Annotated in this window: 105 protein-coding genes (1 of these 105 running past the window's edge); 44 read left to right on the top strand and 61 right to left on the bottom strand. The window is 72.9% G+C overall.

The genetic code is table 11. The features are described from left to right. From ATL41_RS07805 to ATL41_RS07770, 8 genes are all read left to right on the top strand, one after another. A protein-coding gene (locus tag ATL41_RS07805; protein ID WP_098457975.1) for an extracellular solute-binding protein crosses the window boundary here: on the top strand, positions 1–841 show its 3' portion. Its footprint begins 434 nt before the window's first position; the window shows 841 of its 1,275 coding nt (coding positions 435–1,275); the start codon falls outside the window, past its left edge; the stop codon is at positions 839–841. Positions 842–905: 64 nt separating this feature from the next. Continuing rightward, a complete protein-coding gene (locus ATL41_RS07800; RefSeq protein ID WP_098457974.1) occupies positions 906–1,874 on the top strand; it encodes a carbohydrate ABC transporter permease in 969 nt (322 codons plus the stop codon). A 1-nt stretch (position 1,875) separates the two neighbouring features. Continuing rightward, positions 1,876–2,691: a carbohydrate ABC transporter permease gene (locus ATL41_RS07795; RefSeq protein ID WP_098457973.1), complete on the top strand. Its 816-nt coding sequence runs from the start codon at positions 1,876–1,878 to the stop codon at positions 2,689–2,691. 27 nt (positions 2,692–2,718) lie between these two features. Next, entirely contained in the window at positions 2,719–3,498 is a 780-nt protein-coding gene (gene nagB / locus ATL41_RS07790; RefSeq protein ID WP_098457972.1) for a glucosamine-6-phosphate deaminase, read from the top strand. Continuing rightward, positions 3,495–4,430, top strand: a complete 936-nt coding sequence (locus ATL41_RS07785; RefSeq protein ID WP_098457971.1) for an ROK family protein — start codon at positions 3,495–3,497, stop codon at positions 4,428–4,430. The genes nagB and ATL41_RS07785 overlap by 4 nt, the downstream gene beginning before the upstream one ends. Positions 4,431–4,551: 121 nt before the next feature. Further along, positions 4,552–6,462: a heavy metal translocating P-type ATPase gene (locus ATL41_RS07780; protein WP_098457970.1), complete on the top strand. Its 1,911-nt coding sequence runs from the start codon at positions 4,552–4,554 to the stop codon at positions 6,460–6,462. Positions 6,463–6,515: 53 nt separating this feature from the next. Further along, positions 6,516–6,743, top strand: a complete 228-nt coding sequence (locus ATL41_RS07775; RefSeq protein WP_098457969.1) for a heavy-metal-associated domain-containing protein — start codon at positions 6,516–6,518, stop codon at positions 6,741–6,743. A 300-nt stretch (positions 6,744–7,043) separates the two neighbouring features. After that, positions 7,044–8,195 (top strand): Fic family protein, encoded by a 1,152-nt coding sequence (locus ATL41_RS07770; protein ID WP_425432684.1) that lies wholly within the window; start codon positions 7,044–7,046, stop codon positions 8,193–8,195. A gap of 46 nt (positions 8,196–8,241) precedes the next feature. On the opposite strand, the gene ATL41_RS07765 is transcribed toward ATL41_RS07770, so the two are convergent. Beyond that, a complete protein-coding gene (locus ATL41_RS07765) occupies positions 8,242–8,919 on the bottom strand; it encodes a Crp/Fnr family transcriptional regulator (protein WP_098457967.1) in 678 nt (225 codons plus the stop codon). A 77-nt stretch (positions 8,920–8,996) separates the two neighbouring features. Between ATL41_RS07765 and ATL41_RS07760 the strand changes: the two genes are divergently transcribed. Next, complete coding sequence (locus ATL41_RS07760; RefSeq protein ID WP_245854686.1) at positions 8,997–9,725, top strand: ABC transporter ATP-binding protein; 729 nt, start codon at positions 8,997–8,999, stop codon at positions 9,723–9,725. Then, on the top strand, positions 9,722–10,435 hold the full coding sequence (locus ATL41_RS07755; RefSeq protein ID WP_098457966.1) for an ABC transporter permease: 714 nt from the start codon (positions 9,722–9,724) through the stop codon (positions 10,433–10,435). Before ATL41_RS07760 ends, ATL41_RS07755 begins: the two co-directional genes overlap by 4 nt. Positions 10,436–10,555: 120 nt before the next feature. Here ATL41_RS07755 and ATL41_RS07750 read toward each other — a convergent pair whose 3' ends face one another. After that, entirely contained in the window at positions 10,556–11,077 is a 522-nt protein-coding gene (locus tag ATL41_RS07750; protein ID WP_098457965.1) for a methyltransferase family protein, read from the bottom strand. Positions 11,078–11,158: 81 nt separating this feature from the next. On the opposite strand from ATL41_RS07750, the gene ATL41_RS07745 reads away from it, so the two are divergent. Continuing rightward, entirely contained in the window at positions 11,159–12,001 is an 843-nt protein-coding gene (locus ATL41_RS07745; protein WP_245854685.1) for an AAC(3) family N-acetyltransferase, read from the top strand. Positions 12,002–12,014: 13 nt separating this feature from the next. Here the strand turns inward: ATL41_RS07745 and ATL41_RS07740 are convergent, their stop codons facing one another. The 3 genes from ATL41_RS07740 to ATL41_RS07730 all read right to left on the bottom strand — a co-directional run bounded on the left by ATL41_RS07740 (position 12,015) and on the right by ATL41_RS07730 (position 14,906). After that, positions 12,015–12,587: a DNA-3-methyladenine glycosylase I gene (locus ATL41_RS07740; RefSeq protein ID WP_098457964.1), complete on the bottom strand. Its 573-nt coding sequence runs from the start codon at positions 12,585–12,587 to the stop codon at positions 12,015–12,017. A gap of 88 nt (positions 12,588–12,675) precedes the next feature. Next, a complete protein-coding gene (locus ATL41_RS07735) occupies positions 12,676–13,281 on the bottom strand; it encodes a thymidine kinase (RefSeq protein WP_098457963.1) in 606 nt (201 codons plus the stop codon). Between the two features lie 56 nt (positions 13,282–13,337). Next, positions 13,338–14,906, bottom strand: coding sequence for an SLC13 family permease (locus ATL41_RS07730; RefSeq protein ID WP_219810373.1), 1,569 nt, complete (start codon positions 14,904–14,906; stop codon positions 13,338–13,340). A gap of 254 nt (positions 14,907–15,160) precedes the next feature. Here ATL41_RS07730 and ATL41_RS07725 point away from each other — a divergent pair, with 254 nt between their 5' ends. From ATL41_RS07725 to ATL41_RS07710, 4 genes are all read left to right on the top strand, one after another. Further along, positions 15,161–16,744 (top strand): methyl-accepting chemotaxis protein, encoded by a 1,584-nt coding sequence (locus ATL41_RS07725; RefSeq protein WP_098457962.1) that lies wholly within the window; start codon positions 15,161–15,163, stop codon positions 16,742–16,744. Between the two features lie 81 nt (positions 16,745–16,825). Then, positions 16,826–18,343: an amino acid permease gene (locus ATL41_RS07720; protein WP_098457961.1), complete on the top strand. Its 1,518-nt coding sequence runs from the start codon at positions 16,826–16,828 to the stop codon at positions 18,341–18,343. A gap of 39 nt (positions 18,344–18,382) precedes the next feature. Continuing rightward, the gene (locus tag ATL41_RS07715) at positions 18,383–18,949 is read left to right on the top strand and encodes a protein-L-isoaspartate O-methyltransferase family protein (RefSeq protein ID WP_098457960.1); all 567 of its coding nucleotides are present in this window, start codon (positions 18,383–18,385) and stop codon (positions 18,947–18,949) included. 440 nt (positions 18,950–19,389) lie between these two features. Further along, a complete protein-coding gene (locus ATL41_RS07710) occupies positions 19,390–20,439 on the top strand; it encodes a tocopherol cyclase family protein (RefSeq protein WP_098457959.1) in 1,050 nt (349 codons plus the stop codon). An 18-nt stretch (positions 20,440–20,457) separates the two neighbouring features. Here ATL41_RS07710 and ATL41_RS07705 read toward each other — a convergent pair whose 3' ends face one another. After that, the gene (locus ATL41_RS07705) at positions 20,458–21,207 is read right to left on the bottom strand and encodes an acetoacetate decarboxylase family protein (protein WP_098457958.1); all 750 of its coding nucleotides are present in this window, start codon (positions 21,205–21,207) and stop codon (positions 20,458–20,460) included. A gap of 152 nt (positions 21,208–21,359) precedes the next feature. Here ATL41_RS07705 and ATL41_RS07700 point away from each other — a divergent pair, with 152 nt between their 5' ends. Beyond that, positions 21,360–22,442 carry an RsiV family protein gene (locus ATL41_RS07700; protein WP_169924520.1) on the top strand — a complete coding sequence of 361 codons (1,083 nt, stop codon included), beginning with the start codon at positions 21,360–21,362 and terminating at the stop codon, positions 22,440–22,442. A 93-nt stretch (positions 22,443–22,535) separates the two neighbouring features. Here the strand turns inward: ATL41_RS07700 and ATL41_RS07695 are convergent, their stop codons facing one another. Then, a complete protein-coding gene (locus ATL41_RS07695) occupies positions 22,536–23,576 on the bottom strand; it encodes an LLM class flavin-dependent oxidoreductase (protein WP_098457956.1) in 1,041 nt (346 codons plus the stop codon). Positions 23,577–23,686: 110 nt separating this feature from the next. Here ATL41_RS07695 and ATL41_RS07690 point away from each other — a divergent pair, with 110 nt between their 5' ends. Both ATL41_RS07690 and ATL41_RS07685 read left to right on the top strand, forming a co-directional pair. Continuing rightward, positions 23,687–24,583 carry an HNH endonuclease gene (locus tag ATL41_RS07690; RefSeq protein WP_098457955.1) on the top strand — a complete coding sequence of 299 codons (897 nt, stop codon included), beginning with the start codon at positions 23,687–23,689 and terminating at the stop codon, positions 24,581–24,583. 54 nt (positions 24,584–24,637) lie between these two features. After that, positions 24,638–25,546, top strand: coding sequence for a nuclease-related domain-containing protein (locus ATL41_RS07685; RefSeq protein ID WP_169924519.1), 909 nt, complete (start codon positions 24,638–24,640; stop codon positions 25,544–25,546). Positions 25,547–25,556: 10 nt separating this feature from the next. On the opposite strand, the gene ATL41_RS07680 is transcribed toward ATL41_RS07685, so the two are convergent. After that, positions 25,557–26,387 carry a CPBP family intramembrane glutamic endopeptidase gene (locus ATL41_RS07680; RefSeq protein ID WP_098457953.1) on the bottom strand — a complete coding sequence of 277 codons (831 nt, stop codon included), beginning with the start codon at positions 26,385–26,387 and terminating at the stop codon, positions 25,557–25,559. A gap of 77 nt (positions 26,388–26,464) precedes the next feature. Next, positions 26,465–28,174 carry a hypothetical protein gene (locus tag ATL41_RS07675; RefSeq protein WP_143556592.1) on the bottom strand — a complete coding sequence of 570 codons (1,710 nt, stop codon included), beginning with the start codon at positions 28,172–28,174 and terminating at the stop codon, positions 26,465–26,467. A gap of 151 nt (positions 28,175–28,325) precedes the next feature. On the opposite strand from ATL41_RS07675, the gene ATL41_RS13525 reads away from it, so the two are divergent. Then, complete coding sequence (locus ATL41_RS13525) at positions 28,326–29,015, top strand: DsbA family oxidoreductase (RefSeq protein WP_143556591.1); 690 nt, start codon at positions 28,326–28,328, stop codon at positions 29,013–29,015. Beyond that, positions 29,012–29,233: a hypothetical protein gene (locus ATL41_RS07665; RefSeq protein ID WP_098457950.1), complete on the top strand. Its 222-nt coding sequence runs from the start codon at positions 29,012–29,014 to the stop codon at positions 29,231–29,233. Before ATL41_RS13525 ends, ATL41_RS07665 begins: the two co-directional genes overlap by 4 nt. Before the next feature lie 155 nt (positions 29,234–29,388). Here ATL41_RS07665 and ATL41_RS07660 read toward each other — a convergent pair whose 3' ends face one another. The 5 genes from ATL41_RS07660 to ATL41_RS07630 all read right to left on the bottom strand — a co-directional run bounded on the left by ATL41_RS07660 (position 29,389) and on the right by ATL41_RS07630 (position 36,763). Then, positions 29,389–29,826, bottom strand: coding sequence for a VOC family protein (locus tag ATL41_RS07660; protein ID WP_098458985.1), 438 nt, complete (start codon positions 29,824–29,826; stop codon positions 29,389–29,391). A gap of 258 nt (positions 29,827–30,084) precedes the next feature. Further along, a complete protein-coding gene (locus ATL41_RS07655) occupies positions 30,085–30,468 on the bottom strand; it encodes a hypothetical protein (RefSeq protein ID WP_098457949.1) in 384 nt (127 codons plus the stop codon). 325 nt (positions 30,469–30,793) lie between these two features. Then, positions 30,794–35,776, bottom strand: a complete 4,983-nt coding sequence (locus ATL41_RS13520) for a DUF3418 domain-containing protein (protein WP_425432664.1) — start codon at positions 35,774–35,776, stop codon at positions 30,794–30,796. Between the two features lie 44 nt (positions 35,777–35,820). Further along, entirely contained in the window at positions 35,821–36,072 is a 252-nt protein-coding gene (locus ATL41_RS07635) for a DUF192 domain-containing protein (RefSeq protein ID WP_169924518.1), read from the bottom strand. A 175-nt stretch (positions 36,073–36,247) separates the two neighbouring features. Further along, complete coding sequence (locus ATL41_RS07630; RefSeq protein WP_098457947.1) at positions 36,248–36,763, bottom strand: hypothetical protein; 516 nt, start codon at positions 36,761–36,763, stop codon at positions 36,248–36,250. A gap of 160 nt (positions 36,764–36,923) precedes the next feature. On the opposite strand from ATL41_RS07630, the gene ATL41_RS07625 reads away from it, so the two are divergent. Then, positions 36,924–37,667, top strand: coding sequence for a SanA/YdcF family protein (locus ATL41_RS07625; protein ID WP_098457946.1), 744 nt, complete (start codon positions 36,924–36,926; stop codon positions 37,665–37,667). Positions 37,668–37,787: 120 nt separating this feature from the next. On the opposite strand, the gene ATL41_RS07620 is transcribed toward ATL41_RS07625, so the two are convergent. Further along, positions 37,788–38,366, bottom strand: coding sequence for a hypothetical protein (locus tag ATL41_RS07620; RefSeq protein ID WP_098457945.1), 579 nt, complete (start codon positions 38,364–38,366; stop codon positions 37,788–37,790). 167 nt (positions 38,367–38,533) lie between these two features. On the opposite strand from ATL41_RS07620, the gene ATL41_RS07615 reads away from it, so the two are divergent. The 3 genes from ATL41_RS07615 (at position 38,534) to ATL41_RS07605 (ending at position 41,595) form a co-directional block, all read left to right on the top strand. Next, positions 38,534–39,133 (top strand): hypothetical protein, encoded by a 600-nt coding sequence (locus ATL41_RS07615; RefSeq protein WP_098457944.1) that lies wholly within the window; start codon positions 38,534–38,536, stop codon positions 39,131–39,133. A 70-nt stretch (positions 39,134–39,203) separates the two neighbouring features. Continuing rightward, a complete protein-coding gene (locus tag ATL41_RS07610) occupies positions 39,204–40,862 on the top strand; it encodes an ABC-F family ATP-binding cassette domain-containing protein (RefSeq protein ID WP_098458983.1) in 1,659 nt (552 codons plus the stop codon). 223 nt (positions 40,863–41,085) lie between these two features. Continuing rightward, positions 41,086–41,595 carry an aminoacyl-tRNA deacylase gene (locus ATL41_RS07605; protein ID WP_098457943.1) on the top strand — a complete coding sequence of 170 codons (510 nt, stop codon included), beginning with the start codon at positions 41,086–41,088 and terminating at the stop codon, positions 41,593–41,595. A 535-nt stretch (positions 41,596–42,130) separates the two neighbouring features. On the opposite strand, the gene ATL41_RS07600 is transcribed toward ATL41_RS07605, so the two are convergent. Then, positions 42,131–42,952, bottom strand: a complete 822-nt coding sequence (locus ATL41_RS07600; RefSeq protein WP_098457942.1) for an NYN domain-containing protein — start codon at positions 42,950–42,952, stop codon at positions 42,131–42,133. 73 nt (positions 42,953–43,025) lie between these two features. After that, complete coding sequence (locus ATL41_RS07595; RefSeq protein WP_098457941.1) at positions 43,026–44,141, bottom strand: hypothetical protein; 1,116 nt, start codon at positions 44,139–44,141, stop codon at positions 43,026–43,028. A 191-nt stretch (positions 44,142–44,332) separates the two neighbouring features. Here ATL41_RS07595 and ATL41_RS07590 point away from each other — a divergent pair, with 191 nt between their 5' ends. The 3 genes from ATL41_RS07590 to ATL41_RS07580 all read left to right on the top strand — a co-directional run bounded on the left by ATL41_RS07590 (position 44,333) and on the right by ATL41_RS07580 (position 49,395). Then, complete coding sequence (locus tag ATL41_RS07590) at positions 44,333–45,538, top strand: exonuclease SbcCD subunit D (RefSeq protein ID WP_098457940.1); 1,206 nt, start codon at positions 44,333–44,335, stop codon at positions 45,536–45,538. Beyond that, entirely contained in the window at positions 45,538–48,678 is a 3,141-nt protein-coding gene (locus ATL41_RS07585) for an AAA family ATPase (protein WP_098457939.1), read from the top strand. Before ATL41_RS07590 ends, ATL41_RS07585 begins: the two co-directional genes overlap by 1 nt. A 219-nt stretch (positions 48,679–48,897) precedes the next feature. Beyond that, on the top strand, positions 48,898–49,395 hold the full coding sequence (locus ATL41_RS07580) for a M15 family metallopeptidase (protein WP_098457938.1): 498 nt from the start codon (positions 48,898–48,900) through the stop codon (positions 49,393–49,395). A 39-nt stretch (positions 49,396–49,434) separates the two neighbouring features. Here ATL41_RS07580 and ATL41_RS07575 read toward each other — a convergent pair whose 3' ends face one another. The 14 genes from ATL41_RS07575 to modA all read right to left on the bottom strand — a co-directional run bounded on the left by ATL41_RS07575 (position 49,435) and on the right by modA (position 64,051). Beyond that, complete coding sequence (locus ATL41_RS07575; RefSeq protein ID WP_169924517.1) at positions 49,435–50,739, bottom strand: HipA domain-containing protein; 1,305 nt, start codon at positions 50,737–50,739, stop codon at positions 49,435–49,437. After that, on the bottom strand, positions 50,736–51,224 hold the full coding sequence (locus ATL41_RS13170; protein WP_169924516.1) for a helix-turn-helix transcriptional regulator: 489 nt from the start codon (positions 51,222–51,224) through the stop codon (positions 50,736–50,738). Before ATL41_RS13170 ends, ATL41_RS07575 begins: the two co-directional genes overlap by 4 nt. Positions 51,225–51,376: 152 nt before the next feature. Then, the gene (locus ATL41_RS07570; RefSeq protein WP_169924515.1) at positions 51,377–52,006 is read right to left on the bottom strand and encodes a 3'-5' exonuclease; all 630 of its coding nucleotides are present in this window, start codon (positions 52,004–52,006) and stop codon (positions 51,377–51,379) included. 68 nt (positions 52,007–52,074) lie between these two features. Continuing rightward, positions 52,075–52,761, bottom strand: coding sequence for a GNAT family N-acetyltransferase (locus tag ATL41_RS07565; RefSeq protein WP_098457935.1), 687 nt, complete (start codon positions 52,759–52,761; stop codon positions 52,075–52,077). Positions 52,762–52,765: 4 nt separating this feature from the next. Further along, a complete protein-coding gene (locus ATL41_RS07560; RefSeq protein WP_245854683.1) occupies positions 52,766–54,442 on the bottom strand; it encodes an amidohydrolase in 1,677 nt (558 codons plus the stop codon). Next, entirely contained in the window at positions 54,435–56,156 is a 1,722-nt protein-coding gene (locus ATL41_RS07555; protein ID WP_098457934.1) for a dipeptide ABC transporter ATP-binding protein, read from the bottom strand. Before ATL41_RS07555 ends, ATL41_RS07560 begins: the two co-directional genes overlap by 8 nt. Beyond that, a complete protein-coding gene (locus ATL41_RS07550; protein WP_098457933.1) occupies positions 56,153–57,040 on the bottom strand; it encodes an ABC transporter permease in 888 nt (295 codons plus the stop codon). Before ATL41_RS07550 ends, ATL41_RS07555 begins: the two co-directional genes overlap by 4 nt. After that, positions 57,037–57,990, bottom strand: coding sequence for an ABC transporter permease (locus ATL41_RS07545; RefSeq protein ID WP_098457932.1), 954 nt, complete (start codon positions 57,988–57,990; stop codon positions 57,037–57,039). The genes ATL41_RS07550 and ATL41_RS07545 overlap by 4 nt, the downstream gene beginning before the upstream one ends. Before the next feature lie 24 nt (positions 57,991–58,014). Further along, positions 58,015–59,628: an ABC transporter substrate-binding protein gene (locus tag ATL41_RS07540; RefSeq protein WP_098457931.1), complete on the bottom strand. Its 1,614-nt coding sequence runs from the start codon at positions 59,626–59,628 to the stop codon at positions 58,015–58,017. A gap of 150 nt (positions 59,629–59,778) precedes the next feature. Next, positions 59,779–60,606: an HNH endonuclease family protein gene (locus tag ATL41_RS07535; RefSeq protein WP_245854681.1), complete on the bottom strand. Its 828-nt coding sequence runs from the start codon at positions 60,604–60,606 to the stop codon at positions 59,779–59,781. 88 nt (positions 60,607–60,694) lie between these two features. After that, positions 60,695–61,177 (bottom strand): hypothetical protein, encoded by a 483-nt coding sequence (locus ATL41_RS07530; RefSeq protein ID WP_098457930.1) that lies wholly within the window; start codon positions 61,175–61,177, stop codon positions 60,695–60,697. Between the two features lie 143 nt (positions 61,178–61,320). Further along, positions 61,321–62,409, bottom strand: coding sequence for a sulfate/molybdate ABC transporter ATP-binding protein (locus ATL41_RS07525; RefSeq protein WP_098457929.1), 1,089 nt, complete (start codon positions 62,407–62,409; stop codon positions 61,321–61,323). Beyond that, positions 62,406–63,278, bottom strand: coding sequence for an ABC transporter permease (locus ATL41_RS07520; protein WP_098457928.1), 873 nt, complete (start codon positions 63,276–63,278; stop codon positions 62,406–62,408). The genes ATL41_RS07525 and ATL41_RS07520 overlap by 4 nt, the downstream gene beginning before the upstream one ends. Then, positions 63,275–64,051, bottom strand: a complete 777-nt coding sequence (gene modA, locus ATL41_RS07515; RefSeq protein ID WP_098457927.1) for a molybdate ABC transporter substrate-binding protein — start codon at positions 64,049–64,051, stop codon at positions 63,275–63,277. Before modA ends, ATL41_RS07520 begins: the two co-directional genes overlap by 4 nt. A 175-nt stretch (positions 64,052–64,226) precedes the next feature. Between modA and ATL41_RS07510 the strand changes: the two genes are divergently transcribed. The 3 genes from ATL41_RS07510 to moaA all read left to right on the top strand — a co-directional run bounded on the left by ATL41_RS07510 (position 64,227) and on the right by moaA (position 66,402). Then, on the top strand, positions 64,227–64,754 hold the full coding sequence (locus ATL41_RS07510) for a molybdenum cofactor synthesis domain-containing protein (RefSeq protein ID WP_098457926.1): 528 nt from the start codon (positions 64,227–64,229) through the stop codon (positions 64,752–64,754). Further along, the gene (locus ATL41_RS07505) at positions 64,751–65,188 is read left to right on the top strand and encodes a molybdenum cofactor biosynthesis protein MoaE (protein WP_098457925.1); all 438 of its coding nucleotides are present in this window, start codon (positions 64,751–64,753) and stop codon (positions 65,186–65,188) included. The genes ATL41_RS07510 and ATL41_RS07505 overlap by 4 nt, the downstream gene beginning before the upstream one ends. A gap of 155 nt (positions 65,189–65,343) precedes the next feature. Continuing rightward, entirely contained in the window at positions 65,344–66,402 is a 1,059-nt protein-coding gene (gene moaA / locus ATL41_RS07500; RefSeq protein WP_098458980.1) for a GTP 3',8-cyclase MoaA, read from the top strand. A 237-nt stretch (positions 66,403–66,639) separates the two neighbouring features. Here moaA and ATL41_RS07495 read toward each other — a convergent pair whose 3' ends face one another. From ATL41_RS07495 to ATL41_RS07470, 6 genes are all read right to left on the bottom strand, one after another. Next, a complete protein-coding gene (locus ATL41_RS07495; protein ID WP_098457924.1) occupies positions 66,640–66,873 on the bottom strand; it encodes a MoaD/ThiS family protein in 234 nt (77 codons plus the stop codon). After that, on the bottom strand, positions 66,873–67,202 hold the full coding sequence (locus ATL41_RS07490) for a DUF6457 domain-containing protein (protein ID WP_098457923.1): 330 nt from the start codon (positions 67,200–67,202) through the stop codon (positions 66,873–66,875). The genes ATL41_RS07495 and ATL41_RS07490 overlap by 1 nt, the downstream gene beginning before the upstream one ends. A 57-nt stretch (positions 67,203–67,259) precedes the next feature. After that, positions 67,260–68,069 (bottom strand): molybdenum cofactor guanylyltransferase, encoded by an 810-nt coding sequence (gene mobA, locus ATL41_RS07485; RefSeq protein ID WP_169924514.1) that lies wholly within the window; start codon positions 68,067–68,069, stop codon positions 67,260–67,262. A 1-nt stretch (position 68,070) separates the two neighbouring features. Beyond that, positions 68,071–68,544, bottom strand: coding sequence for a cyclic pyranopterin monophosphate synthase MoaC (gene moaC / locus ATL41_RS07480; RefSeq protein ID WP_098457921.1), 474 nt, complete (start codon positions 68,542–68,544; stop codon positions 68,071–68,073). Further along, positions 68,541–69,791 (bottom strand): molybdopterin molybdotransferase MoeA, encoded by a 1,251-nt coding sequence (locus ATL41_RS07475; protein WP_245854679.1) that lies wholly within the window; start codon positions 69,789–69,791, stop codon positions 68,541–68,543. Before ATL41_RS07475 ends, moaC begins: the two co-directional genes overlap by 4 nt. Before the next feature lie 363 nt (positions 69,792–70,154). Further along, complete coding sequence (locus tag ATL41_RS07470; RefSeq protein ID WP_098457920.1) at positions 70,155–71,615, bottom strand: ThiF family adenylyltransferase; 1,461 nt, start codon at positions 71,613–71,615, stop codon at positions 70,155–70,157. 320 nt (positions 71,616–71,935) lie between these two features. On the opposite strand from ATL41_RS07470, the gene ATL41_RS07465 reads away from it, so the two are divergent. Together ATL41_RS07465 and ATL41_RS07460 are read left to right on the top strand one after the other, a co-directional pair. Continuing rightward, positions 71,936–73,237, top strand: coding sequence for a VIT1/CCC1 transporter family protein (locus tag ATL41_RS07465; RefSeq protein WP_098457919.1), 1,302 nt, complete (start codon positions 71,936–71,938; stop codon positions 73,235–73,237). Positions 73,238–73,519: 282 nt separating this feature from the next. After that, on the top strand, positions 73,520–73,891 hold the full coding sequence (locus tag ATL41_RS07460) for a DoxX family protein (protein WP_098457918.1): 372 nt from the start codon (positions 73,520–73,522) through the stop codon (positions 73,889–73,891). A gap of 218 nt (positions 73,892–74,109) precedes the next feature. Here the strand turns inward: ATL41_RS07460 and ATL41_RS07455 are convergent, their stop codons facing one another. The 5 genes from ATL41_RS07455 to ATL41_RS07435 are packed head-to-tail and all read right to left on the bottom strand — an operon-like array spanning position 74,110 to position 77,860. Beyond that, the gene (locus ATL41_RS07455; RefSeq protein ID WP_098457917.1) at positions 74,110–74,907 is read right to left on the bottom strand and encodes an ABC transporter permease; all 798 of its coding nucleotides are present in this window, start codon (positions 74,905–74,907) and stop codon (positions 74,110–74,112) included. Next, complete coding sequence (locus ATL41_RS07450; protein ID WP_098457916.1) at positions 74,904–75,854, bottom strand: ABC transporter ATP-binding protein; 951 nt, start codon at positions 75,852–75,854, stop codon at positions 74,904–74,906. Before ATL41_RS07450 ends, ATL41_RS07455 begins: the two co-directional genes overlap by 4 nt. Position 75,855: 1 nt before the next feature. Beyond that, positions 75,856–76,602, bottom strand: coding sequence for a hypothetical protein (locus tag ATL41_RS07445; RefSeq protein WP_098457915.1), 747 nt, complete (start codon positions 76,600–76,602; stop codon positions 75,856–75,858). Continuing rightward, positions 76,599–77,492: an ATP-binding cassette domain-containing protein gene (locus tag ATL41_RS07440; RefSeq protein WP_098457914.1), complete on the bottom strand. Its 894-nt coding sequence runs from the start codon at positions 77,490–77,492 to the stop codon at positions 76,599–76,601. Before ATL41_RS07440 ends, ATL41_RS07445 begins: the two co-directional genes overlap by 4 nt. Beyond that, a complete protein-coding gene (locus ATL41_RS07435) occupies positions 77,489–77,860 on the bottom strand; it encodes a GntR family transcriptional regulator (protein WP_098457913.1) in 372 nt (123 codons plus the stop codon). Before ATL41_RS07435 ends, ATL41_RS07440 begins: the two co-directional genes overlap by 4 nt. Before the next feature lie 196 nt (positions 77,861–78,056). Here ATL41_RS07435 and ATL41_RS07430 point away from each other — a divergent pair, with 196 nt between their 5' ends. The 4 genes from ATL41_RS07430 (at position 78,057) to ATL41_RS07415 (ending at position 82,839) form a co-directional block, all read left to right on the top strand. Then, complete coding sequence (locus tag ATL41_RS07430; protein ID WP_098457912.1) at positions 78,057–79,376, top strand: MFS transporter; 1,320 nt, start codon at positions 78,057–78,059, stop codon at positions 79,374–79,376. 197 nt (positions 79,377–79,573) lie between these two features. Continuing rightward, positions 79,574–80,911: a zinc metallochaperone AztD gene (aztD, locus tag ATL41_RS07425; RefSeq protein ID WP_098457911.1), complete on the top strand. Its 1,338-nt coding sequence runs from the start codon at positions 79,574–79,576 to the stop codon at positions 80,909–80,911. Positions 80,912–81,170: 259 nt separating this feature from the next. Continuing rightward, a complete protein-coding gene (locus ATL41_RS07420; protein WP_098457910.1) occupies positions 81,171–81,758 on the top strand; it encodes a TetR/AcrR family transcriptional regulator in 588 nt (195 codons plus the stop codon). A gap of 112 nt (positions 81,759–81,870) precedes the next feature. After that, positions 81,871–82,839, top strand: a complete 969-nt coding sequence (locus ATL41_RS07415) for a DUF5692 family protein (RefSeq protein WP_245854678.1) — start codon at positions 81,871–81,873, stop codon at positions 82,837–82,839. A 91-nt stretch (positions 82,840–82,930) separates the two neighbouring features. Here ATL41_RS07415 and ATL41_RS07410 read toward each other — a convergent pair whose 3' ends face one another. From ATL41_RS07410 to ATL41_RS07390, 5 genes are all read right to left on the bottom strand, one after another. Further along, positions 82,931–83,599 carry an SRPBCC family protein gene (locus ATL41_RS07410; protein ID WP_098457908.1) on the bottom strand — a complete coding sequence of 223 codons (669 nt, stop codon included), beginning with the start codon at positions 83,597–83,599 and terminating at the stop codon, positions 82,931–82,933. Positions 83,600–83,668: 69 nt separating this feature from the next. Further along, a complete protein-coding gene (locus ATL41_RS07405; protein WP_143556590.1) occupies positions 83,669–84,496 on the bottom strand; it encodes a hypothetical protein in 828 nt (275 codons plus the stop codon). Position 84,497: 1 nt separating this feature from the next. Beyond that, positions 84,498–86,315 (bottom strand): DivIVA domain-containing protein, encoded by a 1,818-nt coding sequence (locus ATL41_RS07400; RefSeq protein WP_098457906.1) that lies wholly within the window; start codon positions 86,313–86,315, stop codon positions 84,498–84,500. A gap of 125 nt (positions 86,316–86,440) precedes the next feature. Continuing rightward, entirely contained in the window at positions 86,441–87,907 is a 1,467-nt protein-coding gene (locus ATL41_RS07395) for a flotillin family protein (protein ID WP_098457905.1), read from the bottom strand. 127 nt (positions 87,908–88,034) lie between these two features. Beyond that, positions 88,035–88,511: an NfeD family protein gene (locus ATL41_RS07390; protein WP_098457904.1), complete on the bottom strand. Its 477-nt coding sequence runs from the start codon at positions 88,509–88,511 to the stop codon at positions 88,035–88,037. Positions 88,512–88,763: 252 nt separating this feature from the next. Between ATL41_RS07390 and ATL41_RS07385 the strand changes: the two genes are divergently transcribed. Beyond that, on the top strand, positions 88,764–89,681 hold the full coding sequence (locus ATL41_RS07385) for a hypothetical protein (RefSeq protein WP_098457903.1): 918 nt from the start codon (positions 88,764–88,766) through the stop codon (positions 89,679–89,681). A gap of 340 nt (positions 89,682–90,021) precedes the next feature. Continuing rightward, complete coding sequence (locus tag ATL41_RS07375; RefSeq protein WP_098457901.1) at positions 90,022–90,516, top strand: CBS domain-containing protein; 495 nt, start codon at positions 90,022–90,024, stop codon at positions 90,514–90,516. 13 nt (positions 90,517–90,529) lie between these two features. Here the strand turns inward: ATL41_RS07375 and ATL41_RS07370 are convergent, their stop codons facing one another. The 3 genes from ATL41_RS07370 to ATL41_RS07360 form a co-directional block, all read right to left on the bottom strand. Beyond that, positions 90,530–91,858: an FtsX-like permease family protein gene (locus ATL41_RS07370; protein WP_098457900.1), complete on the bottom strand. Its 1,329-nt coding sequence runs from the start codon at positions 91,856–91,858 to the stop codon at positions 90,530–90,532. Beyond that, positions 91,855–92,583: an ABC transporter ATP-binding protein gene (locus ATL41_RS07365; RefSeq protein ID WP_098457899.1), complete on the bottom strand. Its 729-nt coding sequence runs from the start codon at positions 92,581–92,583 to the stop codon at positions 91,855–91,857. Before ATL41_RS07365 ends, ATL41_RS07370 begins: the two co-directional genes overlap by 4 nt. Before the next feature lie 127 nt (positions 92,584–92,710). Next, positions 92,711–94,489, bottom strand: a complete 1,779-nt coding sequence (locus tag ATL41_RS07360) for a pyruvate dehydrogenase (protein ID WP_098457898.1) — start codon at positions 94,487–94,489, stop codon at positions 92,711–92,713. A 97-nt stretch (positions 94,490–94,586) separates the two neighbouring features. Here ATL41_RS07360 and ATL41_RS07355 point away from each other — a divergent pair, with 97 nt between their 5' ends. After that, the gene (locus tag ATL41_RS07355; protein ID WP_098457897.1) at positions 94,587–96,143 is read left to right on the top strand and encodes an SDR family oxidoreductase; all 1,557 of its coding nucleotides are present in this window, start codon (positions 94,587–94,589) and stop codon (positions 96,141–96,143) included. A gap of 9 nt (positions 96,144–96,152) precedes the next feature. Here the strand turns inward: ATL41_RS07355 and ATL41_RS07350 are convergent, their stop codons facing one another. The 8 genes from ATL41_RS07350 to ATL41_RS07315 form a co-directional block, all read right to left on the bottom strand. Beyond that, a complete protein-coding gene (locus ATL41_RS07350; protein WP_098457896.1) occupies positions 96,153–97,055 on the bottom strand; it encodes a prenyltransferase in 903 nt (300 codons plus the stop codon). Then, positions 97,052–97,417 (bottom strand): lycopene cyclase domain-containing protein, encoded by a 366-nt coding sequence (locus ATL41_RS13165; protein WP_098457895.1) that lies wholly within the window; start codon positions 97,415–97,417, stop codon positions 97,052–97,054. The genes ATL41_RS07350 and ATL41_RS13165 overlap by 4 nt, the downstream gene beginning before the upstream one ends. Then, entirely contained in the window at positions 97,414–97,767 is a 354-nt protein-coding gene (locus ATL41_RS07340) for a lycopene cyclase domain-containing protein (protein ID WP_098457894.1), read from the bottom strand. The genes ATL41_RS13165 and ATL41_RS07340 overlap by 4 nt, the downstream gene beginning before the upstream one ends. Next, positions 97,764–99,422: a phytoene desaturase family protein gene (gene crtI, locus ATL41_RS07335; protein ID WP_098457893.1), complete on the bottom strand. Its 1,659-nt coding sequence runs from the start codon at positions 99,420–99,422 to the stop codon at positions 97,764–97,766. The genes ATL41_RS07340 and crtI overlap by 4 nt, the downstream gene beginning before the upstream one ends. Beyond that, a complete protein-coding gene (locus ATL41_RS07330; RefSeq protein ID WP_098458978.1) occupies positions 99,419–100,315 on the bottom strand; it encodes a phytoene/squalene synthase family protein in 897 nt (298 codons plus the stop codon). Before ATL41_RS07330 ends, crtI begins: the two co-directional genes overlap by 4 nt. Beyond that, the gene (locus tag ATL41_RS07325) at positions 100,312–101,409 is read right to left on the bottom strand and encodes a polyprenyl synthetase family protein (RefSeq protein ID WP_098457892.1); all 1,098 of its coding nucleotides are present in this window, start codon (positions 101,407–101,409) and stop codon (positions 100,312–100,314) included. Before ATL41_RS07325 ends, ATL41_RS07330 begins: the two co-directional genes overlap by 4 nt. A 202-nt stretch (positions 101,410–101,611) precedes the next feature. Then, positions 101,612–102,832, bottom strand: coding sequence for an MFS transporter (locus ATL41_RS07320; RefSeq protein WP_098457891.1), 1,221 nt, complete (start codon positions 102,830–102,832; stop codon positions 101,612–101,614). 53 nt (positions 102,833–102,885) lie between these two features. Next, on the bottom strand, positions 102,886–103,491 hold the full coding sequence (locus ATL41_RS07315; protein WP_098457890.1) for a LysE/ArgO family amino acid transporter: 606 nt from the start codon (positions 103,489–103,491) through the stop codon (positions 102,886–102,888). Between the two features lie 55 nt (positions 103,492–103,546). Here ATL41_RS07315 and ATL41_RS07310 point away from each other — a divergent pair, with 55 nt between their 5' ends. Beyond that, positions 103,547–104,419, top strand: a complete 873-nt coding sequence (locus tag ATL41_RS07310; RefSeq protein ID WP_219810371.1) for an ArgP/LysG family DNA-binding transcriptional regulator — start codon at positions 103,547–103,549, stop codon at positions 104,417–104,419. A 77-nt stretch (positions 104,420–104,496) separates the two neighbouring features. On the opposite strand, the gene pgm is transcribed toward ATL41_RS07310, so the two are convergent. Next, positions 104,497–106,179, bottom strand: a complete 1,683-nt coding sequence (gene pgm / locus ATL41_RS07305; RefSeq protein ID WP_098457889.1) for a phosphoglucomutase (alpha-D-glucose-1,6-bisphosphate-dependent) — start codon at positions 106,177–106,179, stop codon at positions 104,497–104,499. A 140-nt stretch (positions 106,180–106,319) separates the two neighbouring features. Here pgm and ATL41_RS07300 point away from each other — a divergent pair, with 140 nt between their 5' ends. Together ATL41_RS07300 and ATL41_RS07295 are read left to right on the top strand one after the other, a co-directional pair. Further along, positions 106,320–107,147, top strand: a complete 828-nt coding sequence (locus tag ATL41_RS07300) for a DUF5926 family protein (RefSeq protein ID WP_098457888.1) — start codon at positions 106,320–106,322, stop codon at positions 107,145–107,147. Positions 107,148–107,313: 166 nt separating this feature from the next. Continuing rightward, positions 107,314–108,105 carry a glycosyltransferase family 2 protein gene (locus ATL41_RS07295; protein WP_098457887.1) on the top strand — a complete coding sequence of 264 codons (792 nt, stop codon included), beginning with the start codon at positions 107,314–107,316 and terminating at the stop codon, positions 108,103–108,105. Here the strand turns inward: ATL41_RS07295 and ATL41_RS07290 are convergent. After that, positions 108,059–110,257: a hypothetical protein gene (locus ATL41_RS07290; protein ID WP_098457886.1), complete on the bottom strand. Its 2,199-nt coding sequence runs from the start codon at positions 110,255–110,257 to the stop codon at positions 108,059–108,061. The two genes, ATL41_RS07295 and ATL41_RS07290, sit on opposite strands and share 47 nt — an antisense overlap. Positions 110,258–110,277: 20 nt before the next feature. Beyond that, positions 110,278–111,432, bottom strand: a complete 1,155-nt coding sequence (locus ATL41_RS07285) for a diacylglycerol/lipid kinase family protein (protein WP_245854677.1) — start codon at positions 111,430–111,432, stop codon at positions 110,278–110,280. A gap of 107 nt (positions 111,433–111,539) precedes the next feature. Between ATL41_RS07285 and serS the strand changes: the two genes are divergently transcribed. Beyond that, the gene (serS, locus tag ATL41_RS07280; RefSeq protein WP_098457884.1) at positions 111,540–112,832 is read left to right on the top strand and encodes a serine--tRNA ligase; all 1,293 of its coding nucleotides are present in this window, start codon (positions 111,540–111,542) and stop codon (positions 112,830–112,832) included. Then, entirely contained in the window at positions 112,829–113,725 is an 897-nt protein-coding gene (locus tag ATL41_RS07275) for an HAD family hydrolase (protein WP_098457883.1), read from the top strand. The genes serS and ATL41_RS07275 overlap by 4 nt, the downstream gene beginning before the upstream one ends. Positions 113,726–113,736 lie beyond the last annotated feature (11 nt).

Below are 113,736 nucleotides of genomic sequence, written 5' to 3'. Positions count from 1 at the left end.
CGCCGGCAGCGTCGACGGCAAGGTCTACGCCGTGCCCTACTACTGGGGCTCGCGCTACGTCTTCTACGACAAGAGCGCGTTCAAGGACGCCGGCATCGAGGTCCCGAAGACCCTCGCCGACTTCGGCGACGCCGCGAAGAAGCTCACGACCGACGAGAAGAGCGGCTTCTGGCTGCCCGGCCAGGACTGGCGCAACGGCATCTCGTGGCTCTTCGCCAACGGCGGCGACATCGCCGTCAACGAAGGCGGAAAGTGGGTCGGCAAGCTCTCCTCGCCCGAGAGCCAGAAGGCCCTCGCGCAGGTCAAGGACCTGTTCGAGAACGCGACGCACGCACCGAAGGACGGCGAGGACGCCGAGGCGTGGACGCCGTTCAACAACGGTGACACCGCGATGTTCATGGCCCCGAGCTGGGCGCGCTGGTCGGTGACCGAGGACCTCGCCGAGAACCTCGGCGCGTTCGCCCTCCCGGGTGTCGACGGCGGCACCGCCCCCGTCTTCGCGGGCGGCTCGAACATGGGCATCTCGAAGGCGTCGAAGAACCAGGACCTCGCGTTCGAGCTTCTCAAGGTCGTCTACTCCGACGGCTACCAGAAGGTCCTCGCCGAGAACGGCATGGGCCCGGTGCGTGACTCGTTCACGAGCCTCATGGGCGACGACGAGTTCGCGCAGGCTGCGATCGCGGCGTCCGCGACCGCCAAGCTCACGCCTGCCTCGGCCGGCTGGGCGTCCGTGGAGCAGTCCCGGGTCATGGAGGAGTTCTTCGGGAAGATCGCGCAGGGCGGCGACATCGCCGCGCTCGCGGCGGAGACCGACGCGACCCTCAACAAGGTCCTGAACTAGTCGCGGCTGCGGGGTGCCGGTCTTTCCCCCCGGACCGGCACCCCGCCCTGCAAGGAGACCCACCATGAGCGACCTCCTCGTCGCACCGCCCGCGCCGCCGTCGCGCAGGCGTCGGGACGCGAAGCGGCCCCCGAGCTCGAAGACCTCGCGACGGCTGCGGGCGGTAGCCCCGTACCTGCTCGTCCTGCCCGTCGTCGTGACGCTCGCCGTCGCGCTCGGCTACCCGCTCGTCCGCCAGCTCGTCATGTCGTTCCAGGAGTTCGGCCTGGCCCAGCAGTTCGGTGCGGAGCCCGAGTGGGTCGGCCTCGAGAACTACAAGACCCTCTTGACCGACGACGCGACGTGGGCGGTCATCATCCGCTCGCTCGTGTTCTGCGCGGTCAACGCGGCCGTGACGATGATCCTCGGCATGGCCGTCGCGGTGCTCAAGACGAAGCTGTCGACGTGGGTGCGGATCGTCGTCCAGTCGGTGCTCCTGCTCGCGTGGGCGATGCCCGTCATCGCGTCGATGACGGTGTGGCAGTGGCTGTTCGACACGCAGTACGGCGTCATCAACTGGCTGCTCGTCAAGCTCGGCTTCGGCCAGTACGCGCAGCACTCGTGGCTCCTCGAGCCCATGTCGTTCTTCTTCGTCGCGACCGTCATCGTCGTGTGGATGAGCGTGCCGTTCGTCGCGTTCTCCCTGTACGCGGCCCTCACGCAGGTCTCCTCGGAGCAGCTCGAGGCCGCGCAGCTCGACGGCGCCGGCGCCTGGCAGCGGTTCCGCCACATCACGGTGCCGACGATCATGCCGGTCGTCTACGTCGTCTCCCTGCTGCAGGTCGTGTGGGACCTGCGCGTGTTCGCGCAGATCTACTACCTCCAGGGTGCGGGCGGCCTGCGGTCGCAGACGGACCTGCTCGGCACGCACATCTACAACCTCGGCATCGGCCAGTCGAGCTACGGCATGGCCTCCGCCGTCGCGATCTTCATGCTCGTGCTCACGCTCGTGCTGACCATCGGCTACGTCCGCAAGCTGGCGAAGGAGGACTGACATGTCACGCAAGGTCTCCAACGCCCTCGGGCTGGTCGTCGCGCTCGTCTGGGTGTTCCCCGTCTACTGGATGGTGAGCTCGTCGTTCCTCGACTCGACCCAGGTGCGCAGCAAGGACCCGGTGTTCTGGCCGTTCGGCGGTGACGCCTCGGCGTACGGGCGCGTGTTCGACGACTCGTTCCTCGCGTCGATGCGCCTGTCGGTGACGGTCACGCTCATCACCGTCGTCGTCGCGCTGATCCTCGCGTTCCTCACCGCGATCGCGGTATCCCGGTTCCGCTTCCGCGGCCGCAAGGCGCTCGTCCTCACCGTGCTGATCGTGCAGATGATCCCCGCCGAGGGCCTGTTCATCTCCCAGTACAAGATGCTCGAGGGCTGGCACCTGCTGAACTCGATCCTCGGCCTGTCGCTCCTCTACGTCGCGGCCGTGCTGCCGTTCACCGTGTGGATGCTGCGCGGGTTCGTCGAGGGCATCCCCGTCGACCTTGAGCACGCCGCGATGATCGACGGCTGCTCGCGCACGCGCGCCTTCTTCGTCGTGACGTTCCCGCTGCTCGCTCCCGGGCTCGTCGCGTGCGGCGTGTACGCGTTCCTGCAGGCGTGGAACGAGTTCACGCTCGCGACCGTCGTCATGAGCCCGTCGAACCGGACGGTGCCGCTGTGGTTGCGCGGCCTGACGACGTCGTCGAACGCGGCGATCGACTGGCCCGGCGTCATGGCAGGCGCGGTGCTCGTCGCGGTGCCGGTCATGGTCTTCTTCATCATCGTGCAGAACAAGATGACGTCCGGCCTTGTCGCCGGCGCTGTCAAGGGCTGACACCGCAATCCCAGAGAGGTACCTTCCATGGAGATCGTGATCCTGCCGTCCGCGGCAGAGATCGGACGGCTCGGAGCCGACGTCGTCGAGAGGCTCGTGCGCACGTCGCCCGCGCCGGTGCTCGGCCTCGCGACCGGCTCGTCGCCGCTGCCCGTGTACCGCGAGCTGATCGCCCGGCACCGTGCAGGACTGTCCTTCGAGCACGTGCAGGCGTTCCTGCTCGACGAGTACGTCGGGCTGCCCGCCGGCCACGAGCAGTCGTACGCCCGCACGATCCGGCGTGAGCTGACCGAGCACCTCGACATGCCCGACGCCGCGGTGCACTCGCCCGACGGCGCCGCGGAGGACACCCCCGCGGCGTCGGCTGCGTACGAGGAGGCGATCGCCGCCGCGGGCGGCGTCGACGTGCAGATCCTGGGGATCGGCGCGAACGGTCACCTCGCGTTCAACGAGCCGGGCTCGTCGCTCGCGTCGCGCACGCGCATCGTCACGCTCACCGACCGCACGCGGCAGGACAACGCGCGCTTCTTCGACTCGATCGACGACGTGCCGCGCTGGGCCCTCACGCAAGGCCTGGGCACGATCAGCGACGCGAAGCACCTGCTCCTCGTCGCTACGGGCGAGGCGAAGGCCGCAGCGGTCGCGGCGATGGCGGAAGGGCCGGTGAGCGCGTCGTGCCCCGCGTCGGTCGCGCAGCTGCACCGCCATGTCACGGTCCTGCTGGACGAGGCGGCCGCGAGCCGCCTCACCGGGGCCGAGCGCTACCGCGAGGTGTACGCCCACAAGCCCGCGTGGCAGGGGCTGTGAGCACCGACGCGCTCGTCGCCCTCGACGTCGGCGGCACGAGCATCCGCGGCGAGCTGCTCCGCCCCGCGCGGGACGCCGGAGAGGTCGTCGACCTCGAGGTCCTCGAGCGCGTGCTCGCGGACACCCCGCGCGGAGGCGCGGAGCCCGACGGCGACGCGATCCTCGACGAGATCGAACGCGTCTGCAAGGCCCTCCTCGACTCCGCGACGTCGCACCGCGTCTCCGTCGGCGCGGTCGGCGTCGCGGTACCGGGCGTCGTCGACACCGCCGCAGGCGCCGTGCACCTCGCCGGGAACCTCGGCTGGCGCGACGTCCCCGTCGCCGCCGAGCTCTCGGCACGCCTCGGCGTGCCCGTCCGGGTCCACCACGACGTCGCGTGCGCCGGCCTCGCCGAACGCACCCTCGGCGCGGGCCGCGGCGTGCGCGACCTCCTCGCCGTCTTCATCGGCACCGGCATCGCCGCGACCCTGACCGTCGCGGGCATGCCCGTCACGGGCGGGCACCACGCGGGCGAGCTCGGGCACGTCCCCGTCCGCGAGCCCGGGCTGCCCTGCCCGTGCGGGCAGACCGGCTGCCTCGAGGTGTACGCGTCCGCACGCGCGATCGGCCGGGCCTACGCCGCCGCGACCGGCCGCGACGACGTGACGTCGCGCGACGTCGTCGCTGCCCTCGGCACCGACCCTGCCGCCGACGCCGTGTGGGACGACGCGCTCGACGCCCTCGCCCACGCACTCCTCGGCGCCATCACCCTCCTCGGCACCGAACGCATCGTCCTCGGCGGCGGCCTGTCCCTCGCAGGCGACGCGCTCGTCGCGCCGCTGCGCGAACGGCTCCTCGCCCGGGCGCGCGTCGCCGTCGTCCCCGACATCGTCACCGCGGGCCTCGGGCCGCGCGCAGGAGTCGTGGGCGCGGCGCTCGCGACGCTCGGTTGACCGGGTCTCGGCGCCGCAGCAGCCCCTGGCGTTGACGCACGTCAAGGTGGCGCCACGCCGTCGTCCCTAGCCTCGGGGCGAGGCCGCGCTCGCGGCCCGTGAGCGAAGGCGAGGACCCGACATGACGACTGTCAGCACGTGGACGCGGAACCGGTGGACGGTTCCCGGGGTGTCGGGGCTGCTGGTGCTCGCGTCGTTCGTGGCGCAGCGGTTCGGGGGTGCGACCGTCGGGGACGTGCTCATGGTCGCGGCGGCCGTCGTCGCGGGCGCACCCGTCGTCGTCAAGGCGGTGCGCGCTGCGCTCGTGCGGGTCGTGAGTATCGACCTGCTCGTCTCGGTCGCGGCGATCGGTGCCGTCCTGGTCGGCAACTACTGGGAGGCCGCCGCGGTGACGTTCCTGTTCGCCGTCGGGCATGCGCTCGAGACGGCGACGCTCGACCGGACGCGCTCCGCGCTCGCTGAGCTCGTCGCGCTCGCACCCGACGTCGCGGTCGTCCTGCGCGACGGCGAGCAGGAGGAGGTCCCGACGCGGGACGTCCGCACGGGCGAGACCGTCCTGGTGAAGAACGGCGCGAAGGTCCCCGTCGACGGCGTGGTCGTCGGCGGGTCCGGTGCGCTCGACGAGGCTTCGATCACGGGCGAGTCCATGCCCGTCGAGAAGGCCGACGGCGACCAGGTGTTCGCCGGCACCGTCGCGGTCAGCGGGTTCCTGCAGGTCCGCGCGACGGGCGTCGGCTCGGACACGACCCTCGCGCGCATCATCCACCGCGTCGAGGAGGCGCAGGACGCCAAGGCTCGCACGCAGGCGTTCATGGACCGGTTCGCGGCCTGGTACACGCCCGGCACGATCGTCCTGGCGGTCGTCGTCGGGCTGCTCACCGGCGACGTGGTGCTCGCGCTGACGCTGCTCGTCATCGGCTGCCCGGGCGCGCTCGTCATCTCGATCCCCGTGTCGATCGTCGCGGGCATCGGCCGCGGCGCGCGGGACGGCGTGCTCATCAAGGGCGGTGAGCACCTCGAGACGTCGGCACGCATCTCTGCGGTCGCACTCGACAAGACCGGCACCCTGACCGAGGGGCGTCCGTCGCTGACCGACGTCGTCGCGCTCGCCCCCGGCGTGACGCAGGACGAGGTGCTCGCGGTCGCCGCCCGCGCCGAGGCCGGGTCCGAGCACCCGCTCGCCCGCGCCGTCCTCGACGCGGCGCGCCGCGCCGGCCTCGCTGTTCCGGGGCTGCCGAGCAGCACCGAACCGGTCCCCGGTAAGGGCATCGTCGCCACGGTCGACGGCGCCCGCATCGTCGTCGGCAACCTCGCCCTGCTCGCTGCCGAGGGGGTGGACGGCGCGGCCGCCCACCTCGTCGTCGACGAGCTTGCCGCCGCCGGCCGCACGCCCATGGTCGTGGCGCGCGACGGCGTCGTCCTCGGGGTCGTCGGCGTCGCGGACCGCGTCCGCGCCGACGCGGCCGAGATGGTGCGCCGTCTGCACACTGCAGGCGTGCGCAACGTCGTCATGCTCACCGGCGACCAGCAGCGCGTCGCCGACGCCGTCGCAGCGCAGGTCGGCATCAACGAGGTGCGCGCCGGCCTGTTGCCCGAGGGCAAGCTCGAAGCGGTCGCCGCGCTGCAGCGCGACGGGTACGTCGTCGCGATGGTCGGCGACGGCGTCAACGACGCCCCCGCCCTCGCCACCGCGGACGTCGGCATCGCGATGGGCGCCGGAACCGGCGTCGCCCTCGAGACGGCCGACATCGCCCTCATGCGCGACGACCTGCTGATGATCCCGCAGGCCGTCTCCCTCGCCCGCCGCACCGTGCGGACCATGCGCCAGAACATCGTGGTCGCGCTCGTGACAGTCGCGACCCTGCTCGCGGGCGTGCTCGTCGGCGGCGTCACGATGGCCGTCGGGATGCTCGTCCACGAAGCGTCCGTCCTCATCGTCATCGCCAACGCGGTGCGGCTCCTGCGCCGCCCCCGCGAGGCCCGCGCCGCCCGGTTGACGCACGTCAAGGACCTCGCCGACGCCCGTTCGTAGTGTGCAACCAGAAGCCCGGACACCGGGACAGACCCCCAAGAGAGGAGCTCACCATGAGCACCCGCACCACCACCCGCACCACGCTGCGCGCCCAGGGCTTCAGTTGCCCGTCGTGCGTCGCCAAGATCGAGAAGCAGGTCGGCCGGCTCGACGGCGTCGACTCCGTGACCGTCCACTTCGCGTCCGCCCGCATCGAGATCGAGCACGACGCCGAGCGTGCGAGCGTCGACGACCTCGTCGCCGCCGTCGCGAAGGCCGGGTACACCGCGACGCCCGCCTGAGCGCTCCGCACAATCTGCCCCCAAGAGCCGAGAGCGCCCGCCACGAGGCGGGCGCTCTCGCGCGTCTCGCCCCCGAGATAGAGCTCTGGGCCGACGCGAGGCCGCGGGGTGGACGCGGAACGATCACGTCCACAGACGTATGGAGACCGTAGCCCTTACATACACATAGCCGCTAACTGTATGTAGGGTTGAATCATGCATACAGCAGACGAGAACGCCGCGAGCACGGGGATCGATGACGCGCTCCCGGTACCGGCGACAGGCCGTGAGGAGGACTACTGGGTCGCAGAGGCGGACGGGATGACGTCCCGGCGACAGATGGCGGCTGCGTCTGGCTCTTACGAGCGGACGATCACCCCGGCGATCGCTGACCTGCGGCTGAGCATCCCTGCTGACCTTGCTACCGACATCGAGGAGGCTGCTGCGGCTCTGGCGTCGTTCGACAGGTACGCCGCCTCTGCTCTGGGCCCGGACAGTCCGACTCTGGGGCCGATGAGCACGATCTTGCTGCGGACGGAGTCGACGTCGTCGTCGCAGATCGAGAACCTGACGGTCTCGGCGCGCCAGCTCGCGATGGCACAGATCGAGGAGTCGACCTCGGGCAATGCGCGTGTCGTGGCGGCGAACGTCTCTGCGATGGAGGCTGCGTTGCGGCTGGCTGACCACCTGGACGCCGCGGCGATCCTTGAGATGCATCGCGTCCTGCTCACCGCTCAGCGCGACGCCCAGCAGCACGCAGGGCGCTTCCGCGATCAGCTGGTGTGGGTCGGCACGAGCGCGGTGTCGCCGCGGGGAGCCGCGCACGTCGCGCCGCATCACGAGCGCGTCCCTGGTGCGATCGAGGATCTTGTGGCGTTCATGGGTCGCGACGACCTGCCGGTCCTGGTTCAGGCGGCGATCGCTCACGCGCAATTCGAGACGATCCACCCCTTTGTTGACGGCAACGGCCGCACGGGGCGCGCGATCGTCCACGCCCTGCTGCGCTCGAAGGGCCTGGTGGTCAGCACGACGGCGCCCGTCTCTGCTGGCCTGCTGACGGACACCCGCGCGTACACGGACGCGTTGCAGGCGTACCGACGCGGTGACGCGGCGCCGATCGTCGAGCAGTTTGCGCGAGCGTCCCTGTTCGCGGCGAGCTCGGGAACCCGGCTCGTCGACGATCTGGCCGCCCAGCTCGATGATGCGCGCGCGGCGTTGAAGCAGATGCGACTGCGCAGCAACGCCGGCGCCTGGAAGGTCTTGCCGGCGCTCGTCGCGCAGCCAGTCGTCAACGTTCGCTTCTTGCAGGACCACGTCGGCATGAACCAGGTTGGCGCGCACCGCGCGCTCGACCAGCTCGTGTCGGCGGGCGTCCTTGTCGAGCGCACCGGCTTGCGCCGCAACCGGGTGTGGCAGCACGCGGGCATCGTCGCTGTGCTCGACACCTACGCCGAGGGCCTGCGGCGCGAGTAGCCGCGGCTGACCTGCGACGACGCAAGAGAAGAGACCCGGCCCTGAGCTAGCGGACCAGGTCGTCCAACGCTGCGGCGTCGCGCACCAGGAGCTCGCGCTTGCCGCGCGACTCGACGAGCCCCGCGTCGGCGAGGGCGCGCAGCGACCGGGACAACGACTCCGGCGTGGTCCCGAGGTAGGACGCGATGTCCTTCTTGCTGAGCGGCAGCTCGATCAGCAGGCCCTCGGCGTGGGGCTGGGCGGGCAGGTCGAGCAGGTAGCCGACGAGGCGCCGCTCGACGGGCGCGAGCGTCTGCGCGGTGAGCCGCTCCTCCGTGCGGGAGAGCTGCGTGGCGAGGGTCGCGAGCATCGCGACCCCGACGCCGGGGTGCGCGTCGAGGAGCGGCTGCAGGTCGGCGTGCCGGAACTCGCACAGCACGGTCGCGCCCATCGCGGTCGCCGTGTGCCCGGGCGTCGCGCCCGTGAGGAATGACTCGACACCGATGAAGTCACCCGCGTCGAGCACGCGCAAGAGGTGCTCGCCGCCGTCGGGCGACGAACGGGTCAGGCGCAGCCGGCCCGAGTTCACCACCAAGAGGCTCGCGACACGGTCACCCTCGACGTACACGGTCTCGCCGTCGGGCAGACGACGCGGCCGCGCGACGTCGTGCACCTCGCGCTGCTCCACGGGCGTGAGCCCGGCGAAGATCGGCACCCGCGACACGCACACCGGCAACTGCGACATGCCTCGAGCCTAGGCCGCCGTCCAGTGTGCGTCGTGTCGCGTGCGCCGCGGCAAGCCTGAGGAATAGCGTCGGCTCCGTGAGCATCCCGGCGATCACGATCGACGGACTGACGGTCCGTCGCGGCCCGCGCACGGTCCTCGACGGCCTGCGGCTGTCGATCGCGAGCGGCACCGTGACGGGCCTGCTCGGCCCGTCTGGCGCGGGCAAGACGACGCTCATGCGGGCGATCCTCGGCGTCCAGCTCGTCGAGTCGGGCGACGTCACGGTGCTCGGCGAGCCGGCGGGCAGTCCCGGGCTGCGGTCGAGGGTCGCGTACGTGACGCAGGCGCCGAGCGTCTACCTCGACCTCACGGTCCTCGAGAACCTGCGGTACTTCGGCCGGACGCTCGGCCTGCGCGGCCGCGCGCTCGAGGGGCAGGTCGCCGCCGTCGTCGAACGCGTCGACCTCGGCAGTCACCAGCGCGCCCTCGTCGGGCGTCTGTCCGGCGGGCAGATGTCGCGCGTGTCGCTCGCGACCGCGCTGCTCGGCGCGCCCGAGCTGCTCGTCCTCGACGAGCCGACCGTCGGGCTCGACCCGGTCCTGCGCGAGTCGCTGTGGGGCCTGTTCGCCGGCCTCGCCGCAGACGGCGTGACGCTGCTCGTGTCGAGCCACGTCATGGACGAGGCGGAGCGCTGCGACCGGCTCGTCCTGCTGCGCGACGGCGCAGTGATCGCCGACTCGACCCTCCCCGAGCTGCTCGCCACCACGGGCGCGTCGAACGCCGACGGCGCCTTCCTCACCTTGGTCCGCAGGGAGCGCCCATGATCGCCACAGCACGCCGGGTGCTCGCGCAGCTGCGCCACGACCCGCGCACCCTCGCCCTGATCGCGGTCGTGCCGTGCGTGCTGCTCACGCTCCTGTGGTGGGTGTACGACGGCGGGCCGGTGTTCCAGCAGATCGGCGGGTCGCTGCTCGGCATGTTTCCCGTGATCATCATGTTTCTCATCACGTCGGTCGCGACGCTGCGGGAGCGTTCCACGGGTACGCTCGAGCGGCTGTTGACGCTGCCGCTGCCGAAGGCGTCCTTCGTGCTCGGGTACGGGATCGCATTCGGCTTGGTCGCGACCGTGCAGGCGCTGCTCGCGTCGGCGCTCATGATGGGGCCGCTCGGCCTCGACCCGCAGGGGCCGTGGCCGCTCATGGTGCTCGTCGCGGTCCTCGCGGCGCTCCTGGGGATGTCCTTCGGGCTGTTCGTGTCGGCGTTCGCGAGCACCGAGTTCCAGGCCGTGCAGTTCATGCCCGCGGTGATCCTGCCGCAGTTTCTGCTGTGTGGGCTGCTCGTGCCGCGCGACGAGATGCCGCGTGCCCTCGAGCTCGCGTCCGACGTGATGCCGCTCTCCTACGTCGTCGACGCGATGACGGAGGTGACCCGTCACGAGTCGCCCGACGTGCTGATGCCGCTCACGATCGTGGTGGGGTTCATCGTTGCGCTGCTGCTGCTCGGTGCGGCGACATTGCGGCGCCGCACGCCCTGAGCACGGCGGCGCGCTGGTGCGACCCGGCGCGCCCTGAGGCCGGCGCCGCGACGCTTGGGCGCGCTCCCGTGGTCGGCTCCGCGGGCCGCAAGGCTCGTCCGCGCTCGGCTACCGACCGGCTCAGCCGAGCCGTTCCTCGACGAGGGTGCGCACGGCCTCGACCGAGCGGCTGTCGAGCCAGCGCGGGACGTCCGTCAGGTAGTCCGCGTACTCGGTGCCGAACTTCTCGGCGAGCGCCTCCTCCTCGGCGGGGATCTGCCGGGTGTGCAGGAGGTACGCGACGGCGGCCGCGGGGGCGAGCGCGAGGACGGACCGTCGTGCGACCGCGCGCGCGACGAGGACGCCGACCAGTCCGACGTACATGGGGTTGCGGGTTACGGCGTTGACGCCGGACGTCACGAGGGTCGACGCGTCGGGGACGCGCGGGTCGACGGTCGTGCGGCGTCGGGCGAAGTCCGCGGCGGACGCACCGGCGAGCGTGAGCGACGCGACGCCGAGCGCGGCCCCAGCGGTGCGCGCGAGCGCTCCGCCGCGCTTGCGCGAGACTACGGACTGGGCGAGCCACGCTGCGCCCGCGAGCACGACGGGCGGCACGCGGCCGTCGGTGACACCGAGGTCTTTGGTGATGTTGGTCGTGTTCATGGCGCTTCCTCCTGGTGTGCGACCCGGTGGGGGACCTACGTGAACGCGCGGTCCGCTGACATCGCAGATACGTTGGCGGACGTGGAGCACCAGTCCGGCGGCGTGTCTGTCCGCCATCGTCACGCACCTGTCCCCGTCACCGCCACCGGTCTCGCGACCGTGCTGTCGGAGCTCGGGGTGCGTGGCCGCACCGTCATGGTCCATACGTCGCTCTCGCGGCTCGGCTACGTCGTCGGCGGTGAGGCGGCGGTCGTGCAGGGCGTGGTCGACGCCGTCGGACCTGAGGGCACGGTCGTGATGCCTGCGCAGTCGTGGCAGCTGTGCGACCCCGCGTTCCTGCGCCTGCCCGACGTGCCGGAGGAGTGGTACCCCGCGGTGCGCGACAGCCTCCCGGCGTACGACCCGGCGCGGACGCCGACCCGCACGATGGGTGCGGTTGCCGAGCTGTTCCGCACGTGGCCCGGCGTGCTGCGCTCGGCGCACCCGCACCGTTCGGTCGCGGCGCTGGGCCCCAACGCGGAGCGCATCACGGCGACCCACGACCTCGATGACGCGGCGGGCGAGCGATCGCCGATGCGCGCGCTGCACGACGTCGGCGGGTACGTCCTGCTCCTGGGCGTCGGCTTCGACAAGTGCACGGCACTGCATCTCGCGGAGAACCGCATCACCTGGCCGACCCGCCACCACGTGGCGCAGGGCGGCCCCGTGCTGCGCGACGGCGAGCGCGTGTGGGAGACGTGGCGCGAGCTGTGGCCGGAGGACGAGGACTTCGGTGAGTGTGGCGACGCGTTCTGCGAGGCCCACCCTGAGCTCGTCGAGACGGCGCTCGTCGGCAACGCGCACGCCGTGCTCGTCCCCGTCCGCGAGCTCGTCGCGTTCGCGACACCGTGGCTCGCCCGCGCCCGCGGCGGCGCCGTTCTCTGACGGGAAGCGCTGGTCAGGTCGTGCGGGCCGCGACCGGGCAGGTCGCGACGTGGTCGTCGACGAGCCCGCACGCCTGCATCGCCGCGTAGGCGGTCGTCGGGCCGATGAAGCGGAAGCCCCGGCGCTTGAGCTCCTTGGCGAGGGCGACCGACTCGGGCGTCTTGCCCGGGATCTCGGCGAGGTTCGCGAGGCGACGCTCGCGCGCGGGCGGCGCGAACGACCAGATCAGCTCGTCCAGGGTCTCCCCGGCGTCGTAGAGCGTGACGACGGCGCGGGCGTTGGCGATCGTCGCCTCGATCTTGGCGCGGTTCCGGATGATGCGGGCGTCGAGCAGCAGCCGCTCGACGTCGTCCTCCTCGAAGCCCGCGACCGTCTCCGGGTCGAAGTCGCTGAAGACCTCGCGGAATGCAGGACGCTTGCGCAGCACCGTGATCCACGACAGCCCTGACTGGAACGCCTCGAGCGCGAGGCGCTCGAGCAACGCGGCCTCGCCGTGCACCGCCACGCCCCACTCGTCGTCGTGATACGCCTCGTACAGCGGGTCCCCGTCACCGAAGCAGCGTGCAGCCTGGATCGTCGTCGTCATGCGCCCACTGTGCCGCAACCTCCCGACACGCGGCAGGGCCGCACCGCGGCCCGTGGACACGGCCGCGCGCCCCGCGCCTGTGGGCAGCTCAGGCGAGCACGCCGCCCGACTCGCGCAGGTAGCAGGCCGCGCACAGCGACTCGTAGGTGACCTCGGCGCCGTCGATCGCGACCTGGTCGCCGGCGAACACGGCCTTGCCGTCGATGCGCCGCGAGTTGAAGATCGCCTTGCGGCCGCAGCGGCAGATCGTCTTGAGCTCCTCGAGGCTGTGCGCGATCTCCAGGAGGCGCTGCGAACCCGGGAACGCCGCCGTGCGGAAGTCCGTGCGGATGCCGTAGCAGATCACCGGGATGCCATCGAGGACGGCGACGCGCAGCAGGTCGTCGACCTGGCGCGGCGTGAGGAACTGCGCCTCGTCGATCAGCAGGCAGGACACGTCGCGGCCCGTCTCGCGCTGCACGCGCTCGCGGTGCGTCTGCAGGGTGAGGTAGGCGTCGTCGTCGGCTCCGAGCACGTAGTCGACCGACCGGTCGACGCCGAGGCGCGAGTGGATCTTGCGCCCCGCCTTCGTGTCGATGCCCGGCTTGGCGAGCAGGATCTGGTGGTCCCGTTCCTCGTAGTTGTGCGCCGCCTGCAGCAGGGACGTCGACTTGCCGGAGTTCATCGCCCCGTACCGGAAGTAGAGCTTCGCCATGACGGGAATTCTCCCATCCGGCAGCCCTGGCGGACGCCAGTCGTGGGCGCGCGCCGTCAGAACGCCAGACCGAAGACGAGCCCGCCCATGAGGTAGACGGTCGCGGGGATGAGTACGAGGCTCGACGCGCTCAGCGGCGCCCCGGCCTTCACGAGCTGCGGGACCGTCACGTAGCCCGACGAGTACGCGATCGCGTTCGGCGGGGTGGCCGCGGGCATCATGAACGTGCACGCCGCGGCGAGCGCGACAGGCATGGTCATGAGCAGCGGCGAGACGCCGACGGCGATCGCGACGCCGCCCATGATCGGCAGCAGCGTCGCGGCGGCGGCCGTGTTGGACATGAACTCGGTCATCGCGAGCGTGATCGCGACGACGACGACCACGAGCAGGATCGGCGGCAGGTCCGCGAGCGAGTGCGCCCGCTGGCCCACCCACGCAGCGAGACCGGAGCCCGTGATGCGGCTCGCGAGGGCGAGGCCGCCGCCGAAGAGCAGGAGGATGCCCCACGGCAGCTCCGACGTGTCCGGCCACTCGAGGAGCCGACCACCCCCGACCGCGCCGGCGGGCAGGAGGAACAGCACGACAGCCGCGATGATCGCGACGACCTCGTCGGTCACCGGCGTCCCGGGCCACAGCGTCGGCAGTGCGATCCACGAGCTGGCCGTCAGGAGGAAGACGACGAGCACGCGCCGCTCGGGGTGGCTCATCGGGCCGAGCGCGGCGAGCTTGTCCCGCACCAGGTCGTCCTCGCCGGGCAGCGGGCCGTGCTTGCTGCGGAACACGACCTGGGTCAGCACGAGCCACGCGAGCGCGAGGAAGACGACGGACAGCGGCAGCCCGACCGCCATCCACTGCGCGAAGCTGATCGTCACGCCGTGCGTCTGCTCGAGGTAGCCGACGAGCAGCGCGTTGGGCGGGCTGCCGATGATCGTGCCGAACGACCCGATCGTCGCGGCGTACGCGATGCCGAGCATGAGCGACGCCGACAAGCGCGCGTCCGCGTAGCCGCGGGCGCGGTCGAGCATCGTGAGGACCGACGCCCCGATGGGGATCATCATGACGGCGGTCGCGGTGTTGGAGACCCACATGCTCAGCAGCGCTGTCGCGACCATGAACCCGAGCACGAGCCGCGAGGGCCGCGTCCCGAACACCTTGATGACCATGAGCGCGACGCGCAGGTGCAAGCGCCAGCGTTGCATCGCGGCGGCGAGCACGAACCCGCCGAGGAACAGGAAGACGACCTTGCTCGCGTACGGAGCCGTCACGGCGGACACGTCGACGCCGCCGAGGGCGGGGAACAGCACGACGGGCAGGAGCGCGGTCACCGCGAGCGGTACCGCCTCGGTCATCCACCACACGCCCATGAGGACGACGACGGCCGCCGTGAGCGCCGCGGCCCGCGGCGAGGTGACGTCCGCACCCGCGGGAGGGACGACGTCGGGCATGAGGGTGTAGACGACGACGGCGAACGCGGGCCCGAGGGCGAGGCCGAGCCGGGAACGGCTCAGGTGGCAGCGGATCGAGTCGAGCATGCGGCGGAAGCCGCGCGGCGGGATCACGACGACCCTCCTGAGGCTCGCCCGGACACGGCGACCGTCCGTGTCGTCCGGTGCGGTCGCCGTCATGGTCGGGGCCTCCTCGTCGCTCGGCCCGGAAAGGTCCTGGCAGCCACGCTAGTGGCGGAATTCCGCGGCTCCGTAGGACCAACGGGTTGCCATGCGGAGCATTACCCGCCGCAACCGGGGGTGTTATCGCCTCAGCCTGTGGATGGTCTTGTCCTGGTCGCCTCACCGGGCCCCTCGCCTGACCGATGAGTGCCCGCACCAGCAGCACCGCACAGCCCGGCACCATCCACCCCGCGCCGCCCCAGGAGCACCCGATGACCGCACGACTCGGCTCGACCTCGATCATGACGCGACTCGTCGCGATCGTGGTCCTCGCAGCGCTCGGCATGGGTGCGCTCACCGTCATCGCGAGCCTCCTCGTCCGCGACCGCGTCATGACCGAGCGTCAGGACGCGACCCGCGCCGTCGTCGAGTCCGCCGCCGGCGTACTCGCCTACTTCGGCGCGCAGGAGACGAGCGGAGCCATGAGCCGTGAGGCTGCGCAGGCCGCAGCGATCTCCGCCGTGCGGGACATGCGCTACGCGGGCGAGGAGTACTTCTGGATCAACGACATGGCGCCCGCCATGGTCATGCATCCCATCAAGCCCGAGATGGACGGCACCGACCTCAGCCAGAACGCCGACCCGGACGGCAAGCTCCTGTTCGTCGAGATGGTGAACGTCGTCAAGGCCGACGGAGCGGGGTTCGTCGACTACCAGTGGCCCAAGCCGGGCTACGAGGCGCCGCAGCCCAAGGTGTCGTACGTCGTCGGCTACGAGCCGTGGGGCTGGATCATCGGCTCGGGCGTCTACGTCGACGACGTGCAGCAGGTCGCCCTCGGCGACGCCGCGCGCCTCGCCCTCGCCACCCTCGTCGTGCTCGCCGTGACCGTCGCCGTGTGCATCGTCATCGCACGCTCGATCGTCACGCCCATCCGCCGCGCCGCGCAGGTCCTCGGCACCGGTGACCTCAGCATCCGCCTCGACGAGGGCCGCGGCCGCACCGAGCTCGAGCAGCTCGCCGTGTCCCTCAACGCGACCCTCGACCGGTCGCAGTCCGTCGCGGACGAGGTCGCGCAGGTCGCCGCCCGCCTCGACGCGTCGGCCCGCAAGCTCCTCGCGACCGGCGACGGCATCGCGACCGCCACGGCGAACGCGACCGAGCAGACCGTCGACCTCGCCGGCTCCGCGACCGAGGTCGCGTCCGGCATCGAGACCGTCGCCGCCGGCACCCACCAGATGGGCGCCTCGATCTCCGAGATCGCCCAGAACGCGAACGCCGCCGCGCAGATCGCGACCGAGGCCGTCAACGCCGCCGACGCGACGTCGAAGACCGTCGTCGCCCTCGGCGAGGCGTCCGCGCAGATCAGCAGCGTCGTCAAGGTCATCTCCGCGATCGCCGCGCAGACCAACCTCCTCGCGCTCAACGCGACGATCGAGGCCGCACGCGCCGGCGAGGCCGGGCGCGGGTTCGCCGTCGTCGCGAGCGAGGTCAAGGACCTCGCGCAGGAGACCGCGACCGCGACCGGCGGCATCACCGAGCAGGTCGAGGAGATCCAGGCGACCGTCGACCGTGCGACGTCCGAGATCGCGCACATCACCGACGTCGTCACGCGCATCAACGACTACCAGGTGTCCATCGCTGGGGCCGTCGAGGAGCAGACCTCGACGACCAACGAGATGGCCCGCTCGGTCGAGCTCGTCGCCGACGGTGGCCGCACGATCGCCAGCTCGCTGCGCGACGTCGAGGCCGCCTCCCGGGCGACCGCCGAGGAGATCGTGTCCGTCCGCGACGCCGCCCACGAGCTCGTCGACGCGTCCCAGTACCTGCAGACGGTGCTCGCCTCCTTCAGCCGGTAGCGGCCGCTCGGCGTGCCCCGCTGGCGTCCCACCAGCGACGGGGGCAGTCTCGGAGGACAGGAACTACTGGTGGGAGCAGGGATGGCCACGACGGCTGAGGGCAGCGGACGGCGCAAGTCCATCGAAGCAGCGATCGCGACGAGCGAGGACCCGAAGCGGTCCCTGAGGCGCGACCTCAGCGCGTGGGACCTCGCCGTCCTCGGCGTCGCCGTCGCGGTCGGTGCCGGCATCTTCTCCGTCGGCGCCGAGGCGGCCGCGAACCACGCCGGACCGGGCGTCATCATCTCGTTCCTCATCGCCTCGGTCGTGTGCGGCCTCGCGATGATGTGCTACGCCGAGTTCGCCTCGACCCTGCCCATCGCCGGCTCCGCCTACACCTACTCCTACGCGACCATGGGCGAGGTCGTCGCGTGGATCATCGGCTGGGACCTCATCCTCGAGATGCTCCTCGCCGCCGCCGTCATCGCGAAGTTCTGGGGCATCTACCTCGGCGACGCGTTCGAGCTCTTCGGCGTCGACATCCCCATGGAGCTGCAGCTCGGCCCGGTCGCCTTCGACTGGGGACCCGCACTCATCGTCGCGGTGTTCACGACGCTGCTCGTCCTCGGCACCAAGATGAGCACCCGCGTGAACTCCGTGTTCACGATCATCAAGGTGTCCATCACGCTCTTCGTGATCGTCGTCGGCTTCTTCTACGTCAAGGCCGAGAACTTCTCGCCGTTCATCCCGCCGGCCGAGCCCGCCGAGAGCGCGTCCGGCCTGCACCAGCCGCTGTTCGCCTGGCTCACCGGCCTCGAGCCGTCGATGTACGGCGTCGTCGGCGTCCTGTCCGGCGCGGCCCTCGTGTTCTTCGCGTTCATCGGGTTCGACGTCGTCGCGACCACCGCCGAGGAGACACGCGACCCGCAGCGTAACCTGCCGCGCGGCATCCTCGGCGGCCTCGGTGTCGTCACCGTGCTCTACGTCCTCGTGACGATCGTCGTCACCGGCATGGTCTCCTACGCCGAGCTCGCCCAGGTCGACGACCCGTCGCTCACCTCGGCGTTCGTGCTGGTCGGCGCCGACTGGGCCGGCAAGGTCATCTCGATGGGCATCCTCGTCGGGCTCACGTCCGTCATCATGGTGCTCCTGCTCGGCCTCACCCGGATCGTCTTCTCGATGAGCCGCGACGGCCTGCTCCCCCGCGCACTGTCCGTGACGCACCCCGTCCACCGCACGCCCGCGCGGCTGCAGATCGGGGCCGGCGTCGTCGTCGCGCTCGTCGCCGCACTCACCGACGTGTCCGCGCTCGCGGACATGATCAACATCGGCACGCTCTCCGCGTTCGTCCTCGTGAGCTTCGCCGTGCCGCTGCTGCGCAAGCAGCGGCCCGACCTCGCGCGCGGGTTCCGCGTGCCATGGTCGCCGCTGCTGCCGATCGTGTCCGGCGTCGCGTGCCTGTGGCTCATGACCAACCTGACGACGATCACCTGGCTGCGCTTCGGCGTCTGGCTCGCGGCGGGCTTCGTCATCTACTTCACGTACTCCCGCAGGCACAGCCTCGTGGGTCGGGGTGCCCAGATCGAGTCGGAGGAGGAGGTAGGCGGCACGACCGGATGAAGGTCGGGGGAGACGTCCGGCACGACCGCCGTACAGGCGATGGACCGGGTAGCAGAGGCGATGCGCGCCGTCGCGCGACAGGAGTTCCTGCCGCCGACGCAGCGTGAGCGCGCCGGGCTCGACGTCCCGCTCGGCATCGGCCACGGCGCGACGTGCTCGCAGCCGAGCACGGTCGCCGAGACGCTCCGCCTCCTCGACGCGCGGCCCGGGCACGCGGTGCTCGACGTCGGCTCCGGATCCGGCTGGACCGCCGCCCTCCTCGACCACCTCGTCACGCCCGGCGGCACCGTCGTCGGAGTCGAGCTCGACCCCGCGCTCGTGAGCTTCGCGCGCCGCAACCTCACCGCATTCCTCGGGGACCTCGCCCCGCGCGTCGAGCAGGCCGTGCCGCGGCGCCTCGGGTGGCCCGACGACGGCCCGTACGACCGCATCCTCGTCTCCGCCGAAGCGCTCGACGTCCCCGAGACGCTCGTCGCGCAGCTCGCCGACGACGGCCGCATGGTCATCCCCGTGCGCGGCCGCATGACCGTCGTCGACCGGGAGGGCGACGGTTTGCGCATCGAGCAGAGCGGCGCCTACACGTTCGTCCCGCTCCGGGAGGAGTGAGGGCGTGCGGGCCGCTGAGACCGCCGGGCCCAGGCCTCCTCCGGCGCGCCGCCGCCCGCGTGGCGGGGTTTGCGCGAGTCCGTCAGTCCCGGCTTGAGTCCGTCAGCGGCGACTGACGGACTCGTGCGGGAACGGACGGACTCGGCGTCGGGTCGCGGGTGCTCGCGGCCGAGGTCGCGGGGCCTGCCCGCCGAGGCCGCGAGGTCCGCCCGGTCGCCGTCGTGCGTCGTCGGGTGCCGAATCGCCCCGGACCCGCGTGGCGGGGCATGCGCGAGTCCGTCAGTCCCGGCTTGAGTCCGTCAGCTGCGACTGACGGACTCGTGCCGGAACCGACGGACTCGGCGTCGGGTCGCGTGCCGCGCGGCCAGGGCTGTGCGGTCCGCCCGGTCGAGGCCGAGCCACCGGTCGCCGTCGTGCGTCGTCGGCCGTAGCGTCCCTGCATGGGGTGGTATCGGGAATCTGGGGCAGACCGACCGTTCGGCAACCTTCTCGCGGCGCACGGCGTCGCGATGGAGGGCTACTTCTGGCGGTTCACGCTGCTCGACGGGCGCGCACTCATCGCGCTCGCGGGCGTGAACCGCGCCGGGCCGCTCCCGCGCGACAGGTCGAGCGCGTCCGCGGTCTTCGGGCCGTCCGACCAGCACTGGGCGACGCTCGGCCTCGCCGCCTACCCCGGCGGCACGCTGTACCAGGCCGAGCACCCGACCGGCGCGGCCGACCCGCACGGCCTCGGCGTCATCGCCGGAGACGCCTTCCGCGGCTCGGAGGACGAGCTGCACGTCCACCTCTCCCCCGAGGCGCGCATCGACGCGACGATCCTCGCGCCGCGGCCGTGGCCGCGCGCCCGCTTCGGGGGGTCGAGCGTCTTCCAGACCGTCCCCGGCCTCAACCAGTACTGGCACCCCTGGCTGCTGGGCGGGACGGCGAAGGGGACGGCCGTCGTCGGCGGCGAGACGTGGAACCTCGACGGCGCGACCGTCTACGCCGAGAAGAACTGGGGGCGCGGCGGGTTCCCCGAGTCGTGGTGGTGGGGGCAGGCGCAGGCGTTCGACGACGGCTCCGACGCGTGCGTCGCCTTCGCCGGCGGTCAGGTTCACGCGGGCCCGTTGCGCACCGAGGTGACGGGGCTCGTCGTGCTGCTGCCCGACGGCACGCTGCTCCGGCTGGGCAACCCCGGCACGTCGCCCGTGCGGGCGCGCGTCACCGACGAGGAGTGGCTGCTGCACGGCCGGTCCGGGCGTTGGGAGGTCGAGGTCCGCGCCGACGCGCCGCTCGACGACGCCCACGTCCTGCCCGTCCCGCTGCCCGCCGAACGGCGCAACGTGCCCGGCGCGATCGAGCACCTCGGCGGGCGCATGCGCGTCCGCGTCCGGCGCAGCGGACGGACGGTGTGGCAGGCGACGTCGAACATCGCCGGTCTCGAGCACGGCGGCCTCGACAGGGCGGCGGCCGAGCTCGCGCGGCGCGAGGCGGCCGGACGGGACGGGTAGGGCCGCGCGCTTGCGCCCTCAGCGGGTGACGTGGCGGCCGAAGGCGATGACGGCGTCGGACAGCGCGAGCGACACGAGCGGGCGACGGCCCGCGAGCCACGCGAGCGGACCCGTCCGCGCGACGTCCCAGCGCACCCGCGCGCGGCGCAGGTCTGCGAGCACGCTGTTGCGCGAGGTGATCGAGCCGACGCCCGGCTCTCCCTGGTCGGCGAGCGTGCGCTGCGCCGTCGTGAGCGTGAGCCGCAGGCCGGGGAAGAGCTTCGCGCCGACGCGCGAGGCGACACGGAGGAGCGGGGCGCCGTCGGGCAGACGCACCTGGGTGCCGACGGCGGAGTTCCGTCCGCGAGCGTCGTCGCGCGCCGCGCGACTCTTCCCCGCCGCGCTGCTACCCGGGCGGGCGACCTGGCCGAGGAGCGCGCCGTCGTCGGGCGTGAAGGTCGCGATGTCCTTGGGGATCGCCCACAGCTCGCGGCCGCCGGCCGCGGACGCCTCGGTCGACACCCAGATCTGGGGGACCGTCACGCGCAGCGCTCGGCCGGCGCGGGTCAGCACGCCGACGAGCAGCTCGTCGTACGCGAGCATCCCGCCGTCCTCGTACGTCACCGACGCGACGCCGACGACGGCGCGGCCACGCACGAGCACGGGACGGTGCCCGTCGGGCAGCGCCGCGTCGAGGCCCGGGAGCTCGGCGGGCGCGACGAGGAACGCCGAGACGAGCATCCGCCCGGCGAGGAACCACGGCTCGGGCGGGTAGGCGGCGTCGCTCATGCGTCCATGCTGCCGCACGTCGTCAGGCGGGTGAAGCCTCGCCGGACGTTGGGCGGGGCGCCACAGACGTGGCCGACGACGCCGCTAGTGTCGGCTGCAGCGAGCGCGCGTGCGCTCGCCGCAGACAGGGGAGAAGCACCATGGCCGCACGCATGTCCACCGCCACCCTCGGCGCCGTCCTGGCGGTCGGGATCGCGCTCTCGGGCGCGATCGCCGCGCCCGCAGCAGCAGCCCCGGCGCCGACCGCGGCGGGCCCCGTGGCCGCCGCGAAGACTGCGCCGAGCCTGACCGTCACCAAGAAGACCACCAGCACGACCACCAAGCCCTTCCCCTTGACGACGACGTCGCGCATGCCTGTCCTCAAGGGGGCGACGGCGAAGAACCGCGCACTCGTCACCAAGAACGCGAAGGCGCTCCTGGCCGCCGAGCGGTCGATGGTCGCGAGCTGGCGGGAGTCGTGCGGCGGGTCCGCGCCGTCGAGCATCACCGTGACGAACGTGTCCAAGGCGGTGTACAAGAAGCGCTACGCGTCCGTGACCATGGTGTTCGACTCGGACGCCGGGTGTGACGGCGTGACGCAGCAGAGCGCACGGTCGTTCACGCTCGACCTCAAGACCGGCAAGAAGGTCAAGCTCTCGAAGTTCATGGCGCCCAAGGCCGCCGCCACGCGCGCCGCGATCGTCACGGCCCTGCACGAGCAGAACCCGAAGTGCGTCGACGACCAGCTCACCGCCTACGCGGGGGACCCGCGCAGCCTGCCGGCGACGCCGGCGGGATGGACGGTCTCGAGCAAGGGCGTCCGCGTGTGGTTCAACCGCTACGAGGTCGCGCCTGGTGCGTGCGGCGCTGTGTCGGCGCTCGTGCCGTGGCGCGACGTCGCGTCGTCGGCCCAGCTCAAGGGCAAGCGCACCTCGCGTGTGTACGTGAGCGACCTCAAGAAGGTCGGCAGCATCTACACCGGCTCGATCACCGTGCTCAGCGTCCAGGGCAAGCACGTGGCGCGTCTCGACGGCTGGCTGTACTCCGAGGCGTACTGCACGCTCGGCGTCCGCACGGGCAAGAAGGTGCGCGGGTTCCTGCCTGGCGGCGGCATCCGGCACAACTTCACGCTCGCCGGCACTACCAAGAAGCCGACGCTGAAGCTCGGCAAGAGCTGGCGTCTCGCGACGTCGAAGGAGCTCGCCGCGTTCAAGAAGGGCGGCGTTCCGGTCGACGCGATCAAGGCCTGCGCCTGACGACGTAGCCCGACCCCGGTCCCGCGGGTGCGGGGCCGGGGTCGAGTGCTGTCTGGGGCTGGCGTCGCCCGGCGTCCGTAGGGCGGGCGGTGCTCAGGCGAGCATGTCGCGGACGAGCGGCGCGACCTTGGTGCCGTAGAGCTCGATCGAGCGCGTGAGCATCGAGTGCGGCATGTTGCCGTTGGCGTACTTGAGATCGAAGCGGCTCGCACCGAGGCCCTGCAGGGTGCGGGCGATCTTGCGCGCGACGGTCTCGGGGCTGCCGATCGCGTAGGCGCCGTCGGGGCCGACCATCTGCCGGAACTGGCCCTCGGTGATGGGCCGGCCGCCGCGCTCCGCGAAGATGCGCGAGAAGTACGGCGCGATGAACGGCCACGCTTCGTCGATGGCCTGCTCGTCGGTCTCGGCGATGTGGCCGGGCATGTGCACGCCGATCGGCTGGAGCGGGTTGCCGAGCTGGTCGAGCGCCCGACGGTACAGGTCGGTGAACTGCGCGAACGCGAGCGGCTCACCGCCGATGATGGCGAGCATGAGCGGCAGCCCGTGCTGCGCGGTGCGGATCACGGACTGCGGCGAGCCGCCGACGGCGATCCACGCCTTGAGCAGGCCGCTCTCGACGTGCGGGTACACCTCGGCGTTCTCGAGCGGCGCGCGCGTCTTGCCCGACCACGTGATGGGTTCCTGGGCGCGGGCGCGCATGAACAGGTCGAGCTTCTCCTCGAAGAGGATCTCGTAGTCGTCGAGGTCGTAGCCGAACAGCGGGAACGACTCGATGAACGAGCCGCGGCCCAGGATGACCTCGGCGCGGCCGCCGGAGATCGCGTTGAGCGTCGAGAACCGCTGGAACACACGCAGCGGGTCCTCCGACGACAGCACCGTGACGGCCGTGCCGACGTGGATGCGCTCGGTGCGCGCGGCGATCGCGGTCGCGACCGTGTCCGGCGCGGACACCGCGAAGTCGGGGCGGTGGTGCTCGCCGATCCCGATGAAGTCGAGACCCACCTGATCAGCGAGAACGCCCTGCTCGACGACCTCACGGATCGTCTGCGCGTGCGAACTCAGGGAGCCGTCGGGGGCCGTGGACGTGTCGCCGAACGTGTCGAGACCGAGCTCGAGGGGGAAGGGGGTGGGCATGTGTGGGCTCCAGGGTCGATTCCGTACCAGGTAGAACCGCCGGTGACCGCAGGAATTCCAGGAGCGAGCCGGCTAGATACTCCGGTACATCGAGTGCCACCATCGGTGTCATGTCAGTGGACTCGGCGGTCGAAAGAGCTCTCCGCCTCCAGGTGATCGACTGGGTGAACCAGCGAGCGGAAGAGAACGGGGGCTTCCTCCGCAGGGAGGAGCTTCTCAACTTCACCGTGGGCGGCCAGAAGCTCCCTGTTATCGACTACTCGCGTGGCATCCGGAACCCAGCAGACTTTGCGTCGACGCTCTCGATCGTGTCGACGGTGAACGGCCCATACGACGATCTCGAGTCGGAAGATGGCCTGATTCACTACGCATACCGGGCCGGGGATCCTGACGGCGGCGACAACCGCAAGTTGCGGAACGCCTACGTGACGCGCGATCCCATCATCTTTTTCCGCAAGGAAGTGGCGAATGTGTACACGCCCGTCGCTCCCGCGTTCGTCGTCGGCGATGATCCCTCCGCCCGGACGTTTCTCATCGCGTTCGATGAGGCACTCACGTTGATTCCAGACCCTGCCTCAATGTCGAACGCGCAGAAGGAGTACGCGATGAGGCTCGCGCGGCAGCGGCTGCATCAGCCTGCGTTCCGAACTCGGATCATGGTGGCCTACTCGTCCCGGTGCGCCGTGTGCCAGCTCAAGTACAGCGCTCTCCTCGACGCCGCCCACATCCTCCCTGACTCTGACGAACGGGGTGTGCCGACGACGGACAACGGCATGGCGCTGTGCAAGATCCACCACGTCGCTTATGACCGTGAGATGCTTGGCATCACGCCGGACTACGTCGTCAAGGTCAGCCCGCAGGTCCTTCAGGATTCCGATGGGCCGATGCTCACCCATGGCTTGCAAGAGATGCACGACAGGAAGCTCGTGGTGCCCAAGCGGGCAGCTGACCGGCCAAATCGGGATTATCTCGCCGAGCGATTCGAGGGGTTCGCGCGCGCCAGTTGATCGCCGCCGAAGACCGGGCTCATGCCGACGCGCGATTGTGCCGATTCGTCGTGTGTGACCGAGTATCGCGGGCCGGGCGAAGGAGCCGAGGAGGTCGCGTCGCGCGCTGCGCTTCGCGCCGAGCGGCTACGGCGTGAGCGTGAGATCGCGGGAGCGACCGACAGTGCTGCTGAAGCCGAGCTTGAGCGAGCCCTGCGCACCCAGAAGAACTGGTCGCAGGGCGCGGAGGGCGAGCGCCTCGTCGCGTACACGCTTGGCGCCCTCGAGCGCTACGGCTGGTTGCTCCTGCACGACATCCGCTGGCCCGGGCGGCAGAAGGCCAACATCGACCACGTCGCGATCGGGCCGGGCGGCGTCGTCGTCATCGACACGAAGAACTGGAGCGGCGACGTCGCCGTGACCGACGGCGTGCTCAGGTGCGCCGGCTACAGCAAGACCAAGGAGTGCGACAGCATCGCGCTCCAGGCGGCCGACGTCACGGCGCTCCTACGGCCCGAGCAGCGGTCGTCCGTCCGCGGCGTCATGGCGCTCGCCGCGCACGACACCGAGCCAACACCAGCCGGACCGATCATCGTCATGGGTCGCGAACACCTCGGACCCTGGCTGCTCGCACTGCCCGCCCGGCTCAACCCGTACGACGTCGTCGACATTGCCATCCAACTCAGGCAGGACCACAGCCCAAGAGCCGAGCGAGCGCGGGCGCGTCAGCAGAAGCAGCAATCGAAGCCTCCTCGGCAGCGGTCGCGAGGGCCGCAGGCCGTCCGTCCGGCCTACCGAGGCCCGGCTGCCAAGATGAAGCGCTCGCGCAAGACCGGCACTGCCGTGAAGATCGTGCTCTGGTTGTTGGCGGTCTTGGTCGGGCTGCCCGCATTCATCAACTATGGGCCCGCGATCGGCGAGTTCATCGGCACCGTCATCGGCCAGGTCATCGGGGCGGTCCCCGCGCCCACGTCGACCGGCTGACCGAGCCTGCCTACCGCCCCACGAGCGGGAACACCGCGAACCGCCCCGGATCGTGGGCGTGCATGATCGCCATGAAGACGATCGCGTCGAAGAGCAGGTGCACGATCAGCACCAGGGTCAGGGAGCGGGTGCGCGCGAAGATCGCGCCCTGGATCAGGGCGAACGGGAAGGTCAGCAGCGGGCCCCACTCGCGGTAGCCGAGCTCCCACAGGAACGACGCGAAGATCGTCGCCTGGAGCAGGTTCGCCTGCCACACGGGGAAGTGCCGCAGCAGCAGCGTGAAGCACACGCAGATGAAGAACAGCTCGTCCCACGTGCCCACCGCGTTGACGCCCACGAAGAAGCGCGCCGTCTCGCCGGCGTCGTCGATCGACGGCCAGTTCACGTACGCGCCCGACCGGATGAAGTACCAGGGCAGCACCAGCCAGCCGATCACCGGAACCGCGACCATGTACCACTTGTCGACCGTCGGCCACCGCTCGCCCGTGCGCCACGGGAAGCGGATCACGCGCCGCCGGTACACCCACCGGTCCACCGCGAACGGCCCCGCGACCGCCGCCAGCAGCACCGCCCCGATCCGCAGATACCGGTCCCAGTCCAGGTCAGCCTCGACCGACGTCGTCGAGATGATCGCCAGCCCCAACCCGATCAGCAGCAGGTCCTTGCCGAGCTCGCGTCCTGCCGCGAAACCAAGCGCCAACGCAGCAGCGAGCACCACGTGCCCGAGCGGCCGCGCATGCACCCCGAACAGCAGCACCGCCGAGAGTGACACCCCGGCCGCGGCGAGCAGGCCAAGAAGGCGATGGTCGCGGGCGGCTGCGTCGTCGTCGTCGGCGGTCATGGTCCTAGGGTGCCGCAGCGGTGCAGCACCCGCCCGTCCGCCCGTGCCCGCCCTCGAGAGAGGGAGGGTCGGCTCCCTCAGTCCTGGAAGTAGAAGTTAGTCAGACCCAGGATCACGCCCGCGCCAGCAGGCGACGCCTTGCCCCGCACGTCATGGTCGATCGCGATCGTCATGCGCTTCTTCTTCCCGTTCGCGTAACGCAGCTCGACCACTCCCTTCTTCACGACCTTGTACGTGCCGCGCTTGTCCGGCGGCGCGGAGCTCCAGTACGAGCCGAGGCCAGGCCAGCTACCGATCGACGTGTGCGCCCACACGAACCGCCCGTTCTTCGCCAGGCTGAGCCGGTCCGTCCAGGACGTGCAGGAGATCATGCAGAACCCGCTCCAGTCCTGGTGGATCAGGTCCGCCTTGATCTTCATGCCCTTCTTCGCGAGCGTCGCAGGCGAGAACACGGACTTGTCGTCGCCCTTCGCCACGCGGTAGGAGAACCCGTAGGTGGTGACCTTGAACTTCTGCTTGCCGATCTTCGCGACGCCGCGGCGCGCGTCGTACGAGTACTTCTTGCACGCCTTCGTGACCTTGCGGCACTTAGGTGTGCGGCCCTTCGCGTCGCCGACGTACACCCAGCGCTTGTCGAGGAACCGCATCGTCGTGACGTCCCAGCCACGCGACGAGCTGAGGGTCGTCGGCTGGTATCCCCAGAAGAACCGCCCCGAGAGTGACTTGTACTTCTTCGGTGCGGGCTTGCGCGCGATCGTGAAGCTCTTCGTCGTCTTGTAGCCGCCGGCGGCGGTCACGGTGAACGTGATCTTGCGTTGCTTCGTGCCCTTGAGCTTGACCTTGTAGACGACGCCCGGCTTGCTCGAGCGACCGTCGACCGTGCCGAGCGAGCGCGACTTCTTCTTGATGGTCATGCTCGTGCCCTTGGCGGTGATCTTGACGTTCTTCGCCTGGCCGCGGCCGGTGTTGCGGACGTCGAGCCGCAGCGTCGCCCACTTGCCCGCGTAGGCGGCCTTGACGGGCTCCCCGCCCTCGATCCTGAGAGCCGGCTTGTACGTCTCGACGAGACGCTCGGGGTAGAAGCGCTGGTAGCTCGTCGCGCCGTCGGCGCTGAGCACATCGACCCACGCGCACTCGAACGACGCTGACCGGAAGACCGACGCCGCAGCCGAGGTGAGCGTGATCGTCGAACCGCTCTCGCTGCGCGTGACGGCGAACTCCTGAGGGGGCTTGCCGTCGGCCAGGTGCGCGCCCTCGGTGACCCCACCCGGGTGTGAGACGACGGCGAGCGCCGACCGCGCTGAGCACGACGACCCGCTGAAGACGCCGAACCACACGAAGACCTGCGCGCTCCCGGACGCCGTCGGCGCCGCGGCGAACGTGATCGTCGCGGTGAGACGCTGCGCCGCCAGGTCCTGCGTCGCGACGGCGCGCGTCACGCGCTGAGCCGCGCTCGGCGACGTGGACTCCATGACGTCCGCGATTGTCACGGACCGCCGCAGCAGCCCGTCCGCCCACGACGCGGCGACCGCCCCGCTCGCTGCCGCGCCCGCCGCAGCCTCGCTCCACGCCGCTCCAGCGTCGCCGTCCGCCGCCGCACGGCCGGAGGCCGCCGCACTGCCTGAGGTGGCCGCAGGGCTCGAGGCCGTCCGCTCGCCCGACGGCGCCAGCTCGGCTGGGGCAGGCGGCGCCACCACGAGCCCTCCGTCCGAGGCCGCGGGCAGCGGCGGCGCCGCCGCCGCCGGCACCCCGCCGAGCGTCGCGGCGAGGACCGCCGCTACCGCCATCGCAAGCGTCCGTGAACGAGACATCGCGTACCCCACCTGTCGTCCGTCGTCGGGCACAACGTATGCCGGGGCGCAGGCCCCGGCGACCGCTCCTGTGGGCCTTGCGACCCTTGCGTCGGAATACCCGGCGTGCGCCGTTGTTCAGCAGAGTGTGAACACGGACGAGAGCGCTGCTGCCCCCCTGAAGATCGACGTCTGGTCGGACGTCGCGTGCCCCTGGTGCTACGTCGGCAAGCACCGCCTCGCCGCAGGGCTCGAGCAGTTCGCCGCGAGCGGCGCAGCCGTCCCCGTCGAGATCGAGTACCACTCGTACGAGCTCGCGCCCGACACCCCCGAGGACTTCGACGGTTCCGAGGTCGACTTCCTCGCGCACCACAAGGGCATGCCGCTCGCGCAGGTCGAGCAGATGCTCGCCCAGATGACGCAGATGGCCGCCGGCGAGGGCATCGAGTTCCGCTTCGACCGCCTGCGCCACACCAAGACGCTGCGTGCTCACGAGCTGCTCCACCACGCCAAGGCTGCGGGCCTCCAGCAGGAGATGCTCGAGCGCCTCTTCGCCGCGTACTTCACCGAGGGCGAGCACGTCGCCAAGCCGGAGACGCTCGCGCGTCTTGCGGCGGAGGTCGGCCTCGACGCCGACGACGTCACGGCAGCCCTCGAGGATCGTCGCCACGCGGCGGCGGTCGACGCCGACATCGCGCAGGCGCGCCAGCTCGGCATCACCGGCGTCCCGTTCTACGTCGTCGACGGCCGCTACGGCGTCTCGGGCGCGCAGGCGCCCGAGACGTTCGCGCAGGTGCTCGAGCAGGTCGTCGCCGAGCGCGTCGGGGCGGCCGAGTGACGCCGGCCGCGACGGGCGGCGAGGTCGCCGCCGTCGCCGCGCCCCCGGATCCCGACGTCGTGTCGATCCTCGCCGCGTTCCCCGTCGCGCAGTCTGCGCCCGCGGCGCCCGACGACGCCCCCGCAGCCGCGCCGACGGGTTTCGGTCTCGCGATGCTCGGCGACGCCGGGGCGGCGTGCGAGGGCGGGGTGTGCGCCGTTCCAGGTGCCTCCGCGTAGCTCAGCGAGGCCGAGGTGCAGCTCGGGTTCGGCGTCTACCCCGTGAACGTGCGCCGACGCCGGGGAACTCACGGAGCGTGACGCCTCGACGCCAGCTCGACGACAGACGGACGCGGTCCCCCCCCTGGGGCCGCGTCCGTCTGCTGTGTCCATGCTCAGTCGAGGCAGAACTCGTTGCCCTCGACGTCCTGCATCACGATGCACGACTCGTCGATACCGTCCGCCTCCATGACGCGGATCCGCGTCGCGCCGAGCGCGACGAGACGGTCGCTCTCCGCCATGAGCGCCGCGAGCCGCTCCGCACCCACGAGGCCGCTGCCCACACGCACGTCGAGGTGCACCCGGTTCTTCACGACCTTGCCCTCGGGGACGCGCTGGAAGAACAGCCGCGGGCCGACCCCGAACGGGTCCTGGCACGCGAACGCAGAACCCTGGTGCTCGGGCGGGAGCGCCCGGTCGAACTCGTCCCAGTCCGCGAAGCCGTCGGGAGGGTCAGGGATGACGTACCCGAGGACGTCGCACCAGAAGCGCGCGAGCCTCTCCGGCTCCGCGCAGTCGAACGTGACCTGGACCTGCCGCACCGTCGCTGCCATGACCACACCGTAGGCACGGCCGTGCGCGTCGCGCCCGGTCAATACGCCTGCGGCCCGGCGCGTGGAGGTCTGGCGCCCGGGCGTCTGCCGGGTGCTCAGGCGACTGCGCGGAGCTCGGGGGACTGCGCGGTGTCTCCACGATGCCCCCTGCGTCGTCGGTCGCCGCGTCGTCGCGGCCTCACCTGCGACGCTATCGGGTCACGGGCACGGCGAGGTCACGGTGCGGTCTCGTTCGTGCACGGCGCGCGGGCACTGGGGTCAGCGGCTCTGCGGGTCTTCGGTCGGGTCCGCCTCGGGCGTCGTGTCGTCGGACGGGTGCGCAGCGGCCTCGGGCTCCGCTTCGACGGCCGGAAGCTGAGGGGCAGCGTCGCCGTCGGCCTCGGCGGCCGCCTGCGCCGCGGCCTCCTTGTCCTCGACGGCCTTGCGGCCGCGGTAGTCGAGCGCGAAGTACACGATGACAAACGCGAAGACGCCGTAGCTCGACACCTCGCCGGAGCTGTCCATCCGTGAGAACGCGACGACGACCACGAGGACCGCCATCACGGCGATGCACGCGACGACGAGCGCACGCTGCCCGGCACGGCGGAAGTGGATCACGGCAGCGGCCAGCGCCGCCCCGATCCCGGCTGCGATCACGGTCATGTGAGAACACCTCGCGTCGTCGTGCCCCGGACGCCTGCCGAACGGGGCACCTGAACTCTAGTTCGCCCGGCCGCGCCGCCGCCGGGACCTCCGCCAGGCGGGCGGCTTGCCGTGCTCTCGCCCCCTCCGCTGACGGATCGCCTGGATGCACACCTGACGTGTGCAGGAGGGGGATCGGTGGGGGTTGGGCGGGCGAGGACCTCCCCTGTCCGCTGACGGATCGCCTGGATGCACACGTGACGTGTGCACGAGAGCGATCCGTGGCCGCGGGGGCTGGGCCTCGGAGGCGCGGCCCCGGGGCAGGGCCGGTGGCGTCCGCCAGCCCTCAGCCCGCGAGCTGCTTGCGGATGCGCTTCTCCGAGACCGAACCGTCCGTGCCGAGCTGCTGCGCGAAGAACGACACGCGCAGCTCCTCGAGCTGCCAGCGGACGTCGTCGAGCACCGCGAGCCGCGCGAGGTCCGGCTTGCCCTTCGCGTACGCCGCACGGGCGCGCGCGTGGTCCTCCTCGACGTCGCGGATCCGCCACGCGAGCTCCGCGTCCCGGTTCGGGTTCGACTCGGCCTTCTGCAGGCGGTGCAGGTCCGCGCGCAAGTAGCGCGGCAGGTGGCGCAGCCGCTCGGGCGGCGTCCGCGACACGAAGCCGTCGTAGACGAGCGACGCCGCGTGGTCCCGCACGTCCGTGAGCGTGTTGAGCAGTGCGAGGCTCGTCGATCCGCGCACTGCTACCTCGATCTCGCGAGCTGCGGCGAGGGCCGCGACGACGTGCCCGACGATCTGGTGCACCCGCTCCTCGAGCCGGTCCCGCACCGCGGCGCGTGCGGCCTCGTACGTGGTGCGGTTGCGGATCGTCGACGCCTCCGGGATCCCCGGCTCGCTGCCCGACGTCAGCGCCGCGATCGCTGCGACCTGCACGTCTGCGACGAGCGCCTCGGTGTTCCGGTACGGGCTCGCCGCGAGCGTGAGCGCCTGCTGCCCCGTCCACCGCGTCGTCACGCGCGCGGTGGCGAGCGCTGTCTCGGCGAGGAGCAGCGCCCGCACGCCACGGGCGTGCTCGGGCGCCTGACGGCGCTGGTCCGCGAGGACGCGCAGGGCGACGGACTCGACGTTCGAGGTGCCCGACGTCGTACCGCCCGTCGTGTTCTTGCCCTTGCCCAGCTTCTGTGCCGCCGCCGTACCCTGCGCGGTGCTCTTTGGGGCAGTAGAGCGGGGAGCGAGCTCGACGACGAGCGCCGGGTAGCCCCGCACGGTCATCGCGGCGTCGCCCGCGCCGAGGCGCGTGCAGACCTCGTCGGGCAGGGCGTCGCCGGGGACAGGCGCGCCGGCGCCGTCGCGCAGGACGGGCCAGGTCGTCAGGGAGGTCTGCTCCTCGATCACGCCGCCCGCAGGCCCGCTCGCAGCGGCGCCGTGGGCACCGGCGTCCCTCGCACCGCCGCGCCCCTCGCCGCCGCCGCCCTCGCTCCCGCCCTCGCGGCCGCTCTCGCCGCCGCTCTCGCCGAGGTAGGCCCGTGCACGCGAGGTAGGGCCGTCGACGGCACTACCTCGCGAGGAACCCCCTACCTCGGCGACAGGGCCGGGGCCAGAAGCGCCGGAGCCGTGCGCCGTGCCGCCCGCAGCGCCGCGACCCGCGCCGCCAGCCGCGGCCTGCGCCTCGCGCAGCGCCGCGCCGACCGCCGACTTCACGGCGGAACGCACCTCGGCCTGCGTCCGCGCGGCGAGGCGCCGCTGCAGCGCGACCAGGTCGGCGCCCTCGTCGACGACGACGCCGCGCGAGTCCGAGACGCGGAACATCATCCGCAGGTGGTCGGGCAGCCGGGACGGGTCCCACGCGTCGTCGGGCACGATCACGTCGCGCAGCGCGCGCACGGCGCGCGTGAACGCCGCCGTGAACGGCGTCGCCATGTCGCCCGCACGCGTGATGTCCGCCCACGCGGGCTCGTGCTCGCGGATCCAGGCGACGACGTCGCGCGCCACGTCGGGCGCGGGGACGAGCTGCACGCGCACGGGCTTGGGCAGCGCGCGGATCCACGCGGTCGTCAGGTCGAGCCACATGCCGGGCACGAGCCAGTCGAAGCCGTCCGGCTGCACGCGGTCGAGGACGGCGAGCGGGACGTGCACGGTCACGCCGTCCGACTCGCGGCCCGGCGTGAACTGGTAGGTCAGCGCGAGCCGCAGGTCGCCCTGCTCCCACTCCTCGGGGAACTCGCTCAGGTCGAGCTGCGCGGCCTCAGGCGCGAGCATCTCCGCAGTGAAGGTCAGGAGGTCCGGCGTCGTGCGCCGCGCGTCCTTCCACCACCTGTCGAAGTGCTGCGCCGAGACGACGTGCTCGGGGATGCGCTCGTCGTAGAACGCGAACAGCGCCTCGTCGTCGACCACGAGGTCTCGACGCCGTGCCCTCGCCTCGAGCTGCTCCGCCTCCTCGAGCAGGGCGCGGTTGGCGTGGAAGAACTCGTGCCGCGTGGTCCAGTCGCCCTCGACGAGCGCGTGCCGGATGAACAGCTCGCGCGCCCCGGCCGGGTCGACCTTGCCGTAGAGCACCTTGCGCTGCGCGACGATCGGCAGCCCGTACAGCAGCACCTTCTCGTAGGCCTGCGCGGCGCCCTGCTTCGACGACCAGTGCGGCTCGGAGTAGACGCGCTTCGCGAGGTGCGCGCCGAGCTCCTCGGCCCACTCGGGCTGGATGCGCGCGACCTCCCGCGCCCAAAGGCGGCTCGTCTCGACGAGCTCACCCGCCATGATCCACGCCGGCGGCTTCTTGACGACGGCCGAGCCGGGGAAGATCGCGAAGCGCGCGCCGCGGGCGCCCTGGTAGTCGTTGCGCGCCTGGCGGGCGGCGCGGCGGTCCTCCTTGGCCGGGCGGCCGCCCTTCGGCGTCGCGCGGACCTCGGTCGCCTCCTGCATGCCGAGCTGCGACAGCATGCCCGCGAGCAGGGAGCGGTGGATCGTGTCGGCGTCCCACGACAGACGGTGGTTCACGTCCTCGGGCGCGGAGCCCGCGCGCTCCTTCGCCTCCGCCATCGCCTCGGCGACGGACAGCGCCCGCGCGCCCGACGCGCCGCGACGCACGACGCCCTTGGCGTCGCCGTCGGCGACGATCGCCCGCTGCGCGGGCTTGACCTCGAGCCCGAGCTGCAGCGCCATGTCCTTGAGCTGCCCGACGACGTCCTGCCACTCCCGCACCCGCAGGAAGTTGATGAACTCCGCCTTGCACAGGCGCCGGAACGCCGAGCTCGACAGCTCGCGCCGCTGCGCCTTGAGGTACTCCCACAGGTTCAGGTACGTGAGGAAGTCCGAGGTCGGGTCGGCGAAGCGCGCGTGCATCTGGTCAGCGTGCTGGCGCTGCTCGGTCGGGCGCTCGCGCGGGTCCTGGATCGACAGGGCCGCCGCGACGATGATGACCTCGCGCCCGACGCCGCGCCGCGCACCCTCGACGATCATCCGCGCGAGGCGCGGGTCCATCGGCAGCTGCGCGAGCGCACGCCCGACGTCGGTCAGGCGCGACCCCGAGCCAGCGACCGTCTCGAGCGCGCCGAGCTCCGTGAGGAGGTTGACGCCGTCGCGGATCGAGCGGACGTCCGGCTGGTCGACGAACGGGAACTTCGCGACGTCGTTAGGCCCCGACGCGACGCCCGCCGCGACCATCTGCAGGATCACGGACGCGAGCGAGGTCCGCAGGATCTCGGGGTCGGTGAACTCCGGCCGCGACTCGAAGTCCTCCTCGGAGTAGAGGCGGATCGCGATGCCGTCCGCGACACGGCCGCAGCGGCCCGAGCGCTGGTTCGCGCTCGCCTGGCTGATCGGCTCGATCGGCAGGCGCTGCACCTTCGTCGCCTTCGAGAAGCGCGAGATGCGCGCGGTGCCGGGGTCGACGACGTAGCGGATCCCGGGCACGGTCAGCGACGTCTCCGCGACGTTCGTCGCGAGGACGACGCGACGACCCGCGTGCGGCTCGAAGACGCGGTGCTGCTCCGCCGCCGACAGGCGCGCGTACAGCGGGACGACCTCGACCGACGTCGGCAGGCCGCGCCCGTCGACACGCTCCCCGAGATGGCCGCGCAGCGCGTCCTCGGCGTCGCGGATCTCGCGCTCGCCCGAGAGGAACACGAGGATGTCGCCCGGGCCGGCGGCGAACAGCTCGTCGACGGCCTCGCAGATCGCGGTCATCAGGTCACGCTCGACGGCCTGTCGGCGCGCGGTCCCGGCGCCGCCCTTGGGTGGCTGCTTGCCCTTGCCGCCGCCGGTCTTCCGCGACCCGGCTGCGGCGTCGGGCCCCGGGCCGCCTGCGCCGCCTGCGCCGCCCGTGCCGCCCGGGCCGCCCGTGCCGCCCGGTGCGCCGAGGTAGGCCTTCGCACGCGACGTAGGGCCGTCCAAGGACCTGACTCGCGAGGAAGCCCCTACCTCGGCGTCTGTGTCGGTGGGGGCCGCGTCGGCGGCGGGGCCTACGCCCGGGGAGGGAGGGTCCGGGACGAGCGGGCGGTAGCGGATCTCGACCGGGTACGTGCGGCCCGACACCTCGATCACGGGCGCCGGGACGCGCGAGCCGTCAGGTGCCGTCGCCGCGAAATGGTTCGCGAACCGCTCCGAGTCGATCGTCGCCGACGTGATGACGAGCTTGAGGTCAGGGCGCTGCGGCAGAAGCTGAGTGAGATAGCCCAGCAGGAAGTCGATGTTGAGGGAGCGCTCGTGCGCCTCGTCGATGATGAGAGTGTCGTACGCCCGCAGCAGCGGGTCGCGCTGGATCTGTGCGAGCAGGATGCCGTCCGTCATGACCTTCACGAGCGTCGAGTCCGAGCTCTCGTCCGTGAACCGCACCTGGTAGCCGACGACGCCGCCCAGCTTGCCGCGCCGCGTCACGCCGTCGGGGCCCGTGTGCTCCGCGCCGATCTCCTCGGCGATGCGCTCCGCGACCGTGCGCGCCGCGAGACGCCGCGGCTGCGTGTGGCCGATCTGCCCTGCCCGGCCGCGGCCCAGGTCGAGGAGGATCTTCGGGAGCTGCGTCGTCTTGCCCGAGCCGGTCGCGCCCGCGACGATCACGACCTGGTGGTCGCGGATCGCCTCGGCGATCCCCCCGCGGTGCCCCGAGACCGGCAGGTTCTCGGGGTAGGTGATCGGCGGGACGTCGACGGCCTCGCGGACCTGCGCCGCGCGCTGCGCCCGCGCGAGGGCGCGCGCGTCGAGCGACGCCGTGTCCGGGAAGCGGCCGGTCCCGCGCCCACCCGAGCGCCGTCGTCCGCGACGGGCACCCGCGCCCGCGTTCCTGCGGGCGGGCGCGCCGTCGTCAGGGCGGGCGGGACGGTCAGAGGTGCTCACGACCAACCATTCTCCCGGTCGACGCAAGCCGATACCGACCCGGCTCAGTGCGGGACGATCGTCACCCGCGAGCCGGGCCGCACTCCCCACCGCTCGAACGAGCCGTGCAGCGCCTCGAGGAGGTTGCCGCGCGGGCGGAACCGGGCGGTCCGCCACGCCTTGACCACCTGGGTCCTGATGACCGTGCCCGCCTCGTCCAGGAGCGCGACGTCCAGGGCGCGGCGCATCCCGAGGGCGTGGGCGCACTGCGTCTTGATGACGACGAGCGCCTCAGGGAGGGGCCTGCGCAGGGTCATCCCGCGTGCTCGCTCCCACCCCGTGTCCGCCACGACGACAGGGCATACGGGGCGGTCGTCGAGAAAGAGATCAGCCTGACGCATCCTCAGCCCTTCGTGTCGATGGGTCGAAACTAGCCCCGAACCACCAGTCAAAAACAAGCCTGACCTGGGTGTTCTCACCCTTCGGCTTGCGTCAGGGTCGTGCGACCTCGTCGCCGAGGCGGTCGAGCTCGGCCCGCAGCTCGGTCAGCTCAGCGCGGGCACGCTGGGTTGCGTCATCGGTCGACGTGCCCAGTGCGGCGAGCGCCTCGTCGACCTTCTGCCGGGCGTCCTGCAGCGTGCCGCCAGCCGACGCGAGCTTCTCCTCGGCGTCCTTCTTGCCGTCCTTGGCGGCGTCGAGCGCGTCCTGCACCTGCCCGACGGCGCCCTGCACAGTGCCGAGCGCGTCCTCGGCGCTACCGCGCGCCTTGCCCGAGAGGCCTTCGAGCGCCTTCGCCGCCGAGGTCACGTCACCGGCGACCTCCTCGACCTGGTTGCGGGCGTCCGCGACGAACGACTTGAGCTCCTCGCCGCTCGGCAGGTCGAACGACGGGATCGAGATGTCGGGGAGCGCGGGTCGATCCTCGGCCGAGCAGGCTGAGAGGGCGAGCGCAGCGGCGAGGGCGAGCGCAGCGCCAGCGGCGCGGGAACGGGCAGCGTGCGAGGACATGGGTCGCCTCCAGGTCACGGTCGAGACGCCCATGGTAGGCGCGGCGCCTGAGACGCCGTGTCCGTCGAGGCGGGAGGTGTGCGCGCGAGACAGGGCCGCGGAGGGCGCCGCCGTGCGTCGGCGCCCCGACCTCGCAGGTCGCCGCCGATAGGGTCGGCGCATGGGGGAGATCCAGGACGTCACCGAGGCCGTGGCACCGCGTGCTCGCGCGCGCCGCTCGCGCACCCGCCGGGTGCTCGCGTGGGGCGCCGTCGCGACCGCGCTCGCCGTCGTCGCGCCCGTCGCCTGGGTGCAGGCGACAGGTCGTGCGCACGTGCACGACGCCGCGGACGTGCCCCCGCGGACCGTCGCCCTCGTCCTGGGCGCGGGTCTGCGACCGGACGGCGAGCCGTCGACCTACCTGCGGCGTCGGCTCGACGCCGCCGCCAGCCTGGTCGAGCGCGGCGTCGTCGCCGTCGTCCTCGTCACGGGTGACAGCTCGCGCGACGGCTACGACGAGCCGAGCGCCATGACCGACTATCTCGTCGCCGCGGGCGTTCCCGCGGACCGCATCGTGCAGGACTACGCCGGCCTCGACACGCACGACTCCGCCGTGCGCGCCGCGACCGTCTTCGGGGTGCGCGACGCCGTCGTCGTCACGCAGGACTACCACCTGCCGCGGGCGATCTTCTCCGCCCGTCAGGCGGGGATCGACGCGGTCGGCGTGGGCGTCTCCTCGGAGAGCGTCGAGCCGCGCAAGGCCGCCTGGTACCGGGTGCGCGAGGCCCTCGCCTCGTGGCGCGCCGCGCTCGACGCGGTCAGCGGACGCGAGCCGGCCCGGCCGTGGTCGGACGAGACTCCCGTCGACGAGGTCGCAGCCGCCGCGGCTGCGCTCGAGGCGACCGAGGTGGACGAGCGCCCCTAGACCGGAGCGCTCTGTGGCGGCAGAGCGACTCAGCCCGCCCGGGTGGCCCGGCCGCCCGAGCCCGCTAGCCGCCCAGCGTCCCCAGCCGCTCAGTGCCCAGGACGTCTCAGCGGGGTCGCCTCAGGCGACCATCCCGTCGCTCGCGTCGTCCTCCGCCGACCGGTCGCCCGGCGAGCCCGGCTCCTGCGGCAGCTCGAGGAGCGTGCCGGTCGCGCGGTGCGCGATCTGCCGGATCGTCGTCGCGTCGAGCCGCAGGCCCGTCACCTCGGTGAGCGCGAGCGCGACAGCGCGGGCGACCGAGAGGGGCGTCGGGGCGGCTGCCTCGGCGACGGGGTCCTTCGCCCGTTGCGCGACCGCTCCGTCCGTATAACCCGCGATGTAGGCGTGACGGACGGCTGCGATCGGGTAGTCGCCTGGCGTCGTGCTCGGCCAGCGGCGCTCGACGGCGTGGAGGGCCTCGCGCGCGTTGGTCAGCTGGGCGACGTCGACCCCCTCGAGCACGAGCAGCGCCATCTTCGCGGCGTCGTGCGCAGCGCGGATGTCCGAGCACGAACCGTGGTCGCACGTGTCGCACGGCGGCAGCGCGTCTGCGCGTTCCGCGTACGCCTCCAGCTGGTCGGCGTCGAGGAACGCACGTTCGTCGGTCGCAACCGCGCGCACGCAGCGCGCTGCCGCACGCATCGTGTTGCCGATGCTCATCGTTCTCCTCCTCCGGTCCGCCCTGCTGGAGCCGTGCGACGTCGCGAGCTCCGTAGGTGATAACTCCTAGGCGCGGCCGAAGGTCCCATCGGCAAGCCCGAGCGATCACTGAGAAACCACGCCCCCTTCCCGAACGTCAGCCACGACGGGGCCGCTAGTGTCTGGACATGGTGTTCACGGACGTCCCCGCGACCCGGACCAAGGACGGTCGGCTCTGCACGCCCCCGGCGCCAGGCGACGCCGCCGTCGGGCTGCTCATGCTCGTCCTCCCGCTCCTGGCCCCCGTCGTCTGGCTCGCCGACGAGCAGACGACGCTGCACGCCCCCCTCCTCCTCGGCTGGGCGGTCCTGTACGTCGCGGGCCTCGCGGTCGCGCTCAACGGCTTCATGACCGACCTCTCCCCGCTGCGGGGCATGCGCCACTTCGTGCCCGCCCGCGCAGTCGTCCTCGGCGCGCTCTACGCCGTCACCCTCCCGCTCGCGGTCGCCCTGATCGTCGCCCCCGGCGACGCACGGTCCCAGGAGGCCGCGCGCCGCGGCACGATCCTCACGACCGTGACCCCCGACCCGAGCGCCGAACCCACGCCCCCGCCGTCGGCCACCGAGCTCTGGGTCGCCGGCGGCGGCACCGTCGGCATCGGACGCGTCCTGCTCGTCGTCGCGGTCGCCTGCGGCGTCGCCGTCGTCGGGCTGTACGTCGCCAGCCTGTTCCGCAAGCCGTGGGAGCTCGCGGATAATCGGTCGGACGACGACAGCGCACGTGGCTAGGCTCAGCGGCATGTGGATCTGACCTGCCCCGCCCGACCCCCTCGACCCTGGCAGGTGACCCGTGTCCGCGATGCTCGTCGCGTCAGACCTCTCCAAGTCCTACGAGGACCGCACGGTCCTCGCGCACGTCGACCTCGCCGTCGACCCCGGCCACCGCGTGGGCCTCGTCGGTGAGAACGGCGTCGGCAAGTCCACGCTCCTCCGCCTGATCGCCGGCGTCGAGGACCCCGACTCCGGTTCGGTCGACCGCCCCGTGCGCCTCGGCTACCTCCACCAGGAGGCGCCGTACCGGCACGACGCCGTCGTCGGCGACGTGATCGACGCCGCGCTCGCGGACGTCCGCGCCCTCACCGCCGAGCTCGAGGCCGCCGCCGCGGCCGTCGACGCCGCACCCGACGACGCCCGGGACGCCGCCGCCGCCCGCTACGCCGCTGTCCTCGTCCGTGCCGAGGCTGCCGACGTGTGGGGCGCCGACGTGCGCGTCGCGCGCACGCTCGCCGGGCTCGACGTCGCCGACCTCGGGCGCGACCGCCGCATCGCGTTCATGTCCGGCGGCCAGCGCACCCGCCTCGGTCTCGCGGCGCTGCTCATCCGGCAGCCGGAGGCGCTCGTCCTCGACGAGCCGACCAACCACCTCGACGACGGCGCGGCCGAGTTCCTCGCCGACGCCCTGCGCGCCCTACCCGGCGCCGTGCTGTTCGCGAGCCACGACCGCGTGTTCCTCCAGGAGGTCGCGACCGAGATCGTCGACCTCGACCCGACCCGCGAGGCCACCGCCGCCGGACGCACCGCAACCACCTGGTACGGCGGCGGGTACCGCGACTACCTCACGGCGAAGGCCAAGGAGCGTCGCGCCTGGCAGGCGCAGTACGAGGCCGAGCAGGAGGAGCTCGCCACGCTGCGCGAGTCCGTGCGCGTGCGCGCCCGCCAGGTGGGCCACGAGCGCGAGATGACCGACCGCAACAAGATGGCGTACGGCAAGCGCGGCGACCGGGTCGAGGGGCAGGTCTCCCGGCGCGTGCGCAACGCCCGCACCCGCCTCGAGACGCTCGAGGCCGAGCAGGTGCCGCGCCCGCCCGTGCCGCTGCGGTTCACCCCGCCCAGCGGGCGGGCTCTGAAGCCCGGGCCCGACGGCGAGGCGCCGGTCGTGCTCGAGGTGCGCCGCGGCGTCGTGCAGGGGCGCCTCGACCTCCTGGCCGCAGGCCAGGGGAGGCTGCGCGTCCGCGCAGGCGATCGGCTGCTCGTCACCGGTACGAACGGTGCGGGCAAGTCCACGCTCCTGCACGTGCTCGCGGGCGACATCCCGCTCACGTCCGGGAGCCTGCACCGCGCCGACGGCGTCGAGGTCGCCCTGCTCGAGCAGGACCTGCACCTCGCTGGCGAGAAGCGCAGCCCGCGCGAGCTGCTGACCCTGATGGCGGGTGCGCGGGCGAGCGACCGCGTCCGGGACTTCGGGCTCGTCGCCGCGCGCGACCTCAACCGGCGCATCGGCGACCTGAGCGTCGGCCAGCGGCGGCGTGTGGTGCTCGCGATGATCGTCATGCACAGCCCCCACGTGCTGCTGCTCGACGAGCCGACCAACCACCTGTCGCTCACGCTCGCCGAGGAGCTCATGGAGGCTCTCGAGGGATGGCCGGGAGCGGTCGTCGTCGCGTCGCACGACCGCTGGCTGCGTCGCCGCTGGAAGGGCACCAAGGTGCACCTGCCCCCGCAGGGGACCGGGCGGTAGCCGGGCTGGGCGCGGCGGTCGGCCGATCCCAACCGGTGCTGGCCCGGTTCCGGTGACCGGCTCGGGCCCGGTGACCGGCCCGGTCCCGGTGACCGGCCCGGTCCCGGTGACCGGCTCGCGCCCGGTCCCGCGGTCGGCCCCGCCCGGCGGTCGGCCGATCCCACGGTCGGCCCTCCATGGGTGCCCGGGTTCTTGGTGCGGGGCCACCGCGTAGCGTGGGGGCATGGCTGACACGACTGCCGACCCGCACGACGACGACCCCGGGCTCGCGCGCGCCCGCGCCGCGCTCGAGGCGTCCGGGATCGAGTTCACGATCACCCGGCACGGGCGGGTGCGCTCGCTCGAGGAGGCCGCCGCGGCTCGTGGCGTCGCGCCGTCGGGCATCGTCAAGACGATCGTCGTGCGCCGCGGCGAGGGCGACCACCTGTTCGTGCTCGTGCCCGGCGGGCGCGAGATCTCCTGGAAGAAGCTCCGCGCGCACCTCGGCGTCAACCGCATGACGATGCCCGACGCCGCCGGAGCCCTCGAGGTGACCGGATACGAACGCGGCACGATCACCCCGTTCGGATCGCGCACCGCGCTCCCCGTCATCGCCGACGAGACGATCCAGGGGACGGTGTCGATCGGCGCGGGCACCCACGGCGCAGGGGCGACGGTCGACGCCGCGGCCCTCGTCGAGGCGCTCGCCGCGACGGTCGCGGACGTGACCGACCCGGAGACGCCGCGCGGCTGACGCCCGCGCCCGTGCGGCTGACTCCCGCTCCTGCGGGGCTGGCTCGCGCTCCTGCGGGGCTGGCTCGCGCTCCTGCGGGGCTGGCTCGCGCTCCTGCGGGGCTGGCTCGCGCTCCTGCGGGGCTGGCTCCTTCTCCTGCGGGGCTGTGCCTCGCCCGGGGAGGCCCACCTTGCCGGCGAGTCCGTCGGTTCCGGCGTGACTCGGTCAGTCCCGGCGGCCCCCGCCGAGGTCCGCGGGCGGTGAGTACGTCGGTCCTGGCGTGACTCCTGCGGTCCCTGTGGTCGTCGTGCCTCTGCCCTTGCGCGCGGGAGCGCGAATCCGTCGGTCCCCGCGCGACTCCGTCAGTCGGGGCATACGGACTCGCGCTGGGACTGACTGACTCAGCGTGCGGCGCTGCCGTGTGGCGCGGCGCGGTGCGGCATGCACCGCCTCGGCGAGGCGGTGCGGCGTGGCGCCGGGGGTGCGGGGCGCCGTCGCGCGGGCGCCGCGCCGCGGGGAGGGGCGCCGGAAGCGGGGCGCCGGCCACCCGGCCGGTTCAGCGCTGGCGGACGCGGACCTCGATGTGCTTGTTGCTCTGACGGGACTCGATGCGCGGCTGCGCCTTCATGAGCGCGCTCAGCTTGGAGAAGCCGTAGAGGCGGGGGTCGAAGTCGGGCCGCAGCTTCGTAAGGTTCTGCCCGACGGAAGCGAGCGATGCCCAGCCGTCGTCGTCCGACACGTCGTCGATGACCTTCGTGATGAGCCGGATCGGGACGGGCGACGCCTTTGCGTCGCGCTTCGTGTCCTCCTTGACCGGCTCCGCCTTCGCGGTGGGCTCGCCCTTGTCCTTCTTCGTGCCCCGCGTCGGCTTCGCGGGGGCCTCGGTCGCGTCGGCCGACGTCTCGTCCGCCGGGTGCGCGTCCGCGCGCAGCAGCTCGGTGTAGATGAACTTGTCGCACGCGGAGACGAACGGCTTCGGCGTCTTGCGCTCACCGAAGCCGTAGACCGTCAGGCCCTCCTCGCGCAGGCGCGACGCGAGGCGCGTGAAGTCGGAGTCGGACGACACGAGGCAGAACCCGTCGAAGCGGCCCGTGTACAGCAGGTCCATCGCGTCGATGATGAGCGCGCTGTCGGTCGCGTTCTTGCCGTGCGTGTACGCGAACTGCTGCATCGGCTGGATCGAGTGGTCGAGGAGCACCTTCTTCCAGCCGCCGAGGTTGGGCTGGGTCCAGTCGCCGTAGATGCGCTTGACGCTCGCGACGCCGTAGCGCGCGATCTCCTCGAACAATCCCTCGACGATCGCGGGCGCGGCGTTGTCGGCGTCGATGAGGACGGCGAGGTTGACGTGCGGCCGTGACTCGGGCGTGGCGGGGGGCATGCGGCGGATCCTTCCCTGGGCGGTGCTGCGAGGCTATCGCGTGCCAGGTCAGGCCGCGCGGGTCACGCGTGGGTCACGCGGGGGCGAGCGCCTCGCCGTCGGCCTGCGCTGCGGGTGCGTCCCCCTCGGCAGGCGCGTGGACGACGTCGTCGCTCAGGTCTCCCGCGCCGTCGGCTCCGGCTGTTCCGGCTGCTGCTGCCTCGGCCGCAGCAGCCGCCTCGGCGGCCTCCTTGGCCGCCTTCGCGGCCTCACGCTCGAGCGCGCGCTGGTACTCCTCCTCGCGGCGACGCTCGCGCGCGAGGTTGAAGCGCGGGTAGTCGCCCGCGAGCTTCGCAGCGGCGAACAGGCTCCGGACGTGGTCGTACATCGCCTCGTCACGGTCGAGGCCGAAGAGGCCGGTCGCGTGCGCGTCGAGGAGCTCGACGAACGTCTGCCAGACGTCCTTCTTGAGCTCGCCGTCGTACGGGCCGAGGAGGAACGTGTCGCGGTGCGGCGGGATCTGGTCCATGACGGCGACGGGCGGCGAAGCGATGCGGAACCGCGGCGACGGCGTGTAGGGGCGCGTCCACGCGGCGACGGGCTCGAAGACGTGGGACATGCTCATGAGCACCCACATCTTCTCCTCGTCCTTGTCGCGCTCGCGGAGGATCTCGTTCTGCACGGCGGAGACCATCGCCCACGCCTCGTCGTACTTGCGGGTGATCCAGTCGCGCACGTAGGTGCCGCGGTCGAGGCCGCACGCGTTCCAGGCGTCGCGGTTCGTCTCGAACGGCATCCAGGACGTCGCGCCGCGGGCGAGGAACGGGGAGCGCAGGACGTCGAGGGCGTCAGCGAGGAGTACCTGGCGGGCGCGCTCGTGGTGGGCGCCCTGGAGCTCGTCGACCGCCCGGGTCCACGCGCCGACGTCGCGGACGACGTCGATCAGGCCGGGGGTGCGGCGCATCGCGACCTGCTCGTCGGAGTCGTCGACCGCGCACGTCCTGCACACGGCGCCGGGCTCGGAACGGTGAAGGTCCCACGGCACGAAGAGCTTGGCCTTGCGCGCGTCGGGGCAGTCGGGCGTCGTGTGGAGCTGAACGCTGCGACCCAGCCGCGGGGCGTCGCGGTAGAGAGGCTCGTCGGCCTCCCACGCCTCGCGGAACGGGAAGTCGGACTCGTCCAGAGCCTGGATCTCTCTCAACGAGAACACGGTGCACGTCCTCTACGTCAGGGGCCCGGCCACGGGTCGTGGTGCGGGTACCCAGATATCGGCACGCCTGTCTCGAAACTGAACCTCCGGGGTGTCGTTCGCGCCTCCGTTCGCACCTTCGGAGGGGCGGTTTGTCGCGGTTGCGGCGGGCCTGTCCGGTCGTGTCAGCCGCAGCCGATAACGTGCGTGGCATGCGGATCCTCCACACCTCCGACTGGCACCTGGGCCGGACGCTCCACGGCGTCAACCTGCTGGGCCACCAGTCGGCGTACCTGGACCACCTGGTCGAGGTGGTGCGGGCGGAGGGTATCGACGCGGTCGTCGTCGCCGGGGACGTGTACGACCGGGCGATCCCGCCGGTCGAGGCGGTCGAGCTGTTGTCGGGCACGTTGCGCCGACTGCTCGAGGTGACGCAGGTCGTCGTGTCGCCGGGCAACCACGACTCGGCGGCGCGGCTCGGCTTCGGTGCGGACCTGATGCGCGAGGGCCTGCACGTGCGGGCGCGCTCGCGGGACGTGGGCACGGCGGTCGAGCTGCACGACGCCGAGGGGAACCTGGGTGCGCTCGTGTACGCGCTGCCGTACCTGGACCCGGACGACGCGAGGCACGTCCTCGCGAGCGAGGACGGACCGCTGGCCCGGTCCCACGAGGCGGTCACGACCGCCGCGATGGAGCGGGTGCAGGCGGACATGGCTCGGCGGCGGGCGCGCGGGGGCGCGCCCGTGCCGTCGGTCCTCGCGGCGCACACGTTCGTCGTGGGCGGCGAGGCGAGCGAGTCGGAGCGGGACATCCGCGTGGGCGGCGTGGACTCGGTGCCGTCGGGCGTGTTCCGCGGCGTCGACTACGTCGCGCTCGGGCACCTGCACGGCCCGCAGCGCGTGCCGGTCGCCGACCTCGACGGGCGGCGGACGGTCGCGCGGTACTCGGGGTCGCCGCTCGCGTACTCGTTCTCGGAGATGAACCACCGCAAGTCGAGCGTCGTCGTCGACCTGCGCGCCGACGGTGTGCACGGCGAGCCTGAGCTGATCGCGGCGCCCGTGCCGCGCCGTCTGACTGAGGTCCGCGGGACCCTCGAGGAGATCCTCGGCGAGCTCGGCGAGGAGCACGTCGACTGCTGGACGCGCGTGCACGTGACCGACCCGGCCCGCCCCGAGAACCTCGTGGCCCGGGTCAGGGCCCGGCTGCCGCACGCGCTCGCGGTGCTGCACGAGCCGCCTGCGCGCGTCGGCGAGGGTGCGGATGCACCGCACCTGACGGCGGCCGACCCGTTCGACGTCTGCTGCGACTTCGTGACGCACGTGCGCGGAGGCGGCGAGGCTGCTGCTCCGGACGAGGCGGAGCAGGCCGTCCTGCGGCGAGCCCTCGAGAACGTGCTGGCCGCGGAGAGGAGCGCCTGATGCAGCTGCGCTCGCTCACGATCCAGGCGATCGGGCCGTTCAAGGACGCGTTTACGATCGACTTCGCGCGCCTCGCCGAAGGTGGTCTCTTCCTGCTCGAAGGCCCGACGGGCGCGGGCAAGTCCACGATCATCGACGCGATCGTCTTCGCGCTCTACGGCAAGGTCGCGTCCGCGGGTGCGAGCGACGACCGGCTGCGGTCGACGCACGTCGGTCCCGAGGTCGAGTCGTTCGTCGACCTCGTGCTCGAGGTCCCCGCGGGCGTCTACCGGGTGCGACGCAGCCCCGCGTACGACCGGCCCAAGCAGCGCGGCACCGGCACCACGCGCCAGCAGACCAAGGTCAACCTGTGGCAGCTCTCTGCGGCGGACGCCGACGCGCTCGACACGAGCAGGGACCCTGGCGACCAGGCGCCCGGCCAGCTCCTCAGCAGCCGCGCTGACGAGGTCGGCGACGCGATCGGCCGGATCCTCGGTCTCAGCCGGGAGCAGTTCGTCCAGACGATCGTGCTGCCGCAGGGCGAGTTCGCGAGCTTCTTGCGCGCCAAGCCCGAGGACCGCTCCGCGCTCCTGCAGCGTGTGTTCGGCACGGAGATCTACCAGCGCATCCAGAACGAGCTCGTCGAGGCGCGCAAGGAGGCGGACCGCCGCGTCCTCGCCGCCGAGCAGAGCATCGGCCGCGCCGCAGCGACGTTCATCGAGGCCGCGCGACTCGAGCCGGAAGAGAGGGACGCCGTCGCAGGGCTCGCCGGGTCGGTCGTCGGAGCCGCCGAGCTGACGGCCGCGATCGACGGCCACCTCGCGACGCTCGGCGCTGAGCACGAGCGGCTCACCGCCGCGTGCGCGGTGTCTGCCACGGCCCACAGCGAGGCGAGCGAGAGGCACGTCGCCGCGGTCACGACGCACCGCCTCGTCGTCGCGCGTCACGAGCTGCACGCCCGCCGCGACGAGCTCGCCGCAGGTGCGACCGAGCACGCTGCCCGCGTGCAGCGCCTCGACGCGGCCCGCCGCGCCGCCGTCGTGCTGCCCCGGCTCGACGAGCTCGAGCTCGCCGCCGGCACCCTCGCCAAGGCTGCGACGACCCTCGAGAACGCGCTCGTCGACGCGCACGAGCACCCCGTCCTGCATTCGTGGCTCACCGCGACGCAACGCGACGACGCTCCCGTGCCCGGCGACGAGACGCTGCGCTCGGAGATCGACGAGCGCCGCGCTCGCGCGGGGGAGCTGCGCCGCCTCGTGACGATCGAGCGCGGCCTCACGGAGCGCGCGGTGACGCTCGACGCACGGGACGAGGCGGTTGCCGAGCTGCGACAGGCGCTCGCCACGAGCGAGTCCGCTCTGGCCGAGCGGCCCGCGCAGCGCCTCGTCCTCGCTGCTCAGGCGGGCGAGGCGACCACGACGGCGGCGCTCGTCGACGCACGTCGCGGGGCGCTGACGACCGCCGAGAACCGGCTCGCAGCAGCGCGCGCCGTGGACGCCCTCGCCCCCACGATCGAGGCCGCTGACGCGATCGTCGTCAAGACCGCGACGGACGCAGCCGCTGCCGTGGATCGCGAAGCCCGCCTGCGGCGTGCGCGCATCGACGGGATCGCCGGCGAGCTCGCGACCCAGCTCGTCCCCGGCGAGCCGTGCGCCGTCTGCGGCGGCACCGAGCACCCCGCCCCCGCGACCGTCGGCGCGGACCACGTCTCCCCCGAACAGGTCGACGCCGCAGCCGCAGACCGCGAGAACGCCGAACGGGCCCTCGCCGACGCACGCGACGCGCGCGCCCACCTCGACGCCGAGCTCGCCCGCCTCCGCGCCGCGGCCGGCGACGCGACCACCGCCGACGCGCTGGCCGCGGTCGAGACCGCGCGAGCCGCGCTCACCGAGGCTGAGGCGGCCGTCACGACGCTCGCGACCGTCACCGCAGCGATCGAGGCGCACGACGCCGAGACCGCCCGCATGCGCGCAGAAGCCGCCGCCCTCGAGTCGCGGATCGCCGCCGAGGCCGCCGCCGTCACCGAGCAGCGCACTGTCCTCGAGCAGGACCGCGACGCGGTGCGCGAGGCGCGCGCGGACGCCGAGACCGACCACCTCGCGCGCGACGCGGACGATGACGGCGTGACGCTCGCACACGTCCGGGACGACCTCGAGCTGCAGTCCAGGCTGCTCGAGCACCTGCTTGAGGCGTCGTCAGACCAGCGCCGCGCCCACGAGGCACACACCCGCCTCGCCGCTGCCGCCCAGGCTGCGCTCGCCGAGGAGAAGTTCGACGACGCCTCGGCCGCGCGGGCCGCGGCGCTCGACAAGGCCGAGCACGAACGCCTCGCCGCGCAGGTCGCCGAGGTCGAGCACGCGCAGGCCGCCGTCCGCGACGGGCTCGCTCGCCCCGAGATCGCCGCGCTCCCCGACGAGCTCACCGTCGACCAGACCGCCGACGCCCTCACCCAGGCGGAGGCCGTCCTCGCCGCAGCCGCCGAGGCGCTCGAGCAGGACAAGCACCTCGTGGCGCTCACCGAGGACACGCTCAGCCGCGCCCGCACGGCCGCAGGAGGCGTCCAGGCCGCCCTCGACGCCTCCCGCGCCGAGCGCGAGGCGCTCGCCCCCGTGATCCGCATGGCCAACCTCGCGTCCGCCGCGACCGCCGACAACTCCGCGGCGCTGACCCTCTCGACCTACGTCCTCGCCCGTCGCTTCGACGACGTCCTCGCCGCAGCCAACGACCGGCTGCGCCAGATGTCCTCCGGCCGGTACGAGGTGCAGCGGTCGACCGAGAAGGAGTCCCGCGGAGGCCGCCGCCTCGGGCTCTCCCTGCGCATCGTCGACCACACCACCGAGACCGCACGCGAGCCCGCGACCCTCTCCGGCGGCGAGACCTTCTACGTCTCCCTGTGCCTCGCCCTCGGCCTCGCCGACGTCGTCACCGCCGAGTCTGGCGGCATCGACCTCGGCACCCTCTTCGTCGACGAAGGGTTCGGCTCCCTCGACCCCGCGACCCTCGACCTCGTCATGGCCGAGCTCGGCAAGCTCCGCGCCGGCGGACGCACCGTCGGCGTCGTCTCCCACGTCGAAGCCATGAAGAGCGCCATCGCCGACCGCATCAGCGTCCGCCGCGCCCCCGACGGCTCCTCCCGCATCACCGTCCTCGCCGGAGCCTGACGGCCCGGTGCCAGGCGCCGGGAGCCGGAGCCGGGAGCACAGAGCTAGGCGGCCCCGCGGGGCAGCGTCCTTGCCGCGCGGCCGGGCGACGCCCAGGAGAACCGGCCCTGACCTGCGCAACTGCCGACGAGGCCTCCACTCACGGGTGGACACCGACGTGCGAGACAGTCACACCCCAGGACGATGCCCCACCGCAACCCCACGCCATAACGTCGCAGCATGTCCCGCGTCCGCCTCGTGCTCGCCATCCTCGCCATCGCCGTCATCGCCACCGCAGGAGTCCTCGCCGCCCGCACCCTGCTCGGCGAGCACGCGGCCGACACAGCCGCCGCGAGCCAGACCGCACCCGCGAACACCAACGGCCGGATCCCCGACGACCGGCTCGTCGAGATCGAGACCGGCCACCGGCTCATCGCCCCCGCCGCCGACGCCTTCGCCCAGCTCAAGCAGGCCGCCCACGACGCCGGCCACGACCTCAGCGTCAACTCCGCCTACCGCGACCTCGCCGAGCAGGCCAAGATGATCGACCTCTACGGCCTCCTCGAGGACGGCGGCCGCGCCGCACCCCTCGGCGAGAGCGAGCACGGCGACGGCACGAGCGTCGACCTCACGCTCAACACCGAGGCGCTCATGTGGATGCGCGAGCACGCCCCGACGTTCGGGTTCTTCGAGACCATCTCAGGCGAGCCCTGGCACTGGACCTGGCAGGCCGGCTGACCCGTACCGGCGGAGACGAGGAGACGAGCGCTCGGGAGTTCACGCCCCGAGCGTCTTGAGCACTTCGTCGCACCACGCCGCGAGCGCGCTCGTCGAGGAGAGGACCACCGGGGTCAGCATGGACTCGTCGAGCTCGGCCAGATGGAAGAGCTCGCCCGCCCACGCTGCGGGCAGGTAGGTCGCCATCGCCGCGATCATCTCGACGAGCTCGCGCGGGTCGATCTGCGCGTCGCGCGCGATCGAGCGCCAGTGCACCCGATCCACGTCGCCGAAGTGCTCGTTGCCGCTGACCCGCATCGGCATCTTGACCCTCGACATCGGCAAGCGGGTCTGGGGAAAGAACGGCGCTGCGTACGGGGCGTACGACGCGAGGTCGTACAGCGGCGTGAGGGTGGCGGACGGGCCGACGTACAACGAGTAGTTCTTCGCGTGCGCGTCCGTGCCGCCGGCCACCCAGTTGAACGCGAGAGCCACGGCGAAGGCGCGCTTAGCCTCGGCCCGGTTCGCTGCAGGGAGCAGGTCGAGCGCCGTGAAGACGCGCGTGATGCCCGGCCCGCCCTGGGACTCGTACTTGCGCAGGGACGACTCGCCGACCACCTGGCACATGTCCTCGGCGTGCACACGCAGGACGCCGCCGTCGGTCGCGTGACGGTCGAAGCGCTCGACGACGAGAGCATGCTGATCCTCGAACCACATGAGCTCGACGGGCGCGACGGGCACGACCTGACCCACGAGCGCGGCCGCGACGCGCATGGTCAGGAACTCGATCACGTCGGAGGATTCGAGGCCGTCGACTCCGGTCTTGAAGATGTGGGTCGAGGGGACGACCCCGGTGGGGACCGCCCACCGGTCGCCGTGGCGGGCCAGGGCGAACTTCGACTGTGCGCCACCGAGCGAGAACCGCCCGGGGTGGTCGGAGGGGACCCAGGTGCTCGAGCGGGCGCGCAAGCCGCGGATGCGCTCGGCGATCGTCGCCTCGTCAGTCGGCTCGAGCGCGCCCGCCTCGGACGGGTCGGTGTCGTGCGGGAAGAACGAGGCGGCCCCCGCGCAGTCGGCGCCGACGTGCCACAGCAGGTCGAAGGGCCGGGCGGACTTCGCCCCGTGAATGCGGGCCCACTCGCGCGTGACCTCGCCGTTGTCGGGCAGGAGGTTGTCGAGGTAGTTCGTGACGCGATCGCCCTTGTGCCGGCGGGAGGTCATCGGCAGAGAGAAGGACAGCGGGTAGTCGCCGAAGGCGGAGACGTACGCGGGCTCGTAGTCGAGGACGAGGCCGGCCGGTGTCTCCGTGATGACGGCGGCGCGGGTGCCGTGCAGGTGCACGTCGAGCTGGCGCGGGCGGCTCACTGCTCGGAATCCTCGGGCTGGGGCGGCAGGGCTCGGAGGGCCTCGAGCGCGCGAAGTCTCTCGGCCTGCTCGTCGACGATCCGCCGCACAGCGTCCTTCGCCGCTGTCGAGCCGGTCCTGGACAGCGTGGTGGCGGCGATGCTCGGGACCTGCTCGCGGAGCGAATCCGCAGTCAAGGACCCGACCGTCCGCGCACCCACGCGGGCCAGCATCTGCCCCGTGAGGGCTTCGCGGAACTTCCCCACATCGAACAGGCTCCGGTCGGCCGCTCGGGCCTTGCTCGACCGGACATCGAGGTCGAGATCGAGCGCGGCGAGGGCAGCGAGCACGAGGCTCACGCGCGGGTTGAGGGCGCCGGACTCGAACTGGCTGACCCACTGGCGGGTGGTGCCGATGCGCTCGGCGAGCTCGGCCTGGGTCAGGCCCTGGTCGTGGCGCTCCTGGCGCACGAGCGCCCCGAGGTCGTCGGTCGTGATGACACGCATCGCGATCCTCCTGTCATGTTTCAGTGACATCGTAACGAATGTCAGAGAAAACTGGCAGATAATGTCATGTGAACACGACACGCGCCCAGCTGTCGGGGAAACCTGACATGGGAGTCAGCGGGAACAGCGGGTCAGAAGGACGGGCAGGTCCCTCAGGCGAGCGCGGACCGCGAGAGCGTTCGAGGCGCGGTGAGCGCGACGTCGAACAGCTCGGCGAACAGGTCGTCCGCAGGCGCCGTCAGCTCGGCAGCCGCGAGCACGTCCGCCCACGGGACCCCGACGGGGTGCTGACGCAGGAAGTACCGGAACAGCTCCGCGGTCGCGATCGTGTCGCCCAGAGCCGAGTGCGCATGCTCGTTGATCACGCCCGCCTGCTCGCAGCACACCGCGAGTGTGCGCTTCGGCCCCGGCAGGTGCGTCTTCGCGAGCTGCTGCGTGCACAGCCGCCCCGGCACGCGGAACGGGTAGGCGGCGAGCTGGAACTCGTGCTCGAGGAACCGCAGGTCGAAGTCCACGTTGTGCCCCACGACGACGCGGCCCGCCAGCAGCGCGGCGACGTGCTCGGCGACCTCGATGAAGCGGGGGGCATGCTCGACGTCAGCAGCCGTCAGGCCGTGCACGTGCGTCGGACCCACCGGGCGGTCGGGGTTGAGCAGCGTCTCCCACGTGTCGACGACCTCGCCGGCGCCGTCGAGCCGCACCACCGCGATCTCGATGACACGGTCACCGGTGCGCGGGGAGAACCCCGTCGTCTCGGTGTCGATCACGGCATATCCAGGCACGTCTCGATGCTGCCACGACGCTGTGACACGACCGCGCAGACCCGCCGTGGCGGATTCCCGCGGATCTCCTAGTGCCCCGCGCGCTCCAGCGCGTCGGCGAGCGGCTCAGCGGTGACCTCCGCGGCCGCCGCGAGCAGCGCGTCGTGCTCCGGGTCGGTGCCGTCGAGGCGCGGCACGTACGCCTCGAGGAAGGTGACGAGAGCCGGGCGCAGCACCGTCGGCGAGTCCGCGCCGTCGCGCAGGACAGCTGCGAGGAGCAGCATGTCCCGGACACGCTCCTGACCGGGCGCGATCGCCGGCTGGAAGTACGGGACGTCGAGGATCACGAGGCCGTGCCGCGCGTAGAAGCCCAGGCGGCGCCACGGGTTGCCGTGATCGGCCGACGCCGCGTGCTTGCGCGGGTCCTCGACCTCCGCGAGCAGCAGGTGCGCGCCGCCCGCGCGTGCGGCGTCGATCGCGGCGTCGAGCAGCGCACCGCCCGTGCCCGACCCGCGCTCGCCCGGACGCACCGCGAGCCACGCGAGCAGCGCCATCACGTCGGTGCCCTGCCCCAGCGCGACGACCGCGCAGCCGAGCGTCTCGCCCGTCTCCGCGTCGGTCGCGAGCAGCACCTCGAGATCGTCGCCCGAGGTCCACGCGAGGAACCGGTCGCGCGGCGGCAGCTCCTCCGGGCCGAACGACGGACTGAGGACCGCGTCGAACAGGGACGCGCGCTCCTCGAGGCTGGTGACGGGCTCGATGGTGCAGGGCCTCATACGGTCATTCTTCGCCGTGGACGACGACCCCGCCCAGCCACGTCTGCACGACGCGGGCCGCACCGATCTCCTCGGCGGGCACGGCGAACAGGTCGCGGTCCACGACCGCCAGGTCGGCGACGTACCCGGGCAGGATCCGCCCGGCGACGTCGTCGAGGCCGTTCGCCCAGGCCGCGCCCGAGGTGTACGCGGCCAGTCCCTGCGCGAGCGTGATCGCCTCGTCCGGGCCGAGCGCGGGTCGGTCCTCGCCGTGCAGGCTGCGGTTCACGGCGACGTGGATCGCCTGGACCGGGTCCGGTGTCGAGACGGGCCAGTCGGAGCCGCCCGCGAGGACGGCGCCCGCCCGCTGGAGCGACGCGAAGGGGTACTGCCAGGTCGTGCGCTCGTCGCCGAGGAAGGGGATGGTCAGCTCGGTCTGCACGTCCTCGCAGTTCGCCCACAGGGGCTGCGCGGAGACGACGGCGCCCACGCGGGCGAAGCGCGCACGGTCGTCCGGGTGTACGACCTGCACGTGCGACAGGATCGGCCGCGTCGTGAGTCGGCCTGCGGCGTCGACCCGCTCAGGGTGGGCGGCTGCAGCGCGCTCGAGCGCGTCGAGCGCGAGCCGCACCGCGCGGTCGCCGATGACGTGGAAGTGCGTCTGGAAGCCCTCGGCAGTGAGCGCCGCGACGATCTCGTCGAGCTGGGTCGGCTCGAAGTACGTGTCGCCGCTGTTGTCGCTCACCGAGCCGTCGGCGTCGAGGTACGGGTCGATCATCGCGGCGGTCAGGGACCCGTCGACGACGCCGTCGACCATGATCTTCACGGACGTCGGCCGGAAGCGGCTCCCGCGCGAGCGCGCACGCCGCGCGACCAGCTCGGCGACCTGCTCCATGCCGCGGCGGTGGTCCCAGCGCAGCGCGCCGACGACCGTGCCGAGCAGCTCGCCGGCCGCCTCGGCACGCTCGTACGCCTGCTGGTCGGCCTCGAGCACGGACGCGTCCTGCCAGGCGGTGATGCCGACCTCGAGCAGCGCCCGCTGGCCGGCGACGAGGTCCCGCTGCAGGCTCTCGACGTCGGGCTCAGGGATGAGCCGCTCGACCAGGTCGGTCGCCCACTCCTGCAGCACGCCCGCCGCCCGTCCGTCGGCGTCACGCTCGACCCGCCCGCCCGGCGGGTCGGCGACCGGGCGCCCGGTGCCGTCGTCGTCCAGGCCCGCTGCGGTGATCGCGAGCGAGTTCGCCCACGCCGCGTGACCGTCGCCGCGGTGGATGAGCGCGGGGCGGTCGGGCACGACCGCGTCGAGCTGTTCCCGCGTCGGCAGGCCGCCGTCGAACAGGTCGGCGTTCCAGCCCCAGCCGGTGACCCACTCGTCCTCGGGGTGCGCGACGGCATACGCGCGGATCGCCTCGAGCGTCCCGTCGAGCGTGCGTTCGTGCAGCACGTTGAGGCGACGGTCCATGCTCGCCGCGAGGATCGGGTGGACGTGCGTGTCCTGGAAGCCCGGCGTCAGCAAGCGTCCGGCGAGGTCGACGACGCGCGTGCCCGGCCCGGCGAGCCCCCGCACCTCGGCCTCGGGGCCGACGGCGAGGATTCGCCCGTCGCGCACCGCGACCGACGCAGGTCTGGACGCCGAGGCGGGGTCGCCGTCGAACACCATGCCTCCGACGAGGAGGACGGCGGCAGGGCGGGAGTCAGTCACCGGGTACCTCCGCGGCGGTCGGGGAGGCGCTGTCGGGGGTAGCGCCTTTGTCGGCGTCGGCCTCGGCAGCGCTCGGGGAGAAGGCGGCGCTCGCGGCGGCAGGCTCGTCGCCGGCCGTGGTCTGGTGGGCGGGACCGCCGGGCGAACCCGGGACCGCGTCGAGCAGGGTGCGCGTGTACGGGTGCTCGGGCTCGCGCAGCACCTGCGCCGTCGGCCCGGTCTCGACGACCTTGCCGGCGCGCATGACGTACACGCGGTCGGTGACCTGCTGCATGACGCCGAGGTCGTGCGAGATGAACAGGATCGTCAGGCCGAGCTCGGCGCGCAGCCGGGCGAGCAGGTCGAGGACCTGCGCCTGGACCGACACGTCGAGCGCGGAGACGGACTCGTCGCAGACGAGGACGCGCGGCGCGGGTGCGAGCGCGCGGGCGATCGCGACCCGTTGCCGCTCGCCGCCCGAGAGGCGCGCGGGTCGGCGTCGCGCGTACGACGTCGGCAGGCCGACCATCGTGAGCAGCTCGTCGACCGTGCGCCGCTCACCGGGGCGTCCCGCGTCCCCGCTTCCCGACTCTCCGCGTGCCGCGACGTCGAGCGCCTCGCGCAGCATCGTGCCGATCGTGAGCGCGGGGTTGAGCGCCGAGTACGGGTCCTGGAAGACGATCTGGACGGCTCGCGCCCGCTGCGCGGGCGTGAGCGCCGTCGTCGCGGCGAGGCCGTCGGCGCCGGGCGCGCGCACCTCGATCGTGCCCTCGTCGGGCGTCTCGAGCCCGACGACGCAGCGCGCGACGGTCGTCTTGCCCGAGCCGGACTCGCCGACGACGCCGACGCACTCGCCGTCGCGCACCTCGATCGTGACGTCGTCGACCGCTCGCTCGTCCGCGCCGCGGAACTGCTTGACGAGGCCGCTCGCGCGCAGCGCGACGGGTGCCTCGGCGCGCTCGCCCGACGTCCGGACGCGCCCGCGCGCGGCCTCCGAGAGCGCCTGCGTGTACGGGTGCTGCGGGTCGGCGAACACGTCGGCGGCGCGGCCGCGCTCGACGATCGTGCCCGCGCGCATGACGACGAGGTCGTCGCAGCGCTCCTCGGCGAGCCCGAGGTCGTGGGTGATGAGGACGAGCGTCATGCCGCGCGCCTGCTGGAGGGAGGCGAGCAGGTCGAGGATCTCGCGCTGGGTCGTGACGTCGAGGGCCGTCGTCGGCTCGTCGGCGATGAGCAGCTGCGGGTCGGACGCGAGCGCCGCAGCGATCGCGACGCGCTGGCGCATGCCGCCCGAGAGCTCGTGCGGGTACTGCCGCGCGACGCGCGCGGGCAGGCCCACCTCGGCGAGCCGGCGCACGACCTCGGCGCGGCGGGCGGCGCGCCCGCGCGTCGGCGAGGACGCCATGACCTGCCAGCCGCACCGGTGCAGCGGGTCGAGGGACGTGAACGGGTCTTGCAGCACGAGGACGACCTTGCGCCCGCGCACCCGCCCCCAGGCGCGCTCGGACGCGGCCAGGTTCACGGGAATGCCGTCGAGCAGGGCGGCACCCGTCGTGGTGACGCCGGTCGGCAGCAGGCCTGTGAGCGCCTTGACGAGCATCGACTTGCCGGAGCCGGACTCCCCGACGACGCCGAGCGTGCGCCCGCGCTCCGCCGCGACGTCGACGCCGTCGACGAGCACGCGCTCGCCCGCGCGGACCGTCAGCCCGCGCACCTCGAGGAAGGCGGTGCTCATGCGCGCACCTCCGTCTCGATCTCGCCCGCGCTCAGGTCGCCCTGCTCGAAGCGCTCCGCGAGCCAGTCACCGACGAGGTTCACGGCCGTCGCCGTGACGATGATCGCGAGCCCCGGCACGACGGATGCGGCGGGGTTGTCGAAGAGGATCGCGCGGCCGTCGGCGAGCTGGCGACCCCAGTCGGCGTCGCCCGGCGCGACGCCGAGACCGAGGTACGACAGCCCCGACATGCTCACGAGCGCGTACGCGACGTTGAGAAACAGGTTGGTCAGCACGAGCGGTCGCACGTTCGGCAGGATGTGCCGCGTCATGACGCGCCACGCGGGCAGCCCGAGGACGCGCGTCGACTCGATGTACGGCCGGTGCGCGTGCTGCTGCACGGCAGACCGCACGAGCCGCGTGTCGCCGGGGGAGAACAGCACGACCAGCACCGCGACGGTCACCCAGTACCCGCCGCCGACGACGCCCGCGACGACGATCGCCAGCAGCAGCGCAGGCATCGCGAGGGTGAGGTCGACGTAGCGCGACACGACCGCGTCGACCCACCCGCCGCGGTACCCCGCGAGCGTGCCGAGGAGGACGCCGATGAGCATCGACCCGAGCGCGACGACGACCGGCCCGACGACGGCCGAGCGCGCTCCCGCGAGCGTGAGGGCGAGGACGTCGCGGCCGAGGGAGTCGGTGCCGAGCAGGTGGCCAGGCGTCCCGGCCGGGGTCGCGCCGAGCGTGATGTCCTGCGCGAGCGCGCCCTCCGCGGCAGGCAGCACCACAAGCACGACGACGGCGAGCAGCACGAGCGCGGAGACCGTCACGACGCCGGGCAGGCGGCGCAGGGCCCGCGTGGCGCGTGCGACTGCACCCGCGCCGGGCCGGCGCCCGCTCATCGGGCCACCCGTGCGCGACGCACGCGCGGGTCGACGAGCACCGCGAAGAGGTCGACGAGCGCCGTCGTCACCCCGATGAACGCGGCGATGACGAGCGTGAGCGCCTGGACCACGGGGATGTCCTTGAACGTGATCGAGTCCGCGAGGAGGACACCGAGGCCCGGCAGGGCGAACGTCGTCTCGACGAGCACCGAGCCGCCGAACAGACCCGCGAGGACGAGCCCGGTGCTCGTGACGATCGGCGTCGCCGCGTTCCGCAGGTACATCGACCGCACGGCCGACGGCGCGAGCCCGCGCGAGCGGGCGAACGCGACGTAGTCCTCACCGAGCTCGCGCAGCACCGCGGTGCGCGTGATCTTCACGACGATCGCCCCGACGCCCAGCGCGAGCGCCACGGCGGGCAGCGCGAGGTGCCACAGCCGGTCGAGGCCCGGCTCGCCGAGCCCGTAGAGCGGGAACCAGCCGAGCATGACCGCGAAGACGTAGAGCAGCAGCAGCCCGACGGCGAAGCCCGGGGCGCTGATCCCGACGATCGACGTCGCGACGATGCCGCGGTCCACGGCGGAACCGTGCCGCTGCGCGGCGCGGATACCGAGCGGCACCCCGAAGCCGAGCGCGAGGAGCGCGGCGAGGCCGGTGAGCAGGAGCGTCACGCCGATGCGGTCGCCGAACATCTGCGTCACCGGGACGCTCGTGCGCACGGACTCGCCGAGGTCACCGGTCAGCGCGTTGCCGAGCCACTTCCAGTACTGCACGAGGAACGGGTCGTCGAGGTGGTACCGGGCGCGGATCGCGGCGACCGTCTCGGGCGCGGCGGGCCGCGTCCCGAGGAGGTTCTTCACGATGTCGCCCGGCGCCACGTAGAGCAGGGAGAACACGATGAACGACAGCACGACGAGCAGCGCGGCCAGGGTGGCCAGGCGCCGCGCGAGGAAACGAGCGACGGTCATGTGTCTCGGTCCTGCTCGGAGGGATCAGCTCGTGGCGGCGATGCGTCCGGGCCAGCTGGTGAGGAAGAAGTAGGACGTGAAGTCCTCGGCGACGACGCGCGGGCCGACCGCGGTCGTCGACGTCCCCCAGAACACCGGAGCGTAGTAGGTCTCCTCGAGCGCGAGGCGGGTCGCCTCGATCACGGAGTCGACGCGCTCGGCCGGGTCGGTCGTCGTCGCGGCCTTGGCCTGCAGCTCGAAGATCGCCGGGTCGCTGAAGAGCGCGGGGTTCCACTCGCCGAGCAGCCAGTCGGTCGGCCAGTCGGTCGGGACCGGCGGCGTGTAGCTCATCCACGAGACGGGCTGCTCGCCGTTGCCGAGCTCGGCGCCCCACTGCGAGGACGGGATCTCCTTGACGTCGAGCGTGATGCCGAGCTCCTTGAGGTTCTCGGCGAGCGCGAGCGAGACCTTGCCGAGGTTCGGGTCGGAGTCCGGGTAGGTCAGCGAGACGGTGAAGCCCTCGGGCGTCGCCGACTGCGCGAGCTCGGCCTTGGCCTTGTCGAGGTCGAACTCCTTCTGCGGCAGGCCTGCGACGGCGGACGCGGCGGCCTCGGCGCCGACGTTGAGCGCGAGCTGCTCGGGCGACGTGATGCCCGTGGCGACCTCGGCGTTGCTCTTGAGGATGCCGTCGACGACGCCGGTGCGGTCGATCGCGTGCGCGACGGCGTTGCGCGCGTGGACGTCGTCGAACGGCGCGAGGTTGGAGTCGAAGGTCAGGCCCTGGTACGAGAGGTTCGAGACGGTCTCGATGCGGGCGCCCTCGGCCTTCTCCCACTGGGCGACCTGGTCGACCGGCACGCCGAGCGCGAGGTCGAGCTTGCCCTCCTGGAACGCGAGGAGGCGCGTCGAGTCGTCGGTGATGAAGTCGAAGCGGAGCTTCTCGGCCTTGGGTGCGGCACCCCAGTAGTCGGCGTTGCGCTCGAGCTGGACGTGCGAGTCGGGCGCGAACTCGGTGACCTTGAACGGGCCGGTGGTCACGAGGAGGTCCTGCGCGGAGCCCCACGCGGTCGCGGCCTCGTAGGACTTCTGCGACGTGACGTACAGCCCTGCGGCGGCCGACGGCGTCCACCCGAACGTGGCGCTCGTGCCGGCGAGCTTGATGGTGATCTCGCGGTCGCCGGTCTTCTCGACGCTCTCGAGCTCGGGCCAGTAGTAGGCGGTCGAGGGGGACCTCTCGGCGTCACGGAAGAGGTTGATCGAGAAGATGACGTCCTCGACGGTGACGGGCGTGCCGTCGGAGAACTTGGCGTCGCGTAGCTGGTAGACCCACGTCGTGTCGTCCGGCTGGGTCCACGACTCGGCGAGCGCGGGGACGAGCTGACCCTCGGCGTCGACGCCGACGAGGCCCTCGGCGAAGGACGTGCCGACGTAGTAGTTGAGGATCATCCCGGTCTGCGCGGTGTTGAGCGTCGAGAGGGACCCGTTGATGCCGACCGTGATCTGGTCGAGCGTCTTGTTCGGGTCGGCCTGCGCGGCGCTCGCCGCGGGCTGTGCCGCGTCGTTCTTGGTCGGCGCGCACGCGCCGAGGGCCAGGACGACGCCGAGGGCGAGCGAGGTGGCGAGCGCGCGGGACGCGGGTCGCGTGAGGCGGAGCGACATGGGACGGGTGTCCTTTCGGGTGCTGCGTGGCGCTCGTGCGAGGGGGGTCGAGCGTCAGGGGGGCCAGCGCGCCGGCGTAGCGCAGCGGGGGGCTGGGTCCGGTGAAAGTACAGCGCTGCGCGCCGTTCCTCCAAACTAGAGCGGCGGAGTCTAGAGATGTGGATGGGCCGACGTGATCTGCGTCTCGACGGTGACGCACGAGTCGAGCGTCCGCGCGATCGCGCGCCGTTCCGCGGTCGTCACGCTGAGCGCCCAGCGCGCCTTCACGGACACCTGCGTCGCGACGTAACGGCAGCGGTAGCCCCGCTGTGGCGGGAGCCACGCGTCGGCCGACGCCGCACCCTTGTCCTGGTTGGCCGCCCCGTCGACAGCGAGCAGGTTCTGCGGGTCGTTCGCGAAGCGCGTGCGCTCCTCGGCCGTCCACGCGTGCGCGCCCGAGCGCCAGGCGTCGGCGAGCGCGACGACGTGGTCGACCTGGACGAGCGAGCTCGTGTCCTGCCCGCGGCGGAAGTCGATGCCCTGCCCCGTGTAGCGGTCGGCGAGCCGGCCGCTGAGGACGACGCAGTCCCGTGTGCCGGGCTTGAAGGTCACGGCGGTCAGGTCGCGCGCGAGGACGTCGTTGCGGGTGTCACAGCCGTTGCGGTCGACGTCGGCCCACGCTGGCCCGAAGGCGTCGCGGTCGTACGCGGGCGCGCGAGGGGTGTCGACGACAGGGAGTGCGGCGAGGTCGGCGCGCGCCTGCGCGAGCTGTGCGGCGGTCACGGGGTACGTCGTCCCCGTGCTCCGGTCGCCGAGCAGCAGGGCGGCGAGCACCGCGGCGAGCAGGACGGCGACGCTCAGCAGGAACCGCAGCGCGCGACGTCGTGCACGGGCCCGGCCTCGGGGCGCCCGGCCGCGGCCGGGCTGCCTGCGCGGGCGGGAGCCGCCCCGGCCGGACGGGCGGCGGGAGCGCGCAGGGGAGAGAGCGACGGTCGGCACCGGACAAGGATGGTCGATCCGACCGACACGCGGGCGCACACCGACGGAGCGACGGCGTCGACGACCGTCGCCGCGCGCTGTGGGCGGGCTAGCTGCGCACGCCCGGCTCGGCCGACCACGTCACGACCACGGCCGCGCAGACCGCGGCCGAGACCAGCGCGACGAGCCACGACTCGCGGGTCAGCGCACCGAGCGTCGTGACGGCGTGCGCCGCGACGACGAGCGCTGCCGCCCACGTGCGCACCGCGTGCACCACGGCTGGCGTCCGCGTCAGACGACCCGTCCACAGGGCCTCGGCCGTCGACGCGAGCGCACCCGCGAGGACGATCGCCGCGACGATCACCGCGGTCCGGGACAGGACGCCCGCGCTCGCGGTCCCGTCGAGACCGGCTGCGGCGATCGCGCGGGACGCGAGCACCATGATCAGCCACCCGGCCGCGAGGACCTCGATGCCGAGCGCGGCGGCGACGACCCGAGAGCGCAGCCGCGTCCGCGTGCTGCGGCCCGCTGCGGTGAGCGTGGTCGACGCGCGATCTCGGCGCACGTTCATGACGATGCTGTTGCCACTCATGGAGCCCCCTGGTTCCGTCTGTCCCTGCGATTCTGGCGCGCAGGGCCGACTGAGTCATCATCCCTAGGAATGAGAATTCATCCATCCGTTACCGGGTGAAAGCACGCTCGCGGCGGCGTACGCACAGGTCACAGGCTCGCGCGTCAACGAGCGTAGATCGTGCTCCCGGACGGGTCGGCGCGGCACCATGCACGGCCGAGGGCGCCGTCGGGCAGGTCGTTCGTCGCCGCCCGCTCGAGGCGCGCCGCGTCCGCGAGGCTCGCCCACGCAGACACGCGCGCGCCCGCCGCGTCACCCAGGCGCCCCGTGACGAGGGCGTGGTCGCCGCGCGGCGAGACGCCGTCGACGACGAGCGGCAGGTCGCCAGGACCGCCCTCGCCGTCGACGAGGCGCAGGGCGGTCGGCGCGAGCACCGCCCACGCCTCCGCACCCGCGACCGGTGCGGCGCTGGGCACCGTCGTCGCGACGCCCGGGAGCACCGTCCCGTCGGCGAGCCGCAGGCCGCCCGCGACCGCCGTCCCGTGCACACGACCGAGCCCCGCGAAGTGCGCCGCGAAGTCCGAGCGCGGCAGCGTCAGCGCCAGGTCGGTCGGCGCGTCGTCGACCACCTCGCCCGCCTCGAGCACGACGACACGGTCCGCGAGCGTGAGCACGTCCAGGACGTCGTGGCTCACGAGCAGGGTCGCGTGGCGCTCCTGGCCGGCCAGCAGGTGGCGCACCTGCGCCGCCGCACGCACGTCGAGCGACGCCGACGGTTCGTCGAGCACGAGCACCTGCGGCCGGGACGCGAGCGCCCGCGCGAGCGCGACCCGCGCCGCCTGCCCGCCCGACAGCCTTGCGCGGCGCACACCGACGAGCTCCGGCACACCGACCGCCTCGAGCCACCCCTCGGCCTCAGCCCGCGCCCGGCCGCGCGGCACGCCCTGCGCGCGCAGCCCGAACGCGACGTTCTCGACGACCGAGAGATGGTCGAACAGCAGCGGCTCCTGCCCGAGCAGCCCGACGTGCCGCTCGTGCGGCGGTACCCACGTCGCGGCGTCGGCCACCGTGCGGCCGCCGAGACGGACGTGCCCCGCGGTCGGGCGCACGAGCCCGGCGACGAGCTCGACGAGCGTCGACTTGCCCGAGCCGTTCGGCCCGACGAGCGCGACGCGCTCTCCCGACGCGACCGTGAGCGCCGCGCGCACGCGGCCCGCGACGTGCGCGTCGACCTCGAGCGCGGCGGCCGTCATGACGCCACCTCGCGGGAGGTGCGGCTCGCGGGCCGGTCGGTCGTGCGCGACGCCCGCCGGTCCGTCGCGCCGTACGCGACGACGACGAGCACGGCCGCGACCGCCATGAGGACGATCGCGAGCGCGATCGCGGCGTCGGCGTCTGCCTCCCGGCGCAGGTAGATCTCGAGCGGCAGAGTCCGCGTCGTGCCCTGCAGCGAGCCCGCGAACGTGAGCGTCGCACCGAACTCGCCGAGCGCGCGCGCGAACGCGAGCACCGCCCCGGCCGCGAGGCCCGGCAGCAGGCGCGGCAGCGTGACGCGCCACAGCACGCGCGACGGGCGCGCGCCGAGCGTGGCCGCGATCGCCTCGTGCCGCGTCCCCGCCGTGCGCAGCGCGCCCTCGCAGGTCAGCACGAGGAACGGCATCGCGATGAACGTCTGCGCGAGCACGACGGCCGTCGTCGAGAACGCGATCGACACCCCCCACGCGTCGAGGTGCTGGCCGAGCAGCCCGCGCCGCCCGAACGCCGTCAGCAGCGCGAGGCCACCGACGACCGGCGGCAGCACGAGCGGCAGCAGCACGACCGCGCGCACGAGTGACAGCCAGCGCGCCCGGCCGCGCGCGAGGACGAGCGCGATCGGCACGCCGAGGGCGACGCACAGCGCCGTCGTCGCGAGAGACGTCCGCAGCGACAAGCCGAGTGCGTCCAGCGAGGCCTCGGTCGTCACGAGCTCCGGGAGCCGGGCGAGGTCGACCCGCAGCACGACGCCGAGGAGCGGCACCGCGACGAGCAGCAGACCGATCGCCGCCGGCACGAGCACCCACCGCGGCAGGCGCGCGGCGACGTCCGCCCGCTGCGTCGCGGCGCTGCGCGTCGGGGCCGTCACGCTTGCCTGAAGCCCAGGTCCGCGAAGATCCCGACGGCGGTCTCCGAGAGCAGGAAGTCCGCGAACGCGGCAGCGGCCTCCGAGTTGTCGCCCGCGAGCGGCGCGGCCTGGTACGAGTTCATGGCGACCTCGCACTCGTCGCACGGCACGATGCCGATGTTCTCGTAGATGACCTCGGTCTCGTAGACGAGGCCCGCGTCGGCCTCGCCCGCGAGGACCTTCGCGACGACGTCGGTCACGCTCGACTCCTCGGAGACCGGGTGGAGCTCGACGCCCGTGGCCTCCGCGACGCGCTGCGCCGCAGCGCCGCACGGGACCTCGGGCGCGCACGCGACGAGCGCGACGTCGCCGTCGAGGTCCGCGAACGATCGGATGCCCGCCGGGTTGCCGAGCGGCGTCGCGATGAGCAGGGCGTTCTTCGCGAACGTGCGGGCAGGTGCCTGGACCAGCTCCGGCGCCTCGGACACGACGCGCTGCATCGTGCGCTCGTCCGCAGTCGCGAGCACGTCCGCCGGCGCACCCTCGAGGACCTGCGCGACGAGGTCCTGCGACCCCGCGTACGAGAACCGGACCTCGACGCCCGTCTCCTCGGTGAACCGCTCACCGACCTGCTCGAACGCCGTCGCGAGCGACGCCGCCGCGAAGACGGTGATCGGCTGCCCGCCGGCGAGCTCCGCGCCGAGCGTCGGGGGCGTCTCGTCGTCCGTGCAGGCGGTCAGTCCGGCGGCGAGCACGAGCGCGGCGATTGCGGCGACGTGCGGTCGGCGGTGCACCGGTGACCTCCAGGCGTTTCGACGAGCGGGCTCGGGAGCGATCCTAGGCCCGGGCGCGGGCACGCCCGAAGCGTGACCGCAGGCTCGCCGCACACCGGGTGGACGCCTGCGGCCGTCCTGTTTTCACGGCGGTATCGTGGCTGAGAACGTTCGACGACGTCGCAGGAGGCGCCCCGTGACCACTGCCGCCACCTGGCACGTCCACGTCATCACCGTCTCCGACCGGTGCGCGTCCGGCGACGCGGTCGACCTCTCCGGTCCCCTCGCCGCGAAGATCCTCACCACCTCCGGCTTCCACGTGACGACGTCCCTCGTGGCCGACGGCGCAGCCCAGGTGGGCGACGCCATCACGGCCGCTCTCGTCGACGGAGCCCGAGCCGTCGTGACGACCGGCGGCACGGGCGTGACACCCCGCGACCAGACTCCGGAGGGCACGCGGCCCCTGCTCGCCGCCGAGCTCCCCGGCATCGCCGAGGAGCTGCGCCGCCGCGGCGCCGAGACCGTCCCGGCCGCGCTCCTGTCCCGCGGCCTCGCAGGCGTCGCGCACGTCCCCGGGCCCGACGGCGGCACGCGCCGCGGCGTCGTCGTGAACCTTCCCGGCTCGCAGGGCGGGGTTCGCGACGGCCTCGACCTGCTCGCGCCGCTCCTTCCTCACCTCCTCGACCAGCTCGACGGCGGCGACCACACGGGCGAGCTCGCATGACGACCGCCCCGGTCGCGACCGCCGTCCGCCTCGCCCGCGTCACCGACGCGCCGCTGAGCATCGACGCCCACATCGAGGCCGTACGGTCGAGCGCCGCAGGCGCGGTCGCGACGTTCATCGGCCAGGTCCGCGACCACGACCCGTCGGTCGTCGGCGAGGTCGTAGGCCTCGAGTACTCCGCGCACCCCGACGCCGAGCGCATCCTCGCGGAGGTCGCCGCGCGCGTCGCCGCACCCGGGACTCTCGTCGCGATCTCGCACCGCACGGGCCTGCTCGACGTCGGCGGACTCGCCTTGGTCGCGGCCGTGTCCGCCGCGCACCGGCGGCTCGCGTTCGAGACGTGCGAGGCGCTCGTCGAGGGCGTCAAGGTCGAGATCCCCGTGTGGAAGCGCGAGATCCTGCGCGACGGCACCTACCACTGGGTGGGCTTGTGACTCTCCTGCCCCTGCCGCGGGTGCGGCCGCAGGGCCAGGTCCCGGACGCCGGCACTGGTACTCCAGCCGCGAGCGGGCCGGGCGTGCCAGGTGGTGCGCCAGGCGCTGCGTCGAGCGGGCCGGGCGGTGCGTCGAGCAGGCCGGGCGCTGCGCCGCTGGGGCTGGGCGCCGCGCGGATCGGCGCGGCGGGGCTCGGCGCGCGACCCGCGCTCGTCGACGGCTTCGGGCGCGTGCACCGCGACCTGCGCATCTCCCTGACCGACCGCTGCTCCCTGCGCTGCCTGTACTGCATGCCCGCCGAGGGCGTGCCGTGGCTGCCGAAGGACACGCTGCTCACGACCCCGGAGATGGTGCGCATCGCGCGCGCCGCCGTCGCGGCCGGCGTCCGCGAGATCCGCCTGACCGGCGGGGAGCCGCTCCTGCGGCCCGACGTCGTCGACGTCGTCGCCGCCCTCGCCGAGCTGCGCGCCCCCGACGACGCGCCCGACGCGGGGACGCCCGTCGAGCTCTCCCTCACGACGAACGGGCTCGCCCTGCCGCGCGTGGCCGACCGGCTCGTCGAGGCGGGCCTGGCGCGCGTCAACATCTCGATCGACACGCTCGACCGGGAGCGCTTCGCGACCCTGACGCGCCGCGACCGGCTCGACGACGTGATCGCCGGCATCGATGCCGCGCTCGCCGCAGGGCTCGCGCCCGTGAAGCTCAACGCCGTCGCGATGCGCGGCGTCAACGACGACGAGATCGTCGCGCTCACACGCTTCGCCGTCGAGCGCGGGTGCGAGATGCGGTTCATCGAGCAGATGCCGCTCGACGCCGGCCACGTGTGGAACCGCGTCGAGATGGTCGGCGGTCAGGAGATCCTCGACGTGCTCGCGCGCGAGTTCACGCTCACGGCCGTCGGGGACCGCGGTGCCGCGCCCGCAGAGAAGCTCCTGCTCGACGACGGTCCGGCGACCGTCGGCGTGATCGCGTCGGTGACCGCGCCGTTCTGCGGGTCGTGCGACCGTGTGCGGCTCACCGCAGACGGCTACCTGCGGTCGTGCCTCTTCGCGCGCGAGGAGACAGACCTGCGGTCCGTCGTGCGGTCCGGTGCGGACGACGCCGCGATCGACGCCGCCCTGCGCGCGTGCCTCGCCGGGAAGAAGGCCGGGCACGGCATCGGCGACCCGGACTTCGAGCAGCCGGACCGTCCGATGAGCGCGATCGGCGGCTGAGCGCGCCCGGCGGCTGAGCGCGGCATGGCCGCGGCGGCTACTTCCCCCGCGCCCCGCGGGTGTGCCGCGAGGTCGTGACTTCTGTACCGAGGTCGTGAGCTAGAGCTCACGACCTCGTGCTGAAACTCACGACCTCGGTGGGAGCCGGGGCCCCGGCTCGGCAGGCCCGCGCCAAGTTCGGCGTTGGGCCAGTGCTTCGGCCCGGCCGAGTCACGACCGCGGTGCGGCGTCGGCCGCTCAGCCGCCGGCGAAGGGCGGCAGGACGTCGACCGTCGCGGACGCGGGTACCGGCTCCGCGTCGTCGGACGCTCGGCGGCCGTCGACGAGCAGCGCGCACCGGTCCAGGACCGTCCCGAGCCGCGCGACGCCGCCCAGGTGCGCGCGCAGCGCACCCACCGTGGCGACGTCGACCCGCAGCTCTGCCGCACCCGCGGCTTCCGCGGCACCGGCGAACAGCCTGACCTGCGCCATCAGGCCTCCTCGGCCGCGCCCGCGGCGTCGGGGCGCCACGTCGAGACGAGCGCGGCAGCCTTGGTCGAGAGCTCGCGCACAGCGGCGGTCGTGTCCGGCTCGCCCGCCGACGAGTCTGTCGCGATCCCGGTCGAGAGACCTGCGGCAAAGCCGATCGCGAAGGTCGTCAGCGGCCCCGCGGGGCGTGCGACGCCGTGCGCGGCGACGCGCGTGACGTCGAGGAGGGCGTCGATGTCGACCTCCCCGAAGGACACGCCGAGCTCGCGCTCGAGCGCAGCCATCCACTCGACGAGCGTGACGCGGACATCGATGCTGTCGGACGGGCTCATGGGATCACCTCGTAGTCAGGGGCAGCGTGTGACTCCATCCTTCCACCGGCGGCCGCTCTACCGCTGCTGGTCGGCACCGCCGCTCAGTGCGTCGAGGTCCGCCCACGTGTCGACGTCGGCGCTCGCCCCGGACACGTCGTCGACCCTGACCAGCTCGAACCCGCCGACGAGGGCGCGGACGCTCGCGCCCGTGAGTGAGCCGCGCTCGGCCGTGAGCGCTGCGAGCGCCTCCGCCAGGGCGGCGCGGCGGTACACGCCGAGCAGCCACTGGTCGCGCCCGTCCGCCCGTGCGCACGCGCCGTCCGCGCCGGGAGCCTCCTGGAGCGCGTGCACGAGCGCGGGCAGCATTCGGGCGCCGCCGGGCACGTCGCACGCGACGACCCCGACCAGGTCGCCGGCGCTCCCGACGGAGGGCGCGGCGTCGGCGACGAGGTCGCCGGCGCCCCCGACGGAGGGCGCGGCGTCGGCCCGGGGGCACGGACCCGCGTCGGCGTGCGTCGTCTCGGAGGGAGTCGCGTCGCTCCCGGCTCCGGACGGCGTCATCGAGGCCGCGCCGACGCGCGCGGGTTCCACACCGTCGAGTACCGCGAGCCCCGCCGCGATCCCCGCGACCGGACCGCCGAACGGCGGGTCCTCCTGCACCTGGACGAGCGGCAGCGGGGACGGCACCGCGACGTCGGGCGGGCCGACCACCGCGACCCGCCGCACGAGCCGCGACCCCGCGAGCCCGTCGAGGACGTGCGCGAGCAGCGCGCGCCCGTCGAGCTGGACGTGCGGCTTGGCCGCGCCGTCCAGCCGCCGCGCCCGACCACCCGCGAGCACGACGGCGTCGAGCACGGGCTCGGCTGGCGTCGGCGGGACGGTCACGTCAGCCCTCGCGGTACCAGTCGCCCGACTTGCCGCCCGTCTTCGCGACAAGCTCGACGTTCGCGATGTGCACCGACTTGTCCATGCCCTTGACCATGTCGACGACCGCGAGGGCCGCGACGCTCACCGCCGTGAGCGCCTCCATCTCGACGCCCGTGCGGTCGGCCGTGCGGACGGTCGCGACGATGTCGACGCCGTCGTCCGTCACCTCAAGGTCGACGACCGCGCCGTGCACGCCGATCACGTGCGCGAGCGGCAGCAGCTCAGCCGTGCGCTTCGCCCCGGCGATGCCCGCGATGCGCGCGACGGCGAGGACGTCGCCCTTCGGCGTCGACCCGTCGCGCAGCGCCGCGACGACCGCGGGCGTGCACGCGACCCGGCCGCGCGCCGTCGCAGAGCGGACGGTCGGCACCTTCTCGGTGACGTCGACCATGCGCGCGTGGCCGGACTGGTCGAGGTGCGTGAAGGTGCTCATCGATCGATCTCCATCAGGGTGAGGACGTCGCCGGGACGCACCTCGACGACGTCCGCGGGGACGACGGCGAGAGCCTCGGCGAGGGCGAGGGACGCGACGAGGTGCGAGCCGGAGCCGCCGGCCGTCGCGGGGCGGACGCCGTCGTCGGTGACGACGACGGGGACGTGCTGGGTGCGGCCGGCCGGGCTGCGCCAGCCGGTCGCTGCGGCGACCCGCCGCGTGGGTGCGTGCGGCGTCTGGCCCAGCAGCGCGCGGAGCAGCGGCCGCACGACGACCTCGAACGACACGAACACGCTCACCGGGTTGCCCGGCAGGGTGACGATCGGCGTGCCGTGCACGCGACCGTGGCCCTGCGGCTTGCCGGGCTGCATCGCGACCTTCGTGAACGTGACTGCGGGCGCACCGTCGGGGCCGGGTGCGGAGAGCAGCTCCTTGACGACGTCGTGCGCGCCCGCGCTCACGCCGCCCGACGTGACGATCAGGTCAGCGTGCGCGGCCGCGTCGAGGGCGGCGCGCAGGGCCGCCGGGTCGTCGGCGACCGCGCCGACGCGGTGCACCTCCGCGCCAGCCGCGCGGGCGAGGCCCGCGAGCAGGGTCGAGTTGGAGTCGGGGATCTGGCCGTGCGCGAGCGGCTCGCCCGGAGCGCGCAGCTCCGCGCCCGTCGACAGGACGTGCACGCGCGGGCGGCGCACGACGTCGAGCGTCGCGTACCCGACCGACGCAGCGGCCGAGGTGTGGCGTGCGGTGAGGCGCGTGCCCGCGGTGATGACGACGTCGTCCGGGCTGACGTCGTCGGCCGCGTGCCGCACGTGCGCGCCCTCGCTCGGCGCGGCGACGATCTCGACGCGGACCGTGTCGCCGCCACCGGTGAACGTGCCGGTGACGGTCTGCTCGACGGGCACGACGGCGTCCGCCCCGGGAGGCAGGGGCGCGCCCGTCATGATCCGCGCCGCCTGTCCGGGGCCGACGTGCGGGCGGTCGGTGCTCCCGGCGGGGAGGTCGGCGACGATCTCGAGCGCGACCGGGGACTGTGCGCGCGCGGTGAGGACGTCGGCGCGCCGGACCGCGAAGCCGTCCATCGCCGAGTTGTCGAACGGGGGCACGGCGAGACGTGCGCGCAGGTCGGCCGCGAGGACGCGGCCTGGGGCGTCGTCGAGCGTGACCGTCTCGGTCGCGCGCTCGTGACCGTCCGCGAGCGCGAGCACCTGCGCGACATAGTCGGCGACTGAGAGCAGCGGAGCAGGCACGCACCCAATCTAGTCGGGCGGCGGGTGGCGACCGTCGGGCCACCGCCAGGTGGTCCGACGGCCGGGCCGCCGGGCGGTGAGTCCGTCAGCTCCGGCGGCTGGGCCGCCGGGCGGCGAGTCCGTCAGGTCCCGTGGCCGGGCCGCTGCCGAGGTCGTGACTTTCACTGCGAGGTCGTGCGCTAGACCTCACGCCCTCGAGACGGAAGTCACGACGTCGGCCCGTCGGGCGGGTCGGCGGCGGCCGCCGGGCGGTGAGTCCGTCAGCTCCGGCATGAGTCCGTCAGTCGCAGCGGACTGACTGGTGCTGGGACTGACGGAGTCACGGCTGTGCCCCGGGCCACAAGGCGGCGCGGGCTCGGCGGGTCAGGCCTCCGGCCAGACGGACATGCCGCCCGGGAGGTGCGCGACGCGCGTGTGTCCCGCGGCGCGCAGGATCGTCAGGGCGTGCGCTGACCGACCGCCGACCGCGCAGAACAGCACGACGTCGCGGTCTTGCGGCACCGCCGCGCGCCCCTCGACGGTCATGAGCCGGTCGAGCGGCACGTGCACCGAGCCCGGGATCGTGCGGACCGCCCGCTCCTCGGCGGTGCGGACGTCGACGACGACGAGATCGTCGTCCCCGGCCGCCAGCGCGTCGAGCCGACGGCGCAGCTCGGCGACCGTGACCTCGTCGGGGAGGGGAGCGGCAGCGTCCGGCGTCGTGCCAGAGGTCGGAGCCGTGCTGGGGTGAGGCCCGCCGGGCCCGGCCGCGACCGGCGGGGTGGCCGCAGGGGCGGACCCCGCGGACAAGGGGCCTGCTCCGGGATACGAGGCAGCACAGGCTGCACCCTCCCGCCCGGACGCCGCGCCATCCCGCCCGGACGCAGCGCCATCCCGCCCGGATGCAGCGGTGCTTTGTCCGGGTGCTACGACTTCCGCGCGACGTGGCGCGGCGTTGGCCGCCCGCCCCGCGCTTGCGCCAACCGTGTGCCGCGAACCGGCACCGACCCCGGGCTCGGAACCTACGCCGTCGGGCATGGGCCGCGCGGCGGGCAGGGGCGGCGCGGCGGGCAGACGCGGCGCGGCGGGGAGGAGCGGCACCTCGGTCCAGCGGGACCGCAGCGCGTCGATCACGAGCACCCGCCCGAGCAGCACGTCACCGATGCCGGCGACGAGCTTGATCGCCTCGGTCGCCATGAGGGACCCGACCTGCCCGCACATCGCGCCGAGCACCCCGGCCTGCGAGCAGGACGGGACGGTGCCGGGCGCGGGCGGCTCGGGGAACAGGTCGCGCAGGGTGAGGCCGCGATCGTCGGGTGCGTCCGCCCAGAACACGGAGACCTGCGCGTCCATCTGCAGCACGGACGCCCACACGACGGGCAGCCCGAGGCGCGCGCACGCGTCGGACACGAGGTAGCGGGTGTCGAAGCTGTCGGTCCCGTCGAGGACGACGTCGTAGTCGCGCAGGATCTCGTCGGCGTTCGCCTCGGTCAGCCGCACCTCGTGGAGCACGACGTCGACCGACGGGTCGAGCGCCCGCGCCGCCCGCGCGGCGGAGCGCGTCTTGGGCGTGCCGACGTCCTCGGTGCGATGCAGCACCTGGCGCTGGAGGTTGGAGAGTGCGACGACGTCGTCGTCCACGACGCCGAGCGTGCCGACGCCTGCTGCGACGAGGTAGGAGATCGCCGGGGACCCGAGGCCGCCCGCGCCGAGCACGCACACGCGTGCGTTGCGCACGCGGCGCTGCGCCTCCTCGCCGAAGCCAGCGAGGAGGAGGTGCCGGGAGAACCGTTCGACGTCGTCGGGCGTGAGCGGAGGCCCGACCGCGACCAGGGGTGCCAGCATCCTCCCAACCTACCGGTGACCTCGCGGTGCCCCTCGGAGCGTGAGGTAGTGCCGTGCGCTCGGGGTAGGGGCGTAGATGGCCCTACCTCGCGTGAACGGGCCTACCTCGGCGGGAGCGTTGACGGGCGACGGGCAGCGGGGCGACGGCGCAGCGGGGCGACGGCGCAGCGGGGCGACGGCGCCGGACGGCGCGAGGTGCGAGACCCGCGCCGGCGCGATGCGTGCGAGGCCGCGCGACGGCGCAGCAAGCGGGGCAAGTGCGGGCGTCCGAACTTTCGCTCTCGGGGATGCGGCGCGGCGCCGCTGGAAGAATCGGGGGCATGCCCGAGAACCTCGACCCTTCGGCGCGCCCCGACGCGGACGCGCAGCACCCGAGCGGACGCACGCCGTCGTCCGCCGACGTGCGTCGCTGGCGCCGCTACCTCGCCGACGAGCTCGCCGAGGCGCAGGTCTACCGCGACCTCGCCCGCAGCCAGAAGGGCGAGGAGCGCGAGATCCTCCTCGCGATCGCCGAGGCCGAGGGGCGGCACGCCGCCCACTGGACCGCGCTCCTCGGGCCCGACGCCAAGCCCGCTCCGCGCACGCTGCGCAGCCGCGCGCTCGGCTGGCTCGCCCGCCGATTCGGCTCCGTGTTCACGCTCGCGCTCGTCCAGCGCGCCGAATCACGCTCCGAGTACGAGGCCGACGCCGACGCGACCGCCGCCATGGCCGCCGACGAGCGCATCCACGAGGAGGTCGTGCGCTCCCTCGCGACCCGCGGCCGTCGGCGCATCTCGGGCAACTTCCGCGCCGCCGTCTTCGGTGCGAACGACGGCCTGGTCTCAAACCTTGCGCTGATCCTCGGCATCGGCGCGTCCGGCGTCTCGTCTGCGACCGTCCTGCTCACCGGCGTCGCTGGCCTGCTCGCAGGGGCGCTGTCGATGGGGGCGGGCGAGTTCGTGTCGGTGCGTTCGCAGCGCGAGCTCGCCGAGGCGTCCCGTCCGTCGCCGCACGCGCGCCGGGCGCTGCCGGACCTCGACGTCGACGCGAACGAGCTCGCACTCGTCTACCGCGCCCGGGGCATGGACCCCGAGGCTGCGGAGGCGCGTGCGCGCCGCACGCTCGCGCTCGTGCAGCGCGTCGAGCAGGTGCAGGCCGACGAGAGCGCGGCGCTCGAGCTCGCCGGGTCGGCCCTGCCGTCTGTTCCCGCGCACGACGTCGAGGGCGCCGAGGTGCATCACGTCGCGTCCGGCAGCGACAGCAGCACTGGCGCCCCGCACCACGGCGCCGCGCACGACGGCACCGCGCACGACGGCGACGAGCACGACGGCGACGAGCACGACGGCGAGGAATCGCACGACCTGCTCGGCTCCGCCTGGGGTGCCGCGGCGTCGTCGTTCTGCTTCTTCGCGAGCGGCGCGCTCCTGCCGGTGCTGCCCTACCTGTTCGGCCTCGAGGGCCTCGCGGCTGTCATCGCCGCGGTGGTCATCGTCGGCCTCGCGCTGCTGGGCACGGGTGCGACGGTCGGCGTCCTCTCCGGGGCCTCGCCCGGCCGCCGCGCGCTGCGCCAGATCGCGATCGGCTACGGCGCCGCGGGCGCGACCTACCTGCTCGGCCTCGCGTTCGGGACGACGGTCTCGTAGCCCGTCTGCACGACGCACGAGGGCGGGTGCGCTGCGAGGTCTCCTCGCGGCCGCCCGTCCTCTGCGTCATGGGGCCCGAGGCGGTGAGGCCTCGATGTCCGGCCGCCCGTGCGATCACGGTTTCTCGGGACCGCGACGCGGGCCAGGCCGTGGATGGCGGCTCGTGGACTCGGCGAAGGGCCCTCACCTGCACGGTTGGCCGCCCGATTGCCGCAGGCGGCGGTGGCCCGCAGCATGGGGACGAGAGGCAAGGCGCTCCGTCCCCGACCGAAGGATGCCCCGATGAACGTCCTCCTGTGGATCCTGCAGATCCTGCTCGCCCTCGCCTTCTTCGCAGCGGGCGGGCTCAAAGCGACCCAGCCGAAGGACAAGCTCGAGGAGAAGCTGAGCTGGACGGAGGACTTCCCGCTCTGGTTCGTTCGTGCGATCGGCTACGTCGAGCTCCTCGGTGCGGCCGGGCTCATCCTGCCCGCGGCCACTGGGATCCTGCCGGTCCTGACCCCAGTCGCCGCCGTCGGCCTCGCGCTGACGATGCTCGGCGCGATGGTCGTGCACATCCGGCGCAAGGAGCCCGGGATGCTCGTGCTGAACATCGTTTTGTGCGCGATGGCCGTCGTCGTCGCGTGGGGCCGCTTCGGCCCGCACCCGCTCTGAGCCCCCACCCGACGGCCCCGCTCGCCGACGCCCCCGCTCGAGGTAGGGCCGGGCTCGCGAGGTAGGGCCGGGCTCGCGAGGTAGGGCCGGGCTCGCGAGGTAGGGCCGTAGACGGCGCTACCTCGCGTGCAAGGGCCTACCTCGTGGGAGCGGGCCAATCTCGCATGCAAGGGCCTACCTCGCGTGCAAGGGCCTGCCCCGCGCGGGGACGGTCCGGCTCAGCGGGACCAGCGGAACGTCTTGGTCGCGACGGTGAAGAGAACGACCGACCAGGCCGCCATGACGCCGAGCTGCAGCCACGCGACGTCGCCCTCGAACCACGCCGCGGTCATCGCCTGCGACGCCGCGCCGAGCGGCGTGCAGGACGCGACGGTCTTGAGGGTGTCGGGCATGAGCGGGCCGGGCGTCCACAGTCCGGCGAAGAACAGCATCGGGAAGTAGATGAGCATGCCGATGCCGTTCGCGGTCGAGGCGCGCGGCGCGAGCCCCGCGATGACCAGGCCGATGCTGAACATCGCGGTGATCGACAGCAGGAACGCGACGAGTGCCAGGACGGGTGCCTCGGGACCGGGCGCCCCGACGACGAGGAGCGCGGCGAGGAGCGCGACGAACGATCCCGCGACGACAGCCCCGACCTGCACGACCATCTGCGCGAGGAGCACGCCCTGCGGGCGCATCGGCGTCGTCGACAGACGGCGCAGCACGCCTGTCTCGCGGTACCCCGCGAGGACGAGCGGCATCGAGCTGAGGCCCGCCGTCGCGGCGGAGACGCACAAGATGACCGGCAGGAACATGTCGATCACGCGCATGCCGAGCCACGGCTCGGGGACGTCGGTGAGCGGTTCGCGCATCCCGGGGATGATGTAGCCCATCCCGACGAGCAGCACGGTCGGGAACGCGACGACGAAGAAGACGTTACCCGGGTAGCGCAGGAAGAGCCGTGCCTCGGCGCGGATCAGCGCGGACAGGCCACGCATCCCGCCGCGGGCGGGAGCGGCAGCGAGGGTGCTGGTCATCGCGCGACCTCCTGGTCCTCGTGGGTGACGAGGGCGACGAACGTGTCCTCGAGGGAACGGGTGCGCGTGCGGACCTCGTCGGGCACGACGCCGAGCGCGTGCAGCGCGATGATCACGTCCGGCAGGACCGTGCGGCTGCCGGTGACCTCGATCTCGTCGCCGACCTGCGTCGCCGAGGTGACGGCCGGCAGCGCGGCGAGCGTCGCGAGGTCCGGCGCGGGCTCGGGCAGGCGCATCCGGAACGACCGCCTGTCGCCGCTCACGCCCGTCAGCTCGGCGGGCGTGCCCTCCGCGACGACGCGGCCCTGGTCGATCACGACGAGGCGGTCGCACAGCCGCTCGGCCTCGTCCATGAAGTGCGTGACGAGGATGATCGTCACGCCGTCGTCCCGGACCTTCTCGATCATGTCCCACGTCTCGCGCCGCGCCTGCGGGTCGAGGCCGGTCGTGAGCTCGTCGAGGACCGCGACCTCGGGCTTGCCGACGAGGGCGAGCGCGATCGACAGCCGCTGCTTCTGACCGCCCGACAGGTCCTCGAACGCGGTGTCGCGGCGGTCCTCGAGGCCGAGGAGCCGCAGGAGCCGCTCGGGGTCGTCGGGGTCGGCGTAGAACGACGCGTACAGGGTGAGCGCCTCGTGGACGCGCAGCTTCACGGGGAGCTGCGACTCCTGGAGCTGGATGCCGAGGCGCTCGCGGACGAGCACCGCCTCGTTCGGGTCCTGCGGGTCGTGGCCGAGGACGCGGATGGTGCCGCCGTCGGCGGCGCGCAGGCCGGCGAGGCATTCGACGGTCGTCGTCTTCCCGGCCCCGTTGGGACCGAGGATCCCGAAGATCTCACCGTGCGCGACGTCGAAGCTGACGTCGTCGACGGCGACCTTCGTGCCGTAGGTCTTGCGCAGGTGGGTGACGCGGACGGCGTGGGTGTCCGCTGCGGCGCTGCGGGGCATGTCAGCCCTCCTTCTTGGCGATGGGGGCGCGGCGGACGAGCAGGTGGTACGCGGTCGCGGCAGCCGCGAGGACGAGAACCCCGAGGAGCGGGTGGCTCGGCACGCTCCCGGGAGCGCTGCCCCACGCCGTCCACTGGGCCTCGTTCGGCATGCCGACCCACCCCGTCAGGAGGATCGGGCTGAGCGCGAGCGGGAGGGCGAGGATGCCACCGAGGCCCCCGAACCGGTAGAAGCAGATGCCGACGAGCAGGCCGCTGAGCATGCCGGCGCTGAACAGGAGGGCGAGGCCTGCTGCGTAGGCGAGCGCGCCGTCCTGCAGGACGGCGCGTCCCGCGTCGTCGCTGCCGTGGACCCACCCGAGGCGGTCGTAGACCGCGCGCTCAGCGACGAGCAGCAGGGTCGCAACGACGGCGTTGCCGATCCCGGTCGCGACGGCCGCGATGATGGCGCCCTTGATGAAGGAGGCGCGGGTCATACCGGCGGCGACGTGCGTCGTGAGGAGCGACGTCGTGACCATGATCGCGATGCTGAAGGGGAACCACAGGAAGGCGTGGTGGGAGAACGCGACCCCGGACAGCTCGACGTTCACGGAGCGGCTCACGATCGCGAGGATCACCGCGACGACGACGACAGCGATCGCCCACGCCCATGCCATGAGGTAGGCGTAGACGCTGAGCTGCCAGACGGCCGATCGCTGCCACTGCGGTGCGCGGCGGGTCGGGTGCGCGGTGCGTGTCGTGGTGGTCATGCGTGGGCCTCCGTCCGGGACGTGCGCTCGGTGAGGTGGATGAACAGGTCCTGCAGGGGGACGGGGCCGGCGGTGACGCCGTGGTCGGCGGCGCGGTCGAGGACCGCGGTGTCGAGGTCCCCGAAGAGCGTCGCCTGGCGGGTGGGGCCGAGGTCGCGCGAGCCGATGACGGTCTGCCCGGCCGTGAGCCGGTCGACGGCGTCGGCCGGCCCGGTGAGCGTCACCCCGCGGGCGCGCAGGTCGTCGGCCTCCTCGCTGAGGAGCAGGCGGCCCTGGTCGATGATCGTGACGGTCTCGAGCATGGTCTCGATCTCGCTGATGAGGTGGCTGGAGACGACGATCGTGCGCGGGTGCTCGGCGAAGTCGGCGAGGAGCGCCTCGTAGAACGTGTTGCGCGAGGGGGCGTCCATGCCGAGGTGAACCTCGTCGAACATGGTCAGCGGCGACCGAGAGGCGAGCCCGACGACGACGCCGAACGCCGACGCCTGTCCGCGGGAGAGCGCCTGGGGCTTCTTGCGCGGGTCGAGGCCGAACCGGTCGAGGAGGCTCTCGGCGTACATGCGGTCGAAGCTCGGCCGTGCGAGTGCGAACCAGTCGAGGTTGACCTTGAGCGACTCGTCGCCGATGACGTCCCCGCACTCGCGGACGAGGCAGGTGTGCTCCATGCGGCGCTCGTCCTCGAACGGGTCGCCGCCGTCGACGGCGACGGTGCCGGCGGACGGCGCGCGCAGGGAGGCGATCGTGGACAGGAGCGTGGACTTGCCGGCGCCGTTGCGGCCGAGCAGCCCGTGGATGCGGTCGGGGGCGAGGTCGATCGTGACGTCGGTGAGGGCTGCGGTGCGGCCGTACGAGACGCCGAGGCCGGAGGTGCTGACGCTGTAGCCGGTCACTGTCGGTCTCCTTCCTGGGGCTGCTGGTCGAGGTAGGCGGTGAGGTCTGCGGTGGTGATGCCGAGGAGGGCGGCCTCACGGAGGACGGGGTCGAGCTTCTCGGTGAAGAACGCCTCGCGGCGGCGTTCGCGGAGCAGTGCGCGGGCGCCGTCGCTGACGAACATGCCGACGCCGCGCTGCTTGTGCAGGACGCCTTCGTCGACGAGCTGGGCGAAGGCCTTGGCGGCGGTGGCGGGGTTGATGCGGTAGGTCGTCGCGTACTGGGTCGTGGACATGACCTGGTCGCCTTCGTTCAGGGCCCCGGACAGGATCTCGCTGCGGATCGACTCGGCGATCTGCACGTAGATGGGTTCGCGTCCGTCGAACACCGGCCACCTCGCTTCGTTGGTTAGTTACATGACTAATGAACCACGGAACCTGGAAGGGCGCAAGAGGCAGGGCGCCCTTTCGGCAGGATGTATCTGACGCCGCGTCGGGGCGTCCTTCTGGTGTCGGTGCCCGTGTCTCCGGGGGGAGGCACGGGCACCGATCCAGAGGCGCGGCCCTGCGACGTAGGCTCGCGGGGTGCCTCGCCTGCTCATCGACACGACCCCGCTCCAGGAGTCCCCTGACTTCCGCCGCCTGTGGGCGGGACTCGGGCTGTCGAGCCTCGGGACGCAGCTCACGCTCGTCGCCGTGGGCCTCGAGGTGTACGCGCTCACGGGCTCGTCGTTCGCCGTCGGCGGCATCGGCATCGCCGCGCTCGTGCCCCTCGTCATCACCGGGCTGTACGGTGGCGCGGTCCTCGACGTGCACGACCGCCGCAAGGTCGCCCTGTCCTCCGCGATCGTCCTGTGGGTCGTCACCGCGCTGCTCGCGCTCCAGGCGTGGCTCGACGTCGACCAGCTCTGGGTGCTGTACGCGCTCGTCGCGGTGCAGCACGGGGCGTACGGCATCAACAGCCCGGCCCGCACCGCGATCATCCCGATGCTCGTCCCGCCGCGCAGCCTCCCGGCCGCGAACGCCCTGCAGACGCTCGTCTTCAACACGACGCTCATGGTCGGCCCCGTCGTGGGTGCGATGCTCGTCGCCCACTGGGACTACGAGATCGCATACACGATCGACGCCGTGATGTTCCTCGCGGCGCTCTGGGCGATGCTGCGGCTCCCGGCGCTGCCGCCCGGCACGGTCCTCTACGCGCACGACGGCGACGCCCCCGTCGTCTCGACGGCGCCGACGCGGCGTCCGGGCCTCGGCGCGGTCGTCGAGGGGCTGCGGTACCTCTCGACCCAGCCGAACGTGCGCATGACGTTCCTCGTCGATCTGGCCGCGATGGTGCTCGCGATGCCGCGCGTGCTGTTCCCGGCGATCGGCGTCGTCGTCCTGGGTGGCGGCGAGAGCACGACGGGCCTGCTCACGGCGGCGATCGCCGTCGGCGGGGTTGTGGCTGGGCTGCTCTCGGGCGGCCTGACGGGTATCCGGCGCCAGGGCGCCATGATCGTCTGGTCGATCACCGTCTGGGGTTTGGGTGTCGCGGCGTTCGGCGCCGTGCTCATCGCGGCGGGCCGCACGACACCGTCGCACGTCCTCGTGCCGGCGCTCGTCGTGGCGCTCGTCGCGCTCGCGGTGTGCGGGGCAGCGGACAACGTGTCGGCGATCTTCCGTCAGTCGATCCTGCAGACGGCGGCGCCGGACGATATGCGCGGGCGTCTCCAGGGGGTGTTCATCGTCGTGGTCGCGGGTGGTCCGCGTGCGGGTGACATGTGGCTCGGCACGCAGGCGCACTGGTGGGGCGAGGGCATGGCGGCGCTCGTCGGCGGGCTGAGCTGCATCGTCGTGCTGTGGCTGCTCGTGCGCTGGCAGCGGGGCTTCCTCGCCTACGACGCGGACCATCCCACGCCCTGACGCGCGGCTGCTCCGTAGTCGGGCCCCTGTTCCTCCTTCACGTCCTCGACCGATCGCCCGGATGCACATGTGAGGTGTGCTTCCGGGCGATCGGCGGTCTCGGCCCGCGCCGTTGACGATAATGGTTCTCATTATCTAGTGTGCGGAGCGGACATCCCCCGACCGAGAGGAGTGGGCGCCCACGCGCCCCACCAGCCATGACACGTACCAACCGCACACCCTGGGCGCGCCTCGCGCTCGGCATCGCCGTCCCGCTCGCCCTCCTGGGCGCGTGCGCGAGCGACCCCGGCACCCCCGCCGCGACCACCTCCACGACGCCCGCGACCGTCACCGAGCCAGCGACCGAGCAGGCCGCGGCCAAGCCGCGCATCGCCGTCACGTACGACGGCGGCGTCCAGGTCCTCGACGCGTCGACCCTCGAGGTCCTCGCCGACATCCCCGTCGACGGATACGTGCGCCTCAACGCCGCAGGCGACGGCCGCCACGCGCTCGTCTCGACGTCACGCGGCTTCGAGGTCCTCGACCTCGGCACGTGGAGCGAGGCCCACGGCGACCACGCGCACCACTTCACCTCCGCCCCGCACCTCACGGGCGCCGTCTACCCCGCGCAGAAGCCCGGCCACGTCGTCGTGCACGACGGGCGCACCGCACTGTTCGACGACGGCACGGGCGCGATCGTCGTCGTCGACTCCTCCGACGTCGCGGCAGGTCCCGACGGCGCCGAGGGTGCACGCCGGCTCGCGACGCCGACCGCCCACCACGGAGTCGCGGTCGAGCTCGGAGACGGCAGCCTCGTCGTCTCCGACGGGACCGCCGAGGAGCGCACGAGCGTCCGCCTCCTCGACGCCGCCGGTGCGGAGGCCGCGCGGACCGACGCCTGCCCTGGAGTCCACGGCGAGGCGGTCGCGCAGGGCGACGCCGTGCTGATCGGCTGCGAGGATGGTGCCGTGCTCGTGCGCGACGGGGAGATCGCGAAGATCGACAGCCCGGACGCGTACGGCCGGATCGGCAACCAGGCCGGGTCGCACGCCTCGACGGTCGTGCTCGGCGACTACAAGAGCGACCCCGACGCGGAGCTCGAGCGTCCGACCCGCGTCTCGCTCATCGACACGCAGGACGCGACGCTCACGCTCGTCGACCTGCCCGCGAGCTACACCTTCCGCTCGCTCGAGCGCGCCGACGACGGCGCCGCGCTCGTCCTCGGGACCGACGGCGCGATCCACGTGATCGACCCGGAGAAGGCCCAGGTGACGACGTCCGTCGCGGTGATCGACGCCTGGGAGGAGCCTCTCGAGTGGCAGCAGCCGCGACCCGCGATCCGTGCGCTCGACGGCTCCGTGTACGTGACCGACCCGGCTACGCGACGGATCCTCGCGGTCGACGTCGAGACCGGCAAGGTGTGGCGCGAGGCGACGCTCGACGTCGTGCCCGACGAGATCGTCGGCGTCACCGGCGAGGCGCCGGAGGCGCACGACGAGGACCACGCTGACGGCGGGCGCGACGACGCCGGGCACGAGGGCCACGACCACGACTGACCGCCCCTGATCCGCCGCCCCTCGGCGCCAACCCCCTCCTGACCGATCGCCCGGATCCACGCCTGACGTGTGGATCTGGGCGATCGGTGCGTGGAGGGGGCGGGGGTCGGAGGGGTTCGGGCGCGGCGCGAGGTCCGAGGAGGGCGCCGCGCGACCTTCTGACCTGCGGTGGGACCTTCGTCCTGACTTGTCTCCCCGCTATTGACGCTGTGTCAATAGCGGTCGTACGGTCGCCGTGAAGACAGGTCAGGAGGCCCCCATGGCTGGACGCAAGCAGCGCATCGATCCCGAGGTGCGCGCCGAGGAGATCATCGCCGCCGCGCGCGCGCTCTTCTCCGAGAAAGGCATCGGTCGCACGTCCATCAAGGACGTCGCCGAGCGTGCCGGCATCGCCCGCGGCCTCGTCTACTACTACTTCCCGGACAAGGACGCGCTCGTCGACGCCGTCTTCGAGAGCTACGCCGACGAGTTCGCCGAGGCCGTCCGCCAGTGGGACGCCGCCCGCGAGGTCGGCAACATCGACAAGGCCCTCGTCGACTGCATCGCCCTGTTCCGCAAGCACCTCCACTCCGAGGACCCGCTGCGCGACGACCTGCAGCGCGTCGAGAACGCGCGCCTCTACAACCGCTTTCTCGACCACGCCGTCCGCGCGATCGTCGCGTGCCTCAAGGTCACGACGATCGAGGCGTACGCCGCACGGCACCGCATCCGCATCGAGCACGTCCCCGAGACCTTCTACGTGCTCATCTACGGCCTCGTCGGCCTCGTGCGGAACAACCCCGACACCGACGACGCCGTCCTCGTCGCGATCGTCCGCCAGGCCCTGCACATGGGCGAGGAGGGCTGAGCCGCGAGCTGAGATCTGAGCGCAGGCTCCCTCCACGCGCCGGGAGCCGTCACGCGCGAGGGGTGGCGCGCCACCGCGGCGACCCGTGTCGCCGCAACCTTCGTCCAAGGAGATGACGGTGTTCCTCTTCGACTCGATCCCCTGGTACTCGGCCCTCATGTGGTTCGTCGTGCTCGGGGCGCTCATCGGCCTCAACGAGCTCGTCCGCTGGTCCAAGAAGGCCGCGATCGCGCTCTTCATCGTGCTGCCGATCATCCTGACGATCTTCGTCTGGCCCCACACGGCCAGCGCAGGTTCTTCGACCGGCACGTGGTTCCACTGGGTCAAGGTGTACTCGGCGCTCGCCGGGTGCATCGGGTTCATGCTCATTCGCTACAACCCGCGCATCGCCGCGATGAAGTACGCGCTGTGGTTCCCGCCCGCGATCCTCGCGCTCAACATCGCCGAGGCCGTCATCCGCGACTTCCAGGTCTCCGGCATGCACGGCATGGTTGACGGCGTGTTCATGGTCGGCGGCTCGTGGAACGTCATGAACGGCATCGCCGGCATCCTGAACCTCGTGACGATCTGCGGCTGGGCCGGGATCTTCATCACGCGGGACCGCTTCCAGGACATGGTGTGGCCCGACATGATGTGGTTCTGGGTCATCGCGTACGACCTGTGGAACTTCGCGTACGTGTACAACTGCGTGGGCGACCACGCGTTCTACGCGGGCGCCGCGCTGCTCATCTCGTGCACCATCCCGGCGTTCTTCCTGCGCAAGGGCGCTTGGCTGCAGCACCGCGCGCACACCCTCGCGTTCTGGATGATGTTCACCATGGCGGTCCCGTCGTTCGTGAGCGACTCCAAGTTCGCCGTGGATGCGTCGCACAACACCACTGCGCTGTTCCTCGTGAGCCTCCTGTCGCTCCTCGCGAACATCGCCGTCGTCGTCTACCAGGTGCGCGTGATCGTCACGAAGAAGCGCAACCCGCTGCGCGACGAGCTCTTCGTCGAGCAGGCGTCCTACCAGCAGCTCGCCGCCGAGCGTCCCGCGACCGCTGGCGAGGCGCGTACATCCGAGGCGGCTGCGGCCGTCTGACCGTCGCCCGGAGCCACCGACCGCCCGCATGCACACGTGATGTGTGGATGCGGGCGATCGGTGCTTGTGGCGGGGGCTCGCCCCGACAGCGTCAGGCGGCGAGGAACGCCGCGGACTCGGCGCGCTCACGGATGCCGCGGAGCATCTGCTGGCTCATGAGGAACGACACGAGAGACGCGGGCTCGACGACGAGCGCCGCCGTCCGCGCGAGGTACTGGTAGCGCTCGCGCACGACGAGCCGCGTGCCGACCGCGCCCGGCAGGAGCGTGAACGACCACGTGAAACGGAAGGGCGGCCCGGCGGGGCCGGTCGAGCCGAGCGGCGACCGCAGGACGAGCGCGCGCCCGGGCTCGAGCATCGCGACCTCGAGGTCGAAGCCTTCCGCGAGGGCGATGGGGTCGCCGACGGCGAGATCCTGCAGGTGCGGCTCGATGCGGTCGGTCGAGCGGATGTCGAGGCCTGCGAGGTTCTCGAGGAAGTCGTAGCTGTAGAACCCGCCGCGGCCCTTGCCGAGCTGCACGAGCCACGGCCACACCTGGTCGGCGGCGGCGCGGATCGACACGGCACGCGTCGACTGGTGGTCGGCGATGGGCAGCAGGTCGTCGCCCGGGAGCTCGGCGTCCAGCTCGGACTCGGTCGTGCCCCACTGCAGCGACCACGTGCGCAGGAGGGGCAGGGAGCCGACGGCGAGCACCCCGGCGAGAGCGGCGACACGCCTGGGCGTGGGCTTGGGCGGGAGGAGTCGTCGGAGGGCGCTCATCCACCTACCCAACACCGCCAGGCTGCGAACCGCTAGTGCCGGAGGTCCTGACTCGCGGCGACGCCCCCCTCAGGCGGGCGTGCGCACGGTCCAGCCGAAGCGCGCGCGCAGAGCCTCGACACCGGCTGCGGGCCAGGTGTCGACGCGTCCTGCGAGGTGCTCCTCGGCGAGGTCGAGCAGCGCACGGGCTGCGTTCTCGGGGTGCTGGGCGAGCGCCGCGTCGAGCTGCGCGCCGACCTCCGGGTACGCGTCCTCGAACCGGCGCTTGCGGTCGAGGTGGTCGACGAACGCGTCGCCTGACGGCGGCACGACGGCGGTCCACGCGTCGATCAGCTCGGCGACGGCGTAGGTGCGCACGTGCGCACCGGCGGCGACGCGCTCGCCGCGGCGGGCGCGGCCGACGCCGATCAGGAGCAGCGACAGGAACAGGCCGAGCGCCCGGTCGACGTCGACCTCCTTGGGCCCGGGGGTCTGCGCGACCGCGCGGCTGATCGCGTCGGCGACACCGCCGCGGTCGAGGACGACGCGGTGGTGGTTGGTGCCGAAGCCCGCGACCTCGTCGAGGGTCGCGACGGCGAGCTCGAGGACGTGCGCGTCGTCGTACACGACCTTGAGGCCGTGCGCGGTCTCGCGCGGGGCGAGGACGATGCGCTCGTGGTCGGGCAGCCACGACAGGTCGCGACGCATCTGCTCCGCGACGTCGTCGCGCACGACGAGGTAGAAGTCGTGGTCGCTCCACTCGTCGAGGCGCTCACGCTGTGCGCCAGAGCCGAGCAGCACGAGGCCGAGCACCTCGTCGCGCGCCGAGACGGACGCGACGAGCCGCTCCGTGAAGTGGTCGAACTGCGCGACCGGGTCCTGGCCGGGCCCCTCGCGGCCCACGGTGGCCCCCGGCACGTCAGCCGAGCCCGACGACGAGGCCGGTGGCGGACTTGGTGACGCGGACCGCCTGGACCTCGGTGCCGTCAGGGAGGAGGAACGTCAGCTTCTCCTTCGCCTCGCCGACCGAGGTGGCGCGCGCGTAGGTGAGCTGGCGCAGGAACGCCTGAGAGTCGAGGCCCTCGACGGCGGGAGCGGCCGCGGTCGCGCTCTCGATCGTGGACTTCGCGAGGCGAGTGGCGGCGGGCTCCTGTTGGGCCTCGGCGGGCTCCGGCTGGGCTTCCGCGGTCACCGGGGCCCAGGTGGCGGGCTCGGCCGGGGCCGCAGGTGCGATGGGCTCGGCCTCGATCGGCGCGGGCTCAGCGGCAGCGGGCGCGGACGCCTCGGGCTCGACCGGGGCGGCTTCCTGCTCAGCCTGCGCCTCGGGCTGGGACTGCTCGACCGGAGCGGGCTCGCCGGGAGCGCGCTCCGCGCTCGCGACGGGCTCGAAGGCGGTGACGGGCGCCCAAGCCTCCTCCTCGACGCCGAAGGCGTCGGCGGCGATCGGCGGCGGAGCGGGGAGGTCGGGCGACGTCGCGGTCCACTCGGACGACACGGGCGGCGTCCACGGCTGCGAGGCGGGGGCCGACCACACGGGCGTCACGGCCTCGGTGGCGTCGGGGGCCGCGCCCTGCGGGGCGGAAGCCTCGGCCGCGGGTGCGACGTCGTCGGTCGTCTCGGGCGCAGGGGCGTCCGTAGCGTCGACGGTGACCGGAGCGGCTGCGTCCGCAGCGTCGTCGGCGACAGGTGCGGGGGCGTCGGGAGCGGGCTCCTCGGGCGCAGCGGGCGCGGAGGTCGCCCAGGCAGGCAGCTCGACGGCGGGAGCGGTGTTCTCGGGCGTCTCGGCGGGCGTCGGCGCGAACGCGGGCGCCTCCTCCTCGACGGGGGTCACAGGTGCGGGGGTCTCGTCGACGGGAGCGGCCTGGGGCTCGGGCTGCACGCCGGTCGGCGCCCACTGCGGCACGAAGGCGTCGCTGTGGCGGGCGGCCGTCTCGGCGAGCGAGCTCACCCACGGCAGGGGGTCGGCGGAGCCCTCCGGCTCGACGACGGGCTCGGACGGGCTCTCCGCGACGGGCTCGGACGGCGCCGGCTCGGAGGCCGCGGACGCGGGCTCCTCGGCGCGCGCGGCGTCGTCAGTGGCGGTCTCAACCGGAGCGGCGTCGGCAGGCTCGGGCGTCGCGACGGCAGCAGGCGCCGCAGCGGCGGCGAGCGGGGCGGCGGCCTCGGCGGGCGAGGCAGGCGTCGCGTCGGGGACGGAGGTCGCTGCGAGCTCGGGATCGGCGGGCGCGGGCTCGGCGGGAGCGGCGTCGGCGGGTGCCGGCTCGACGGCGTCGGAAGCCTCCACGACGGGGGCTGCGGGACCGGCGGCAGGGCCGCCGAGGTCCTCGACGCCGGCAGGCGTCGCGAGGGACGGCACGGACACCTCGGCTGCGGGCGCGGCGTCGACCACGGCGGCCTGCGGCTCGTCGGCCTCGTGCGCGCTCACGGGCGTGAGCGGCTCGCCGCGCTGGGCGCGCGCGATGTACGTGTTGAGCGTCGAGATGATCTCGTCGAGCAGGTCGTCGACCTCCACGACGTCGTACCCCTCGCGCAGGCGCGTCGTCGTGAAGCGCGCGGCGAGCAGGTCGTTGGGCGTCAGCAGGGGCGAGCCGTCAGCCTTGACGGTCTGCCCGCGCTCGAGGTGGGCAAGCGTGTCGGCTGCCGCGTCGAGGACCTGGTCGACCTCGGGGATCTCGTAGCCCTCGCGGAACTTGGTCGCGGTGAACCGTGCGCTGCGGACGTCGGCGGAAGACAGCATGCGTGACCTCGATGGGTGAGTGCCGTGGCGGGTGTGACGATGTTATCGACACGCTGGAGCGTCGGCATGACCTCTCGGACGCGTCGGACCGGGCGATTTCTCGCCGGCCCGACGCGCCGGAGACGTCAGGACGCGGTGGTGGTGCTGCTCGGCTCGGGGCGTGTGCCCGAGGTGGCCGAGATGCCTTGGACGAACTGGGACAGGTCGATCCCCAGGAGGGACTTGATGATCTCCTGCCCCTCGCCCAGGACCGAGCTGACGGACTTCGTCAGCTGGGACGCGCCGTCCGTCGAGACGACGGTCATGTTGTCGATCGACGCGAGCGGTTCGGCGGCGGCGCGGACGATCTCGGGCAGGCGCGAGATGAGCTCCTGCGCGAGCGCGGCCTCGCCGTACTTCTTGAGCGCCTCGGCCTTGGCGTCCGTCGCGGCGGCCTCTGCGCGGCCCTCCGCCTCGGTCGCGGCGGCGCGGGCCTCACCCTCGGCGCGGATACCGGCGGCGAGGGCGACCTGGCGGTCACGCTCGGCCTCACCGGCGCGACGGACGGACTCGGCGGCAGCCTCGGCGTCCTGGATCGCTGCGGTCTTGTTCGCCTGGGCGATGGTCGTGCGCTTGAACGCGTCGGCCTCGGTCGCGGCGTTCGCGGCGTCACGCTCGGCGTTGGCGCGCTGGACTGCGGCGTACGCGTCGGCCTCGGCGGGCTTGCGGACGGAGATGTCGAGCTCCTCCTCCGTCACCTTCGCCTGCTCGGCGAGGGCCTCGCGCTGCTGGGCCGCGACGAGGCGGTCCTGCTCGGCGCGCGCGAGCTGGCCAGCGGCCTCCGCCTCGGCGTTGGCGCGGTCGGTCTGCGCCTTGATCGCGGCGCGCTTGAGGTCGAGCGCCTTCTGACGCTCGGCGATCTGCTCGGCCGCCTCGATGACGGCGAACTCGGCGACACGCTGCGCCTCGGCCTCGGAGACCTCGGCGACCTGGCGGGCGCGGGCGTTCTCGGCGCGGCCGAGGTTGGCGAGGTAGTCCGACCCGGGGGTCGAGATGTCGGAGATGTTGAGCAGGTCGACCTGGAGGCCCTGCTCGGAGAGGTCGGTCTTGGTCGAGTCGACGACACGGTCGGACAGGCCCTTGCGGTCGGAGATGATCTGCTCGATCGTCATGTCGCCGACGATGGAGCGCAGCGAGCCCTCGAGGGACTCCTTGATGATCTCGGTGAGCGCGCCCTGCTGGGACAGGAAGCGCTGCGCGGCACGGCGCACGCCGTCCTCGTCGCCGCGGACCTTGAAGTTGATGGACGCCTTGATGGCGATCTTGATGCGGTTCTTGTCGACGCCCTCGACGGTGATGCCGATCTGGCGCTGCTCGAGCGAGATCGCGAAGCCCTGCTGGAGGATCGGCCAGACGAACACGCGGCCGCCGACGACGACGCGCTGCCCACCGACGGCTTCGGCGGCGCGCTTGCCGGCGCCACGGCCGACGATGATGAGCGCCTCGTTCGGCGGGACGCGGCGGATGCGGTTGGCGACGAAGGCGACGATCGCGAAGAACGCGATCGCGAGCGCTCCGACGCCGATGACTGTCCAGAAGTTCGGGTCGTTCATGGTGGCCCCCTGCAGGGGAGTCCTTCCTGTGCGGCGTTGCGGTCAGGTGGTGCTGCGCCGCCCCTGCGGGCGGCGAGGTTCGTCAGCCTGCGCGCGCAGGCGGAAGGCAGACCCGGGGTGGGTGCGGTCAGGCCTCGGTGGCGGGGGTGTCGAGGGTGACCTCGACGCGCGAGCCCTGCTGCTGGACGACGACGATGCGTGAGCCCTCGGGGATCGGGCTGCGGGACCATGCCATGCGGCGCTCGAGCTCCTGCGCGGCGTCGAGGAACACCTCGCCGCGCTCGGGGGTGATGTCGGTCTTGGCGACGCCGGTCGTGCCGACGAGCGAGACGGGCAGGCCGTCCTCGGTGCTCTGCAGCCTCTTGACGAGGACCTGCACGACGACGACGGCGAGCACGCCCGCGATCGCGGAACCCACGTAGGTGACAGCACTCGGGAGGTTGTTGGCAGTGGTGATGACGCCGACCGCACCGAAAACGACGGCGCCCACGCCGAGGCCCGTACCGGACAGGACGCCGTCCCCGACCTCGAACGCCTCGCCGATGAGCATGGAGGCGGCGAGGAGCACGAGCCCGATGCCGCCGATGGCGATGAAGATCGTCACGCTGTTCCTTCCCCCGTCGGCACTGGGCCCTACTGGCACTGTGCCGTGGGCCGCACTCTAGCGAACCTTGCGGTCCTGCGTGCGGGTTTGCTGCGACGGTCTCGGGTCGACGGTGCAGGGCGTAGCCTCTCGTGGCTGCCCTCACGCTTCTCGTGCGACGACCGAAGAGAACTCTCGGAGGCGTCACCCATCCGCTGACCCCGCGCACCCGTCCGGGGCCGTGGCGCCAACCCACGTAAGGATCTGATCCCCATGAACATCGCATCGAAGACGACCGCGCTCGGTATCGCCGCGGCGCTGGTCGCCGCGCCACTTGCGGTTGCCGCGCCGGCCGCGGCCCTCGAGCTGACCAGCGCATCCGTGTCCGCGTCCGCGTCCGTGACGACGAGCCTGACCTCTGCTGCCCTGTCCCCGCAGCGCACGGCCTACAACGAGGCTGTCGCGGCTCGCAAGAAGCTCGACGCGTCGATCAAGGCCGCCAAGAAGATGGCGACCGGGTCGCGGACGAAGTACCTGAAGAAGGCTGACCGGAAGGTCGTCTCCAAGGCGCTGCCGGCTGCGACGAAGGCTCGCGCCAAGGCTGTGAAGCAGATCAGCAAGACGAACATCGCGTCCTCGCAGCGGGCCACCAAGGCCCTGACGAAGGCGCGCACCGTCCTGCTGAAGAAGACGAAGCGCCAGCGGTCCCTCGTCTCTGCTCGTGTGGCGGCTGCCAAGAAGTTCTCGTCTGCGATCACGGCGACGAAGAAGGCTCTCGCGGCCGAGAAGAAGCTCTCGAGTGGTTCCAAGGCCAAGAAGGTGACGTCGGCGGAGAAGAAGTCGCTGTCGTCGCTGCGCACCAAGGCGACGAAGGCTCGCACCGCTGCGCTGAAGAAGCGCAAGGCCACCAGCGCCACGGCGACCACCAAGGCCGCGAAGTCGCTGAGCGCGGCTGCCAAGCGCCTGCAGAAGAAGGTCAACACCGTCAACAAGCGCCTGAAGCAGTCATCAACAACGAACAAGAACGTGGATGTATGGGTCGGGGTTCTGTGCGCCCGCGGCTACTCGTACTACACCTATGACCCGAAGCTCGGCTGGACGCTGACGGCCGCAATCAAGGACGCCAAGTCGCACCGCTGTGGAGCCTTCTACGAGATCCGCCAGAACGGCAAAGAGATCCAGCTCTACTGACCCACCCCCGAACACCGCCCGGCTCACGCGAGCCGGGCGGTGTTGCTCTGCCGAGCCTCACCCCACGACCGACACCCCAGTACCAGGAGCCGCACCATGGCAACCGACACGACCGTCGCTGAGAGGCCCGCAGCGGCGTTCATCGCCGATCCGCGGGCCGCTGCCCTCTTCCTCGAGGTTGCTCAGGCGCCGAGTTTCTTGAGCACCTCGTCGCACCAGGCTGTGAGCGCGTCCGCTGAGGCGAGGACCCGAGTGACGTGGCGGGGGCGGGCCGATGAACGTTGAGCCACGTTCTCGTGCGGCCCTTCGTTCCCGGTGGTGGGCTGTGCAGGATCGATCCATGATCACCCGCACCATCGCGCCGCACCTCGACGGGCGCCGCCACGAGACCGCGATCGACCGTATCGACGACCCCTTCGCGCCCGTCGGGCGCTTCGCCGTCCCGATCGAGGTGGTCGACGCGACGACGCCGTACCCCGTCGTCGCGGAGCTGTTCCGGCCCGAGTACGTGACCTCGGTCGCCGTCTGCCGGGCTGACGAGCTCGGCGCCGTCGGCCTCATCTCGCGGGAGCGCTACGTGGCGCTCAGCGCCGGGACGCTCGGCTACGGCCGCGCGCTGCTCGCCCGGCGCCAGATCGGGGAGGTCGTCGACTGGGGGCCGCTCGCGGTCCCGCAGACGATGCCTATCGTCGAGGTCGTGGGCCGCGCCATGGCGCGGCCCGAGTCCCGCCGCTTCGACGACGTCGTCGTCCACGGCGCCGTGTGGCAGGTGGTGACGGTCCGGGCGCTCGTGCGCGCCCTCGTGGACGTCGTCACGACGCAGTGGCGCGCCTGAGCGGTGCTAGCCGTCAAGAGGTGCGGCGTGCGACGCGGCTCGCAGCCCACGCCCCGAGCATGACGAGGAGCGACGCGGCGGCGATCGCCGCGAGCAGCTCGATCAGGACAGGCAGCTCTTGGTACGCCCCGAAGCCCACGAGGGGGGCCATGAGGAGCAGCATCGTGACTGTCGTGAGGCCGACCGAGGCGACGAGCGGGATCGCGGTCTCCCTCAGGCGCGCGCGGTCGAGCGTGCGCTGCTCGGTGCCCGCGAGGACGAGCGCCGCCGTGGCGTCCCGCTGGTCGATCGCGCGGCCGGCCTGCATCACGCCCGTCGAGACGGCGGCGAGCAGGCCTGCGATCCCGAGCGTGAGGAGTGCGCCGGTGCGCACGTCGGCGTAGAGCACGACGTCCCAGCGGCTCGCTTCGTCGCCCGGGCTGAACATCGCGGTGAGGCTCGCGAGCCCGGCGATGAAGGTCGCGAGGGCGACACCGCCGACGGACCGCCAGGCGGTGCGCGGGTCGTCGACGAGGCGGCGGCTCGCGAGGAGCGTCTCGACGCGTCGGGCCCACCGTCCGGTGATGCGACCGACGACCTGCAGGGCGAAGGGACCGACCGCGCCGAGCGCGGCGAAGCCGAGCATGAGCACGCCGACGATCACGAGGATGCCGACCGTCTGGGACCCGAACGACGCACCTGCGGCGATCGGCATCGCGACGAGCGCGCCGACGAGGACGAGACCGCGGCGGGCACGCAGCCGTGGAGGGCTCGTGCGCGCGGCGACGCCGAGGGGCGTGACGAGGACGCGTCGCAGGCTCGCGAGCGCCGAGACCAGCGCGACGAGCACGACGACGGCGACAGCCGCGAGGATGGCGGGCATGCCTACCCACAGCTCACCGAGCGTGAACGTGCGGTCCTGGAACCGCAGGAGGGAGACGACCGGCAGGAGCACGGTGTAGCCGACGACGCCGGCCACCGCACCGGCCAGGGCCTGCGCCGTCGCGTCGAGCGTCGTGAGCGTCGTGACCTGGGTCGTCGTGGCGCCTGCGAGCCGCAGGGTCGCGAGCCGCTCGTCGCGCCGCGCGACAGCGAGGCGGGCTGCCGCGCCGCTCAGCGTGGCGAGCGGGACGAGGAGCAGGAGCGCCGCGATGCCCGCGAGCACGGGGTAGAGGTCGGTGTCGGGCCCGGCCGACGGGTCGTCGACGCGCGCCGTGAAGGCGCCGTATCCTCCCGCGACGACGAGCAGCGTTGCGGTCGCGGTCGCGAACGCGACGACGGCGAGGAGCGTCGTCAGGCGTCTCGGGTCGCGGTCGTCCGCTGTGCGGCCTCTGAGGAACCACCAGAGCTCGAGCGTGGTCACAGGGCACCGCCCGGCACGGTGCGAGGGGCGGCGACGTGCTCGCGGACGATCCGGCCGTCGCGCATCGTCACGGTGCGGGTGCAGTGGCGGGCAACTCCCGCGTCGTGCGTGACGATGACGAGCGACGCACCGTTGGCTGCGGCTGCCGCGGTGAGGACGCTGAGGACCTCCTGCCCCGTCGTCTGGTCGAGAGCGCCGGTGGGCTCGTCCGCGAAGATGACGCCGGGGTGCCCGACGAGCGCGCGGGCGATCGCGACGCGCTGCGCCTGGCCGCCTGAGAGCTCGCCCGGACGGCGTTCCTCGAGCCCGCCGAGGCCCAGCCTGCCCAGCTCGGCCCGCGCGATCGCGACCGCGCTCGCGCGCGGGACGCCCGCGAGCATCAGCGGCAGTGCGGCGTTCTCGACGGCGGGCAGCTCGGGCAGGAGCCTCCCTGACTGGAAGACGAAACCGAAGTCGGTGCGTCGCAGCCGGGTGCGGTCGGTGTCGGGCAACGTCGCGAGGTCGGCACCACGCCAGCCGACGGACCCTGAGGTCGGGGTGAGGATCCCCGCGAGGACGTGCAGCAGCGTCGTCTTGCCGGACCCGGACGGGCCCATGATGGCGACCGACTCGCCGGGCTCCACGATGAGACCGACCCCGTCCAGGGCACGGGTGGCGAAGGGGCCGTCACCGTAGACCTGGGTGAGGTCGCGGGCGACGAGACGGTCGGTGTGGTGAGCTTCCATGACCTCATCGTGCGCGGAGCCCGCCCACGACCGCGTCGGGCCGGGGGCGGGTCCGTGCGCGGCGCGTGCGCCCGTGGGGGGACGCAGGTCGTCCCCCCACGGGATGACCCGAGACCCGTGGCGCGGGTCAGGGCTTCGGGACGTTCCGCAGGTTCGACCGCGCCATGGAGACGACCTCGCCGAGCCCTCCGCCGAGGACCTCCTTGCTCATCGCGACGGCGAAGCCGCGCACCTGCTCGGCCGTGATTGACGGCGGGATCGACAGGGCGCGAGGATCGGTGACGACGTCGACGAGGGCGGGGCCAGGGCGGTCGAACGCCTCACGCAGCGCTCCGCGCACGTCCTTCGGGTCGGTGACGCGGACAGCCGGGATGCCGATCGCGTCCGCGACCTGCGCGTAGTCGACCTCGGGCGAGTCCGTGCCGTACGAGGGCAGGCCCTCGACGAGCATCTCGAGGCGCACCATGCCGAGCGTCGCGTTGTCGAACAGGACGATCTTCACGGGCAGGTCGAGTGCCTTGATCGTGACGAGCTCGCCGAGGAGCATCGCGAGGCCGCCGTCGCCCGCCATCGCGACGACCTGCCGTCCGGGTGAGGACTTCGCGGCGCCGATCGCGTGCGGCACGGCGTTGGCCATCGAGCCGTGCAGGAACGACCCGATGACGCGCCTGCGCCCGTTCGGGCTGATGTAGCGGGCGGCCCACACGTTGCACATGCCCGTGTCGACGGTGAACACGGCGTCGTCCGCCGCCTCCTGGTCGAGGACGTCCGCGAGGTACTCGGGGTGGACCGGCACGAGCGACTCGGCGCTCTTGCCCTTGTACGCGCCGACGACGCCGCTCATCGCCTTGACGTGCTTCTTGCGCATCGAGTCGAGGAAGCGCCGCGACTTCGCCTTGTCGACGAGCGGCAGGAGCGCGCGCACGGTCTCGCCCACGTCGCCGACGACGGCCACGTCGAGCCGGGTGCGCCGGCCGAGGTGCGTCGGCTCGATGTCGACCTGGGCGGTGCGCACGTCGTCGGGCAGGAACTGGTCGTACGGGAAGTCGGTGCCGAGCAGGATCAGCAGGTCGGCCTCGTGGGTCGCCTCGAAGCACGACCCGTAGCCGAGCAGACCGGACATGCCGATGTCGAACGGGTTGTCGTACTGGATCCACTCCTTGCCGCGCAGCGAGTGGCCGATGGGCGCGGCGATCTTGTCGGCGAGCGCGATGACGTCGTCGTGCGCGCCGCGCACCCCGGCCCCCGCGAAGATGACGACCTTGCGGGCCTCGTTGACGGCGTCGGCGAGCTCGCGCACCGAGGCGGGGTCGGGGACGTGGCGCGGCCTGGGCGGGCGGCAGGACACGTCGGTGACGAACCCGACGGCGTCGAGGTCCGCGACGTCGCCCGGCAGCGTCAGCACGGACACGCCCGGCGCGCCGTAGGCATGGTGGATCGCGGACGCGATGACGCGCGGCGCCTGCACGGCCGACGAGATCATCTCCGAGTAGACGGAGCACTCGGTGAACAGCCGGTCGGGGTGCGTCTCCTGGAAGAACTGCGTGCCGATCTGGTTGCTCGGGATGTGGCTCGCGATCGCGAGGACCGGCACGCGCGACCGGTTGGCGTCGTACAGCCCGTTGATGAGGTGCAGGTTGCCGGGCCCGCACGAGCCCGCGCACACGGCGAGCCGGCCCGTCACCTCGGCCTCGGCCGCCGCGGCGAACGCGGCGGCCTCCTCGTGCCTGACGTGCACCCACGAGATGTCGGCGCCCTCCTTGCGCGCGCGGCGCACGGCGTCGACGACAGGGTTGAGCGAGTCACCGACGATCCCGTAGATGTTGCGGGCGCCAGCCTCGATCAGCTGGGCGACGAGATGGTCGGCGACCGTCCCGTCCGGGCGTGCGGGTTTGTTCTTGGCCACGGTGGTCCCCTCGGCAGGGTGCGGGGCAGGCCCGCACGACGGTCTGGACGTTCTTGTCCATCCTGCGCCGCGCGGCTGCAGGCCGCAGAGTGGAGGGATGGACGACGTCGCAGCCCCGCAGCTCTTGCCCTCGCGCGTGACCGCGCTCGTCACGGGCGCGACCGGCTACCTCGGCGGGCGCCTCGTGCCCCAGCTCCTCGCGGCCGGGCACCGCGTCAAGGTGATCGCGCGCGACGAGCGCAGGCTCGCCGAGGTGCCGTGGCGTGACGACGTCGAGGTCGTCGAGGGGGACCTGAGCGAGGCCGAGGACACCGCGCGCGCCCTGCGGCCCGACGGCGCGGGCGGTGACGCGGCGGGCGACGTCGACGTGCTGTTCTACCTGGTGCACTCGATGGGGGCGAGCGGCGACTTCGAGACGACGGAGCTCGACATGGCACGCTCGGTCGCGCGCGAGGCGCGCCGCGCTGGCGTGCGCCGGATCGTGTACCTCGGTGGCCTGCACCCGGACGGTGTCGAGCTGTCGCCGCACATGCGTTCGCGGACTGCTGTGGGGGACGCGCTGCTCGACTCGGGCGTGCCGACGATCGTCTACCAGGCAGGGGTCGTGATCGGGTCGGGCTCGGCGTCGTTCGAGATGATCCGGCACCTCACGGAGAACCTGCCGGTCATGCCGGCGCCGGCGTGGGTGCGCAACCGCATCGAGCCGATCGCGGTGCGCGACGTGCTGCACTACCTCGTCGGCGCGGTGCGGGTGCCGCTCGACGTGAGTCGCCGCTTCGACCTCGGCTCGCGCGAGGTGCTCTCGTACGCGGGGCTCATGTACGGCTACATGCACGAGGCCGGGCTGCCGAAGCGACGCATCTACTCGCTGCCGACGCCCGCGCCGCGGCTCGCGGGCTGGTGGGTCACGCTCGTGACGCCCATCCCGCACGGCATGGCTGTGCCGCTCGTGCAGTCGCTCCAGCACGACGCCGTCAGCCGCGAGCACGACATCGACGAGCACGTGCCGCTCCCGCCGGACGGTCTGACGCCGTACCGCGAGGCGGTGCGCCTCGCGCTCGGCAAGATGAGCCGCGGCGACGTCGAGACGACGTGGGCGGGGGCGTCGTCGGGCGTGCCTGCGGACCCGCTGCCGAGCGACCCCGCGTGGGCGGGCCTGACCGTCTACACGGACGAGCGGGAGCGGACGGCGCGGCACGTCGACCCTGCGGACGCGTGGCGCGTCGTCGAGGGCGTGGGCGGCGCGAACGGCTGGTACTCGTTGCCCGTCGCGTGGGCGGTGCGCGGGCTGCTCGACAAGCTCGTCGGTGGCGTGGGCGGCCGGAGGGGCCGCCGCCACCCGGAGCGGCTCGTCGTCGGTGACGCGGTCGACTGGTGGCGGGTCGAGGCGCTCGAGCGCGGCCACCTGCTGCGGCTGCGCGCGGAGATGCGCGTGCCGGGCGACGCGTGGCTCGAGATGGTCGTCGAGCCGGCCGAGGGCGGCGGCACGAGCTACCGGCAGCGGGCGATCTACTTCCCGCGCGGCCTGCGGGGCAAGGCGTACTGGTGGGCGATCTGGCCCTTCCACGCGCTCATCTTCCCCGCGATGGCGCGCAACCTGCTCGCCGCGGCTGCGGCGAGCCACGACGACGCGGGGCAGGCGCAGACGGCGTGATCCGGGCTCTCAGCGCTGCAGCAGGATGATGATGACGAGCTGCGTGATGAGAAACCCGGCGACCATGTTCAGCCACAGGAAGCGGCGCCACCCGGCGTTCGCGCGCTCGCAGTCCTCGTCCGTGATGCTGCGGAACGGCGCGACCGACACCGCGTAGCCGAGCGGGATGACACCGCCGAGCACTCCGGGCCAGCCCGCGCCGAGCATGAGGACGGCGGCGAGCAGGTAGCCGCCGATCGCGAGCTGCACGGTGCGACGCGCGCCGAGCACGGTCGCGATCGACGCGATGCCCGCGGAGCGGTCGGCACGGACGTCCTGCACGGCGCCGAACGCCTGCGACGCGGCTCCCCACGCGAAGAACGCGGCGAGGACGGCCACGACGGGGCCGGTGAACTCGCCGCCCGTGAGCGTCACCGCGAAGACGGCGGGCGACACGAAGTGGGTCGACGACGTCAGCGAGTCGAGGACCGGCTTCTCCTTGAACCGCAGCCCCCGTGCCGAGTACGCGACGACCGCGAACAGCGACACCGCGAGCACCGACGTCGACGCGAGCGTGCCTGCCGCGACGAGCACGACGACAAACGGCAGGCACGTGAGCGCCGACGCCCACAGCGTCGCGCGGTGCAGACGCCGGTCCAGGACGATGCCCTCGACACCACCCTTACGCGGGTTGGCGAGGTCGGACTCGTAGTCGAAGACGTCGTTGATCCCGTACATCGCGAGGTTGTACGGCACGAGGAAGAACACCGTCGCGACCGCCATCAGCCACCAGCGGTCGCCGCCGGCGAGCAGGTACGCGGCCGCGAACGGGTACGCGGTGTTGATCCACGACAGCGGTCGGGACGTGCCGACGAGCCCGCGCAGCAGGCTCGTGCGCTCGGGGTGGGGGGCGACGTCGTCGCGGGAGGTCATGCGTGCTCCTCGAGCTGGCGGTCGGTCGGGACGGAGGGGGCAGCGTCGGCCGGGCGCGGGGCGAGCGCGACGCGCAGGGCAGGCAGCAGGAGCCCGGCCGCGAGCGGCCAGGCAAGGTCCTCGAGCGGCGCCCGCCAGAGGATCACGCCCGTGAGGCGGTCCTCGTCGAAGCGGAAGAGGTCGGACATGACCATGAGCGAGTCGAACACGACCGTCAGGACGCACAGCACGAGGACCGTCACGGCCACGGCGGCGGCGAAGCGCCGCGGCAGCGTGCCGCGCCGTCGTGCGACGACGACGCACGCGGCGTGCAGCACGACGACGACCGCGAGGGCGACGACGGCGAGGTCCAGGTACGTCACGACCGCACCTCCGGCGTCGGGCGCGTGCCCTGCCCGAGGAGGCGCAGCGCGCCGCCGAAGACGACGAGCGTGAGGTAGCTGAGGAACGTCACGAACACGAGCTCCTCGACCGGGAGGTGGGGCGCGACCTCGACGCCGAGCATCGCGCGGCTCTCGCCGCGGCCGAAGAAGCCGCGGGAGATCGCGACGGCGTCCCACACGAGGAAGCCGGCCGCGCCGACGAGCGTCACCGCGACCGTCAGCGCGCGGGCGCGGCGCTCGCGCGCGAACAGTGCGACCTTCCACCGGGCATCGATCGTGACGACGCCCGCAAAGGAGAACGCGAGCGCGCCGAGGTACCAACCGGTCACGCCGGACGTCCCGGGGTCACGGGCGGGCGGTGGCGCAAGGTGTTGGCGGGCAGCGGCCCGGTCGACGTGTCGCCGCGCAACCTCTTGAGCGCGATCTCCGCGCTGATGAGGCACATCGGCAGCCCGATGCCGGGGATCGTGGAGCCGCCCGCGTAGAGCAGGCCGTCGACGTGGCGGGAGGCGTTGCGTCCGCGGAGCATCGCGGACTGCCGCAGGGTGTGGGCAGGCCCGAGCGCACCGCCGCGCCAGGACAGCAGGTCGGTCGCGAAGTCGCCCGGACCGACGGTGCGGCGCAGGACGATCCGCTCGGCGAGGTCGGTGACGCCTGTCCACGCGGCGACCTGGGCGATCGCGGCGTCCGCGACGCGCTCGACGGTCTCGTCGCCCGCGCCGCCGATGCCGCCGCGGCCGAGGCTCGGCCCGTCGACCGGGTCGGCGGGGACGGGCACGAGGATGAAGAGGTTCTCGTGCCCCTCGGGCGCGACGCTCGGGTCCGTGCGCGACGGCGTGCACACGTACAGCGACGCGGGGTCGGGTACGCGGGGGTTCTTGCCGTAGACGGCGTCGAAGTTGGCGTCCCAGTCGGACGTGAAGAGCAGCGTGTGGTGGATGAACCGAGGCAGCTCGCCGCGCACGCCGAGGTGCACGAGGACAGCTCCGGGACCAGGGTCGCGGCCCGCCCACCAGCGCTCGGGGTAGGTCTGGAGCTTCTCGGGGAGCAGGCGCGTCTCGAGGTGGTGCAGATCGCCTGCTCCGACGACGACGTCGGCCGGGACGAGGTGCGTCCCCTCGGCGTCGCGCACCTCGACACCGGTCACGTACGCGCGGCCCGTGCGTGACGTGCGGCTGGACGCGCCCGGGCTGCGGCCCTCGCGGGTCAGGACGGCGGTGACCTCGGTGCCGGTGACGATCGAGACGCCGGCCTCGAGCGCGACCTTGCGGACGGCGTCGATCACGGTGCCGAAGCCGCCCTGCGGGTAGAGCACGCCGTCGGCCAGGTCGAGGTGGCTCATCAGGTGGTACATGCTCGGCGCGCGGTCGGGGCTCGTGCCGAGGAAGACCGCCGGGTAGCCGAGCACCTGCCGCAGACGCGGGTCGGTGAAGGAGCGTGCGACGTGCTTGTCGAGAGGGCGCAGCAGCAGGGACAGGAGGGTGCCCGTGCGGCGCAGGACCTCGCGGGTCGCGAGCGGCCGCAGCGACTGGAAGCTCGTGTACAGGAAGCGCTGCACTGCCAGCTCGTAGGCCTCGCGCGCGAGACCGAGGTACTTCCGGAGGCGTTCGCCCGCGCCAGCCTCGACGCTCTCGAACAGGGTGACTGAGTCCTCCAGGTCCGAGCGCACGTCGAGCGGCGCCCGGCACATCGTCGCGTCGTCCTCCGTGATGACCCGGTACGCCGGGTCGAGGCGGACCAGGTCGAGCTCGTGCGCGGCGGACGTGCCCATGAGCTCGAAGAAGTGGTCGAACACCTCGGGCATGAGGTACCAGGACGGGCCCGTGTCGAACACGAAGCCGTCAGACTCCCAGACGCCGCAGCGCCCGCCGACGCTGTCGCGACGCTCGATCACCTCGACGTCGTGCCCGTCGCGCGCGAGGAGCGCGGCGGTGGCGAGTCCGGCGATGCCGGCGCCGACGACGACGACGCGGCTGCGGGTCACGGTGTCACCTCCCGGGTACGGCCGAGGCGGGCGTCGACGAGGGCGACGCGGGCGAGCACGGCGACCTTGGTGCGGGTGGGCACGCGCACGCGGCGCGCGGCGATCGTCGCGGCGGGGGTGCGGCGGAGCTGGTGGGACAGGGCGGCGAAGAGCGCGTGCGCGGCGAGGACGCCCCGACGGCACGAGCGCGGCAGCTCGCCGATCGTCTGGCGGGCGAGCGCGAGGTCGGCGTCGATGTCGTCGAGGATGCGGTCGCGCTCGGCGTCGGTCAGGCGCGTCGGAGCGACCTGGAGGTAGTTGCGTCCGAGCTCGGCACGGTCGGCGGCGAGGTCGCGCAGGAAGTTGACCTTCTGGAACGCGGCGCCGAGCGCGACCGCGCCGGGGGCGAGGTGCTCGTAGCGGGCCTGGCGGTCGGCGGCGTCGCCAGGAGTGTCGAGGAGGAACACGCGCAGGCACATGAGCCCGACGACCTCGGCGGAGCCGTGCACGTACGCGCCGAGCGACGACGCGTCGTGCTCGGTGCGCGCGAGGTCGGTGCGCATCGACTCGAAGAACGGCTGCGTGAGCTCGGCGTCGATGCCGGCGGCGCGCGCGGTCAGGGCGAAGGCGTGCACGGTGAGGTTCGTGGAGTAGCCGCGCTCGACGGCGCGGGACGCCTCGGCCTCGAGGTCGTCGAGCAGCTCCCGGCGGTCCTCGACTGTCGTGCCGTCGAACGCGCCGTCGACGATCTCGTCGGCGAGGCGCACGAGGCCGTAGATGCTGCGCACCTGCGTGCGCACGGGCTCGGCGAGCATGCGGGCGGCTCGCCCGAAGCTCGTCGAGTAGGCGTCGATGATGGTTGCGCTCGCCCGCAGGGCGGCGTCGTCGTACCGGGCTCTGTCTGCGGCGGTCATGCGGCGCGCGACTGCCGGGCCGCCCGCGAGGGGAGGGCGCCGATCCACTCGACGAGGTCGTGGGGCAGGCACGCGGCACGCGCGAGGGCGCGGGCGGCGGCCATGTGGTCGAACGCGAGCGCCTCGACGAACGCGCGCGAGCCGCACGCCTCGAGGGCGCTGCGCGCGATCGCGGCCCCCTGCTCGTCGAGGTCGGCGGCGCCGTGGAACGGCGCGATGCTCTCCCAGGCGCCGGTCGTGCGGGCGTGCGCGATGATCGGCGTGTGCTTGCCCTCGCGCAGGTCGGTGAGGTTGGACTTGCCGGTGTGCGCCGGGTCGCCGAACGTGCCGAGCACGTCGTCCTGCAGCTGGAAGGCGAGGCCGAGGTGGCGGCCGAGCAGGTCGAGGATCGGCAGCACGGTGGTCGCGCGCTCGGAGTCGACGAGGGTCGCGGCGGCCTGGAGGGGGAGCACGAACGAGTAGACCGCGGTCTTGCGCTCCTCCATCTTGAGGACCTGCTCGAGCGTCGGCTCGAGGATGCCGAGGCTGAGCTCGACGTCCTCGAGCTCGCCTGCGGCGGTCGTGCGGATGGCCTCCTCGAAGAGGTCGAGGAGCGCGGTGATCACGTGCGGGGGAGCCTTGGTGCGGGCGACGGCGGTGATGGCGCCGCTGATCGCGAGGTCGCCGGCGAGGATCCCGGCGGCGTCGCCGAAGGTCGCAGCGGCCTGGGGGGACGCGCCGGCGGCGCGGGCGCGGCGGGCGAACATCCCGCTGACGTTGAGGCGGCCGCGACGGATCGTGTCGTGGTCGATCACGTCGTCGTGCATGACGAACGCGCCGTGCAGCAGCTCGACCGCGTCGCCGACGTGCGCGGCGACCTCGAGGTCGGTGCCGCCGAGCGCCTGGTAGGTGCGGGTGACGAGCTGGGGGCGGGCGCCCTTGCCACCGGCGGCGGCGTGGCGCATGGCCTCCCACAGGGTGCGGTAGGTCGTGTCTGGCGGGTCGAGAAGCTCGGCGTGTGCCTCGCCTGCGGCGAAGAACGCCTCGCGGGGGGTGGCCTGGGCGGTGGGTCGGGCCTGCGATGCGGTGAGGCTCGGGGCGGTGACGGTGACCATGGCTGCTGCTCCTGCGTCTCGGGTACGGCACACATTAGCCCAAAAAGGCTAGCCAGGCTAGCAACTTTCCAAACTAGGGATCATGCGGGTGCGACATGTAGACACCGTGCCCGGAAAGTCCCGGTTGCGCCAGGCCTGAACGACGGCAGATGCAGCGACGCCCGCCCCGCTCGATCACGGGACGGGCGTCGGAGCGAGCCGGTCAGGCCGCGCCGTCGGGCACCTGTCGCGCGCTCGACCGCTTGAGGATGCGCATCGAGGCGAGCACGAGCAGCGCTCCCGTCCCGGCGCACACGATCGCAACCATGAAGCCCGCGTGCGGGCCCGCCGCGTCGATCCGCGAGCCCGCGATCGACGACCCGAACGACACGCCCACGCCGAGCGCCGTCCCCACGTACGTGAGGCCTTCGGTGAGCTGCGCGGGCGGGACGATGAGCTGCACGAGCCCGTTGCCACCGATGAGCGACGGCGCGATCGTCAGGCCCGTGACGAACATGACCGCGGCGAGCGCCACGAGCGAGTTCACGAGGGGGAACAGCGACACCCCGGCCGCGAGCGCGAGCATCGTCACGGTGAACCGAGCCCACAGCGGGGCCACCCAGCGCCGCGACCCGTACCAGAGGCCCGACACGAAGGAGCCGGCGGCGAAGACGGCGAGCACGATGCCCGCCGAGGTCTTCTGGCCGAGCGACTCGGCGAATGCGATCGTCGCGACGTCGCCCGCGCCGAAGACGCCGCCGAGCGCGACGAACACGAGGACGAGCATGATCATCGCGCCGAACCGCAGCACGCTCGGCGGGCGCTCGGCCCGCGTCTGCGGGACCGGCGTCGGCTCGGTGTCCTTGAGCGACAGGAACCAGTAGCCGCCGACGAGCATCGTCACGATCGGGAACACGAGCCCCGCCCAGGGCGTGACCGAGGTGGCGAGCCACGTCGCGAGCACCGGGCCCAGGACGAACACGAGCTCGTCGAGAGCGGCCTCGAGGGAGTAGGCGGTGTGCATGTCGTGCGGGTCGTCGAGCAGGAGCGTCCACCGCGCGCGCACGAGCGTGCCCATCGAGCCGATCGTCGAGCCGGCGAGCGCAGCGATCACGTACAGCGCCCACGACGGCGCGATCGCGACGGCGGCGATCATGAGGAGCGTGATGCCTGACGCGGAGACGGCGAGGAGCGGGCGCATGACACGCGCCTGCCCGTGACGGTCGATGAGGCGGGCGATCTGCGGGCCGCACACGGCCTGCGACAGGACGTAGACCGCGGAGACGCGGCCGGCGAGCTCGTAGGACCCGTAGAGGCCCTGGATCATCAGCACGATGCCGATGCCCACCATGGACATCGGGAAGCGGGAGATCAGCCCCGAGATCGAGAACTGTGCTGCGCCAGGGCGCGCAAGGATCGCCCGGTAGGGCCCGCCGAATGCCATTGCGCCATTCTCTCACCGCGTCTGCGCTCGTCGGTGGTGAGATCGGCCACCCGTCAGCCGACCGCGAGCCGGATCGCGATGCCGATCATGACGACGCCGACGAGGCCGTCGATCACGCGCCACGTCGTCGGACGGTCGAGGACTCCTGACAGGGCGCGGGCGCCGACCCCGAGGAGCGAGAACCAGACGGCGCTCGCGGCCATCGCGCCCGCGGCGGCGACCCAGCGCAGGTGCCCGAAGCTGTTGGTGACCGTCCCGAGCATGACGAGCGTGTCGAGGTAGACGTGGGGGTTGAGCAGGGTGACGGCGAGGGTCGTGAGCGCGGCCGAGTGCGCGGGGCGCGGCTCGCTCGCGACGAGCCCCTGGTGGGGCTTGAGGGCGGACCTCAGCGACGTCGCTGCGAACGCGAGGAGGTAGACGACGCCGCCCCAGCGCAACACCTCGAGCACCCAGGGCGCGGCGGTCCGCAGCGCGCCGATGCCGGCCGTGCCGGCCGCCATGAGCGCGATGTCGCACGCGACGCAGATCCCGACGACGATCGCGACGTGCTCGCGGCGCAGGGCTTGCCGCAGCACCCAGGCGTTCTGGGCGCCGATCGCGGCGATGAGGCCCAGACTCGCGAGGAAGCCGGTCGTCAGGGCGGTGAGGGCGGTGTTCACAGGGCGAGGCTAGGCACGCTCACAGCGTGAAGGCGAACGCGATAATCTTCACATCGTGAAGCAGACCTTCATCAGCCCTGATCAGCTCGCCGCGCTCGCTGCGATCGCCGACGAAGGTTCGTTCGAGGGCGCCGCCAACGTCCTGGGCGTGAGCACGTCGGCCGTGAGCCAGCGCATCCGCGCGCTCGAGGCTTCCCTCGGTCGCATCCTCGTGCGTCGCGGCACCCCGTCGACGGTGACCGACGACGGTGCACCCGTCCTGCGCCACGCCCGCCAGCAGGCGCTGCTCGCAGCCGAGCTGGCCGACGAGCTCGGCGGGGTCCCGGGTGACGGCGAACCGGTGCCGCTGACCGTCGCCGTCAACGCGGACTCCCTCGACACCTGGTTCCGGCACGTCCTCGTCGCCGCCGGCTCGTGGTCAGACACCTACCTGCAGGTCGTGTCCGACGACGAGGCGCACGCCGTCGACCTCCTGCGCAGCGGCACCGTCATGGCCGCCGTCTCGACCGACCCCGTCGCCGCGCCCGGCTGCCGCGCCGAACCCCTCGGCGTCGTGCGGTACAGCCCGCGCGTCCACCCCGACCTGCTCGAGCGCTACGCGGTGCGCAGGCCCAACCACGTGCCACGCCTCCCGGTCGTGCGCTTCGACACGAAGGACGAGCTGCAGGACGCCGCGCTCGCCGCAGCGGGCCTGCCGCGCGCCGGGCGCGGCCCCGCCGTGCCGAGCCCGAGCGCCTTCGCGACCGCCGTCCGGGCCGGCATGGGGTGGGGCATGCTCCTCGACAGCCAGGTCGAGGCCGCCCCCGAGCTCGTCCCCGTGCCAGGGCTCGAGCCTGTCGAGCGACGGCTCGTGTGGCAGCGCTGGACCATCGCGGCCCCGCGCCTCGACCGGCTCACCGCGGCCGTCCAGCAGGCGTTCCCCGGCTGAGCGTCACCGTTCCAGGAACGGCCGAGGGCCGGTGCGCACGGATCGTGCGCACCGGCCCTCGGCCCCTGGAGGCGCTGTCAGGCGAGCGCGTCGGAGACGACCTGCTTGGCCTCCTCCTGCACCTGCGCGAGGTGCTCGGCCGAGACGAACGACTCGGCGTAGACCTTGTAGACGTTCTCCGTGCCCGACGGGCGCGCCGCGAACCACGCGTTCTTCGTGGTGACCTTGAGGCCGCCGATCGCCGCACCGTTGCCGGGCGCCGCGGTCAGCTTCTCGACGATCTCCTCGCCCGCGAGCGAGGTGGAGCGCACCTGCGCGGGGTCGAGCTTCGACAGCGTGGCCTTCTCCTCGAGCGTCGCGGGTGCGTCGACGCGGGCGTACCAGGACTCGCCGTGCTCGGCGACGAGCTCGGCGTGCCGCTGGGACGGGGACTTGCCGGTCTTCGCCTGGATCTCGGAGGCCAGCAGCGCGAGCAGAAGGCCGTCCTTGTCGGTCGTCCAGACGTTGCCGTCGGTGCGCAGGAACGACGCGCCCGCGGACTCCTCGCCACCGAAGCCGACCTCGCCCGTGAGCAGCCCCGGCACGAACCACTTGAAGCCGACCGGCACCTCGACGAGGCGGCGTCCGAGGCCGGCCGCGACACGGTCGATGAGCGCGGAGGACACGAGCGTCTTGCCGATCGCGGCGTCCGGGCGCCAGCCCGGGCGTGCGCCCGAGAACAGGTAGTCGATCGCGACCGCGAGGAAGTGGTTCGGGTTCATCAGGCCTGCGTCGGGCGTGACGATGCCGTGGCGGTCCGAGTCGGCGTCGTTGCCCGTCGCGATGTCGAACGGCGCGGCGCCGCCCGCGGCGGGACGCATCGCGCCCACGAGGGACGCCATCGCGTTCGGCGACGAGCAGTCCATGCGGATCTTGCCGTCCCAGTCGAGCGTCATGAACGCCCAGCGCGGGTCGACCGTCGGGTTCACGACCGTGAGGTCGAGGCCGTAGCGCTCGCCGATCTCGCCCCAGTACTCGACGGACGCGCCGCCGAGCGGGTCGGCGCCGATGCGCACGCCCGCGGTGCGGATCGCGTCGAAGTCGACGACGTTCGCGAGGTCGTCGACGTACGCCGACAGGAAGTCGTGCTTGAGCGTCGTCGGCGCCGCGAGCGCCGCCTCGAGCGACACGCGACGCACCTTCTCGACGCCGTCGCGCAGGATCTCGTTCGCGCGAGCGGCGATGACGGACGTCGCGTCCGAGTCGGCGGGGCCGCCGTGCGGCGGGTTGTACTTGAAGCCGCCGTCGCGTGGTGGGTTGTGCGACGGCGTCACGACGATGCCGTCGGCGAGGCCCGGGCCCTCCACGCGGACGCCCTCGGACGTGCTCGCGCCGTTGTGCAGCAGGATCGCGTGCGAGACGGCGGGCGTCGGGGTGTAGGAGTCGCGCGCGTCGATGCGCACGTCGACACCGTTCGCGGCGAGGACCTCGAGCGCGGACTGCCATGCGGGCAGCGACAGCGCGTGCGTGTCACGCCCGATGAACAGTGGGCCGTCGATGCCTTGGCTGCGCCGGAACTCGACGATGGCCTGCGTGGTCGCGACGATGTGCGCCTCGTTGAAGGCGCCGTCGAGGCTCGACCCGCGGTGACCGGACGTGCCGAACACGACCCGCTGCGCGGGGTCGTCCAGGTCGGGCTTGCGGTCGTAGTACGCGGCGAGCAGCGCGTCGACGTCGATGAGGTCTTCGGGGAGGGCAACGGTTCCAGCTCGAGGATGCATGCTCCGATCCTGCCACCCGCGCGGGGCTGCGCGCGCCGCAGATCTGGGCCTTCCGGACCTTTTCCCGGCGGCGTCCCGCGCTCCGCGCGAGAGCCCGCGGCCGCTCTCCGCCGCGGGGGGCGGGCCGGTACGATGAGCGCATGGCCAAGAACCCCACCCCCGACTTCGTGCTGCGCCCGTTCGAGAACCTCCCCGGCGAGGCCGACTGGGTCGCGCTGCGCGAGGTCGTCCCCGCCGCGACGGCGACCGCGCGGACGACGAAGGAGCACGGCGCTCGTGACGTCGTCGTGACGACGACCCTCCCGGGCGGGTGGCCGGCCCTGCACCGCGCCGACGGCGCGATCCTGCTCTCCATCCAGGGCCAGGGCGGTTCCGGCGACACGAGCCGCGACCTCGCGGCGAACCTGCTCGCCGTCATGGAGCTCGAGCCGGGCACGTCGCTGACGACCGTGGGCCTGCCGGGCGAGGGCCCGCGCCTGCAGGACGTCCTCGACCTGACCGTCCCCTTCGAGGTGACGATCCACGACGGCTTCGACTACTGGCTCGACCCGAGCCAGGAGATCACGCCCGACCTCAAGGAGTCCCTCGAGGAGGCCGCGTCGACGATCATCCCGACCGAGAAGCTCGCGGGCGTCGAGAGCGCCTACCTCGCGGACTTCGGTGCGCGCCGCTACCTGCGCTGGTCGATGGCCGTCGAGGAGGACCGCCTGATCGACGCGATCGCGCGCCTGCACGCGAAGCGCCAGTCGTCGCTCGGCAAGTCCCGCTTCCTCGGGGCGTTCCGCTCGTCCGGCATCTGCGTGCCGGTGTGGGACATCGTCGCGGGCACGACGATCGAGCAGCTCGAGAAGGACGCCGAGGCGTTCGAGAAGCTCCTCGCCCCCGCCCTCGAGAGCACCGAGCCGCTCGACTCGAACGAGCGTCGCGCGCGGGCGGGCATCATCGCCCGCCAGGTCACGCTCCGCTGATCCGCCCGAAAGACCCCGCCGACCGTCCTTCGTGGCGGGCGGCGGGGTTTTCCGCACACCCTTTTTGCGGAGTCTTGGTAGACCTAGACCAATTCAGCAGAACCCCGTGGCCTCCACTAGGGTGGACCGTGTGACAGAGGATCCACAGGACCGGACGGAGCAGGCGATGGTGCCTGCGGAGTCCACGGACCTGCCGGTGGCAAAGACGCCCCGCCCGCAACCCGGACCCAACGGCCGCACCCGCCAGCGCGTCGCCGTGATCATCCCCGCGAAGGACGAGGCGCGGCGCATCGCCGCGACCGTGCGTTCCGCGCGCGCCATCCCGTACGTCGACCTCGTCCTCGTCGTGGACGACGGCAGCGACGACGACACCCAGCACGTCGCCCGTGAGGCGGGCGCCGTCGTCGTGCGCCACTCGCACAACCGCGGCAAGGCCGCGGCCATGGAGACGGGTGCTTCGATCGTCGCGATGCGCGACTCCGCCGACCGCCCCCCGCGGCTCCTGCTGTTCATCGACGGCGACCTCGGCGAGACGGCCGTCAACACGGCCCCGCTGATTCCGCCGGTGCTCAAGGGCGCAGCCGACATGTCGATCGCGCTCCTGCCGCCGCAGCCCGGCGCGGGCGGGCACGGCATCGTCGTGGGCGCGGCACGTCGCGCGATCGCGAGCCTCACGGGGTGGACGCCGACCCAGCCGTTGTCGGGCCAGCGCTGCCTGACGCGTGAGGCGTTCGAGGCGGCGACGCCGCTCGCGCACGGCTGGGGAGTCGAGACGGGCATGACGATCGACCTCGTGCGCCGCGGCTACGTCGCGGTCGAGGTCCCGTGCGACCTGCGGCACCGCCCGTCGAAGAAGGACCTGCGCGGCACCCTGCACCGGGCGGCCCAGTACCGGGACGTGCTCTTCGCGGTCAACGCTCGGAAGATGCGGTCCGTCCTGGGTGGTCGTCCGCGCTGACCTCGGCGACCCGGCCGAACGTCACGACGACGAGCGGCAGGGCGAGCGTCGCGGCGACCGCCGGGATGATGATGCCCGAGTCGTTGAGAGCGAACGCGATCGCCTGGACGACGAGCAGCGAGACCAGGCCTGCGCCGAGCACGGGCAGCTCACGCGCGACGAGCTTGAGCGGCGCCTCGAGCCGCCCGCCCGCGCGGCGCACGCCCAGGTAGACGAGGACCGCCGCGCCGAGCGCGATGAGCGTGAAGGGCGTGCCGACGAGGTTGCTCGCGTTCTGCGAGAGCTTGCGCGTCACGACGCCCCACAGGCCGCCGTCGATCACGGTCTGCACGAACGCGCCGAGGTGCGTGCGCTCGCCCTCGGGCCGCAGCCAGTCGAGGACGGCGAAGAGCGACACCGTCACCGCGCCGGCACCCAGCACCACGAGCACGCGCCGCCAGGTCAGACGGACACCGAGCACGAGGAGCACGAGGACGGCGAAGCCGGGGACGAGAGCGGGCGGCCCGCCGAAGTCCGCGCCGATCGACGGCAGGCCGTCGAGCGCGACGGCGACGAGGCCGACGAGCGCGACGACGCCGGCCGCCAGGCGGCGCCGACCGCGCGCGACGAGCGGGGTCGCCATGCTCGCCGCGAGCAGGACGGTCGACGTCGCGAACAGCGTGAACGCCGTGTTGTTGAAGCCGTAGAAGCGCCCCGCGACGAGCGCCTGGGTCCCCATGAGCGAGGTGAGCTGGAGGCGCGCGCCGAGCGCGACGTCGACCGCGAGGACGACCGCCGTCAGCGCGGTCACGACCGTGAGCGGACCGAGCGGGCGACGGCGCACCGCGGGCAGGAGGCACAGCGCGACGACGGCCCCGACGATCGCCGTGATGACCGCCGCGACCGTGAGGTTCGGGGCCGGCGAGCGCCACCACGGCACGAGGTTCGCGAGGAAGGTCGCGGTCGGCAGGGACGCGAGCGCGAGCCCGACCGTGCGCACCCGGCGGAGCCACGCCAGCTGGTATCCCTTCGCGCTGTCGCGGCCCGCGCGGGCGATGCCGAGGCTCACCGCGACCTGGAGGGCGATGTTCGCGACGGTGAACAGGACGTAGAACGGGGAGATCGCCGCACGGACGACGACGGAGCGCAGCGCGTCGTCGCGCAGCGCGTCGGCACGCGCGTCGAGCGGGGTCGCTGCGCCGTCGGCACGCACGGGCGAACCGTCGAGGCGGTGCGTCGCGGTGCTCGTCGCGCCCGGGGCGGCGCGGTCGATGATCGTGCGCGTGAGGTCGTAGCCGAGGACGTACCCGGGCTGGCGGGTCGACGCGGAGTCGAGGACGCCCGCGGCGTCCGCTCCTGACGTGAGTGGGCCGACCGCGGCAGCGATCTGCAGGCGCGGCTCGCTCGCCGCGTCGGCGAGCGAGGAGAGCAGGACGAGCGGCTCCGTGCCCGCGGTGCCGAGCGCGTCGAGGACGTCGGCGACGACCGAGTCGACCGCCGCGACCCCGGAGGCGCGCTCCGCGGCAGTCTCGCCGCGCACCGTGCCCGCGTCGACGACGACGACGTCCGCGGTCGCGAGGTCGTCCGCGAGCGACGCGGTCAGGGCGTCGTCGACGGGAGCCCACGCCGGGACGCGTCCGTCCGAGCCGGCGAGCGCGATCGCCGCACCGGGACCGTAAGCCGCCGTCGTCAGGCCGGCCTCGGCGAGGACGTCGCCGAGCGTCCCGGGCACGGCGTCGTACTGGCCCTCGCGCGCGGAGGTGACGTATGCGTCCCACGCCGGGACCTCGACGTCGCCCGTGCCGCTCGGGTCGTCGAGCGGACGGCACCGCTCCTCGGCGCCGTCGACAGGCTCGTACGTCGTGTCCCCGGCCCGGGTACCGCTGGACAGGGCCAGCCAGCCCTCCGCCGGGCACGTCGACGAGCGCACGTTGCGCACGACCGTGCTGCCGACCGCACCGCGTCCCGCGAGCTCCCACAGGGCGGGCGTCGCCTCGGGCGACACGTCCTCCCACTGGACCCCGACGGTCCCGACGACGACGACCTGCACGGGCGGCGGCGGGGCCGTCGCGGCGCTCGCGGTGGGGACGGCAGCCGCGAGGGCGAGCCCTCCGAGCGCCGCGGCCGCCCCGAGACGCGCGAGGGGACGGCGGGTGCGGGTCAGGAGGCTCACCCGCCCAGCCTACGGTCGGGTCAGCGGCCGATGGTGATCCGGCGGGGGTTGCGGACGATCAGCGCGCCCGGCTCGACCCACGCCTTGATCGCGCTCGCGCGGCCGATGATGTCGCCGTCGACCTGGGCCTGCTCGCCGCCGCGGACGCGCGCGGTGATCGAGCGGCACTGCGTGTGGTCGATGCGGCCGATGCGGTTCGGCAGCTCGACCGGCTTGATCCCGAGGCCCTGCAGCACGACGTCGCCGAAGAGCTGCGCCCAGCCCGCGATGCCGCCGCGGGTGTCGATCGCGGCGACGTCGAGGATCCCGTCGTCGACCACGGCGTCGGGGATGAGCGTGATACCGCCGGGCAGGCGCCCGCAGTTCCCGACGAGGAGCGTGCGCAGCCGGGTGGAGACGGGCGGCTCGTCGTCGAGCTGGATCGACGCCTCGAGGCGGCGGCCGTGCAGGTGCCGCACACCGGCCGCGAAGTAGGCCATCCACCCGACCTTCGCCTTGAGGGTCGAGTTCGTGTCGGCGACCATCGCGGCGTCGAAGCCGACGCCGCCGATGACGGTGAACAGGTGCGTCTTGCCGACCTCGGCGACGTCGTCGTCCTCGTCGCGCGGAGCGGGGGCGTCGAGGACCTCGAGCCACCCGACGTCGATCGACCGGTCGCGGCCGTCGAGCGCGATCGTCAGGGCCTCGTCGAGGTCCGTCACGGGGATGTCGAGGTTGCGGGCGAGCAGGTTGCCCGTGCCGACCGGCAGCAGGGCCATCGGCACCCCCGTCCCGACCATGGCCTCGGCGACCGCGCGGACCGTGCCGTCGCCGCCGGTCGCGATCACGACCTCGGCGCCCTGCGCCACTGCTTCGCGGGCCTGGCCCACCCCGGGGTCCTCGACCGACGTCTCGATCCACAGCGGGTCGAGCCCGGTCGCGCGGCAGGCGGCGAGCACGGGCTCCTTGAGCGAGGCGACGTCCGGCTTGGACGGGTTGGCGACGAACGCGACGACGCGACGCGGCGGGGGCGTCGCAGCCGGGTCGCCCGCTGCGGCGTCGGGCAGGCCCTGTGCCCTCGCGTGCAGACGGTGGTGACGCTCGCGCCACAGCAGCACCGAGACGGTGAGCGCAGTCGCGGCCATCACGAGGGACAGGCAGATCCAGACGATCTCCCAGGGCGACATAGTGCTCATGGTGGCGAGGCTAGCGCTCTGCGGCACCGCCCGCCCGACCTGGGCGGACGCCGCAGCCGCTCGGGCGCGCCCGCGTCGCCGCGCCCCAGCGGCGATAAGGTGGGGCCGTGATCGATCTCAAGCTCCTGCGTGACCAGCCCGACGTCGTCCGTGCGAGCCAGGTCGCCCGTGGCGACGACCCGGCGCTCGTGGACCAGATCCTCGACGCGGACGCACGCCGCCGTTCCGCCCTCGTCGAGTTCGAGACGCTGCGTGCCGAGCAGAAGTCCCACGGCAAGAAGGTCGCCCAGGCGAAGTCGCCCGAGGAGCGCGCCGAGCTGCTCGCCCACACGAAGCAGCTCGCCGAGCAGGTCAAGGCGTTCGAGAAGGACGCCGCCGAGGCCGGCGAGACGCTCGACGCCCTCCTCATGAAGGTGTCCAACGTCGTGGCCGACGGCGTCCCCGCCGGCGGCGAGGACGACTACGTCGTCCTGCGCGAGGTCGGCGAGCGCCGCGACTTCACCGCGGAGGGCTTCGAGCCGCGCGACCACCTCGAGCTCGGTGAGATGCTGCGCGCGATCGACACCGAGCGCGGCGCCAAGGTCTCCGGATCGCGCTTCTACTACCTCACCGGAATCGGCGCGCGCCTCGAGCTCGCGCTGCTCAACGCGGCGGTCGACAAGGCGCTCGAGCACGGCTTCACGCCGATGATCACGCCGACGATCGTCAACCCGCAGATCATGCGCGGCACCGGGTTCCTCGGCGCGCACGCCGACGAGATCTACCGCCTCGAGGCGGACGACCAGTACCTCGTCGGCACGTCCGAGGTCGCGCTCGCGGGCTACCACTCCGACGAGATCGTGGACCTGTCGGCGGGTCCGCTCCGCTACGCCGGCTGGAGCGCCTGCTACCGCCGCGAGGCCGGCTCGTACGGCAAGGACACCCGCGGCATCATCCGCGTGCACCAGTTCCACAAGGTCGAGATGTTCTCGTACGCGCGCGTCGAGGACGCCGCGGCCGAGCACGAGCGTCTGCTCGCGCTCGAGGAGGAGATGCTCGCGCTCGTCGGCCTGCCGTACCGCGTCATCGACACCGCTGCGGGCGACCTCGGCTCGTCGGCCGCGCGGAAGTTCGACTGCGAGGCGTGGCTGCCGACGCAGCAGCGCTTCCTCGAGCTGACCTCGACGTCGAACTGCACGACCTTCCAGGCTCGCCGCCTGGGCGTGCGCGAGCGCGTCGAGAACGCCGAGGGCAAGGTCGAGACGCGCGCCGTCGCGACGCTCAACGGCACGCTCGCGACAACGCGCTGGATCGTCGCGATCCTCGAGAACCACCAGCAGCCGGACGGGTCCGTCCGCGTGCCCGAGGGGCTGCGCCCCTACCTGGGCGGCCTGGAGGTACTCACCCCCGTCGCCGCATGAGCGGGTCCCCTGCCGGGCTCGAGGACGTCCAGGAGCCGCTGCGCTGGCCCGACTCGGTGCTGCCTGCGCCCTCGGGCGCCGACCATCTCGTCGCGCTCGACGTCGACGGCACCCTCATGACCGAGGACGGCTTCATCTCCCCGGAGGCGAAGGCGCTCGTCCGTGAGATCCGCGCCGCGGGCAGCCACGTGGTGCTCGCGACCGGTCGCCCGCTCGTCGCGCTGCTCCCGGTCGCGGACGAGCTGGGGCTCGACGACGGCTACCTCGTCGCGTCGAACGGCTCGGTCACGGCGCGGCTGGGCGGTCCGCAGGGCTACGAGATCGACGACGCCGTCATGTTCGAGGCGGGTCCCGCGCTCGACCTCGTGCTGCACCACATGCCGCGCACGCTCTTCGCGGTCGAGGAGGTCGGTGTCGGCTACTGGGTGGCGGAGCCGTTCCCCGAGCGCACGATCATGGGCCGGCAGACGGTCGTCGACCTGCGTGACCTCGCGGAGCGCGCGACGACGCGGATCGTCGCGGTCGACGCCGGCGAGCCGGTCGGCGCGCTGCGCGCGGGCCTCGCCGAGCTCGGCCTGTCCGACACGCACTTCTCGATCGCGGACCTCATGTGGATGGACGTCGCGCCGCAGGACGTCTCGAAGGCGTCCGCGCTCGAGCGCGTGCGCGCGAAGCTCGGCGTCCACGAGCGTGCGACGGTCGCCGTGGGCGACGGCGGCAATGACGTCGAGATGCTGCGCTGGGCGTCGTGCGGCGTGGCCATGGGCCACGCGGCCGCGGACGTCGTGGCCGCTGCGGACACGATCACGGGCTCGATCCTCGACGACGGCGTGGTCGCCGTCCTGCAGGCCGTGCTCGACCGTCTCGAGGGCGTGGAGCTTCCTCGCCGTTAGCGTTCGTCGCC

Source organism: Flavimobilis soli (assembly GCF_002564025.1).
Taxonomy (GTDB): Bacteria; Actinomycetota; Actinomycetes; order Actinomycetales; family Cellulomonadaceae; genus Flavimobilis; species Flavimobilis soli.
This window is presented reverse-complemented; position numbering and strand designations above follow the sequence as displayed.

Coding starts and splice junctions, on each gene's coding strand:
- ATL41_RS07800 (WP_098457974.1), top strand. CDS start 906: ATGAGCGACCTCCTCGTCGCACCGCCCGCGCCGCCGTCGCGCAGGCGT.
- ATL41_RS07795 (WP_098457973.1), top strand. CDS start 1,876: ATGTCACGCAAGGTCTCCAACGCCCTCGGGCTGGTCGTCGCGCTCGTC.
- nagB (WP_098457972.1), top strand. CDS start 2,719: ATGGAGATCGTGATCCTGCCGTCCGCGGCAGAGATCGGACGGCTCGGA.
- ATL41_RS07780 (WP_098457970.1), top strand. CDS start 4,552: ATGACGACTGTCAGCACGTGGACGCGGAACCGGTGGACGGTTCCCGGG.
- ATL41_RS07775 (WP_098457969.1), top strand. CDS start 6,516: ATGAGCACCCGCACCACCACCCGCACCACGCTGCGCGCCCAGGGCTTC.
- ATL41_RS07770 (WP_425432684.1), top strand. CDS start 7,044: ATGACGTCCCGGCGACAGATGGCGGCTGCGTCTGGCTCTTACGAGCGG.
- ATL41_RS07765 (WP_098457967.1), bottom strand. CDS start 8,919: ATGTCGCAGTTGCCGGTGTGCGTGTCGCGGGTGCCGATCTTCGCCGGG.
- ATL41_RS07755 (WP_098457966.1), top strand. CDS start 9,722: ATGATCGCCACAGCACGCCGGGTGCTCGCGCAGCTGCGCCACGACCCG.
- ATL41_RS07750 (WP_098457965.1), bottom strand. CDS start 11,077: ATGAACACGACCAACATCACCAAAGACCTCGGTGTCACCGACGGCCGC.
- ATL41_RS07740 (WP_098457964.1), bottom strand. CDS start 12,587: ATGACGACGACGATCCAGGCTGCACGCTGCTTCGGTGACGGGGACCCG.
- ATL41_RS07735 (WP_098457963.1), bottom strand. CDS start 13,281: ATGGCGAAGCTCTACTTCCGGTACGGGGCGATGAACTCCGGCAAGTCG.
- ATL41_RS07730 (WP_219810373.1), bottom strand. CDS start 14,906: ATGACGGCGACCGCACCGGACGACACGGACGGTCGCCGTGTCCGGGCG.
- ATL41_RS07725 (WP_098457962.1), top strand. CDS start 15,161: ATGACCGCACGACTCGGCTCGACCTCGATCATGACGCGACTCGTCGCG.
- ATL41_RS07720 (WP_098457961.1), top strand. CDS start 16,826: ATGGCCACGACGGCTGAGGGCAGCGGACGGCGCAAGTCCATCGAAGCA.
- ATL41_RS07715 (WP_098457960.1), top strand. CDS start 18,383: ATGGACCGGGTAGCAGAGGCGATGCGCGCCGTCGCGCGACAGGAGTTC.
- ATL41_RS07710 (WP_098457959.1), top strand. CDS start 19,390: ATGGGGTGGTATCGGGAATCTGGGGCAGACCGACCGTTCGGCAACCTT.
- ATL41_RS07705 (WP_098457958.1), bottom strand. CDS start 21,207: ATGAGCGACGCCGCCTACCCGCCCGAGCCGTGGTTCCTCGCCGGGCGG.
- ATL41_RS07700 (WP_169924520.1), top strand. CDS start 21,360: ATGTCCACCGCCACCCTCGGCGCCGTCCTGGCGGTCGGGATCGCGCTC.
- ATL41_RS07695 (WP_098457956.1), bottom strand. CDS start 23,576: ATGCCCACCCCCTTCCCCCTCGAGCTCGGTCTCGACACGTTCGGCGAC.
- ATL41_RS07690 (WP_098457955.1), top strand. CDS start 23,687: ATGTCAGTGGACTCGGCGGTCGAAAGAGCTCTCCGCCTCCAGGTGATC.
- ATL41_RS07680 (WP_098457953.1), bottom strand. CDS start 26,387: ATGACCGCCGACGACGACGACGCAGCCGCCCGCGACCATCGCCTTCTT.
- ATL41_RS07675 (WP_143556592.1), bottom strand. CDS start 28,174: ATGGCGGTAGCGGCGGTCCTCGCCGCGACGCTCGGCGGGGTGCCGGCG.
- ATL41_RS07660 (WP_098458985.1), bottom strand. CDS start 29,826: ATGGCAGCGACGGTGCGGCAGGTCCAGGTCACGTTCGACTGCGCGGAG.
- ATL41_RS07655 (WP_098457949.1), bottom strand. CDS start 30,468: ATGACCGTGATCGCAGCCGGGATCGGGGCGGCGCTGGCCGCTGCCGTG.
- ATL41_RS07635 (WP_169924518.1), bottom strand. CDS start 36,072: ATGACCCTGCGCAGGCCCCTCCCTGAGGCGCTCGTCGTCATCAAGACG.
- ATL41_RS07630 (WP_098457947.1), bottom strand. CDS start 36,763: ATGTCCTCGCACGCTGCCCGTTCCCGCGCCGCTGGCGCTGCGCTCGCC.
- ATL41_RS07625 (WP_098457946.1), top strand. CDS start 36,924: ATGGGGGAGATCCAGGACGTCACCGAGGCCGTGGCACCGCGTGCTCGC.
- ATL41_RS07620 (WP_098457945.1), bottom strand. CDS start 38,366: ATGAGCATCGGCAACACGATGCGTGCGGCAGCGCGCTGCGTGCGCGCG.
- ATL41_RS07615 (WP_098457944.1), top strand. CDS start 38,534: ATGGTGTTCACGGACGTCCCCGCGACCCGGACCAAGGACGGTCGGCTC.
- ATL41_RS07610 (WP_098458983.1), top strand. CDS start 39,204: ATGCTCGTCGCGTCAGACCTCTCCAAGTCCTACGAGGACCGCACGGTC.
- ATL41_RS07605 (WP_098457943.1), top strand. CDS start 41,086: ATGGCTGACACGACTGCCGACCCGCACGACGACGACCCCGGGCTCGCG.
- ATL41_RS07600 (WP_098457942.1), bottom strand. CDS start 42,952: ATGCCCCCCGCCACGCCCGAGTCACGGCCGCACGTCAACCTCGCCGTC.
- ATL41_RS07590 (WP_098457940.1), top strand. CDS start 44,333: ATGCGGATCCTCCACACCTCCGACTGGCACCTGGGCCGGACGCTCCAC.
- ATL41_RS07585 (WP_098457939.1), top strand. CDS start 45,538: ATGCAGCTGCGCTCGCTCACGATCCAGGCGATCGGGCCGTTCAAGGAC.
- ATL41_RS07580 (WP_098457938.1), top strand. CDS start 48,898: ATGTCCCGCGTCCGCCTCGTGCTCGCCATCCTCGCCATCGCCGTCATC.
- ATL41_RS13170 (WP_169924516.1), bottom strand. CDS start 51,224: ATGCGTGTCATCACGACCGACGACCTCGGGGCGCTCGTGCGCCAGGAG.
- ATL41_RS07565 (WP_098457935.1), bottom strand. CDS start 52,761: ATGAGGCCCTGCACCATCGAGCCCGTCACCAGCCTCGAGGAGCGCGCG.
- ATL41_RS07555 (WP_098457934.1), bottom strand. CDS start 56,156: ATGAGCACCGCCTTCCTCGAGGTGCGCGGGCTGACGGTCCGCGCGGGC.
- ATL41_RS07550 (WP_098457933.1), bottom strand. CDS start 57,040: ATGAGCGGGCGCCGGCCCGGCGCGGGTGCAGTCGCACGCGCCACGCGG.
- ATL41_RS07545 (WP_098457932.1), bottom strand. CDS start 57,990: ATGACCGTCGCTCGTTTCCTCGCGCGGCGCCTGGCCACCCTGGCCGCG.
- ATL41_RS07540 (WP_098457931.1), bottom strand. CDS start 59,628: ATGTCGCTCCGCCTCACGCGACCCGCGTCCCGCGCGCTCGCCACCTCG.
- ATL41_RS07530 (WP_098457930.1), bottom strand. CDS start 61,177: ATGAGTGGCAACAGCATCGTCATGAACGTGCGCCGAGATCGCGCGTCG.
- ATL41_RS07525 (WP_098457929.1), bottom strand. CDS start 62,409: ATGACGGCCGCCGCGCTCGAGGTCGACGCGCACGTCGCGGGCCGCGTG.
- ATL41_RS07505 (WP_098457925.1), top strand. CDS start 64,751: ATGACGACCGCCCCGGTCGCGACCGCCGTCCGCCTCGCCCGCGTCACC.
- ATL41_RS07495 (WP_098457924.1), bottom strand. CDS start 66,873: ATGGCGCAGGTCAGGCTGTTCGCCGGTGCCGCGGAAGCCGCGGGTGCG.
- ATL41_RS07490 (WP_098457923.1), bottom strand. CDS start 67,202: ATGAGCCCGTCCGACAGCATCGATGTCCGCGTCACGCTCGTCGAGTGG.
- moaC (WP_098457921.1), bottom strand. CDS start 68,544: ATGAGCACCTTCACGCACCTCGACCAGTCCGGCCACGCGCGCATGGTC.
- ATL41_RS07470 (WP_098457920.1), bottom strand. CDS start 71,615: ATGCTGGCACCCCTGGTCGCGGTCGGGCCTCCGCTCACGCCCGACGAC.
- ATL41_RS07465 (WP_098457919.1), top strand. CDS start 71,936: ATGCCCGAGAACCTCGACCCTTCGGCGCGCCCCGACGCGGACGCGCAG.
- ATL41_RS07460 (WP_098457918.1), top strand. CDS start 73,520: ATGAACGTCCTCCTGTGGATCCTGCAGATCCTGCTCGCCCTCGCCTTC.
- ATL41_RS07455 (WP_098457917.1), bottom strand. CDS start 74,907: ATGACCAGCACCCTCGCTGCCGCTCCCGCCCGCGGCGGGATGCGTGGC.
- ATL41_RS07450 (WP_098457916.1), bottom strand. CDS start 75,854: ATGCCCCGCAGCGCCGCAGCGGACACCCACGCCGTCCGCGTCACCCAC.
- ATL41_RS07445 (WP_098457915.1), bottom strand. CDS start 76,602: ATGACCACCACGACACGCACCGCGCACCCGACCCGCCGCGCACCGCAG.
- aztD (WP_098457911.1), top strand. CDS start 79,574: ATGACACGTACCAACCGCACACCCTGGGCGCGCCTCGCGCTCGGCATC.
- ATL41_RS07420 (WP_098457910.1), top strand. CDS start 81,171: ATGGCTGGACGCAAGCAGCGCATCGATCCCGAGGTGCGCGCCGAGGAG.
- ATL41_RS07415 (WP_245854678.1), top strand. CDS start 81,871: ATGACGGTGTTCCTCTTCGACTCGATCCCCTGGTACTCGGCCCTCATG.
- ATL41_RS07410 (WP_098457908.1), bottom strand. CDS start 83,599: ATGAGCGCCCTCCGACGACTCCTCCCGCCCAAGCCCACGCCCAGGCGT.
- ATL41_RS07400 (WP_098457906.1), bottom strand. CDS start 86,315: ATGCTGTCTTCCGCCGACGTCCGCAGCGCACGGTTCACCGCGACCAAG.
- ATL41_RS07395 (WP_098457905.1), bottom strand. CDS start 87,907: ATGAACGACCCGAACTTCTGGACAGTCATCGGCGTCGGAGCGCTCGCG.
- ATL41_RS07385 (WP_098457903.1), top strand. CDS start 88,764: ATGAACATCGCATCGAAGACGACCGCGCTCGGTATCGCCGCGGCGCTG.
- ATL41_RS07375 (WP_098457901.1), top strand. CDS start 90,022: ATGATCACCCGCACCATCGCGCCGCACCTCGACGGGCGCCGCCACGAG.
- ATL41_RS07365 (WP_098457899.1), bottom strand. CDS start 92,583: ATGGAAGCTCACCACACCGACCGTCTCGTCGCCCGCGACCTCACCCAG.
- ATL41_RS07355 (WP_098457897.1), top strand. CDS start 94,587: ATGGACGACGTCGCAGCCCCGCAGCTCTTGCCCTCGCGCGTGACCGCG.
- ATL41_RS07350 (WP_098457896.1), bottom strand. CDS start 97,055: ATGACCTCCCGCGACGACGTCGCCCCCCACCCCGAGCGCACGAGCCTG.
- ATL41_RS07330 (WP_098458978.1), bottom strand. CDS start 100,315: ATGACCGCCGCAGACAGAGCCCGGTACGACGACGCCGCCCTGCGGGCG.
- ATL41_RS07325 (WP_098457892.1), bottom strand. CDS start 101,409: ATGGTCACCGTCACCGCCCCGAGCCTCACCGCATCGCAGGCCCGACCC.
- ATL41_RS07320 (WP_098457891.1), bottom strand. CDS start 102,832: ATGGCATTCGGCGGGCCCTACCGGGCGATCCTTGCGCGCCCTGGCGCA.
- pgm (WP_098457889.1), bottom strand. CDS start 106,179: ATGCATCCTCGAGCTGGAACCGTTGCCCTCCCCGAAGACCTCATCGAC.
- ATL41_RS07300 (WP_098457888.1), top strand. CDS start 106,320: ATGGCCAAGAACCCCACCCCCGACTTCGTGCTGCGCCCGTTCGAGAAC.
- ATL41_RS07295 (WP_098457887.1), top strand. CDS start 107,314: ATGGTGCCTGCGGAGTCCACGGACCTGCCGGTGGCAAAGACGCCCCGC.
- ATL41_RS07285 (WP_245854677.1), bottom strand. CDS start 111,432: ATGAGCACTATGTCGCCCTGGGAGATCGTCTGGATCTGCCTGTCCCTC.
- ATL41_RS07275 (WP_098457883.1), top strand. CDS start 112,829: ATGAGCGGGTCCCCTGCCGGGCTCGAGGACGTCCAGGAGCCGCTGCGC.